The 113,956-nt window shown below is 62.1% G+C and carries 110 protein-coding genes, 1 tRNA gene and 2 pseudogenes (1 of these 113 running past the window's edge); 49 read left to right on the top strand and 64 right to left on the bottom strand.

The features are described 5' to 3' along the window. Positions 1-110: the 5' end (the start) of an MFS transporter gene (locus P3T25_RS13965; RefSeq protein ID WP_429358240.1), read on the bottom strand. It extends 1,219 nt beyond the left edge of the window; 110 of the gene's 1,329 nt are visible here — the first part of the coding sequence; it begins with the start codon at positions 108-110; the stop codon falls past the left edge of the window. Positions 111-208: 98 nt separating this feature from the next. Here P3T25_RS13965 and P3T25_RS13960 point away from each other — a divergent pair, with 98 nt between their 5' ends. The 7 genes from P3T25_RS13960 to P3T25_RS13930 all read left to right on the top strand — a co-directional run bounded on the left by P3T25_RS13960 (position 209) and on the right by P3T25_RS13930 (position 6,872). Next, positions 209-1,096 carry a LysR family transcriptional regulator gene (locus P3T25_RS13960; RefSeq protein WP_429358239.1) on the top strand — a complete coding sequence of 296 codons (888 nt, stop codon included), beginning with the start codon at positions 209-211 and terminating at the stop codon, positions 1,094-1,096. A 489-nt stretch (positions 1,097-1,585) separates the two neighbouring features. Beyond that, complete coding sequence (locus P3T25_RS13955) at positions 1,586-2,302, top strand: c-type cytochrome (RefSeq protein WP_171926254.1); 717 nt, start codon at positions 1,586-1,588, stop codon at positions 2,300-2,302. Then, positions 2,299-3,672: a c-type cytochrome gene (locus P3T25_RS13950; protein ID WP_429358238.1), complete on the top strand. Its 1,374-nt coding sequence runs from the start codon at positions 2,299-2,301 to the stop codon at positions 3,670-3,672. Before P3T25_RS13955 ends, P3T25_RS13950 begins: the two co-directional genes overlap by 4 nt. A 30-nt stretch (positions 3,673-3,702) precedes the next feature. Continuing rightward, a complete protein-coding gene (locus P3T25_RS13945; RefSeq protein WP_167378501.1) occupies positions 3,703-3,879 on the top strand; it encodes a hypothetical protein in 177 nt (58 codons plus the stop codon). 2 nt (positions 3,880-3,881) lie between these two features. Further along, positions 3,882-4,454 carry a cytochrome C oxidase subunit II gene (locus P3T25_RS13940; protein WP_429358237.1) on the top strand — a complete coding sequence of 191 codons (573 nt, stop codon included), beginning with the start codon at positions 3,882-3,884 and terminating at the stop codon, positions 4,452-4,454. Further along, a complete protein-coding gene (locus P3T25_RS13935; RefSeq protein ID WP_429358236.1) occupies positions 4,441-6,066 on the top strand; it encodes a b(o/a)3-type cytochrome-c oxidase subunit 1 in 1,626 nt (541 codons plus the stop codon). Before P3T25_RS13940 ends, P3T25_RS13935 begins: the two co-directional genes overlap by 14 nt. Then, a complete protein-coding gene (locus P3T25_RS13930) occupies positions 6,063-6,872 on the top strand; it encodes a c-type cytochrome (protein ID WP_429358235.1) in 810 nt (269 codons plus the stop codon). Before P3T25_RS13935 ends, P3T25_RS13930 begins: the two co-directional genes overlap by 4 nt. Positions 6,873-7,018: 146 nt before the next feature. On the opposite strand, the pseudogene P3T25_RS13925 reads toward P3T25_RS13930, so the two are convergent. Both P3T25_RS13925 and P3T25_RS13920 read right to left on the bottom strand, forming a co-directional pair. Beyond that, positions 7,019-7,486, bottom strand: a pseudogene (locus tag P3T25_RS13925) (hypothetical protein); the annotation flags it as partial. A gap of 396 nt (positions 7,487-7,882) precedes the next feature. Then, positions 7,883-9,523: a methyl-accepting chemotaxis protein gene (locus P3T25_RS13920; RefSeq protein WP_429358234.1), complete on the bottom strand. Its 1,641-nt coding sequence runs from the start codon at positions 9,521-9,523 to the stop codon at positions 7,883-7,885. 305 nt (positions 9,524-9,828) lie between these two features. On the opposite strand from P3T25_RS13920, the gene P3T25_RS13915 reads away from it, so the two are divergent. Next, the gene (locus P3T25_RS13915; RefSeq protein WP_429358233.1) at positions 9,829-10,629 is read left to right on the top strand and encodes a hypothetical protein; all 801 of its coding nucleotides are present in this window, start codon (positions 9,829-9,831) and stop codon (positions 10,627-10,629) included. Here the strand turns inward: P3T25_RS13915 and P3T25_RS13910 are convergent. The 9 genes from P3T25_RS13910 to P3T25_RS13870 all read right to left on the bottom strand — a co-directional run bounded on the left by P3T25_RS13910 (position 10,619) and on the right by P3T25_RS13870 (position 20,409). Continuing rightward, a complete protein-coding gene (locus tag P3T25_RS13910; RefSeq protein WP_429358232.1) occupies positions 10,619-11,446 on the bottom strand; it encodes an HpcH/HpaI aldolase/citrate lyase family protein in 828 nt (275 codons plus the stop codon). The two genes, P3T25_RS13915 and P3T25_RS13910, sit on opposite strands and share 11 nt — an antisense overlap. 36 nt (positions 11,447-11,482) lie before the next feature. Further along, on the bottom strand, positions 11,483-12,238 hold the full coding sequence (locus P3T25_RS13905) for a GntR family transcriptional regulator (RefSeq protein WP_429358231.1): 756 nt from the start codon (positions 12,236-12,238) through the stop codon (positions 11,483-11,485). A gap of 48 nt (positions 12,239-12,286) precedes the next feature. Then, entirely contained in the window at positions 12,287-13,477 is a 1,191-nt protein-coding gene (locus P3T25_RS13900) for a CaiB/BaiF CoA transferase family protein (protein WP_429358230.1), read from the bottom strand. Continuing rightward, positions 13,474-14,637 (bottom strand): acyl-CoA dehydrogenase family protein, encoded by a 1,164-nt coding sequence (locus P3T25_RS13895; protein ID WP_408321664.1) that lies wholly within the window; start codon positions 14,635-14,637, stop codon positions 13,474-13,476. The genes P3T25_RS13900 and P3T25_RS13895 overlap by 4 nt, the downstream gene beginning before the upstream one ends. After that, positions 14,634-16,061: an MmgE/PrpD family protein gene (locus P3T25_RS13890; protein ID WP_429358229.1), complete on the bottom strand. Its 1,428-nt coding sequence runs from the start codon at positions 16,059-16,061 to the stop codon at positions 14,634-14,636. Before P3T25_RS13890 ends, P3T25_RS13895 begins: the two co-directional genes overlap by 4 nt. Before the next feature lie 6 nt (positions 16,062-16,067). Further along, a complete protein-coding gene (locus tag P3T25_RS13885) occupies positions 16,068-17,474 on the bottom strand; it encodes an MFS transporter (RefSeq protein ID WP_429358228.1) in 1,407 nt (468 codons plus the stop codon). Between the two features lie 167 nt (positions 17,475-17,641). Then, complete coding sequence (locus P3T25_RS13880; protein ID WP_408268798.1) at positions 17,642-18,142, bottom strand: MaoC family dehydratase; 501 nt, start codon at positions 18,140-18,142, stop codon at positions 17,642-17,644. Positions 18,143-18,487: 345 nt separating this feature from the next. Then, on the bottom strand, positions 18,488-19,030 hold the full coding sequence (locus tag P3T25_RS13875; RefSeq protein WP_429358227.1) for a single-stranded DNA-binding protein: 543 nt from the start codon (positions 19,028-19,030) through the stop codon (positions 18,488-18,490). A gap of 191 nt (positions 19,031-19,221) precedes the next feature. Beyond that, positions 19,222-20,409 (bottom strand): MFS transporter, encoded by a 1,188-nt coding sequence (locus P3T25_RS13870; RefSeq protein ID WP_429358226.1) that lies wholly within the window; start codon positions 20,407-20,409, stop codon positions 19,222-19,224. Positions 20,410-20,692: 283 nt separating this feature from the next. On the opposite strand from P3T25_RS13870, the gene uvrA reads away from it, so the two are divergent. From uvrA to P3T25_RS13855, 3 genes are all read left to right on the top strand, one after another. Continuing rightward, positions 20,693-23,566 carry an excinuclease ABC subunit UvrA gene (uvrA, locus tag P3T25_RS13865; protein ID WP_429358225.1) on the top strand — a complete coding sequence of 958 codons (2,874 nt, stop codon included), beginning with the start codon at positions 20,693-20,695 and terminating at the stop codon, positions 23,564-23,566. Positions 23,567-23,600: 34 nt separating this feature from the next. Continuing rightward, positions 23,601-24,686, top strand: a complete 1,086-nt coding sequence (locus P3T25_RS13860; RefSeq protein ID WP_154565569.1) for an AI-2E family transporter — start codon at positions 23,601-23,603, stop codon at positions 24,684-24,686. A gap of 228 nt (positions 24,687-24,914) precedes the next feature. After that, entirely contained in the window at positions 24,915-26,150 is a 1,236-nt protein-coding gene (locus P3T25_RS13855; protein WP_429358224.1) for a PepSY-associated TM helix domain-containing protein, read from the top strand. 95 nt (positions 26,151-26,245) lie between these two features. Here the strand turns inward: P3T25_RS13855 and purU are convergent, their stop codons facing one another. The 5 genes from purU to P3T25_RS13830 form a co-directional block, all read right to left on the bottom strand. Next, a complete protein-coding gene (purU, locus tag P3T25_RS13850) occupies positions 26,246-27,115 on the bottom strand; it encodes a formyltetrahydrofolate deformylase (RefSeq protein ID WP_154565567.1) in 870 nt (289 codons plus the stop codon). Positions 27,116-27,225: 110 nt separating this feature from the next. Beyond that, positions 27,226-28,074 (bottom strand): NUDIX hydrolase, encoded by an 849-nt coding sequence (locus P3T25_RS13845; RefSeq protein ID WP_429358223.1) that lies wholly within the window; start codon positions 28,072-28,074, stop codon positions 27,226-27,228. A gap of 67 nt (positions 28,075-28,141) precedes the next feature. Next, positions 28,142-28,756 carry a LysE family translocator gene (locus P3T25_RS13840; RefSeq protein ID WP_429358222.1) on the bottom strand — a complete coding sequence of 205 codons (615 nt, stop codon included), beginning with the start codon at positions 28,754-28,756 and terminating at the stop codon, positions 28,142-28,144. A 46-nt stretch (positions 28,757-28,802) separates the two neighbouring features. Next, entirely contained in the window at positions 28,803-29,369 is a 567-nt protein-coding gene (locus tag P3T25_RS13835) for an adenine phosphoribosyltransferase (protein WP_429358221.1), read from the bottom strand. A gap of 129 nt (positions 29,370-29,498) precedes the next feature. Continuing rightward, positions 29,499-31,502, bottom strand: coding sequence for a monovalent cation:proton antiporter family protein (locus P3T25_RS13830; RefSeq protein ID WP_154565563.1), 2,004 nt, complete (start codon positions 31,500-31,502; stop codon positions 29,499-29,501). Between the two features lie 161 nt (positions 31,503-31,663). Here P3T25_RS13830 and kdsD point away from each other — a divergent pair, with 161 nt between their 5' ends. The 11 genes from kdsD to P3T25_RS13775 all read left to right on the top strand — a co-directional run bounded on the left by kdsD (position 31,664) and on the right by P3T25_RS13775 (position 41,133). After that, positions 31,664-32,647 (top strand): arabinose 5-phosphate isomerase KdsD, encoded by a 984-nt coding sequence (kdsD, locus tag P3T25_RS13825; protein WP_154565562.1) that lies wholly within the window; start codon positions 31,664-31,666, stop codon positions 32,645-32,647. Beyond that, a complete protein-coding gene (locus P3T25_RS13820; RefSeq protein ID WP_154565561.1) occupies positions 32,647-33,207 on the top strand; it encodes a KdsC family phosphatase in 561 nt (186 codons plus the stop codon). Before kdsD ends, P3T25_RS13820 begins: the two co-directional genes overlap by 1 nt. Then, the gene (gene lptC / locus P3T25_RS13815; protein ID WP_154565560.1) at positions 33,204-33,812 is read left to right on the top strand and encodes an LPS export ABC transporter periplasmic protein LptC; all 609 of its coding nucleotides are present in this window, start codon (positions 33,204-33,206) and stop codon (positions 33,810-33,812) included. The genes P3T25_RS13820 and lptC overlap by 4 nt, the downstream gene beginning before the upstream one ends. A 20-nt stretch (positions 33,813-33,832) precedes the next feature. Further along, positions 33,833-34,504, top strand: a complete 672-nt coding sequence (gene lptA / locus P3T25_RS13810; protein ID WP_154565559.1) for a lipopolysaccharide transport periplasmic protein LptA — start codon at positions 33,833-33,835, stop codon at positions 34,502-34,504. Next, positions 34,501-35,286, top strand: coding sequence for an LPS export ABC transporter ATP-binding protein (gene lptB / locus P3T25_RS13805; RefSeq protein WP_168435917.1), 786 nt, complete (start codon positions 34,501-34,503; stop codon positions 35,284-35,286). Before lptA ends, lptB begins: the two co-directional genes overlap by 4 nt. A gap of 184 nt (positions 35,287-35,470) precedes the next feature. Further along, positions 35,471-36,988 carry an RNA polymerase factor sigma-54 gene (locus P3T25_RS13800; RefSeq protein WP_171925177.1) on the top strand — a complete coding sequence of 506 codons (1,518 nt, stop codon included), beginning with the start codon at positions 35,471-35,473 and terminating at the stop codon, positions 36,986-36,988. Between the two features lie 170 nt (positions 36,989-37,158). Further along, positions 37,159-37,515 carry a ribosome hibernation-promoting factor, HPF/YfiA family gene (gene hpf / locus P3T25_RS13795; RefSeq protein WP_028199089.1) on the top strand — a complete coding sequence of 119 codons (357 nt, stop codon included), beginning with the start codon at positions 37,159-37,161 and terminating at the stop codon, positions 37,513-37,515. A gap of 316 nt (positions 37,516-37,831) precedes the next feature. Continuing rightward, positions 37,832-38,347 (top strand): PTS sugar transporter subunit IIA, encoded by a 516-nt coding sequence (locus tag P3T25_RS13790; RefSeq protein WP_074285509.1) that lies wholly within the window; start codon positions 37,832-37,834, stop codon positions 38,345-38,347. Positions 38,348-38,487: 140 nt separating this feature from the next. Beyond that, positions 38,488-39,456 carry an HPr(Ser) kinase/phosphatase gene (gene hprK, locus P3T25_RS13785; protein WP_012431656.1) on the top strand — a complete coding sequence of 323 codons (969 nt, stop codon included), beginning with the start codon at positions 38,488-38,490 and terminating at the stop codon, positions 39,454-39,456. A 108-nt stretch (positions 39,457-39,564) separates the two neighbouring features. Beyond that, the gene (gene rapZ / locus P3T25_RS13780; protein ID WP_171925176.1) at positions 39,565-40,458 is read left to right on the top strand and encodes an RNase adapter RapZ; all 894 of its coding nucleotides are present in this window, start codon (positions 39,565-39,567) and stop codon (positions 40,456-40,458) included. A gap of 39 nt (positions 40,459-40,497) precedes the next feature. After that, positions 40,498-41,133, top strand: coding sequence for an LON peptidase substrate-binding domain-containing protein (locus P3T25_RS13775; RefSeq protein ID WP_154564532.1), 636 nt, complete (start codon positions 40,498-40,500; stop codon positions 41,131-41,133). Between the two features lie 27 nt (positions 41,134-41,160). Here P3T25_RS13775 and mutY read toward each other — a convergent pair whose 3' ends face one another. Next, positions 41,161-42,276 carry an A/G-specific adenine glycosylase gene (gene mutY, locus P3T25_RS13770; RefSeq protein ID WP_171925175.1) on the bottom strand — a complete coding sequence of 372 codons (1,116 nt, stop codon included), beginning with the start codon at positions 42,274-42,276 and terminating at the stop codon, positions 41,161-41,163. Between the two features lie 7 nt (positions 42,277-42,283). Then, the gene (gene mutM, locus P3T25_RS13765; RefSeq protein ID WP_097391234.1) at positions 42,284-43,114 is read right to left on the bottom strand and encodes a bifunctional DNA-formamidopyrimidine glycosylase/DNA-(apurinic or apyrimidinic site) lyase; all 831 of its coding nucleotides are present in this window, start codon (positions 43,112-43,114) and stop codon (positions 42,284-42,286) included. A gap of 87 nt (positions 43,115-43,201) precedes the next feature. Between mutM and P3T25_RS13760 the strand changes: the two genes are divergently transcribed. The 8 genes from P3T25_RS13760 to hisC all read left to right on the top strand — a co-directional run bounded on the left by P3T25_RS13760 (position 43,202) and on the right by hisC (position 50,443). Beyond that, the gene (locus P3T25_RS13760; protein ID WP_429358220.1) at positions 43,202-45,043 is read left to right on the top strand and encodes a tetratricopeptide repeat protein; all 1,842 of its coding nucleotides are present in this window, start codon (positions 43,202-43,204) and stop codon (positions 45,041-45,043) included. Further along, complete coding sequence (lolB, locus tag P3T25_RS13755; protein ID WP_171925173.1) at positions 45,043-45,675, top strand: lipoprotein insertase outer membrane protein LolB; 633 nt, start codon at positions 45,043-45,045, stop codon at positions 45,673-45,675. The genes P3T25_RS13760 and lolB overlap by 1 nt, the downstream gene beginning before the upstream one ends. 73 nt (positions 45,676-45,748) lie before the next feature. Continuing rightward, positions 45,749-46,630, top strand: a complete 882-nt coding sequence (gene ispE, locus P3T25_RS13750) for a 4-(cytidine 5'-diphospho)-2-C-methyl-D-erythritol kinase (RefSeq protein WP_429358219.1) — start codon at positions 45,749-45,751, stop codon at positions 46,628-46,630. Positions 46,631-46,680: 50 nt separating this feature from the next. Then, a tRNA-Gln gene (locus P3T25_RS13745) sits at positions 46,681-46,757 on the top strand. A gap of 45 nt (positions 46,758-46,802) precedes the next feature. Next, on the top strand, positions 46,803-47,759 hold the full coding sequence (locus P3T25_RS13740) for a ribose-phosphate pyrophosphokinase (protein WP_006048037.1): 957 nt from the start codon (positions 46,803-46,805) through the stop codon (positions 47,757-47,759). A 164-nt stretch (positions 47,760-47,923) separates the two neighbouring features. Then, complete coding sequence (locus tag P3T25_RS13735) at positions 47,924-48,547, top strand: 50S ribosomal protein L25/general stress protein Ctc (RefSeq protein ID WP_054035805.1); 624 nt, start codon at positions 47,924-47,926, stop codon at positions 48,545-48,547. A gap of 150 nt (positions 48,548-48,697) precedes the next feature. Next, positions 48,698-49,300: an aminoacyl-tRNA hydrolase gene (gene pth / locus P3T25_RS13730; RefSeq protein ID WP_054035803.1), complete on the top strand. Its 603-nt coding sequence runs from the start codon at positions 48,698-48,700 to the stop codon at positions 49,298-49,300. A gap of 63 nt (positions 49,301-49,363) precedes the next feature. Continuing rightward, on the top strand, positions 49,364-50,443 hold the full coding sequence (hisC, locus tag P3T25_RS13725; RefSeq protein WP_429358218.1) for a histidinol-phosphate transaminase: 1,080 nt from the start codon (positions 49,364-49,366) through the stop codon (positions 50,441-50,443). A gap of 111 nt (positions 50,444-50,554) precedes the next feature. Here the strand turns inward: hisC and P3T25_RS13720 are convergent, their stop codons facing one another. The 3 genes from P3T25_RS13720 to rsmD form a co-directional block, all read right to left on the bottom strand. Then, positions 50,555-50,812, bottom strand: a complete 258-nt coding sequence (locus P3T25_RS13720; protein ID WP_054035799.1) for a YfhL family 4Fe-4S dicluster ferredoxin — start codon at positions 50,810-50,812, stop codon at positions 50,555-50,557. 63 nt (positions 50,813-50,875) lie between these two features. Beyond that, entirely contained in the window at positions 50,876-51,391 is a 516-nt protein-coding gene (gene coaD / locus P3T25_RS13715; protein WP_154564548.1) for a pantetheine-phosphate adenylyltransferase, read from the bottom strand. 111 nt (positions 51,392-51,502) lie between these two features. After that, the gene (gene rsmD, locus P3T25_RS13710; protein ID WP_171925170.1) at positions 51,503-52,117 is read right to left on the bottom strand and encodes a 16S rRNA (guanine(966)-N(2))-methyltransferase RsmD; all 615 of its coding nucleotides are present in this window, start codon (positions 52,115-52,117) and stop codon (positions 51,503-51,505) included. Between the two features lie 240 nt (positions 52,118-52,357). Here rsmD and ftsY point away from each other — a divergent pair, with 240 nt between their 5' ends. Next, entirely contained in the window at positions 52,358-53,524 is a 1,167-nt protein-coding gene (gene ftsY / locus P3T25_RS13705) for a signal recognition particle-docking protein FtsY (protein WP_154564552.1), read from the top strand. Positions 53,525-53,601: 77 nt separating this feature from the next. Here ftsY and maiA read toward each other — a convergent pair whose 3' ends face one another. Both maiA and P3T25_RS13695 read right to left on the bottom strand, forming a co-directional pair. Beyond that, positions 53,602-54,246, bottom strand: coding sequence for a maleylacetoacetate isomerase (gene maiA, locus P3T25_RS13700; RefSeq protein ID WP_171925169.1), 645 nt, complete (start codon positions 54,244-54,246; stop codon positions 53,602-53,604). A 25-nt stretch (positions 54,247-54,271) separates the two neighbouring features. Continuing rightward, positions 54,272-54,970, bottom strand: a complete 699-nt coding sequence (locus P3T25_RS13695; protein WP_429358217.1) for a fumarylacetoacetate hydrolase family protein — start codon at positions 54,968-54,970, stop codon at positions 54,272-54,274. A gap of 250 nt (positions 54,971-55,220) precedes the next feature. Here P3T25_RS13695 and ybiB point away from each other — a divergent pair, with 250 nt between their 5' ends. After that, on the top strand, positions 55,221-56,192 hold the full coding sequence (ybiB, locus tag P3T25_RS13690; RefSeq protein ID WP_154564556.1) for a DNA-binding protein YbiB: 972 nt from the start codon (positions 55,221-55,223) through the stop codon (positions 56,190-56,192). A gap of 362 nt (positions 56,193-56,554) precedes the next feature. Continuing rightward, positions 56,555-57,538: pseudogene (locus P3T25_RS13685) on the top strand (2-isopropylmalate synthase); the annotation flags it as partial. 252 nt (positions 57,539-57,790) lie between these two features. On the opposite strand, the gene P3T25_RS13680 reads toward P3T25_RS13685, so the two are convergent. Together P3T25_RS13680 and P3T25_RS13675 are read right to left on the bottom strand one after the other, a co-directional pair. Continuing rightward, entirely contained in the window at positions 57,791-58,174 is a 384-nt protein-coding gene (locus tag P3T25_RS13680) for a nuclear transport factor 2 family protein (RefSeq protein WP_097391220.1), read from the bottom strand. 43 nt (positions 58,175-58,217) lie between these two features. After that, positions 58,218-58,781, bottom strand: coding sequence for an acyloxyacyl hydrolase (locus P3T25_RS13675; RefSeq protein ID WP_171925165.1), 564 nt, complete (start codon positions 58,779-58,781; stop codon positions 58,218-58,220). Positions 58,782-59,144: 363 nt separating this feature from the next. Here P3T25_RS13675 and rpoH point away from each other — a divergent pair, with 363 nt between their 5' ends. The 5 genes from rpoH (at position 59,145) to cydX (ending at position 63,590) form a co-directional block, all read left to right on the top strand. Next, the gene (gene rpoH / locus P3T25_RS13670; protein WP_168435870.1) at positions 59,145-60,080 is read left to right on the top strand and encodes an RNA polymerase sigma factor RpoH; all 936 of its coding nucleotides are present in this window, start codon (positions 59,145-59,147) and stop codon (positions 60,078-60,080) included. A gap of 348 nt (positions 60,081-60,428) precedes the next feature. Continuing rightward, positions 60,429-60,689 (top strand): cytochrome oxidase putative small subunit CydP, encoded by a 261-nt coding sequence (cydP, locus tag P3T25_RS13665; RefSeq protein WP_154564561.1) that lies wholly within the window; start codon positions 60,429-60,431, stop codon positions 60,687-60,689. Next, complete coding sequence (locus P3T25_RS13660; RefSeq protein ID WP_154564563.1) at positions 60,679-62,274, top strand: cytochrome ubiquinol oxidase subunit I; 1,596 nt, start codon at positions 60,679-60,681, stop codon at positions 62,272-62,274. Before cydP ends, P3T25_RS13660 begins: the two co-directional genes overlap by 11 nt. A 34-nt stretch (positions 62,275-62,308) precedes the next feature. Next, positions 62,309-63,445, top strand: a complete 1,137-nt coding sequence (cydB, locus tag P3T25_RS13655; RefSeq protein WP_429358216.1) for a cytochrome d ubiquinol oxidase subunit II — start codon at positions 62,309-62,311, stop codon at positions 63,443-63,445. Positions 63,446-63,473: 28 nt separating this feature from the next. Beyond that, positions 63,474-63,590 carry a cytochrome bd-I oxidase subunit CydX gene (gene cydX, locus P3T25_RS13650; protein WP_154564567.1) on the top strand — a complete coding sequence of 39 codons (117 nt, stop codon included), beginning with the start codon at positions 63,474-63,476 and terminating at the stop codon, positions 63,588-63,590. Between the two features lie 145 nt (positions 63,591-63,735). Here cydX and nagE read toward each other — a convergent pair whose 3' ends face one another. The 5 genes from nagE to P3T25_RS13625 form a co-directional block, all read right to left on the bottom strand. Next, a complete protein-coding gene (gene nagE, locus P3T25_RS13645) occupies positions 63,736-65,514 on the bottom strand; it encodes an N-acetylglucosamine-specific PTS transporter subunit IIBC (protein ID WP_429358215.1) in 1,779 nt (592 codons plus the stop codon). 97 nt (positions 65,515-65,611) lie between these two features. Further along, positions 65,612-68,176, bottom strand: a complete 2,565-nt coding sequence (ptsP, locus tag P3T25_RS13640) for a phosphoenolpyruvate--protein phosphotransferase (protein ID WP_171925163.1) — start codon at positions 68,174-68,176, stop codon at positions 65,612-65,614. Between the two features lie 38 nt (positions 68,177-68,214). After that, complete coding sequence (locus P3T25_RS13635) at positions 68,215-69,222, bottom strand: SIS domain-containing protein (protein WP_154564628.1); 1,008 nt, start codon at positions 69,220-69,222, stop codon at positions 68,215-68,217. Then, positions 69,215-70,318 (bottom strand): N-acetylglucosamine-6-phosphate deacetylase, encoded by a 1,104-nt coding sequence (gene nagA, locus P3T25_RS13630; protein WP_154564573.1) that lies wholly within the window; start codon positions 70,316-70,318, stop codon positions 69,215-69,217. Before nagA ends, P3T25_RS13635 begins: the two co-directional genes overlap by 8 nt. A gap of 88 nt (positions 70,319-70,406) precedes the next feature. Beyond that, positions 70,407-71,141, bottom strand: coding sequence for a GntR family transcriptional regulator (locus tag P3T25_RS13625; protein ID WP_054035773.1), 735 nt, complete (start codon positions 71,139-71,141; stop codon positions 70,407-70,409). 374 nt (positions 71,142-71,515) lie between these two features. On the opposite strand from P3T25_RS13625, the gene P3T25_RS13620 reads away from it, so the two are divergent. Further along, positions 71,516-72,442 (top strand): bifunctional helix-turn-helix transcriptional regulator/GNAT family N-acetyltransferase, encoded by a 927-nt coding sequence (locus tag P3T25_RS13620; protein ID WP_154564575.1) that lies wholly within the window; start codon positions 71,516-71,518, stop codon positions 72,440-72,442. An 88-nt stretch (positions 72,443-72,530) separates the two neighbouring features. Here P3T25_RS13620 and P3T25_RS13615 read toward each other — a convergent pair whose 3' ends face one another. Then, positions 72,531-73,343 (bottom strand): MetQ/NlpA family ABC transporter substrate-binding protein, encoded by an 813-nt coding sequence (locus P3T25_RS13615; protein ID WP_154564577.1) that lies wholly within the window; start codon positions 73,341-73,343, stop codon positions 72,531-72,533. A 301-nt stretch (positions 73,344-73,644) separates the two neighbouring features. On the opposite strand from P3T25_RS13615, the gene P3T25_RS13610 reads away from it, so the two are divergent. Next, positions 73,645-73,935, top strand: a complete 291-nt coding sequence (locus P3T25_RS13610) for a YciI family protein (RefSeq protein WP_154564579.1) — start codon at positions 73,645-73,647, stop codon at positions 73,933-73,935. A 66-nt stretch (positions 73,936-74,001) separates the two neighbouring features. Here P3T25_RS13610 and P3T25_RS13605 read toward each other — a convergent pair whose 3' ends face one another. From P3T25_RS13605 to P3T25_RS13585, 5 genes are all read right to left on the bottom strand, one after another. Continuing rightward, complete coding sequence (locus P3T25_RS13605) at positions 74,002-74,631, bottom strand: SCO family protein (RefSeq protein ID WP_154564581.1); 630 nt, start codon at positions 74,629-74,631, stop codon at positions 74,002-74,004. Between the two features lie 5 nt (positions 74,632-74,636). Continuing rightward, complete coding sequence (gene cyoE / locus P3T25_RS13600; protein WP_054035767.1) at positions 74,637-75,542, bottom strand: heme o synthase; 906 nt, start codon at positions 75,540-75,542, stop codon at positions 74,637-74,639. Positions 75,543-75,548: 6 nt separating this feature from the next. Then, positions 75,549-76,658: a COX15/CtaA family protein gene (locus P3T25_RS13595; protein ID WP_429358266.1), complete on the bottom strand. Its 1,110-nt coding sequence runs from the start codon at positions 76,656-76,658 to the stop codon at positions 75,549-75,551. A gap of 31 nt (positions 76,659-76,689) precedes the next feature. After that, a complete protein-coding gene (locus tag P3T25_RS13590; RefSeq protein WP_429358214.1) occupies positions 76,690-77,352 on the bottom strand; it encodes an SCO family protein in 663 nt (220 codons plus the stop codon). A 69-nt stretch (positions 77,353-77,421) separates the two neighbouring features. Further along, positions 77,422-78,138 (bottom strand): SURF1 family protein, encoded by a 717-nt coding sequence (locus P3T25_RS13585; protein WP_429358213.1) that lies wholly within the window; start codon positions 78,136-78,138, stop codon positions 77,422-77,424. Between the two features lie 114 nt (positions 78,139-78,252). Here P3T25_RS13585 and P3T25_RS13580 point away from each other — a divergent pair, with 114 nt between their 5' ends. Further along, positions 78,253-78,462 (top strand): twin transmembrane helix small protein, encoded by a 210-nt coding sequence (locus tag P3T25_RS13580; protein WP_007179452.1) that lies wholly within the window; start codon positions 78,253-78,255, stop codon positions 78,460-78,462. A gap of 185 nt (positions 78,463-78,647) precedes the next feature. Here P3T25_RS13580 and P3T25_RS13575 read toward each other — a convergent pair whose 3' ends face one another. From P3T25_RS13575 to P3T25_RS13540, 8 genes are all read right to left on the bottom strand, one after another. After that, on the bottom strand, positions 78,648-79,505 hold the full coding sequence (locus P3T25_RS13575; protein WP_154564585.1) for a cytochrome c oxidase subunit 3: 858 nt from the start codon (positions 79,503-79,505) through the stop codon (positions 78,648-78,650). Positions 79,506-79,636: 131 nt separating this feature from the next. Continuing rightward, entirely contained in the window at positions 79,637-79,846 is a 210-nt protein-coding gene (locus P3T25_RS13570; protein WP_054035759.1) for a DUF2970 domain-containing protein, read from the bottom strand. 34 nt (positions 79,847-79,880) lie between these two features. Beyond that, positions 79,881-80,495: a cytochrome c oxidase assembly protein gene (locus tag P3T25_RS13565; protein WP_154564587.1), complete on the bottom strand. Its 615-nt coding sequence runs from the start codon at positions 80,493-80,495 to the stop codon at positions 79,881-79,883. A 49-nt stretch (positions 80,496-80,544) separates the two neighbouring features. Further along, a complete protein-coding gene (locus P3T25_RS13560) occupies positions 80,545-80,679 on the bottom strand; it encodes a cytochrome oxidase small assembly protein (RefSeq protein ID WP_429358212.1) in 135 nt (44 codons plus the stop codon). Positions 80,680-80,796: 117 nt separating this feature from the next. Next, entirely contained in the window at positions 80,797-82,410 is a 1,614-nt protein-coding gene (ctaD, locus tag P3T25_RS13555) for a cytochrome c oxidase subunit I (RefSeq protein ID WP_154564591.1), read from the bottom strand. A gap of 44 nt (positions 82,411-82,454) precedes the next feature. After that, a complete protein-coding gene (coxB, locus tag P3T25_RS13550; RefSeq protein WP_429358211.1) occupies positions 82,455-84,065 on the bottom strand; it encodes a cytochrome c oxidase subunit II in 1,611 nt (536 codons plus the stop codon). A 66-nt stretch (positions 84,066-84,131) separates the two neighbouring features. Next, positions 84,132-84,605: a DUF2244 domain-containing protein gene (locus tag P3T25_RS13545; RefSeq protein ID WP_154564595.1), complete on the bottom strand. Its 474-nt coding sequence runs from the start codon at positions 84,603-84,605 to the stop codon at positions 84,132-84,134. Positions 84,606-84,919: 314 nt separating this feature from the next. After that, the gene (locus P3T25_RS13540) at positions 84,920-85,885 is read right to left on the bottom strand and encodes a methyltransferase domain-containing protein (RefSeq protein ID WP_154564597.1); all 966 of its coding nucleotides are present in this window, start codon (positions 85,883-85,885) and stop codon (positions 84,920-84,922) included. A gap of 84 nt (positions 85,886-85,969) precedes the next feature. Here P3T25_RS13540 and P3T25_RS13535 point away from each other — a divergent pair, with 84 nt between their 5' ends. Together P3T25_RS13535 and trmL are read left to right on the top strand one after the other, a co-directional pair. Then, positions 85,970-86,764: a ComF family protein gene (locus P3T25_RS13535; protein ID WP_154564599.1), complete on the top strand. Its 795-nt coding sequence runs from the start codon at positions 85,970-85,972 to the stop codon at positions 86,762-86,764. A gap of 18 nt (positions 86,765-86,782) precedes the next feature. Then, entirely contained in the window at positions 86,783-87,253 is a 471-nt protein-coding gene (gene trmL / locus P3T25_RS13530; RefSeq protein ID WP_154564601.1) for a tRNA (uridine(34)/cytosine(34)/5-carboxymethylaminomethyluridine(34)-2'-O)-methyltransferase TrmL, read from the top strand. On the opposite strand, the gene P3T25_RS13525 is transcribed toward trmL, so the two are convergent. The 5 genes from P3T25_RS13525 to P3T25_RS13505 all read right to left on the bottom strand — a co-directional run bounded on the left by P3T25_RS13525 (position 87,226) and on the right by P3T25_RS13505 (position 90,219). Further along, a complete protein-coding gene (locus tag P3T25_RS13525) occupies positions 87,226-87,774 on the bottom strand; it encodes an O-acetyl-ADP-ribose deacetylase (RefSeq protein ID WP_429358210.1) in 549 nt (182 codons plus the stop codon). The two genes, trmL and P3T25_RS13525, sit on opposite strands and share 28 nt — an antisense overlap. Before the next feature lie 95 nt (positions 87,775-87,869). Continuing rightward, complete coding sequence (locus P3T25_RS13520; protein WP_175051990.1) at positions 87,870-88,868, bottom strand: NAD(P)H-dependent glycerol-3-phosphate dehydrogenase; 999 nt, start codon at positions 88,866-88,868, stop codon at positions 87,870-87,872. Between the two features lie 21 nt (positions 88,869-88,889). Beyond that, a complete protein-coding gene (gene secB / locus P3T25_RS13515; protein WP_054035743.1) occupies positions 88,890-89,360 on the bottom strand; it encodes a protein-export chaperone SecB in 471 nt (156 codons plus the stop codon). 176 nt (positions 89,361-89,536) lie between these two features. Then, positions 89,537-89,797: a glutaredoxin 3 gene (gene grxC, locus P3T25_RS13510; RefSeq protein WP_054035740.1), complete on the bottom strand. Its 261-nt coding sequence runs from the start codon at positions 89,795-89,797 to the stop codon at positions 89,537-89,539. Continuing rightward, positions 89,794-90,219, bottom strand: coding sequence for a rhodanese-like domain-containing protein (locus P3T25_RS13505; RefSeq protein ID WP_429358209.1), 426 nt, complete (start codon positions 90,217-90,219; stop codon positions 89,794-89,796). The genes grxC and P3T25_RS13505 overlap by 4 nt, the downstream gene beginning before the upstream one ends. Positions 90,220-90,356: 137 nt before the next feature. Between P3T25_RS13505 and gpmA the strand changes: the two genes are divergently transcribed. From gpmA to P3T25_RS13490, 3 genes are all read left to right on the top strand, one after another. Next, positions 90,357-91,103, top strand: coding sequence for a 2,3-diphosphoglycerate-dependent phosphoglycerate mutase (gpmA, locus tag P3T25_RS13500; RefSeq protein WP_266238566.1), 747 nt, complete (start codon positions 90,357-90,359; stop codon positions 91,101-91,103). A gap of 312 nt (positions 91,104-91,415) precedes the next feature. Further along, on the top strand, positions 91,416-92,996 hold the full coding sequence (locus tag P3T25_RS13495; RefSeq protein WP_171925157.1) for a S41 family peptidase: 1,581 nt from the start codon (positions 91,416-91,418) through the stop codon (positions 92,994-92,996). A gap of 176 nt (positions 92,997-93,172) precedes the next feature. Beyond that, positions 93,173-93,931 (top strand): HesA/MoeB/ThiF family protein, encoded by a 759-nt coding sequence (locus P3T25_RS13490; protein ID WP_154564614.1) that lies wholly within the window; start codon positions 93,173-93,175, stop codon positions 93,929-93,931. An 86-nt stretch (positions 93,932-94,017) separates the two neighbouring features. On the opposite strand, the gene ptsP (P3T25_RS13485) is transcribed toward P3T25_RS13490, so the two are convergent. The 7 genes from ptsP (P3T25_RS13485) to P3T25_RS13455 all read right to left on the bottom strand — a co-directional run bounded on the left by ptsP (P3T25_RS13485) (position 94,018) and on the right by P3T25_RS13455 (position 101,771). Beyond that, positions 94,018-95,769 (bottom strand): phosphoenolpyruvate--protein phosphotransferase, encoded by a 1,752-nt coding sequence (gene ptsP, locus P3T25_RS13485; RefSeq protein ID WP_168435872.1) that lies wholly within the window; start codon positions 95,767-95,769, stop codon positions 94,018-94,020. Between the two features lie 288 nt (positions 95,770-96,057). Continuing rightward, a complete protein-coding gene (locus P3T25_RS13480) occupies positions 96,058-96,327 on the bottom strand; it encodes an HPr family phosphocarrier protein (RefSeq protein WP_054035732.1) in 270 nt (89 codons plus the stop codon). 105 nt (positions 96,328-96,432) lie between these two features. Next, positions 96,433-96,960, bottom strand: coding sequence for a PTS sugar transporter subunit IIA (locus P3T25_RS13475; protein ID WP_154564616.1), 528 nt, complete (start codon positions 96,958-96,960; stop codon positions 96,433-96,435). Positions 96,961-97,290: 330 nt separating this feature from the next. Continuing rightward, positions 97,291-98,247, bottom strand: a complete 957-nt coding sequence (gene gshB / locus P3T25_RS13470) for a glutathione synthase (protein ID WP_171925154.1) — start codon at positions 98,245-98,247, stop codon at positions 97,291-97,293. Positions 98,248-98,348: 101 nt separating this feature from the next. Beyond that, entirely contained in the window at positions 98,349-99,638 is a 1,290-nt protein-coding gene (gene gshA, locus P3T25_RS13465; protein WP_154564620.1) for a glutamate--cysteine ligase, read from the bottom strand. 242 nt (positions 99,639-99,880) lie between these two features. Then, a complete protein-coding gene (locus P3T25_RS13460) occupies positions 99,881-101,389 on the bottom strand; it encodes an ammonium transporter (protein WP_154564622.1) in 1,509 nt (502 codons plus the stop codon). 43 nt (positions 101,390-101,432) lie between these two features. Beyond that, complete coding sequence (locus P3T25_RS13455; protein WP_006048089.1) at positions 101,433-101,771, bottom strand: P-II family nitrogen regulator; 339 nt, start codon at positions 101,769-101,771, stop codon at positions 101,433-101,435. Positions 101,772-102,170: 399 nt separating this feature from the next. Between P3T25_RS13455 and P3T25_RS13450 the strand changes: the two genes are divergently transcribed. Next, complete coding sequence (locus P3T25_RS13450; RefSeq protein ID WP_154564624.1) at positions 102,171-102,428, top strand: accessory factor UbiK family protein; 258 nt, start codon at positions 102,171-102,173, stop codon at positions 102,426-102,428. 121 nt (positions 102,429-102,549) lie between these two features. Then, positions 102,550-104,163: a YifB family Mg chelatase-like AAA ATPase gene (locus P3T25_RS13445; protein ID WP_429358208.1), complete on the top strand. Its 1,614-nt coding sequence runs from the start codon at positions 102,550-102,552 to the stop codon at positions 104,161-104,163. A 341-nt stretch (positions 104,164-104,504) separates the two neighbouring features. Here the strand turns inward: P3T25_RS13445 and P3T25_RS13440 are convergent, their stop codons facing one another. Then, complete coding sequence (locus P3T25_RS13440; RefSeq protein WP_266258955.1) at positions 104,505-105,173, bottom strand: hypothetical protein; 669 nt, start codon at positions 105,171-105,173, stop codon at positions 104,505-104,507. Between the two features lie 173 nt (positions 105,174-105,346). Here P3T25_RS13440 and P3T25_RS13435 point away from each other — a divergent pair, with 173 nt between their 5' ends. Continuing rightward, the gene (locus P3T25_RS13435) at positions 105,347-105,877 is read left to right on the top strand and encodes a TlpA disulfide reductase family protein (RefSeq protein WP_154564188.1); all 531 of its coding nucleotides are present in this window, start codon (positions 105,347-105,349) and stop codon (positions 105,875-105,877) included. A gap of 87 nt (positions 105,878-105,964) precedes the next feature. Here the strand turns inward: P3T25_RS13435 and P3T25_RS13430 are convergent, their stop codons facing one another. The 6 genes from P3T25_RS13430 to P3T25_RS13405 form a co-directional block, all read right to left on the bottom strand. Further along, positions 105,965-107,317, bottom strand: coding sequence for a sigma-54-dependent transcriptional regulator (locus tag P3T25_RS13430; RefSeq protein WP_171925151.1), 1,353 nt, complete (start codon positions 107,315-107,317; stop codon positions 105,965-105,967). A 16-nt stretch (positions 107,318-107,333) separates the two neighbouring features. Then, a complete protein-coding gene (locus P3T25_RS13425; protein ID WP_154564186.1) occupies positions 107,334-109,334 on the bottom strand; it encodes a sensor histidine kinase in 2,001 nt (666 codons plus the stop codon). Between the two features lie 46 nt (positions 109,335-109,380). Then, on the bottom strand, positions 109,381-110,661 hold the full coding sequence (locus tag P3T25_RS13420) for a dicarboxylate/amino acid:cation symporter (RefSeq protein WP_168435856.1): 1,281 nt from the start codon (positions 110,659-110,661) through the stop codon (positions 109,381-109,383). 441 nt (positions 110,662-111,102) lie between these two features. Continuing rightward, entirely contained in the window at positions 111,103-112,173 is a 1,071-nt protein-coding gene (locus tag P3T25_RS13415) for an ABC transporter ATP-binding protein (protein ID WP_171925149.1), read from the bottom strand. A 32-nt stretch (positions 112,174-112,205) separates the two neighbouring features. Beyond that, positions 112,206-112,997 carry an ABC transporter permease gene (locus tag P3T25_RS13410; protein WP_093645611.1) on the bottom strand — a complete coding sequence of 264 codons (792 nt, stop codon included), beginning with the start codon at positions 112,995-112,997 and terminating at the stop codon, positions 112,206-112,208. Continuing rightward, a complete protein-coding gene (locus P3T25_RS13405) occupies positions 112,994-113,932 on the bottom strand; it encodes an ABC transporter permease (protein ID WP_093645614.1) in 939 nt (312 codons plus the stop codon). The genes P3T25_RS13410 and P3T25_RS13405 overlap by 4 nt, the downstream gene beginning before the upstream one ends. Positions 113,933-113,956: the final 24 nt, after the last annotated feature.

Below are 113,956 nucleotides of genomic sequence, written 5' to 3'. Positions count from 1 at the left end.
GCGGCCGAAAAACTCGCGTTCGCCGCAAAGCCGACTCCCAGCACCTTCCACCGATGGCTCGCCGTACGCTCACCCGGCACCCGCACGGCGGCAATCGAATCGTTTCCCATGACAGCCTCTGCAATGAATGAATTGGAGGTATCCTACGGCTGGGCAACCCATCGGAAAAGCCGGAAAATTAGATGGCTTCCATCGGATATACCGAATCATGAGTCAACGCGGATTTGACCTGACACAGTTGCGCACCTTCGTCGCCGTCGCCGAATCAGGCAGCGTCTCGGCGGGCGCGGAGCGCGTGTTCCTGTCGCAGTCGTCGGTGAGCGAGCAGCTGAAGAAACTCGAGGAACGCGCCGGCCAGCCACTCTTCGTGCGCAGCAAGCAGGGTGTGACCGCCACGCCGGCCGGCAGCCGCCTGCTCGATCACGCGCGCCGCATCATCGCCATGAGCGAGGCGGCGTTCGAGGACCTGCAAGGCCGCTCGCTCGACGGCGAACTGCGCATCGCCATCACGGACTACTACCGTCCGCTCGACATCGCGCGCATTCTCAAGACATTCTCGGAACAGCATCCGCGCCTGAAACTGCACGTCACCGTGCAGCCGAGCGCCGTGATCGATAGCAGCGCCGGCGACGATGCGTCGTACGACATCGGCCTCTCGTTGCGGCTGGTCGCCGGAAGCACACGCTCCACCAACCGGCCCGGCAGCGCGCAAAGCACCGTGGTGCGGCGCGAGAAACTGCTATGGGTCTGCGCGGCCGATGCCAGTCCGCGGCCGGCCACGCCTTATTCATTGGTATTGCTACCGTCGAGTTGTCAGTTGCAGCGCTTCGTCGTGAAACTCCTCGATGAGCACAAGGTGCCGTATCTGGTGTCGCATTCGGCCTCGGGAGTGGCTGGCTTGCAACTAGCGCTGAAGGCCGGGCTGGGCATTTCCTGCCTGAACGAATCATCGATCGGCGGGGGCCTGGTAGCCTGTCCGCAGAGCGTCGGGTTGCCCGCACTGCCCGCTGTCGAGTTTCATCTGTTGCCGGGGCGAATCGGCGAAAGCGAACGCGTCAGTAATGCACGCACGGCGTTGATGCATCTCTTCAGTTGACGCGCTCCGCGTCGATGCGCGCGCTGCGACTCAAGGAACACGACAGAAACGCAGCGCATCAATCGCATTCGGCGATGCAGTCCGCACTCGAACCAGACACAGAACAAATATCGATGGCGCTCTAATCGACGCCTGTGCTGATAAAATACGCCACCAATTGACCTATCAAATTTTATTGACGCATCGGATAAATTCCTGCAACCTGCTACACGTCTGCCGCACGCATCAAGCGTTATTACCGCAGCCCGAAAGCCGCCACCCATTGGCGCACTTAGGCAGATCATTGCTTTATATAGAAGTTGCATTGCCGCATCGCTTCAATACTGTGCCTCCTTAATAAGTCCGTTTCGATTTGCTGTTCATGCAGTCGTTATGAAAAAGAATTGGCAGGCTTGTCATGCATCGTTCATCGAATCCGATGAGCGAATTCACGAGCGAATGCATGAGAAATAAATAGCGAAAATAACCGTTCCCCCGGCGAGGCATGGCGTGCATCGTAGATCTATCGGATTTTCGATTCTGGTGGTGCTTTACGTCATGTGGCGTGGCGCGGCGTTTGCAGCCACCGACGCGCCAACCGCGATGCCCTCGGCCATGGACGAGCGCGTGCGTGCCTGCACCTCGTGTCATGGCGTGCAAGGGCAAGGCCTGAACAACGATTACTTCCCGCGCATCGCCGGCAAACCGGCCGACTATCTGTTCAATCAGTTGAGTGCGTTTCGTGACGGCGGCCGTACTTATCCGCCAATGGGCTATCTGCTCGCCTTCCTGCCCGACGACTATCTGCGCAAGCTCAGCCAGTACTTCGCGGACCTGCAACCGCCCTACCCCAATTCCGATCACACCGATGTCGCACCGGCAGTGCTCGCGGCGGGACAACGGCTCGTCACGCAGGGCGACCCGGCGCGCAAAATCCCGGCGTGCATCGCGTGTCATGGAGCGCGCATGACGGGTACGCAGCCTGGCATTCCGGGGCTGCTGGGTCTGCATGCGAGCTACATCGCCGGGCAGATGGGTACGTGGCGCTCGGGCACACGTCACGCGCTCGCGCCGGACTGTATGCATTCGATCGCAGTCAAGCTGACCGACAAGGACATCACCGCGGTATCGAGCTGGCTCGCGCGCCAGCCGCGCCCTGCCGATCCACGGCCCGCGCCGGCGTCCGCTGAGCGGCTGCCTCTCGCATGCGGGAGCCAACCGCAATGAAGACGACCTTCCGCTCGATCCGCCCTGTTGCGCATGCCATGACGAGGCGCCGTCGCACCGCTGTATTCAGCTTGCTTGTTGCCGGCTTGATCGTCACCGGCGGCGCCGCGCTTTTCAGCGCACCGCGTGCGTTGTTGATCGCTGACGCGAGCGCGGCTGAAGCCGTGCCTGCTGCCACGACTGCAACAGCCGCTGCCGACAAAGCCGACACCCGTCCCGACATCGTCAAACGCGGCGAGTATCTGGCGCGCGCCGGCGACTGCGTTGCTTGCCATACCGCGCCGCGCGGCAAGCTGTTCGCCGGCGGCCTCGCCATGGATACGCCCTTCGGCACGCTGTATTCGCCGAACATCACACCGGACGCGCAGTACGGCATTGGCACATGGAGCGAGGACGCGTTCTTCAAGATGATGCGCACCGGCCGCACGCCGGACGGCACCCTGCTCTACCCTGCGATGCCGATCGCTCAGTACACCAAGGTCACACGTGAAGACTCGAACGCGATCTTCGCGTACCTGAAATCTGTGGCACCGGTACGCGAGCCGAACCACAAACACACGCTGCGCTTCCCGTTCAATCAGCGCAAGCTGCTATACGGCTGGCGCACGTTGTATTTCCGTGAAGGCGAGTTCCAGCCGGACCCGACCAAATCGGTCGAATGGAATCGCGGCGCGTATCTCGTCGACGGGCTCGGACACTGCACGATGTGCCACACCAAGATCAATATGCTCGGCGGCTCGTCGCAAAGCGAGCAGTTTGCAGGCGGTCTGATTCCGGTGCAGAACTGGTACGCGCCCTCGCTCACATCCGACAAAGACGGCGGTCTCGGCGATTGGAGCATCAAGGACATCGTCGACCTGCTGCAAGCGGGCATTTCCGATCGCGGCGCCGTGTACGGGCCGATGGCCGAAGTCACCTATCACAGCCTTCAGTACATGACGGAAGATGACATCAAGGCGATGGCGGTCTATCTCAAGACGTTACCGGACAACCGCGGCCGCAAATCGGGCCCGTCCGCACCGACCAATACCAACGTGTTCGCGCTCGGCGAAAAGATCTACGCCGACAAATGCGCCCTGTGCCACGGCGCGAACGGCGAGGGCCAGTTGCAGCACTACCCGCCGCTCGCACGCAACCAGTCGATCGAAATGGACTCCTCGGTGAACCCGATCCGCATCGTGCTCAACGGCGGTTTCCCGCCCGGCACGACGCGCAATCCCGAGCCGTACGGCATGCCGCCGTTCGGTCAGGAGTTGAACGACACCGATGCCGCCGCCGTCGTCACGTATGTCCGCACTGCGTGGGGCAACCACGGCCAGCCGGTGACGTCCCGCGAGGTCAACGAATTGCGCAAAGCGCCGCTGCACTGAACCTGAACCGCTGCACCGGAGAATCTCCAGATGGAAGCCAACGATACCCGCAGCGCGGCCCCACCTACTGATGAAGAAGTGGAACGCGTCGTCGCGGCCGGCCCGCACGGCGCCATCGCCGTGGCCGGCGTCGCCACGCTGATCGTCATGGCGATCTGGTTCGGCTTCTACTTTCTTGTCTTTCTGCCGCGCGGCGTCATCCACTGACCATGTCGACTGATTCCAATCACCAATCGGGCAGCGGCCACGAAGTCGCCTTACGCGCCGAGCGCCGCTGGGCGATTTTCGCCACGGCACTGATCGTTCTGATGCTCGTCGTCATCGTGTTCTCGGGGCTGCATTGGGCGATGATGCCGCCGTCGCGGGTTGAGACGATCGATCCGTCGCGCTTGCAACTGTCGGGCGAATTCGTCGAAGACAACCTCGGCAGCGCTGTCGAGCCGGATGGTTCGGTGGTCGTGCGTTTTGTCGCGCAGCAGTATTCGTTCACGCCGCAATGTCTGCTGGTGCCCGCCGACACGCCGATCACGATCCGCACCACCAGCGCCGATGTCGTGCACGGCCTGCTCGTGACCGACACCAACATCAACACGATGGTCGTGCCCGGCTATGTCGCCACGCTGAACACGCGCTTCGACAAACCCGCCGATCACACCATGCCGTGTCACGAGTTCTGCGGCTTCGGCCACCAGACCATGTGGGCGCACGTCAAGGTCATCGACAAAGCCACGTTCTTCGAGCAAGCCCGACAATCACGGAGGCTCAGCTGTGTTTCACGCTAAGCGACTCGTTCTCGCGCATTTCTGGCTGGCCTTCATCGCGTTTCTGATCGCGCTGCTGCTCGGCGCGTGGCAGATGCTGGTACGCAGCCCGCTGGTGCCGTGGGTCGGCGACCCCGAGCTCTACTATCGATCGGTGACCGCGCATGGCTCGGTGATGGCTTACGTGCTGCCTACCCTCGTGTCGATGGGCTTCGGCTACGCGATCGTCGAACTCGCGCTGGCACAACGCCTCGTCGGTCTGAAATGGGCGTGGGCCGCGTTCATCATGCTGGCAGTTGGCGCGGTGATGGCGATGGTGCCGGTCGCGCTCGGCAAAGCTTCGGTGCTCTACACCTTCTATCCGCCGATGATCGGCAGTCCGTTCTATTACCTTGGCGTGGTGCTGGTGGTGATCGGTTCGTGGATCTGGGTCGCGCTAATGCACGTGAATCTGCGCGTCTGGAAGCGCGCGAATCCCGGCAAGCCGATACCGCTCGCGATGTTCGCCAACGTGGCGGGCGCGTATCTGTGGGCGTGGACCGCAATCGGCGCGGCGCTCGAAATCCTGTTCCAGATCTTGCCGGTCGCATTCGGTCTCACCAACACGATCGATGCGGGTCTTTCACGCATCCTGTTCTCGTGGACGCTGCATGCGATCGTCTACTTCTGGCTGATTCCGGCTTACATCGCGTACTACACGCTGGTGCCGCGTGCGATCGGCGGACGGCTCTATAGCGATTCGATGGCGCGCGTGTCGTTCATTCTGTTCCTCGTGTTCGCGATGCCGATCGGCATTCACCACCTGTTCGCCGATCCGCAGGTCGGCTCGGGCTTCAAGTTCCTGCATGCGGTGTTCACCGGCATGGTGTCGGTGCCGACGTTGCTGACGGTGTTCACCATCTGTGCATCGGTGGAAATCGCCGGGAGGCTGCGCGGTGGCAAGGGCGCGTTCGGCTGGTTGACCGCGTTGCCGTGGCAGAACCCGATGATGCTGGTGATCGCGTTTTCGTTCGTGATGCTGGGGCTCGGCGGCGCGGGTGGTTTGATCAACATGAGCTACCAGTTGAACTCGTCGGTGCACAACACGCAGTGGGTGACCGGGCACTTTCATCTGATTTTCGGCGGGGCGATCGTCATCATGTACTTTGCGATCGCGTACGAACTGTGGCCGCAACTGACCGGCCGCGCGATTGCACCGGTAAAGCTGGTGCGTACGCAACTGTGGCTGTGGTTCATCGGCATGATGGTGGTGACGCTGCCGTGGCATTACGTCGGCTTGCTCGGTGCGCCGCGCCGCATGGCCTACTACGACTACAACATGCCGGGGATGGAATCGCAGGCGTTCTGGGTGGGAATGTCGGCGGTGGGCGGACTGATCCTGGTGGTGTCCGGCGTGCTGTTCATCTACGTCCTCGCGAAGTCGCAATTCGGGCCGCAGGTACAGCAGCAGAGTTTCCGCTTCGCGAGCGCGGTGCAGCCGGTGGAGCATGTGCCTGCCGCGCTCAATAGTTTCGGCCTGTGGGTGGCGTTGATGATCGGGCTGACGATCGTCAACTACAGTGTGCCGATCGTTCAGTTGCTCAGATTGCCGCAGACGTCGGTGCCGGCAGTTGTTGTTGGAGCGCAGCGATGAGTCAGGAACGCGTCTTCAGCTTGCGCAACCCATGGTTCACGGTGAGCCTGGGCGGCACGATTGCGATTGCCGCAGTGGCGATACTGATCGGCTTCATCTGGTTGCCTTCAGCCAATAGCGGTTTCAGCGAGCGTGGCTTATGGGCGACGATTTGCAGCGCCGCGGGTGCGCCGTCGAGTTGGTATGGCGGCGCCAATATTGCCGGCCCGGCGCCGAGCGAGGTGGTGGTCTTGCCGCCTTTGCGGCGGGTGCGTGCCGACGCGAATTCGATTGGTCGCGGCGCGACGATCGCCACGCAGAATTGCTCGATGTGCCATGGCGTGCTGGGCACGGTGCAGGTGACGGCACCCGCGTTGGCCGGGCAGTATGCCGACGTGGTCTATAAAGAGTTGCGCGACTATCAGAACGGTGTGCGGCAGAACGCGGTGATGCAGCCGATTATTGCGGCTCGCAGCGATCAGGATCTGCATGATCTGGCGGCTTATTACGCTTCGCTGTCTCGCGCGCCGGCGGCCGAGGTTTTGCCTGCAGGCGTTGGACCGGATGCGAATGCTGTGAAGCTTGCGATGCAGGGTGATCCGCAGCGGAATATTGCACCTTGTGCGGCCTGTCATGGACAGTTGGATCGTAAGGGAGCGGCGCCCTGGCTTGGGGGGCAGTCGTCCATTTATCTCTCTGCGCAGATGCGGGCGTTTACTTCCGGTGCCCGGCATAACGATATTAATGAGCAGATGCGGAATGTGGCCCGGCAGATGACCTCGGCGGAAATCGATAGCGTGGCTAAGTATTACGCGGCGCAGCAGTGACCGTTTGAGTCTGGTTTAGCCTTCGCGGCGCTTAACCGCGAATAGCATGTCAGAAGGCCCGCACTCAGCGGGCCATTTTTTGCTCAATGTCTTACGCGCGGCTCGCGCCTTTTTCATTGCTTCTGCGTGGTGGCCTCTAGTGCCGGTTAATGTGCAACGGCGGCGGCCTGTGCACCCGCTTCTGTTCGCGACGCGACCTTTGTGCGCACCGGTTTGGGTCGCGAGGTATCTGCGGGTTTCGCGTTCAGCTTGTCATCTGATTTCTTCCGCACGGCCTCAGACAAAAGACTCGCGGCACGTTTGGCGGTGATGCGGCTATGAGGCACGTCCTTCGCATCAAGCGCGATCACCTGGTACAGTTCGCGGTCGCATTCAATCTCGCGCTCGTATCCTTCGCCAGTTTCGACAAGCAGTTCCAGCTACGCCTGTTGGCTTTGCCGTTCTTCCCTTGTCATGCAGGGAGTCCTACGTATTGAGGCCGCAAGCGTAACCAGTCTCTTCAGTTGATCCAACTGCCGGTTGCATAAATCGAAAGCCGAAAGCGCGAGTTTCTCGTACTGGAGGGCATCAACGGGCGCGCGTGAGGTTGCTTGAGGGTTCTTGGTAGATTTTGCTCATGGTGCGATTTCCGGTTCGTTCCTGAATCGCCCGACACTCGCTGAAAGGTGAGCGGGCACGAAGGCGGATTAGCAGACCGGGTAGAGAATCAGAACCGGCGAGCCTTGCGGCTCTTCCCCAACGGCCCGCCCATAGAAAAGGCGTGCATGACTGGGCACTACCCGCTTTCGCAGGTAGTGCGATTCTCTACTGCAGGCGGCTAAACCCGCGCCGTTTTGTCTAACGACAGGAACAATCTAATGCACCTATTTTTTAAGACGATCAACCAAACAGGCTAAACGCGCGAATTATAACTAATCTTTACATTTGACCCGGCGGGCCCCCTGTGCTGATTTTCATGCAGCGCACGCAAGCGCTCAATCACCCTTCAGCACATTACGCGGTCTGCCGCATCAAGCCGCTACAAACTCACCCGCATTAACCTTCCGCTGCGCAGCCGCAGCCCCACCTCGCCGACCTGCAAAAGAAGAATCCCCACTCCCCGTCTGAAACACAGCCACCGCCGAAGTCAACCGCCGAGCCTGCTCCTCGAGCGAACTAGCCGCCGCAGCAGCCTGCTCAACCAGCGCGGCATTCTGCTGCGTCACCTCATCCATCTGGGCAACAGCCAGGTTCACCTGATCGATCCCGGTACTCTGCTCAAGCGCAGCAGCCGCGATCTCACCCATGATCGAACTCACGCGCGAAATCGAATTGACGATCTCGGTCATCGTCGACCCCGAGCGCTCAACCAGCTGCGACCCTGCCTGCACTCGCGCCGTCGAAGCATCGATCAACCCCTTGATCTCCTTGGCCGCCGCGGCGCTTCGCTGTGCCAACGACCGCACTTCGCTCGCCACCACCGCAAACCCACGCCCTTGCTCGCCCGCACGCGCCGCCTCGACCGCTGCGTTCAGCGCCAGAATATTGGTCTGGAAAGCAATACCTTCGATCACACCGACAATGTCGGCAATCCGCCGCGAGTCGTCGACGATGCCATGCATCGTGCCCACCACCTGCTCCGTCAGATCACCACCCTGCGCAGCCAGGCTCGATGCACCCTGCGCCAGCGAGCTCGCCTGCTTCGCGTTGTCCGCGGTCTGCTTGACCGTCGAGGTCAGCTCCTCGATGCTGGCCGCCGTTTCTTCGAGCGATGCGGCCTGCTCCTCGGTCCGCTGCGACAGATCGGTATTACCGGCCGCAATCTCGCTCACGCCCGTATCGATCGATTCCGTGCCGTGACGCACAGCGTTCACCGTCTCGATCAGCGAGTCCTGCATCTTGCGCAACGCCGCTGCGAGACGGCCCATTTCGTTATTGCTCGTCACGTCGATCTGGCCGGTCAGATCGCCATTGGCAATCCGCTGAAACTGCGCAATGGTCGCGTCGACCGGGTTGACAATGGCCCGCACCATGACCGCCCGTCCGATCAAGGCGCCCAGCAGCGACAGCCCCATACCGATCGCCACCGTAATGCAGATTGCGTAGAACAGATCCTGTGCATCCTGATAGCGCTGTGCGCCGTGATCGATTTGCAATTGCTCGAGCGTGAGCATGGCCTTCTCGTACGCGCTGTAGAGCGACGACAGCTTGTGCGCCTGCAACTGCTCAAATGCGGTCTTGTCGCCGGACTTGAGCGCGGCCAGCGCCGGATCGACGCCCTCGTGCAGGAAGGTGTCGCGCTTGTCCTGCATGTCCTTGATCAGGCGCTGTTCGTCGGCATCCGTGCTCGCGCGGCTCACATAGTGGGCAAGGCGATCGTTCGATGCTTTCTGGTACTGATCAAAGCGATTGAGCACCGCGTTCGCACCGTCCTGATCGTTCAGGTCGACCAACGATGCGTAGGTCGCCAGCGCCAGACGCAGGCGCAGCAGCTGTCCGGCGCTACCTTCTAGGTCCGCGACTGCGGGCGTGTCCACGGTGTACATCTGTTGCAGCGACGCGTTGCTCGAACGCAACGACAACAGTCCGGCTGCGGCGCCGAACAGCAACACCACGCCGAAGAACACGATCATCAGGGTAAGGCAGGTTCGAATCGACAGATTTTTCAGCATCGGGCTGGTCTCCATTGGGCTGCCTGACCGAATGTTCAGAAAACTACCCTCGGCCAAGCGTGCTGCGCCCAAGCCCATACGGCCAGGTCCGCAACCTTTGTTCAAAATTTAAGCGAACGCCACATAGAAGGTCTACGGCGGGGTTACAGAAAACTTTATGGTCGATGGCGCATACGTTTGCGATACATCAAGATACGAGAGGAAGTCGGGCGCTGTTTGAGCAGGGGCATTTGCGGGACTACCCGGGTGGTCGGCAGGCGGCGGTTGGTAGAAAGTGACGAGGCGCGCGTCTCCGGAGCATTTCTATGTCAGAAATAGGCTCGGCTCTGCTGGTTTTCGCTTTATTGCTTGTCGGAACCGGCTTTGGCGTGTGGGTGCGACCGTTGCTGCCCGAGGAGCACAAGGCACACGAAACCGTGCAACTCATCCAGTTGGTTATCGGCATGCTGGTGACGTTTGCCGCTTTGGTGCTCGGGTTGATGACGGCGTCCGCGAAATCCAGTTTCGATACCGAGTCGAATGATTTGCGTACCTTTGCGGCGGACCTGATCGAATTCGACACGACCTTGCGGGAATACGGCAGCGATACCGATGAGGCCCGCAACCTGCTGCGCGTGTACACCGCAGCGGCGATTGCATCGACATGGCCCGGCGAACCGGCGCCAGCCGGTGATTATCCGAGGGACATTGGAACGCAGGACAACTCGCAGAAGCTGGAGAACGTGCGACTCGGCGACATGCTGACTGCGGTAGGCAGGCAGTTGCGGCAACTGCGAGCGCATGATCCATTACACCAACGCGCGCTCGATGATGCGTTGACGCAATATCGGCGCGCTGTGGATGCGCGATGGAAGATCATCGAGGAAGCGCACAGCTCAATTTCTCTGCCTTTCTTGATGACGCTCACGTTCTGGTTGTGCGTGATTTTTCTCAGCTTCGGATTGATCGCCCCGCGCAATGCGTTGGCGCTGGTCACGATCTCGCTTGGGGCAGTTTCAATTGCTTCCGCTATCTATGTGATCGTCGATCTGGATACGCCGTTTTCCGGGCCGATTGTCGTTTCCAGTTCGCCGATGAGAGATGCGCTAGAGCATCTCAGGCGGTGAAGCCTATGCTCTGACTGGCCTCAAACCCGGAAATCCTCTTGGCGCGATCGACGATCGGCTTATCAACCAGTTTGCCGTCCACTGCAAACGCCCCTTCGGGATGCTCGCTGCAAGCGGCCAACACCCGTGCGGCCCACCGCCGCTCCGCTTCGCTCGGCGCGAACCCGCGATTTACCGGTTCCACCTGCCTGGGATGAATGCAAAGCTTTCCGGTGAACCCAAACCGCCGCGCAGTAGCAACCTCCTCAGTCAACCGCTCAAGGTTATCGAGCTCCAACGTCACACCGTCGATTGGCGCAGTGAGGCCGGCATACCGCGATTCGATCACCATTTGCGAGCGCACGTAATCCAGCTCGACGCCCAGTCCCTCGATCCCGGCATCGGCGCAAAAATCAACCGTACCGAATGCAAGCCGCGCGACTGACTGCACGGCGGCAATTTCGCGCATCGCCACCACGCCCGCGACAGTCTCGATCAGCGCCACGAGCCTTACCTGCGACGGCAACCGCGCAGCCACATAGGTAAGTTGCTGTGCACTGTCTGACTTTGGCACCATCACGACCGAAGCGCCGGAGCGGCCAACCATCTCCACGTCTTCGGCATGCCACGGCGTGCCCACCGCATTCACGCGAACAATCAGCCGCGAACGATCCGCGGTCATCAGCCAGCGCTGCAAGCCCTCGCGTGCGTGCTCCTTGGCGGCCGGCGCGACCGCGTCTTCCAGATCGATCACCACCGCGTCGGCGCCCGCGTCGAGCGCCTTCATAAAGCGCTCGGGCCGGTCGCCTGGAACGAACAGATAACTGCGTGCGTCCATGTTGCTCTCCTTCAGAAGCACGCGGCCAGGTGCTGCCTAGTTCGTGTGCCAGTCGAGTTGAAACGTTTCGGAATAACTGTAGCGATCGGCCGGATGAACACTGATCGTCAGTTCCACCAGTTGCCCACGACGGTTCAGATAACGGCGGCACAACCACAGTGCCGGCGAACGCGCCTTCGCGTTCAAACGTTGCGCGAGTTTCGCCGGCATCGCGATCGCGCGGATTTCCTGCTGCACTTTGGTGATCTGCTCGCCGAACTGTTTTTCGATCAGCGTGTAGATCGGCACGTGAGACCGGCCGCTCAGCCCCGTCAGCGATCGGAACGCCGGGTGGATGTACACCTCGGTGTGGCAGATCGGCTCGACGCTGCCTGGCGTTCGGCGAATGCCTTCGGCCAGCAGCCACGTTTCGCCCGGCTTCGCATTGAGCCGTTCGAGCAGTTCCGCATCGTCGATCTCGATGGTTTGCGTCGAGGCAATCTCCAGCTCGGTGTCGGCCGTATAACGGTGCAGATCGCTCAGCCGCTCCATCACCTGACGGTATGCGGTCTCGCTCTGCGTCGCCTTCACGCGGGTGCCGATGCCGGGCCGCCGATCCACGAGGCCGCGTTGCTCCAGTTGCTTGATCGCCTGCCGCACCGTGAAGCGGCTCGCGCCGAACTGCTCGCATAACTCGAACTCGGTGGGCAGCAAGGCGCCGATGGGAAACCGCCCGCCCTGAATCTCGTTGAGGAGCGTCTGTGCCAGCTGCATATAGCGCGGCTGTTGCCCAAGGACTGTCGTGGTGGCCATCTCGGTGTGCAATGAAGTGAAGGAGCGGGCAGTAGTACCCGCCCGGCCTTATTGCACCACACCCGCCTCCCTCAGCAAAGCAATCGTTTCAGCGCCATAGCCCAACTCGTCGAGGAGGCGCTGGGTATCCTGGCCGATGTCCGGTGCGGCGCGCATCGGCAGTGCTTCGTCGACCCGTACCGGCGCCGCGACACCACGAATCTTGCCGAAACGCGGATGCTCGGCATCCACCACGCATTCGCGCTCCGCGACGAACGGATTCTCCAGCGCCTCCTTAACGTCGAACACCGGCGCGGCCGGGACGCGGCCACCGAACCGTTCGAGCCACTGCGCGGTGGTCGCGGTCGAGAGCACCGCGTCGAGTTCGGTCTGTACCAGCTCACGATTCGCGAGACGCGCCTGAAAGTTGGAGAAACGCGGATCGGTGACCCACGACGGTTTGTCGACCACTTCGGCAAGCACGCCCCAGAACTTCTCCTTATTGCACATCAGGAAGATCCAGCCGTCCTGCGTCTTGTACAACTGGCTCGGTGTGAGCGAAGGGTGCGAAGAGCGGTTCTCGCGCCCGGTCACCACCCCGCCGTTCAGATACCAGGTCGCGACATAGGCAAGGTTATGCAGCGCGACATCGAAGAGGCTCACGTCGATATCGCGCCCCTTACCCGAAGTCTTCGCATCGACGAGGCCGGCGAGCAGCGCCATCGCCGCGGTCGTGCCGGTCATCAGATCGATGATCGACAAACCGAACCGTGCCGGCGGACTATCGGGCTCACCGGTCACCGACAAGTAACCCGCCTCGGCCTGCATCAGATAGTCATAGCCCGGCCACGCCGCGCGGCTGCCGGTACGGCCATACGCGGACAGATGCGCGCAGACGATCTTCGGGTTCGCCTCGCACAACTGGTCGTACGTGAGCCCGAGTTTCACCGGCAGATCGCCGCGCAGATTGTTGAACACGGCGTCGCTCTTCTTGACGAGGTCCAGCAGGACAGCACGCGCTTCGGGCTTCTTCAGATCGAGCGTCAAGCTGCACTTGTTGCGATTGAACGCTTCGAAGAAGTGGCTATCGCCTTCGCCGAAGAAATACGGGCCGACCGCGCGACCCACATCGCCGCCATTGCTCGGATGCTCGATCTTGATGATCTCCGCGCCGAGGTCCGCGAGATGCTGGGTCGCGAACGGACCGGCGCCATACTGTTCGATGGCGAGCACACGCACGCCGGAAAGGGGCAGACTCATACCGGACTCCGTTCGATCAACTGCTTGGCGATGATGATGCGCTGCATCTCGTTGGTGCCTTCACCGATCACCAGCAGCGGTGCATCGCGATACAGCCGCTCGACGTTGTATTCCTTCGAATAACCGTACGCGCCGTGAATGCGCATCGCCTCGATGCTGTTTTCCAGTGCGGCTTCGGTGGCGAAGTATTTCGCCATACCGGCTTCCATATCGCAGCGCTCGCCACGGTCGTACTTCTGCGCGGCGGCGTCCACCAGCAGGCGGCCGGCTTCGGCGCGCGTTGCCATTTCGCCGAGCTTCAACTGAATCGCCTGGTGCTCGCAGATCGGCTTACCGAAAGTCTTGCGTTGCTGCGAATAGCTAACCGATTCTTCGAGCGCCGCCAGCGCAATGCCGACTCCGCGCGCAGCCACATTGATGCGTCCAAGTTCGAGGCCGCCGAGTATCTGCTGCAGGCCCTTGCCTTCCACACCACCGATCAATGCATCGGCAGGGGCGTGAAAATCGTTGAACGACAACTCGCAGGTATCGATGCCTTTGTAGCCGAGTTTTTCGAGCTGACGGCTGACTTCGAAACCCGGACCCTTCTGCACCAGCAGCAGACTCATTCCCTTATGACGCGGTTGCGCGGTTGGGTCCGTCTTCACCAGTAGCGCAAGCGTGTTGCCGTACTTGCTATTGGTGATCCAGGTCTTGTTGCCGTTCACGATGTACTCGTCGCCGACACGTTTTGCGGTGGTGCGGATCGCCTGCAGATCGGTGCCGCAGTCGGGCTCCGTCAGGCCGATACCGCCCCGCCATTCGCCGGTAGCGAACTTCGGCAAATATTTGCGCTTCTGTTCGGGCGTACCGTTTCGTTGCACCAGCATCGCGAGAATCAGATGAGAATTGATAATGCCGCTCACCGACATCCACACGCGCGCGATCCGCGTGATGATCTGCGCGTAAGTGCGGGTCGATAGGCCCAAGCCGCCGTACTCGGGATCGATGATGCAACCGAACAGGCCCATCTCCTTCATCTTCTCCACGATCTCTTCCGGGTAGATGTCGTCGTGATCGAACTTGTGAACGTAGGGCCGCACTTCGGTTTCAAGGAAGCGGTCCAGCGAGTCGAGAATCAGCTGATCGTTGTCCAGTGTGTCGAGTTCGGTAGCGGTCATGATGACGTCCTTGAAGATTCGGTGGATCCGGCGAGCGTGTCGGCAAGCTCGCGCGCCGGGCGTTCGTCGAGTTGCAATACGGCTTGAGCGATCTGTTCAGCGGCGCCGCGGGATACGGTGCGCTGAGCGTTCGCGTAGAACTTGGTGACGATGTCGTCGTTGCTCACGGGGCGGTCGGCGCAACCACGATTGATCGCCTCGCGATGCGCGACGCGTGTGCGGTCGCTGCGCTCCACCACAACCTCGCCGGTGTAGTGACGTGGGAAGGTGGTATCCGGATCGATCTCGTAGTCGACACGTGCGGCCAGCGCCAGCACGGCAGGATCGGCAAGCGCTGCCGGTTCGAGTTCGTCGAGCGTGAAGCGGCCTTTGAGCAATGCGGTGGCGACGATGTAGGGCACGCTGAATTGCGCGTCGTAGCTGCTCACCGGCTTGCGCTTCGGCCCGAGCGGCTCGCAGACGACCTCGACCGTTTCGCGCGGCACCCTGGCTACCACGCGTGCGATCGAGTCGAGGTTTTGCGCCGAGAAGCGATGTTCCTGATGCAACGCGATCGCCGCATCGGCCACCGCATGCGTGAAGTGGCAAGCGGGCAGCGGTTTGATCGCGACTTCATCGATTTGCCACGAACTGCCGAGTCCTTCGGTTGCAAGCTGTTGATCGGCGTCGTCGAGGCGCTTGCCGAGGTGACTCGCGTACAGGCCGAAGCGTCCTTCGTAGGCCGAACGTGGACCGGTGAAACCGTGCTTTGCGAGCGTCGCGGCGGTGATGCCGGATGCAGCGGCGAAACCCGGATGAACGCGCTTGGTCCACGCGCCGTCTTCAAGAAACTCGAGGCTGCCCGCGGCCATCGATAGAACGATGCCTTGTGCGTGAGCGGCCTGAGGCTCATCCAGATGCAGCAAACGCGCCGCCGCGACCGCGCAACCGAAAGCCCCGACCAGGCCCGTGGGATGAAAGCCGGCCTGATGGAAACCGCCCTTCGCGGCGGATGCAACGCGAGTCGATACATCCATCGCGACGATATATGCGCTGAGCAGATCCGCGCCGCTCATTTCGTCGCGGTCGGCGAGCGCCAGGACACAAGGCAATGCGCTGGTCGTCGAATGGATGACGCCGCGAGAATGCGTGTCGTCGAAATCAAGACCGTGAATCAGCACGCCGTTCATCATCGCGGCATCGCGCAGGGCGAGACGCCTGCCAAAACCGATCACCGGCGAGGCGCCGCTGCCGAGTTCGGAGAATGCCGCGAACGATACATCGGCGTAGGTGTAGCCGCGCGATGCCAGCGCGATGCCGACCGCGTCGAGAATCAGGTGCTTGGCGCGCGTCTGCACGGCACGCGGAACATCGCGCAATTGCAGACTCAAACCGAAACGCGCGTACTGATCGGAGAGCGTGACGGATGGATTGTGTGAAGTCATGTCGATTTATCCTTGCTGCGTAGCGGGCATCGGATCGGACTGGGTGTCGAGGCTCGGCGAGATCTGCTCGAGCGCATGTTGATTGGTCTCAACCCGCAGCAGCAGAATGCCGACCACCAGCAGCGCCAGCACGCCGCTCACCATCGCCAGCACACCGGACACGCCAAACGAGTTGTAGAGCAGCACCGCAAAATACGGCGTCGTCATTGAGGCAGCGCGTCCGCATACGCCCGCCGTGCCGGTACCGCGCAAACGCAGCTCGGTCGGAAAGAGTTCGGGAATGTAGGCAAAGAGGCCGAGCGTCGCGACTGTGTAGATGCAGGTGATCAGGACAAAGCCCACCAGGCTGATCGCCCACCCTGCGTGCATGTTCGGATAGACGAAACCGACCGCGATGGTCGCGATCGCGAAGACCACCAGACCACGCGCACGGCCAAGGCGGTCCGCACACAGAAAACCGATCACCGCGCCGCCGGGCGCGCCGAATGCCATCAGCGTCGTGAAGCCGAGCGACTGCACGATGGTCAGCCCTTCCTTCACGAAGAAGGTCGGCAGCCACGCGACAAAGCCGTACACCGAAATGTTCACCGCGACCGCCGTCAATGCGGCGACCAGCGTGCGGCCGAGCATTGCATGCGAGAACAGGGCGGAGAACGGCGCTTTCGGTACTTCAAGACTTTCAGTGCGAGCGACCGGTGGCAACGGCCCCTTTTGACGCTGCACCTGCTGTTCGATCGCCGAGACCGTCGCCTCTGCTTCTTCGGCGCGGCCCACTGATTCGAGCCAGCGCGGCGATTCAGGCATGCGATGCCGCAGCACCCACACGATGATCGCGCCGACGCCCGCGATCGCGAACATATAGCGCCAGCCGAGATGCGGGATCACGACGTAGCCGACTGCGGTTGATACAAGCAAGCCGGAGTTGATGATGAACGCGAGCAACGCGGTCCACCGTCCGCGTGAAGCAGGCGGAATGAATTCGCACAAGGTGCCGGCCGCGACCACCAGTTCGGCGCCGAGGCCGATGCCCATGATCAACCGCAAGGCGATCAGCCAGGTCATGTTCGGGACGAAGCACGCGGCAATCGACGCGATGCCGAAAATCAGCAGGTTGGTCTGATACGACGAGCGGCGCCCGAAGCGGTCACCCAGATAGCCGGCGAAACCGGCGCCGATCAGCATGCCGAGAAAGGTCACCGAGATGAACAGCGCGTTCAGCCGCAGATCGGAGAAGCCCGACTTCACCATTGCGCCGAGCGCACCGGCGGCGAGATAGATGTCGAACGCGTCGAGAAATGCCCCGGCGCTGATGAGGCCTAGAACCTTCCAGTGGAAGGACGCGATAGGCAGGCGATCGAGTCGCGCGCCCGAGTTGACGATACCGATAGCCACCTTTGTCTCCTTGGTGTGCATGCCGCTCTGCTTACGCTTGCCGCATTGCGGCGCGTTGTTCTGGCGCCGCCGGGATTCACGCGCCGCCTGCTCTTGCTGGCAGGTTGGCGCTGCGTTCTGCTGTTTGTCTTGCCTGGCTGCGCGAGTCGTGGGCTCGATGTCGCAGCGATTCGACCCGTGCAGCCGTGTCAGTCGCCTACGCCGTTGCCACGCGTCGGCACTAGTGCGCTGCGCACGAAGTCCATGATCGGCGTGCCGTCCTGCTTGAACGCGCGAGTCTGCACGGTGACGATGCCCTGCCCCGGACGGGATTTCGATTCGCGCTTTTCGAGTACCTCGGATTCCGCGTAGATCGTGTCGCCGCAAAACACGGGAGCGGTGAGTCGGATCTCTTTCCAGCCGAGGTTGGCGATCGCCTTGCCGCTGACGTCGTTCACCGATAGCCCAAGCACCACGGCAACGGTGAGGCCGCTATTGACGAGCAACTGACCGAACTCACTTTTGGCCGCGTAGGCGGCGTCACAATGCATCGGATGGAAATTCATCGTCAGCAGCGAAAAGTGGATGTTGTCGGCTTCGGTGATGGTGCGCCCCGGCCGGTGTTCATAGATATCGCCTACGTGGAAATCTTCGAGGTAGCGGCCATAGCTGGCGCGGATACGGGTTGTTACTGCAACGTCGGACTCCATGCTCGTCTCCTGTTTTCGGGTTACTTGTACGCATTTGTTACTTTGTCCGTACAAAGTATGAATTCAGTATTGTCGGCAGGAGGGCGAAAGTCAAGGCGGGTTTGTGGACGCTGAGCCGCAATCCGTCGCAAACATGCCGCTGAGGCACGCCGGACCATGCTGGAAGGTTTACCCTCGGGGGCAGCAAAACGCTGTCCGGCAGCGCACCGATCAGCTAAATATCGAAGGAAGCGCTGCGTGAACGGCGCCCCCTCGCGCCGTCAATCAGGCGTGCGATTCGCCCGTGGCCCCAATAAAAAACCCCGCTTGGAAGCGGGGTTTTTGCATTCACGTATTCGACGCCTATTAGAACGGAATATCGTCATCCATCTCATCGAACCCACCGCCGGCCGGCGCGCTCGGACGGCTCGAACCACCACCGCCACCACCGCTACCGCCACGCGAAGCGCCACCGCCCGAAACCGCGCGACCGCCGCCACCACCACCGCTACGCTCCGACGGCTCACCGCGGCTGTAACCACCTTCGTCGCCACCGCCGCCGCCCGTCGAACCGCCACGGCCGCCCAGCATTTGCATCTGCTCGGCAACGATTTCGGTCGAGTAACGGTCGGTGCCGTCCTGAGCCTGCCACTTGCGGGTGCGGATGCGCCCTTCCAGGTACACCGACGAACCCTTCTTCAGATATTCGTTCACGATTTCAGCAAGCCGGCCAAAGAACACGACACGGTGCCATTCGGTTGCTTCCTTCATTTCGCCGGACGTCTTGTCCTTGTACCGATCCGTTGTCGCAAGGCGGATGTTCGCCAGTGCGTCGCCGCTCGGAAGATAACGGACTTCCGGATCGGCTCCGAGATTGCCGACGAGAATGACCTTGTTCACGGATGCCATGAGTTTCTCCTGTTGATTCTGTTACGGGCGGCGCGGCAACGCGCGGTTCGCGTCTCATGGCCGGCAGGCCGGAGACCAGAACTGCGCCTCTGCCCGCCACCGGGTGAGTTCTGTCAAGAAACGCCGGGCCGTCCCAAGTTTCCTTGCCCCCTCGGGGGGCCCGGCGCGGAGCGCCAGGGGTGGGGGCGCTCTTACGCCTTGCGCGGCGGCTGTTTCATATTTGCCGCGATTATAAGCCAGCCAAAGACGAGGCCAGAGCAAGTGAAAAAGACCGCGCTCTGACCGTCCACTTTAAGCAGCCAGCCGCCGACCACCCCACCCAGCGCAAGGCCGATCGACTGCGTGGTGTTGTACACGCCGGCCGCCGCGCCCTTGCGGGTTCCCGGCGCCAGTTTCGACACCAGCGAAGGCTGCGAGGCTTCAAGAATATTGAAGCCCAAAAAGTAGACAAAGAGGATCGCCGCCACAGTCAGAATCGTATGCGGTGCGACGCCCAACAACAACTGTCCGATCAGGATAAGACCGATCGCGGAAAGCAGCACGATTTTCATTTTTCCGCGCTTTTCCGCGGCAATGATCGCCGGGACCATCATCACGAACGAGAGGCCCATCACCGGCAAATACACTTTCCAGTGCGACGCGACCGGCAGGCCGCCGGCTTCGAGAATACGCGGCACGACGAGGAACAACGCGGTTTGCGTGGCGTGCAGCACGAGCACGCCAAAATTCAGGCGCAGCAGCTCAACGTTATGCAGCACCTCGGCGAACGGCGCGCGCACGTGAACGGGTTTGGGCGCATCCGGCACGACCCACAGCACGAGACCAATCGCCAGAATCGAGAAAATGCCGACCAGCGTGAACAGGCCGCTCATGCCGACCCACTGGAACACGATCGGCGCACCGACGATCGCCACCGCGAACGAAACGCCAATACTGCCGCCGACCATCGCCATTGCCTTGGTGCGATGCTCTTCGGAGGTCAGGTCGGCGATAAACGCGATCACCGCGGACGACACCGCGCCCATGCCCTGAATCACCCGCCCGACGATGATCCACGTCATGTCGTGCGCACCCGCCGCGACGAAGCTGCCAAGCGCGAAAATCAGGAGACCGGTCGCAATGACCGGTTTGCGGCCGACCTTGTCGGAGATCCAGCCATAGAAGATGTACAGCATCGACTGCGTCACGCCGTACGCACCCAGCGCGATCCCCACCAGCAGCACGTTGTCGCCGCCGGGGATGGTCTTCGCGTAGATCGAGAACACCGGCATGATCATGAAGAGACCGAGCATGCGCAGCGCGAAGATGGCGGCGAGCGACACGGTCGCGCGCATTTCAGGCGCGCTCATGCGTGAGGATGTAGCGGACGGATTGGACATCGGGAACGTTCTTTGAATGAGCGGGGCGGCAAACATACGGCGCGGCATTCGGGCCGGCGGCCTTGCCAGACGCTCGTCCGGCGCCTCGCGGCGCCTTGTACTCGCGAAAAAGGGCCCCAGTTAGACCTCTTTCCCGCGGCGCTGGACCGCAGCCTTACAGCTTGCCTTGCACCTTCTTCAGGCTGTCAGGAAGCCGTAACGGCGGTCTTGAAAAGTCGTTATAGTAGCAGGTTTAGCCTCCTCCTCTTTCCGCCAGGTCACGGGCCAAGTCTTGGAATAACGCGTGGAACAAATCCGTATCCGTGGGGCTCGCACCCACAACCTGAAGAACGTCAATCTCGACCTCCCACGTCACAAGCTCGTCGTGATTACGGGCCTATCCGGCTCGGGTAAATCGTCGCTGGCGTTCGACACGCTTTACGCGGAAGGACAGCGGCGCTACGTCGAAAGTCTCTCCGCTTACGCCCGCCAGTTCCTGCAATTGATGGAAAAGCCGGACGTCGATCTGATCGAAGGCCTGTCGCCGGCGATCTCGATCGAACAGAAAGCGACCTCGCACAATCCGCGTTCCACGGTTGGCACCGTCACCGAAATTCACGATTATCTGCGGCTATTGTTCGCCCGGGTCGGCACGCCGTACTGTCCGGACCACGAAATTCCGCTGGAAGCGCAAAGCGTCTCGCAGATGGTCGACGCGGCGCTCGCCCTGCCGGAAGAGACCAAGCTGATGATCCTCGCGCCGGTGGTGGCGAACCGCAAAGGCGAGCACGTCGAGCTTTTCGAAGAGATGCAGGCGCAGGGCTTCATCCGTTTTCGCGTCCGCTCGGGCGGCGGCACGGCCAACGAAGGCGTCGCGAAGATCTATGAAGTCGACTCGCTGCCGAAGCTCAAGAAAAACGACAAGCACACGATCGACGTGGTCGTCGACCGGTTGAAAGTGCGCGGCGATATGAAGCAGCGCCTCGCCGAATCGTTCGAAACAGCACTGCGTCTCGCCGACGGCCGCGCGATCGCGCTGGAAATGGATACCGAGAAGGAGCATCTGTTCAGCTCGAAGTTCGCCTGCCCGATCTGCTCGTATTCGCTGCAGGAACTGGAGCCGCGCCTTTTCTCGTTCAACAACCCGATGGGCGCGTGCCCGGAATGCGACGGCCTCGGCCAGATCACCTTCTTCGATCCGAAGCGGGTTGTTGCGCATCCGTCGCTGTCGCTGGCGGCGGGCGCGGTGAAGGGCTGGGACCGGCGCAATCAGTTTTACTTCCAGATGCTGCAAAGTCTCGCAGCGTTCTACGAGTTCGACATCGACACGGCTGTTGAAGATCTGCCGGAGAAAGTCCGCAAGATTCTGCTGTTCGGTTCGGGCAAGCAGGAGATTCCGTTTTCCTACATCAACGAACGCGGCCGCACTTCCGTGCGTGAGCATGTGTTCGAAGGGATCATCCCGAACCTGGAGCGGCGTTATCGCGAGACCGATTCGGTCGCTGTGCGCGAAGAGCTCGCCAAGTATCAGAACAACCAGCCCTGCCCCGCTTGCGCCGGCACGCGGCTGCGTCGGGAAGCCCGTTTCGTGCGGATCGGCTCGAACAGCGACGCACGTGGCATCTTCGAAATCAGCGGCTGGCCGTTGCGCGACGCGCTCGGCTATTTCCAGACGCTGCGGCTCGAAGGTTCAAAGCGCGAGATCGCCGACAAGGTCGTCAAGGAAATCGTCGCGCGCCTGATGTTCCTGAATAACGTCGGGCTCGACTACCTGTCGCTGGAGCGCAGCGCGGAAACGCTGTCGGGCGGTGAAGCGCAGCGGATTCGCCTCGCCTCGCAGATCGGTTCGGGTTTGACCGGCGTGATGTACGTGCTGGACGAGCCGTCGATCGGTCTGCATCAGCGCGACAACGATCGGCTGATCGCCACGCTCAAGCATTTGCGCGACCTGGGCAACTCGGTGATCGTCGTCGAGCACGACGAAGACATGATCCGCATGGCCGACTACGTGGTCGACATGGGGCCTGGCGCGGGCGAGCACGGCGGCATGGTGATCGCCGAAGGCACGCCCAAGCAGGTCGAGGCGAACGCGGCTTCGATGACCGGGCAGTACATGTCCGGTGCCCGCAACATCGAATTCCCGGACGAGCGCAAGGAACCGGACGAACGCCGTCTGCGCATCGTCGAGGCGTACGGCAATAATCTGCAGCACGTCTCGCTCGATCTGCCGGTCGGCCTGCTGACCTGTGTGACCGGCGTGTCGGGTTCGGGCAAGTCCACGCTGATCAACGACACGCTGTATCACGCGGTCGCGCATCACCTGTATGGCTCGTCCACCGAGCCGGCGCCGTACGAGTCGATCGAAGGTCTGGAGCATTTCGACAAGGTCATCAACGTCGACCAGTCGCCGATCGGCCGCACGCCGCGCTCGAATCCGGCCACTTACACGGGGCTGTTCACGCCGATCCGCGAGCTGTTCTCGGGCGTGCCTGCGGCGAAAGAACGCGGCTACGAAGCGGGCCGCTTCTCGTTCAACGTGAAGGGCGGCCGCTGCGAATCCTGCCAGGGCGACGGCGTGCTGAAGGTGGAGATGCACTTTCTGCCGGACGTCTACGTTCCCTGCGACGTCTGTCACGGCAAGCGCTACAACCGCGAAACACTGGACGTCCAATACAAAGGCAAGAACATCAGCGAAGTCCTCGACATGACGGTGGAGAACGCCTACGAGTTCTTCAAGCCGGTGCCGGTCGTGGCACGCAAGCTGAAAACCTTGCTGGACGTGGGTCTCGGCTATATCCGGCTAGGCCAGTCGGCCACCACCCTGTCGGGCGGCGAGGCACAGCGCGTCAAACTTTCGTTGGAACTGAGCAAGCGCGACACGGGTCGCACGCTATACATCCTGGACGAGCCGACCACCGGTCTGCACTTTCACGACATCGCATTGCTGCTGGAAGTCATTCATCGTTTGCGAGACCAGGGTAATACTGTCGTGATCATCGAGCATAATCTCGATGTAATAAAAACTGCCGACTGGGTCATCGATCTCGGCCCCGAAGGCGGAGCCGGCGGCGGTCAGATCATTGCGCAAGGCACGCCGGAGCAGGTTGCCAAGTCGAAGGCAAGTTTTACCGGTAAGTATCTGGCGCCTCTGCTGAAACGCATTGCCAGTAGAAAGTAACGCTGCACAACACGGGTTGGAGACGGAATAAGCCATGGCCAAGCGGAATCAGGCGAGCGACGACGGGCAAGTGCAGGACCTCCGCCCACGCCCGGTCAGGCTGACTAGCGACATGAGCCTGCCGAAGCTGTCGGCGGTCGAAATCGGCAGTTATGTGCTGATGCTGATCGGAATGTGGGCGATCATCGAACTGAAGCTGCTCGGCGCCTTGCTGGCCGGGCTGCTCGTGTTTCAACTCGTGCACACCATCGCGCCGCGCATCGAACGGCATATGTCGAGTCAGCGCGCGCGCTGGCTCGCGGTGGTGATCCTCTCGACAGTGATAGTCGGTGCACTGACGGGGTTGACGCTCGGCATCATCGAACATTTCGAGAGCGACGTGCCGAGCGTGCAGAAACTGCTCGACCAGGCGATGCAGTTGATCGACCAGGCGCGCGGCCGGATTCCGCAATTCGTCGCCAACTATCTGCCGGTCGATACAGACCAGATGAAGACCAAGGCTGCCGAGCTGATGCAGACGCATGCGAACATGCTGCAGCAAAGCGGCAAGACTGCGGCGCGCGGCTTCACGCACATTCTGATCGGCATGATCATCGGCGCGATCATCGCGGTCGGGGCGCAGAAGCATATGCAACGGCTGCCGCTGTCCACAGCGTTCGTCACGCGCGTGACACGTTTCGCCGACGCCTTCCGCCGCATCGTATTTGCTCAGGTGAAGATTTCCGCGATCAATGCGGTCTTCACCGGCATCTTTCTGCTGGTGGTCCTGCCGATCTTTCACGACACGCTGCCGCTTTCCAAAACGCTGGTGCTGGTGACGTTTATTGTCGGCTTGCTGCCGGTGATCGGCAATCTGATTTCGAACACGATCATCGTCGCGGTGGCGCTCTCGGTGAGCTTTCCGGCGGCGATCATGTCGTTGGTATTCCTGATCCTGATCCACAAGCTGGAGTACTTCCTGAATGCGCGCATCGTCGGTGGTCAGATCGAGGCGCGCGCCTGGGAACTGCTGATCGCGATGCTCGTGATGGAAGCTGCGTTCGGCATCCCCGGCGTGGTTGCGGCGCCGATCTTCTATGCGTATATCAAGCGGGAATTGATTTATCTCCGGCTGGTGTGAGCGTCAACCAGACTGCGATGCGGGCTTGGCGGACGAGCGAAAAGCGGCACTTCGGTGCCGCTTTTTTTGCGTCGACGGTCTTCAGGAGGCCAGATCCACGCGGCGCCAATCGCTTACTAAAAACTTGCGGCAGGCCACTCGCTTCGCATAAGATGCGAACAATTCCCATTTACATTGCAACACCGTGATTCGCCGTTTCCCCTCATTTTCCATTCCGCCGGCTCGCCCATGAGGCGGCAACTCGTCCGCCTGCACCGCTGGTTCGGTGTCGCCATTGCGCTGTTTCTGTTCGTCGCCGGCCTGACCGGCGCGATCATCGCGTGGGATCACGAACTCGATGCGGCGCTGAACCCGTCGTTCTTCAAAGCGCGCACCGCCGGCCCGGCGCTACCGGGACTCGAGTTGGCCCGCCGCGTCGAAGCGGCCGATCCGCGCCTGCAGGTGACGTATCTGCCGCTCGACGCTGAACCCGGCCACACGCTGCAGATGATGGTGCTGCCGCGCACCGACCCCGCGACGAAGCAGCCCTACCCGCTCGACTTCAACCAGATTGCCGTCGACCCCGCCACCGGCGACATCCAGGGGCGGCGCGAGTGGGGCGCCGTTTCACTCGCGCGGCGCAATCTGATTCCGTTCATCTACAAGCTGCACTACACGCTGCAATTGCCGTTCACCGGCGGCGTCGATATCGGCACGTGGCTAATGGGCATCGTTGGGATCGTGTGGCTGTTCGACAGCGTGGTCGCCCTTTGGCTATCGTTTCCGAGCCTCAAGGCATGGCGCAAGTCGTTCGCATTTCGTCTCGGGCGCGGCGGCTATGCGCTCACCTTCGATCTGCATCGCTCGGGCGGCGTGTGGATCTGGGGCTTGCTGGTGATCGTCGCGCTAACGTCTGTATCGATGAATCTCGCCGGGCCCGTGGTTCGGCCAGTCGTGTCGCTAGTCTCAAAGCTCACGCCGGATCCGATCAACAACCCGGAAATTCTGCGTGCGCCGCAGCCAGGCGACCAGGTACTGAGCCGCGAGCGCATCGTGCAACTAGCCGAGCAAGCCGGTAAGGCGCAGAACCTGAAGGTGCCACCTGGCGGCGTCTACTACGCGGAATTCCTGCACGCCTACGGCGTCGGCTTCTACGCAAGCGGCAACGATCACGGCGACATCGGCCTCGGCAATCCGTGGATGTATTGGGACGCGGCCACCGGCAAACTGCTCGGCGCGCAGATCCCCGGCAAGGGCACGGCGGGCGACATCTTCATGCAGGTGCAATTCCCGCTGCACTCGGGACGCATTCTCGGTCTCGGCGGGCGGATTCTGATTAGCGCGGTGGGGATTGCGGTCGCGGTGCTGAGCGCAACGGGACTGCTGATCTGGCTAAAGAAACTGAATGCGCGCCGCCGTTCGGCACAAAACGCTCGGCTCGCGCTGGACGCGCGGGATGCGGGTGGCACCGCAATGCAGCCCTGATCTGAAGAGGGCGCGCCCGACTCATTCGGCGCAAGCTTGCAGCGGGGTGATGCGGCCACGGTTTGGCCGCCCCACTGCAAGCGCATTAACTACGCTTAACGAAACACCACCGTCTTGCTGCCGTTCAACACGACGCGATGCTCGACGTGCCACTTCACCGCGCGCGCAAGCGTCACGCATTCGACGTCGCGACCGATCGCCGTCAGTTGCTCCGGCGTCATGCTGTGGTCGACACGCTCCACGCCCTGCTCGATGATCGGACCTTCGTCGAGATCCGTCGTCACGTAGTGAGCCGTTGCACCGATCAGCTTCACACCGCGGTCAAACGCCTGGTAATACGGCTTCGCACCCTTGAAGCTCGGCAGGAACGAATGGTGAATATTGATCGCGCGGCCGGCGAGCGATTCGCACAGTTGCGGCGACAGAATCTGCATGTAGCGCGCGAGCACCACCAGATCGGCTTGATGCTCGTCGATCACTTCGAGGACGCGCGCTTCCTGCGCGGCCTTCGCGTCGGGTGTGCCGCCCATCAGCGGGAAGTGATGGAACGGGATGTCGTAGCTGGCCGCAAGTTGATAGAACTCCTTGTGGTTCGAGATGATCGCCGGAATCTCGATACCCAATTGACCGGTGCGATAGCGGAACAGCAGGTCGTTCAGGCAATGGCCGATCTTCGACACCATGATGATGACGCGCGGCTTCACCGACGCATCGTGCAATTCCCAGCGCATACCGAACTGCTCAGCGAGCGTGGCGAACGACGTACGCAACACGTCCTGGCCCGGATCGCCACCGACCTGCTGGAAATGCACACGCATGAAGAACTCGCCGGTGCGGCTGTCGCCGAACTGTGCGGAGTCGAGAATATTGCTGCCACGTTCGAACAGAAAGCCCGAAACCGCGTGGACGATGCCGGGCCGGTCGGCGCACGACAGTTTGAGGATAAAGCTGTGATCGGTCGACATGACCTGGGTGACTCCCTTCTTCAGTGCGTGGTTTGTTCGGTGTGTCTTATTCGATGCAGCGTGCTACAGCGTGACCTGGCTTGTCCGCCGTACCCGCGCCCAACTAGCGCTTACGCAAGCACCGGTGGCGCGAACAGCGTCTCGATGCCCGGACACGCGTCTTCATCGATCCAGCGGCGGCGCAGCAGGCAATCCAGCGTGGCGAGACTCGCATCCACGGTCATCGCGCCTTCTTCGATCCAGCGCGCCACTTCGTCGATGCGCGCGAGCCGGTGTTCGCCCACTTCGCCGTCCTGATTGCGCGGCGCGAAATCGGCGGGCAGCGCGAGATCGTAGATAAAAATCTGTTCGGCCTGCGTGCCTTCCGGCAACGATTGCAGCACATGCGCGGTGCGCCCGGCCGTGGCGCGCGCGGCGATCTCCTCGGGAATGCCGGCTTCTTCCCAGCACTCCTTGATGATCGTCGCCTCGATGCCGAAGCCCCAGCCGATCCCGCCAGCGACGACATTGTCGAGCATGCCTGGGTCGGTGGCCTTGGTGTCGCTGCGGCGCGCGATCCACAATTGCGGGGCGCCATCCGCGTATTCTACGACGCCGTTCAGATGCACCGCGTAGGTCATCGTGCCGAAGAAGCGCGACGCCGCGCGTTCGATGTAGGCGAGCGGCGGCGCATCGAACGCATTGCGAATCGCGTAAGTCTCGTTGCGCCAGCCGGGAATGCGGCCATCGGCGGCAAGTGCACCGATCACGGAACCGAGCGCTGCGCTGCGCAGATCGACGGTATTGAACACAGGTGCGAGCGTGACGCGCGTACTGTCGATTTCAAACACATCGGGCCAGCGCGCGAGCAGCGGCACATCGGCCGAGCGAATCCAGCCGACCTGCTCGGCGTCGATCCAGAACGGCAGATGCGCGCCTATGTCGAAGCGACGCGCGGCGGTGATGCAAGGCAAAGTCATTCAAAGCTCCAAACTGGTCTTCTGCCGCGTTCGGTTGGTGTCAGCCGGGGCAGCAACTTCAATCGCGTCAATCACGCAAGGCGACGCGAATCCCGATTGCGATGAAGGTCGCACCAGCGAGCCGATCGAGCCACACACCCACACGCGGCCGGCGCTTCAGCCAGCCGCCGATCATCCCCGCGCACACGCCGAACAGCGAAAACACCACCACGGTCTGCAACATGAACAGCACGCCGAGTTCGAGCATCTGCACCGTGACGCTTTGCGTGCCGTGCGGCTGCACGAATTGCGGCAGGAACACGACGAAGAACAGCGTTACCTTCGGGTTCAGCAGATTGCCGAGCACGCTCTGGCGAAACACCGCCTTCAACGGTTGCGGCGCGCGCTCGTGCGCGGTGGCGAGGCCCTGGCTGCGCAGCGCCTTGATGCCGATCCAGATCAGATAGGCGGCGCCGGCCAGCTTGACCACTTCAAAGGCAACCGGCGACGAACGGAGCAACGCGGCCACGCCAAGCGCGGCCAACGTGGTGTGAAACGTGATGCCGGCGGCAAAGCCGAGCGCGGCGACGAGTCCCGCCGCGCGGCCTTGTGAGATGCCACGCGCGAGCACTTGCAGATTGTCGGGGCCGGGCGCCATCGTGATAGCGATCGAGGTTGCGAGGAACAACAGGAAGTTGGGCATCTTTTCTTACCTTCGTTGTGTGCAGGAAGAAGTTGGCTTCCGGCGCTCAATGGCCGCCGAATTCAGTCACCGTATAGAGCGGCAGGCCCGCTTTACGCAGCAAGGCCGAGCCGCCGAGGTCAGGCAGATCGATAATCGCCGCCCCTTCGATCACCACCGCGCCGAGCCGCTCGAGCAGAATCTTGCCGGCCATCATCGTGCCGCCGGTGGCGATCAGATCGTCGATGATCACGACGCGGTCGCCCGGCTTGCAGGCGTCCTCGTGAATCTCGACGGTCGCGGTGCCGTATTCGAGTTCATAGGATTGCGCGACCCGCTTGTACGGCAGCTTGCCCTGCTTGCGGATCGGAATGAAGCCGAGGTTCAGCTCGTAAGCCAGAATCGGCCCGATGATGAAGCCGCGCGCGTCCAGCCCTGCGACGTAGTCGAGCTTCGCATCGATATAGCGTTGGACGAACAGATCGATCAGCACGCGCAGCGACTTCGGCTCCCGCAGGAGCGGCGTGATGTCGCGAAACTGCACGCCCGGCTGTGGCCAGTCAGGCACCGTGCGGATGTGGCTTTTGATGTAGTCGGCCGCATCGAGCGGCGCGCTCGCGAGCGCGTTGGACATGATGTCTCCGGATGGACCTCGGTGGGTCCGATGAAAGGCTAAATCAGCTGCGGTCGGCTTAGGCGTGGCCCGCAACACCGGCCTGGCGAAACCACACCAGGCAACGCCACGCCGGTCGCACCGTTATTGCTAAGCCGCAGCGGCACCTGCGCGGCGGTGCTTCGAGAGCAGCTCTTCGGCTTCGGCCAACTGTTCGGGCAGACCGCGCAACACCACGATGTCGCTCGCGCGCAGCTTGGTGGACGGGTCCGGCTCGACGCCACGAATGCCGTGCCTGCGAATCGCCGTCACCTCGACGCCCAGATCGAACAGGCCCAATTCCGCCAGCGTTCGGCCCACCGCGTCCGAGTTTTCGTCGACCGGGACCGATTGTAGCCGCACCTGTTCGTGGCCGTCGTCGTCTTCCATGTCGTCCGCGCCGTGGAAATAGCCGCGCAGCAGCGCGTAGCGCTCGTCGCGCATTTCCTCGACCCGCCGCACCACGCGCCGCATCGGCACGCCCATCAGCACCAGCGTGTGCGAGGCCAGCATCAGACTGCCCTCGACGATTTCCGGAATCACCTCGGTCGCGCCGGCGGCCAGCAGCTTTTCCAGATCGGCATCGTCGACGGTACGAACGATCACCGGCAGCGTGGGCTCCAGCTCGTGAATATTGTGTAACACGCGCAATGCCGACGGCGTGTTCGCGTAGGTAATCGCGATCGCCGCGGCGCGATGGATACCGGCGGCAAGCAGCGATTCGCGCCGCCCCGCATCGCCGAACACGACCGACTCACCCGCCGCCGCCGCGGCCTGCACGCGATCGGGGTCCAGGTCCAACGCGACATACGACAGACCTTCATGCTCCAGCATGCGCGCCAGATTCTGCCCAGCCCGGCCGTAGCCGCAAATGATCACGTGACCGCTTTGCTTCAGACTCTGCGTTGCAATACGCGTCATCTGCAAGGACTGCATCATCCATTCAGTCGACGACAACCGCAGCACGATTCGGTCCGCGTTCTGGATCATGAAGGGCGCGGCCAGCATCGACAGCAGCATCGCCGCGAGAATCGCCTGCAACAGGGTGGCGTCGACAAGATGTTTGTCGAGAATCAGGTTCAGCAGCACGAAACCGAACTCGCCGGCTTGCGCGAGGCCGATACCGGTGCGCATGGCGACACCCGGCGACGCACCGAAGAGGCGCGAGAGCCCCGTCACCATCACCGCCTTCAACAGGATCGGGCCGACCAGGAAGCCGAGCACGATGAACGGATGCTCCCAGATCACGCGCGGATTCAGCAACATGCCGGTCGTGACGAAGAAAAGGCCCAGCAGTACGTCGCGAAACGGCTTGATGTCCTCTTCCACCTGATGCCGGTAAGGCGTTTCGGCGATCAACATGCCGGCGATGAACGCGCCGAGCGCGAGCGACAGGCCGAACTTGTCCGTGATGAACGCCGCGCCGAGCGTCACCAGCAGCAGGTTGAGAATGAACAGTTCCTGCGAACGGCGCCGCGCGACCACGTTGAACCAGCGCGTCATGAAGCGCTGACCCACTATTAACAATAGCGCCAACGCCACAACGATCTTGATGGCGGCCACCCCGAGCGCGCTGACGAGATCTTTCGAATCGCCGCCCAGCGCCGCGATCACGATCAACAGCGGCACCACCGCCAGATCCTGGAACAGCAGCACACCGAAGATGTTGCGGCCGTGCTCGGTTTCGATCTCGAGCCGCTCGGCCAGCATCTTGCTGACGATCGCCGTCGACGACATTGCCAGCGCGCCGCCCAGCGCCACGCTCGCCTGCCACGTGATATGCACCCAGCGCTCCAGCACGAAGCCGAGCGTGACCGCCACGGCAATCGTGCCGATCACCTGCAACAGGCCTAAGCCGAACACGAGTCGGCGCATCGAGCGCAGTTTGGAAAGCGAAAACTCCAGCCCGATCGAAAACATCAGGAACACGACGCCGAACTCGGCGAGATTCTGCGCGCCCGCCGAATCCGGAATCAAACCGAACGCGTGCGGCCCAACGACGATGCCGACCGTCAGATAGCCGAGCATCGGCGGAAGATTCAGAAAGCGAAAAGTCACCACTCCGGCCACTGATGCCAGCAGCAGGAACAGCGTCATTTCGAGGGGGGAAATCATCGGCTAAAACGCATCGGTAAAGCGTCCTCGTTCGTCAGCGGAACCGCGCACGAGAAACGCCGTGCGACAAGGTTGAGGGGCCGGTAAAGGCAGCAATAAAGACAGCGGCTTGGCACAGCAGGCCCGGCGCGGCGAACAAGCGCCTTTGCTATACTCCGCGAATGATAGCGAAAATCAATGGCGACCGGGCACTCGCGCTCGCTCGCGACGTGCTCGACATCGAAGCGGACGCCGTGCGCGCGCTTCGCGATCAACTCGACGATGGTTTCGTCGGGGCGGTCGACTTCATCCTGGGTTGCCGTGGACGCGTTGTCGTTTCCGGCATCGGCAAATCCGGCCACGTGGCCCGCAAGCTCGCGGCCACGCTCGCCAGCACCGGCACACCGGCGTTCTTCGTTCACCCGGCGGAAGCGAGTCATGGCGACCTCGGCATGGTGACGGCAGACGACGTGTTCCTCGCGCTGTCCAATTCCGGCGAAACTGAAGAACTCGTGGCGATCCTGCCGCTCATCAAGCGGCTCGGTGCGAAGCTGATTGCGATGACGGGCCGTCCGTCGTCGAGTCTCGCACAACTGGCCGACGTGCATCTGAATTCTGGCGTGTCAAAAGAAGCCTGTCCGATGAATCTTGCGCCCACCGCCAGCACCACCGCCGCGCTCGCGCTCGGCGATGCGCTCGCGGTCGCGGTGCTGGACGCGCGCGGCTTTGGCGCGGACGACTTCGCCCGCTCGCATCCGGGCGGCGCGCTCGGCCGGCGCCTGCTGACTTATGTGCGCGACGTGATGCGCACCGACGACCAGGTGCCGAAGGTGACGCCTGACGCGACCGTGCGCGATGCATTGTTCCAGTTGACCGCCAAACGCATGGGCATGACGGCGATCGTCGATCACAACGATCACGTAACCGGCATCTTCACCGACGGCGACCTGCGCCGCGTGCTCGAACGCGACGGCGATTTCCGCGAACTGTCGATTGCCTCGGTCATGACCGCCGGCCCGCGCACCATTGGTCCGGATCACCTTGCTGTCGAAGCCGTGGAACTGATGGAGCGCCACCGCATCAATCAGATGCTGGTCGTCGACGAAGCAGGCAAGCTGATCGGCGCACTCAACATGCACGACCTGTTCTCGAAGAAGGTGATCTGATGCCCGTCGCCCCCCTTACCGCCACTGAACGCGCAAGCCGCGTCAAGCTGATGATTTTCGACGTCGACGGCGTGCTGACCGACGGCGGCCTGTTGTTTACGGCGGAAGGCGACACGATGAAGGGCTTCAACTCGATGGACGGCCACGGCATGAAGCTGCTGCGCCAGGCCGGCATCGAAACGGCGATCATCACCGGGCGCAAGTCGGGCATCGTCGCGGTGCGGGCGAAGGAAATGAACATCGCCCACGTCTATCAGGGCGTGCAAGACAAACCCCAGGCGTTCGCCGACCTGCTCAAGCAAACCGGCATGACGGCGGAAGAATGCGGCTATATGGGCGACGACTGGGTCGATCTCGGCGTGATGCTGAAGGTCGGCTTCGCGGCGGCGCCGGCCAATTCGCATCCTGAAGTGATTGCGCGTGCCCATTGGGTCAGCGAGGCGCGTGGCGGCCACGGCGCGGCGCGCGAAGTCTGCGACACCCTGCTGCGCGCGCAGCACAAATATGAGGCGCTGCTCGCGGCAGCCTGTAGCGGCGAACAGCGAGGCCTCGTCGGATGAATCGGTTTCGCTGGACCTCACTGATTCCGCTCGTCGCGATGGCCGCCCTCGCCGGCATTACATGGTGGCTGCTGCAAGCCACGCTGCCGCGGCAGAACGAAGGCGTGGCGCGCCCCAAGGAGCACACGCCCGACTACTTCGCGGACAAATTCTCGGTTTCCGAACTTGATCAATCGGGCTCGACGCAATACCGCCTGACCGCCCAGTCCCTGATTCATTACGAGGATGACGAGCTGAGCGACCTGGTCAAGCCGGCCATGCGCGCCTTCCAGCCCGGCAAGCCGATCGTCACCGCGACCGGCGACACTGGCAAGGTGAACGGTGACGCCTCGATCGTCGATCTGTACGACAACGCGCGCATCGTGCGGGCCGCCGGCAACGGCGATCCGCAGATGCAGGCAGATTCGCAGCATTTTAGGGTGCTGGTCAACGACGATGTGATCGAGACCGAAAAGCCGGTTAAACTTCAGCGCGGCATGTCTGTGATGACTGCCAGCGGCATGAACTACAACAACGTCACCCGGGTGATGCAGCTGTTCGGCAATGTGAAGGGCGCGATTGCCGCGTCCGAAGGCTCCGTCAGCTCGCCCAAGCAACCCGGGTAATCCATTCCAGGCGTGACTGCATGAACGAATCGTTCCCCCGTTTTGATACCGGCCGCTCGCGCACCCTGTCCGCGTGCCGCGCCGGACTCGCTGCGCTGATTGTCGCGCTGCCGCTTGCCGGCTTCGCGCCGCTTGCGCACGCCGACCGCGCCGACAAGGACAAGCCGCTGAACGTCGAAGCGGACAATATGACTTACGACGACCTCAAACAGGTCAATATCTTCACCGGCCACGTGGTCGCCACCAAAGGCACGATCGTGATCAGGGCCGATCGGGTCGAAGTGACGCAAGATCCGCAGGGCTACCAGTACGCCACCGGCACGTCGAGCGGCGGCAATCTGTCGTATTTCCGCCAGAAGCGCGAAGGCCTCGATGAATACATCGAAGGCACGGCCATCCGGATCGACTACGACGGCAAGCAGGATCTGACCACGCTCACCACCAACGCCACCGTCAAGCGCCTGCAAGGCCTCTCGACGGTGATGGACCAGGTGCACGGCAGCGTCATTACCTATGACGGCCAGAGCGACTTCTACACCGCGAAGGCGGGTAAGGACGTCGCCGGCCCGGGCAACCCGACCGGCCGCGTGCGCGCCATGCTGGCGCCACGCAATGGCGGCGCAGCGCCCTTGAACGGCGCGTCGGCCACGCTCGCGCCGTCCACCACGATCCAGGGAGCACCGAACCAGTGAGTTCCTCCGCGTCCCTCCCGAATCGCAAACCGGCCGGCACCAGCAGTTCGCTGGCGGTCCGCAACCTGAAGAAGCGCTACGGCTCACGCACGGTCGTCAAAGACGTCTCGCTCGACGTGAAAAGCGGCGAAGTGGTCGGCCTGCTCGGCCCCAACGGCGCCGGCAAGACCACCTCGTTCTATATGATCGTCGGCCTCGTGCCGCTCGATGCGGGTGAAATCGACCTGGACGGCAAGTCGATCAGCTTGCTGCCGATTCACAAGCGTGCGTCATTGGGCTTGTCGTATCTGCCGCAGGAAGCGTCGGTGTTCCGCAAGCTCAGCGTCGAGGAAAACATTCGCGCGGTGCTGGAATTGCAGGTCGAAGACAACGGCAAGCGGCTCAGCAAGGACACGATCACGAACCGCACTGAAGCCTTGCTCGACGAACTGCAGATCGCTCACCTGCGTGAAAATCCGGCGCTGTCGCTGTCGGGTGGCGAGCGCCGGCGGGTTGAAATTGCCCGTGCGCTGGCCACCAATCCGAGCTTTATTCTGCTCGACGAACCGTTCGCGGGCGTCGATCCGATCGCGGTGCTGGAAATCCAGAAGATCGTCAAGTTTCTGAAGCAGCGCAATATCGGCGTGCTGATCACCGACCACAACGTGCGCGAAACCCTCGGCATCTGTGATCACGCCTACATCATCAGCGACGGCAGCGTGCTGGCCGCCGGTGCGCCGAGCGACATCATCGAAAACGAAAGCGTGCGGCGCGTCTATCTGGGCGAGCACTTCCGCATGTAAGTGCACAAAGGATTGCCGGCGGTGCGAGCATGCATCCGCCGGACCCTTTGCGGCATCCGCACATCAGCATTTTTGACCTGGGCTGTCCCGCGCCCAGCGCCGCCGAAACGGGCGCACGCGTAATTGCGAGTGTCGCAATGTATCGCGGTCGTGGCAAACTCTCTACAATGAATCTCAACTTGCCATGAAAGCCAGCCTCCAACTCCGCCTATCGCAGCATCTTGCGCTGACCCCGCAACTGCAGCAGTCCATCCGGCTGCTTCAGCTGTCCACGCTCGAACTGCAGCAGGAAGTCGCAATGGCGATCTCGCAGAATCCGCTCCTCGAGAATGAGGACGACTGGATCGCGAGTCCCCTGCGCGTGGCGGCCGACGGCTCGCTGATCACCCAGGCGCCCAATTCCTCCCCACCGCCCGACCAGATGGGCGGCAATACGTCGTCTTCGTCCACCAGCAGCAGCGAGCGCGCCGAGAACGGCGAGCCGCAGGGTGTCGACGAATACAACGGCCTCGCGAGCGACAACAACGGCGACGCGTCGCAATGGGATCTTGGCGACTACGGCCGCTCCGGCAACGCCTCAGACGACGACGATCTGCCGCCGCTGCAAATCCACGAATCGAGCACCTCGCTGCGCGATCACCTGATGGCGCAACTTCGCGTCACCCAGGCGAGCCAGCGCGACCGCGCGCTGATCACCTTCCTGATCGAATCGCTCGACGACGACGGCTATCTTGCCGCCACGCTCGAGGAAGTGCTGACCGACCTGCCCGAAGAGCTCGAGGTCGATCTCGACGAAATGAATGCCGCGCTTGCGCTGCTGCATAGCTTCGACCCGGCAGGGGTCGGCGCGCGCTCCGCATCCGAGTGCCTCAAGCTGCAATTGCTGCGGCTCGAACAGTCGTCTACGCGCACGCTTGCGCTCGACATCGTCGCCCATCATCTGGAACTGCTCGCGGCGCGCGATTTCACGCGCCTGCGCAAACACCTGAAGGCGAACGACGACGATCTACGCGATGCGCATGTGTTGATCCGCTCGCTCGAGCCGTTTCCCGGCGCCGCTTACGGCAAGGCGGAAGCGGACTATGTCGTGCCGGACATCATGGTGCGCAAAACGGCACAGGGCTGGCAGGCAGAGCTGAATCCGGAGGTGGTGCCCAAGCTGCGCATCAACCATCTGTACGCGAATATTCTGCGCAATAACCGGGGCGATCCGGGCAGCGGATCGTTGCGCCAGCAACTGCAGGAAGCACGCTGGCTGATCAAAAATATCCAGCAGCGTTTCGAAACGATCCTCAGGGTCGCGCAAGCCATTGTCGAGCGTCAAAAGAGCTTTTTTGTCCATGGCGAAATTGCCATGCGCCCCTTGGTTTTGCGAGAAATTGCTGATACGCTGGGCCTACACGAGTCAACTGTCTCCCGTGTGACAACCGGTAAATACATGCTGACCCCATTCGGGACGCTTGAATTTAAGTACTTCTTCGGATCACACGTTTCGACTGACACGGGCGGCGCGGCGTCTTCCACAGCGATTCGCGCGCTCATCAAGCAACTGATAGGAGCGGAAAACCCGAAATCTCCTCTTTCAGACAGCCGCATAGCCGAACTGCTGGCGGAACAGGGCTTCGTGGTCGCACGGCGTACCGTTGCGAAGTATCGCGAGGCCCTCAAGATTCCGGCAGTCAACCTGCGCAAGTCTCTGTAGCCCGCCGCCTCCCGCGACGGGCATTTACCGGCCGCTCCGCAGTTGGCGGACAGGCCGGCCGATGCGACCTGCCAGAAGTCAGTCACCGGGGGGCGACTCAGGCAAGCCGACAGATCGACCGGACCTTCGTCATCGTGCGGAACAAGCGGCCTCTAGCTTGGAGAAGCACTATGAATCTGCAGATCAGTGGACACCACCTCGAAGTAACGCCTGCGTTGCGCGAATACGTGATCACCAAACTGGATAGGGTGCTAAGACATTTTGATCAGGTCATCGACGGCAGTGTGGTCCTCTCGGTCGACAACCACAAGGAAAAGGAAAAGCGTCAAAAGGTTGAAATCAACCTGCATCTGAAGGGCAAAGATATCTTCGTCGAGAGCTGTGACAGCGATCTCTACGCTGCGATCGATCTGATGATCGACAAGCTCGACCGGCAAGTGATACGCCATAAGGATCGCCTGCAAGGCCATCAGCACGATGCAATCAAGTACCAGCCGGCGCCGCTACTGGACGTGCCGCCGCAATAAGGAAGATTAGAAGGTCTGTTTACTTTCCTTCGTTTTCCTCATTCGCCCGCATTTGCCCGCATTTGCGTATCCCCAGCCAAACCGCCCGAGACCGGGCGGTTTTTCGTTTCAGGGCGCCTTTTTCAGGCAGCCGCGCAAACCGGATCAATCCTGCGAAGAAACCCATGATGCATGGATGGCGCGCCGCACCATCCGTGGCTACCCTGTTCTATAATGTTCCGGTTACCATCGGGGTCAAGTTAGCTCAAACGGAAATCGGTCGGCCGGAGTCCTGCGCTTTCGGACTCCAACGCACGTCGCCGTGAGCCTCAAACGAATGGAACATCACTCAAACGCCCCAGCGAGGAGAACCCAGGCCACGTTTTCGCCTGTCAACATGAATCGTTTAGCCAAATTTCTTCCCCTCGAGAACGTCGTCGTCGGACTATCGGTCACCAGCAAGAAGCGCGTGTTCGAGCAAGCGGGCCTGATCTTCGAGAACCAGAACGGCATCGCCCGTAGCACGGTCACTGACAATCTGTTTGCGCGCGAGCGCCTCGGATCGACGGGGCTTGGTGAAGGCGTCGCGATTCCGCATGGCCGGATCAAAGGCTTGAAGCAGCCGCTCGCCGCATTCGTCCGCCTTGCCGAACCCATCCCCTTCGAATCGCCCGACGGTCAGCCGGTCTCGCTGCTGATCTTCCTGCTCGTGCCCGAGCAGGCCACCCAGCAGCACCTCGAAATTCTCTCGGAAATCGCCCAGTTGCTGTCCGATCGCGAAGCCCGCGAGCGCCTGCACACGGAAGAAGACCGCGAATCGTTGCATCGCCTGCTCACTCAGTGGCAACCTTGATGCATCGGCGGTTATCCGCACGTCGCCTATTCACCCGGCTTCCCGCCTGCAGGCGGGTACAGCCAGGCGAGGTGCGCGGTCCGCGTTAACGAGGCCGCATCCTTTCCCAAGCAAGCGGTCCACACGGGAGTCACCGACTCATGGATACGTCCAGCATCAACGCCCAGAGCATTTTCGACGACAACGCCGCCATGCTGAAGTTGAGCTGGCTGACGGGGCATGAAGGCTGGGAGCGCGGCTTTTCTTCGGAATCGGTGGCCAATGCCACGTCGAGCGCCGACCTCGTCGGCCACTTGAACCTGATCCACCCGAACCGGATTCAGGTGCTCGGCGACGCCGAAATCGACTACTACAAGCGCCAAACCGACGAAGACCGCTCGCGCCACATGGCCGAGCTGATCGCGTTGGAACCGCCGTTTCTGGTGGTGGCGGGCGGCGTCGCCGCGCCGCCGGAACTGGTGCTGCGCTGCACGCGCTCGTCCACGCCGCTTTTCACCACGCCGATGTCCGCCGCTGCGGTGATCGACAGCCTGCGCCTCTACATGTCGCGCATTCTGGCGCCGCGCGCCACGCTGCATGGCGTGTTTCTCGACATTCTCGGTATGGGCGTGCTGCTCACCGGCGATTCCGGCCTCGGCAAGAGCGAACTCGGGCTGGAACTGATCAGCCGCGGCCACGGCCTTGTCGCCGACGACGCCGTGGATTTCGTGCGCCTTGGGCCGGATTTTGTCGAAGGGCGCTGCCCGCCGCTGCTGCAAAACCTGCTTGAAGTGCGCGGTCTGGGCCTGCTCGACATCAAGACGATCTTCGGTGAAACCGCGGTGCGCCGCAAAATGAAACTGAAACTGATCGTGCAACTGGTGCGCCGTCCGGATGGCGAATTCCAGCGGCTGCCGCTGGAAAGTCAAACCGTCGACGTGCTCGGCTTGCCGATCAGCAAAGTCACGATTCAGGTTGCGGCCGGCCGCAACCTCGCGGTTCTGGTCGAAGCGGCCGTGCGCAACACGATCCTGCAACTGCGCGGCATCGATACGCTGCGCGACTTCATGGATCGCCAGCGTCTGGCCATGCAGGACCCGGACAGCCAGTTTCCCGGCAAATTGATCTGAATCCGCGCGCCCCCGCGCACCGTGTGACGTCCGCAGCCAACGGCAGGCTGCGACGGCGCGCACACGGGGACCAGATGCTATGATGAACTGTACGGATTTCACGACTCCATGCGCATAATCCTGATCACCGGTATTTCCGGCTCCGGCAAATCAGTTGCCCTGAACGCGCTTGAAGACGCAGGCTATTACTGCGTCGACAATCTGCCGCCGCGTTTTTTGCCGCAACTGGCCAACTATCTCGCCGACGACGGCCAGGAACGCCTCGCGGTCGCCATCGACGCGCGCTCGAGCGCTTCGCTCGACGAAATGCCCGCGATGATCCGCGACGTGTCGCGCGCCCACGACGTGCGCGTGCTCTTCCTGAACGCAAGCACGCAGTCACTGATTCAACGCTTTTCCGAAACACGCCGCCGCCATCCGCTGTCCGGCTCCACGGCGCATGATGCAGACGTCGGCCTGTTGACGTCGCTCGCCGAAGCGATCGAACGCGAACGCGAACTCGTGGCGGGCCTCGCCGAATTCGGCCATCAGATCGACACCAGCAATCTGCGCGCGAACGTGCTGCGTGCGTGGGTCAAACGCTTCATCGAGCAGGAAGACGCGGGGCTCGTGCTGATGTTCGAGTCCTTCGGCTTTAAACGCGGCGTGCCGCTCGACGCCGATTATGTTTTCGACGTACGCACGCTGCCGAACCCATACTACGATCACGAATTGCGGCCGCTCACAGGCCTCGACCAACCGGTGCGGGATTTTCTCGACGCGCTGCCGGTCGTGCATGAAATGATCGACGACATCGAAAAATTTCTCGCCAAATGGTTGCCGCATTTCCGTGACGACAACCGCAGTTATCTGACGGTCGCGATCGGTTGTACGGGCGGCCAGCACCGCTCGGTATTCATTGCTGAGACGCTCGCCGCGCGTCTCGCAACGTCGGCGAATGTCATTGTGCGGCACCGCGATGCGCCGGTGGACATCGGCGAATCATCGAAGTTAGTGGCTTAACCGGCCGCATCGCGCGGCCTCAACTCGAAGCGTTGCGCCATGTCTTCTACGCCTACTGTGCTTGCCGATGTGCCGCTATTTCCGCTGCATACGGTGCTGTTCCCTGACGGGCTGCTGCCCCTGAAAATCTTCGAGGCGCGCTACCTCGATATGGCGCGCGATTGTCTGCGTGAAAAAACGCCGTTCGGTGTGTGTCTGCTGAAAAGCGGTGCCGAAGTGGCGCGCGAAGAAGAGCCTTCGGTACCCGAAGCAATTGGCTGTCTCGCCGAAATCGAAGAGTGCGATGTCGAAGCCTTCGGCATGCTGCTGATTCGGGCACGTGGCACGCGGCGGTTTCGCCTGCTGTCGCATCGCGTGGAGAGCAGCGGCTTGCTGGTCGGCATGGCTGAGCCGCTCGGAGAAGACATCCCGCTCGAGGGCAATGAACAACTGGCCAAATTCGGTGCGTGCGCGGAAGTGCTCGAACGGATCATCGCCACGATCCGCGAACGCGACCCGGACAGCTTGCCGTTCGCGGAACCGTTCAGGCTTGAAGATCCGTCATGGGTGTCGAACCGGCTCGCGGAAGTGTTGCCGATCGCCCTTCGTGCAAGGCAAAAGTTGATGGAGTTGCAGGACGCCGGCGCGCGAATCGACGTGGTTCATCACTATATGCAGCAGCATCAGTTGCTTTGATTTAACGTGCTTTCGGCTCGGGGCTGGCTAGATCAGCGAGCCGTGCAGACTATCCAGTAGTTTGCGCACCGGCGCGGGCACACCGAACGAATCGAGATCGCTTAACGCGACCCATGCAGTGTCCGCGTCGTTAAGCGCAGCCAATGCGCCCACGCCGCGATCCAACTCAGCGAGCCGCGGCTCGATATCCAGCTTGAAATGCGTGAAGACGTGCGTGAGCGGCGCGAGCGGCGAGACCGCTCCGTCGCCACCGAAGGCACGCGCACGCTCGGCGAGCGCGGCTTCGTCAGCAGCTTCGGGCAGGCTCCACAAGCCACCCCAGATGCCCGAGGGCGGGCGCTTTTCCAGCATCACGGCGTTACCGTCGCGCAGCACCAGCATCCATGTGCGGCGCGTCGGCACGGCTTTTTTCGGTCGTGCCGTGGGCAGTTCACGCTGACGTCCGCTCACGTTGGCCACGCAGTCGGCGGCGAACGGGCAGCGCAGGCAATCCGGCTTGCCGCGCACGCACAGCGTTGCGCCGAGGTCCATCAGGCCTTGCGTATATGCACTGACATCGTCGTCCGATGCGTTGGACGGGAGCAGCGATTCCGCCAGCGTCCACATCGCATTCTCGACTTTCTTTTCGCCCGGAAAACCTTCAACGCCGAATACGCGTGCCAACACGCGCTTCACGTTACCGTCGAGAATCGTGGCGCGCGCGCCAAACGCGAAAGAGGCGATCGCCGCTGCCGTCGAGCGACCGATGCCCGGCAATTCAGCAAGCTCGTCCGCCGACGCGGGAAACGCACCGCCATGCTGCTCGACGACCACCTGCGCGCAGCGATGCAGATTGCGTGCGCGCGAGTAATAGCCGAGGCCGGCCCACAACGCCATCACGTCGTCTGCCGGCGCCGCGGCGAGCGAGGCAACATCCGGACAACGCGCAAGAAACTTGGCGTAGTACGGAATCACCGTCGATACCTGGGTCTGCTGCAGCATGATTTCCGACAGCCAGATGCGATACGGATCGCGCGTGTTCTGCCAGGGCAGGTCATGACGGCCATGCTGGCGCTGCCATGCAATCAGCCGCGTGGAAAAATCAGACATGACGGGAAAAGCGGGCGTAACGGACGAGGCGGACGGGCTTATACGAGAAGGCATCGAAAATTTAGCGCTGGCAGGTGGGACAGAAATACGTAGAACGCTGCCCCTGCACGATCTGTTTGATCGGCGTTCCACACACGCGGCATGGCAGCCCCGCGCGATCATAGACGAAATAGTCGAGCTGGAAGTAACCGCTTTCGCCATCGCTGCCGACGAAATCGCGCAGCGTGCTGCCGCCCTTCTCGATCGCTGCGGCGAGCGTGACGCGCACCGCGTCGGCCAGCAGATCGTAGCGCACGAGCGAGACGCGGCCCGCTGCGGTGGTGGGCCGGATACCGGCGCGAAAGAGACTTTCGGATGCGTAGATATTACCCACGCCGACCACGATTTCCCCTGCCAGCAGCGCCTGCTTCACCGACACCTTGCGCCCACGCGTGAGCCGGTGCATCAACGCGCCGGAAAACGCAGGCGAAAATGGCTCGACGCCGAGGCCCGCGAGCAGCGGATGTTCGAGCACGTCGCCGGCTTCGCGCGGGTGCCACAGCACCGCGCCGAAGCGCCGCGGATCGCGATAGCGCAAAATGAACTCGTCGAAAATCCAGTCGATGTGATCGTGCTTCGCCGCAGCGGGTGGACGCGGCACATGGCGCAGCACACGCAGCGTGCCGGTCATGCCCAGATGCACAATGAACCAGCCGGCGTCGATTTCGAACAGCAGATACTTGCCCCGCCGTTCGACCTTGCGCACCACGCTGCCACGCAAGGTTTTCGCAAGGTCCGCCGGAATCGGCCAACGCAGCGCGGGCGTACGTACATCGACGCGTTCAACCTTGCGCCCGGACACATACGGTTCGATTCCCCTTCGGGTAACCTCAACTTCTGGCAACTCTGGCATGTCTAACTGGTCTGCAACTTGCGTGAGTGGTTGTGCGCTTATTGTAGCGAGCGCGTTACAATCGTCCGAAACATTGAACGGATTTCCATGAACTTGTCCTTCGTGAAGCTGTTTTCGAAGCGCCCGGCTAGCGCATCCCGCGTGCCGCACGCCGTGTCCGCTCGTCGCATGCTCGGTGCCGCCGTGCTCGCCGTCTGGGCGCTGGCAGCCGTGCCCGCGCACGCGCAGAACCCGTCGCCCGACTCGGATGACACGTCCGTCACCCTGCCGGACCCGCTCGGCCCGGCAACGGCAGAAGACCAGAAGTCTCTGCCGGGCGTGCCGCTGTCCAGCCAGATCGTATTCCAGGTGCTCGCCGCTGAAGTCGCCTTGCAACGCGACCAGCCGGCGCCCGCCTACCAGACCTACCTCGCGCTCGCACGCGACACGCATGATCCGCGCATGGCGCAACGCGCCACGGAAATCGCGCTGGCCGCGCAAAGCCCGTCGGACGCGTTGGCCGCCGCGCAATTGTGGCAGCAGTATGCGCCGGATTCGGAACGCGCCGCACAACTCGACGCATCGCTGCTCGTGCTGTCCGGCAAGCCTGACGACGCCGCGCCGATCCTCGCCCGTGAACTCGCGAGAGTGCCGGCCGACAATCGCGGCAGCGCGATTCTGGCGCTGCAGTTGCTGCTCTCGCGCGGTCCGAACCGGATCGGTGGCTTGCATGTGCTGCAAGATCTGCTGAAGAACGACCTGAACCGGCCCGAGGCGCAGATGGCCATCGCGCGCCAGCAGCTCGTTTCGGACGACGCACCGGGCGCGCGCAAGTCGCTCGAGCAGGCGCTCACGCTCAAGCCGGACTATTTGCCGGCCGCGCTGATGCTGTCGCAGATGGGCCCGGAGGAGCGCAAGGAAGGCATCGCGTCGCTCGAAAAGTACGTGCAGCAGAATCCGAAATCGCATGACGCGCGTCTCGCGCTCGCGCAGATGTATCTCGCGAGCGACCGTCTGGACGACGCGCAGAAGCAGTTCGAGATCATGCACAAGAACAACGCGACCGACCTCACGCCGCTGATGGCGCTCGCGCTGATCAAGATCCAGCAGAAGAATTTCACCGAGGCGCAGACCTATCTGACCCAGTACGCGCAGCAAGCCGAAAAGACGCCAGGCGCCGATCCGGGCCAGGCGTATATCTATCTTGCGCAACTGTCGCTCGAACAGAAGAACGAAGCGGCGGCGAGCGACTGGCTGAACAAGGTTTCACCAGCCAGCCAGCAATTCGTGCCGGCGCAGATCACGCGGGCACAATTGCTCGCCAAGCAGGGCAAGACTGAAGACGCGCGCAAGCTGCTGGCCAACCTGCAGGCGCCCGATCCGCGCGACCAGGCGTTGATTGCACGCACCGACGCAGCCATTCTGTTCGACGCGAAGCGCTATCCGGAAGCGGAAACACGCCTGCAACAAGCCACCGCGAATTTCCCGGACGATCCCGATCTGACCTACGACTACGCCATGGCCGCCGAAAAAACCGGCCACTACGATGTCATGGAAGCGCAACTGCGCAAGCTGATCCAGACGCAGCCGGACAATCCGCAGGCTTATAACGCGCTCGGCTATTCGCTGGCCGATCGCAATCAGCGCCTCTCGGAAGCGGACAAACTGGTCGAGAAGGCCTCGGCGCTGGCGCCGAACGACGCGTTCATCATGGACAGCGTCGGCTGGGTCAAGTACCGGATGGGCGATACGTCGGATGCCATCAAGCTGCTGCGCAAAGCGTACGACCTCCAGCCGAACGCCGAAATCGGTGCGCATCTCGGCGAAGTGCTGTGGAAAACCGGCGCGCAGGATCAGGCTCGCGCCGCTTTCCGCGACGCGCGCAAGCTCGAACCGGACAACGACACCCTGGTTAAAACGCTGCAACGTCTTCAGGTAAACGATCTTTGATGCGTCTTTCCCGCTTGATCTCCTATACCCGGGCGCCGCGTGGCGCGGCGCTCGGATTCGTAGCGGCAGCGGTTGTCGCGTTGGCTGGTTGTGCATCGGTTAAGCCGCAAGGGCCGTCCACGTCGAATGCGGCAACGTCCGTCACCGCACAGACCTCGCGTGCTTATCAAGGCCGTTTCGCGGTCCAGTACAACGATCAGAACGGCCAGCAGCGCAATGCCTATGGCAACTTCTCCTGGCAGGAAACGGGTGACACGGTCACTCTGCAATTGCGCAATCCGCTCGGCCAGACACTGGCGATCGTGACCTCGTCGCCGGCTTCGGCTACGCTCGAACTGCCGAACCGCCAACCGCTCACCGCCGACAACGTCTCCACGCTGATGCAGAACGCGCTCGGCTTCACGTTGCCGGTCGAAGGGCTGCGCTACTGGCTGCAGCCTTCGCCGGCGCCGACTTCGCGCGCGAAGACCGAGCAGGATCCGCAACAGCCTTCGCGTCTAAAGCAGATCACGCAGGACGGCTGGACGATCGACTACCTCGCGTATGCCGACGCGCCGGCCACTGGTGTGAAGCGCTTGAACCTGAGCCGCGCGGAACCGCCGCTCGACATCAAGCTCGTGCTGGATCAGTAGTTCAGTAGCCGCGCCTGTTCGCGCAACCCTTGCCGCTTCTTCGGCGCCGCTATGGCGCATGTAGCCCTGACCCATGATTGAAACGACCGATTCGCTGCGCGATTGCCTCGCGCCAGCGAAACTGAACCTCTTCCTGCACATCACCGGCCGCCGGCCGGACGGCTATCACACGCTGCAAACCGTCTTCCAGTTGCTCGACTGGGGCGACATCCTGCACTTCAAGCGGCGCGACGACGGCCTCATCACACGCAGCACCGAAATCGCCGACGTGCCGCCGGAACACGATCTCACCGTGCGCGCAGCAACGCTCCTGAAAGCGCATACCGGCTCGCCCGCGGGTGTCGATATCGAAATCGACAAGCGCCTGCCGATGGGCGCTGGCCTGGGCGGCGGCAGCTCCGATGCGGCCACCACGCTGCTCGCGCTGAACCGTCTCTGGAAGCTCGATTTGCCACGACTGGAGTTGCAGGCGCTGGCGTTGAAACTCGGTGCGGACGTGCCATTTTTTGTTTTTGGGAAAAATGCGTTCGCACAGGGTGTCGGAGAGGCTTTAGACGTTGTACAATTGCCGCCGCGCCATTTCCTGGTGGTGACACCGAGGGTTCACGTTCCAACTGCAGCGATTTTTTCCGAAAAAGCGTTGACAAGAGATTCGAAACCCCTCATAATTACGGACTTTCCTGCAGAACTTAGCTGCAACACTGAATGGCCAGAAAGTTTCGGCCGCAATGACATGCAGCAGGTTGTCGTGGGAAAATACGCGGAAGTAGCGCAAGTGCTGCGATGGTTTGAAGACATCGCACCCGCGCGGATGTCTGGATCAGGTGCAAGTGTATTTGCAGCGTTCCGTAGCAAAGCTGAAGCAGAAGCGGCGCAAGCCAAACTGCCTAGCGAATGGAACAGCGCAGTAACTGCAAGTCTCGATCAGCATCCACTCTTTACTTTCGCGTCATAAGTTTTGCCTCGTCGAACGTTCCCTCGTTCGGTGAAGCTCAAAGTTAGTGTAGGGGAGTCGCCAAGTTGGTTAAGGCACCGGATTTTGATTCCGGCATTCGAAGGTTCGACTCCTTCCTCCCCTGCCAAAAATTCTCGCATTTCCCTCGCCCCCAGCCTGAAGTAGGTGCACGATGAGCAGCCATGACGGCCTGATGGTTTTTACTGGCAACGCAAATCCCGCGCTTGCACAGGAAGTCGTCAAAATCCTCGGTATTCCCCTCGGCAAAGCAATGGTTAGCCGTTTCTCGGACGGTGAAATCCAGGTCGAGATTCAGGAAAACGTGCGTGGCAAGGATGTCTTCGTCCTGCAATCCACGTGCGCGCCGGCGAATGACAATCTGATGGAACTGATGATCATGGTCGATGCGCTCAAGCGCGCATCCGCCGGCCGGATCACCGCAGCCATCCCCTACTTCGGTTATGCCCGTCAAGATCGACGCCCGCGTTCGGCGCGCGTCGCCATCTCGGCGAAGATCGTGGCGAATATGCTGGAAATCGCCGGCGTCGAGCGGATCATTACGATGGATCTGCACGCCGACCAGATTCAAGGCTTCTTCGACATCCCGGTCGACAATATCTACGCTACGCCCGTGCTGCTCGGCGATCTGCGCAAGCAGAACTACGAGAACCTGCTGGTCGTTTCGCCGGACGTCGGCGGCGTGGTGCGCGCCCGTGCATTGGCCAAGCAACTGAATTGCGATCTCGCGATCATCGACAAACGCCGCCCGAAGGCGAACGTTGCCGAAGTGATGAACATCATCGGTGAAGTCGAAGGCCGCACCTGCGTCATCATGGATGACATGGTCGACACGGCAGGCACGCTTTGCAAGGCAGCTCAGGTTTTGAAGGAACGCGGTGCGAAGCAGGTATTCGCTTACGCCACCCACCCGGTTCTGTCGGGCGGTGCAGGCGAGCGCATTGCAGCTTCGGCACTCGATGAACTCGTTGTTACCGATACGATCCCGCTCGGCGAAGAAGCCCGCTCGTGCGCCAAGATCCGTTCGCTGACCAGCGCCGGCCTGCTCGCCGAAACGTTCTCGCGGATTCGCCGCGGCGATTCGGTGATGTCGCTGTTCGCTGAAAGTTAAGTATTTGCGAAGGCGCAGCGCGCATAGCAGTACCGCACGCTGCACTTTTGCACAATTGGCATGAACGAACGAAGGTTCGTGCCATCGCTCTGGGGCCTCAGCCGTAATGGCTTGGAGGCCCCGTTTTTACTGCCTGGTCGCGGGCAGTGCATTGGAGATTCAATATGAAAGTAGTCGCTTTCGAGCGTTCCTTGCAAGGTACGGGTGCGAGCCGCCGCCTGCGTATCTCGGGTAAGACCCCGGGCATCGTATATGGCGCTGGTGCTGAAACGCAATTGGTCGAACTGGACCACAACGCACTCTGGCACGCGCTGAAGAAAGAAGTTTTCCACTCGTCGATCCTCGAACTGGAAGTGGCAGGCAAGTCGCAACAGGTTCTGCTGCGCGACGTGCAATACCACCCGTTCCGTCAGCTCGTGCTGCACGTGGACTTCCAACGTGTCGACGCGAAGAAGAAGCTGCACACCAAGGTGCCGCTGCACTTCATGAACCAGGAAACCAACCCGGCAGTGAAGCTGTCGAGCGCGGTGATCTCGCACGTCCTCAACGAAATCGAAATCGAGTGCCTGCCGTCGGCACTGCCGGAATTCCTCGAAGTTGACCTGGCGACGATCGAAGCTGGTCACTCGCTGCACGCCAAGGACATCGTCCTGCCGGCAGGCGTGGCACTGGTTGCTCACGTTGACGCAGAAAACCCGGTCGTCGCATCGGCAACGATCCCGGCTGGCGCAATCGCTGAAGGCGACGCCGCTGCTGCTGCAGGCGAAGGCGAAACGCCGGCTGCCTAAGGGCCTTCTTGGCACTGAGCAAGCAATCCTCTCGATCCGTTTCAATGAAACGGTCGATGTGACCCGCCGAGGTTCGCCCCGGCGGGTTTTTTTTCGGTTTTTTTCGGCTCGGCCGCGTTCGGCGCCGAGGCCAGATGGACCTATGCAATCATGATCAAGCTGATCGTCGGGCTCGGCAATCCGGGCGCTGAATACACCGCGACGCGCCACAATGCCGGCTTCTGGCTGGTCGATCAACTAGCGCGCGAAGCAGGCACAACACTGCGCGACGAGCGGCGCTTTCACGGTTTCTACGCGAAGGCCCGACTTCATGGCGAAGAAGTGCATCTGCTGCAACCGCAGACTTATATGAACCGCTCGGGGCAGTCGGTTGTCGCGCTCGCGCAGTTCTTCAAGATTCTTCCGGACGAAATTCTGGTCGCGCACGACGAGCTCGATATGCCGCCCGGCAGCGTCAAGCTGAAGCTCGGTGGCGGCAGCGGCGGCCATAACGGGCTAAAGGACATCACCGCGCATCTGTCATCGCAACAGTATTGGCGGCTGCGGATCGGCATCGGCCATCCGCGCGACCTGATTCCCGAAAGTGCGCGCGCCGGCGCCAAGCCGGACGTCGCCAATTACGTGCTAAAACCGCCGCGGCGGGAAGAGCAGGACGTGATCGATGCGTCGATCGAACGCGCGTTGGCAGTCATGCCGCAGATCATCAAGGGCGAACTCGAGCGGGCGATGATGCAACTGCACCGCAATCCCTGAGCGGGCCCTGCCCGCATCCGCTTCGCCCGTATCGCCCGTATCGCCATCGACAGGAGAAATCGCTTGAGCCGCTACTGGAGTGACATCGTTCACCGTCTGACGCCGTATGTGCCGGGCGAGCAGCCCGTGGTTGCGCATCCTGTCAAGCTGAACACCAACGAGAATCCCTATCCGCCGTCGCCGCGCGTGCTTGACGCGATCCGGCAGGAACTGGGCGGCGCGGGCGAGTCGCTGCGGCGTTATCCCGATCCGACAGCGCGCAAGTTACGCGAAACGGTAGCCGCATACCACGGCATCCGCCCGGAACAGGTGTTCGCGGGCAACGGCTCGGACGAAGTGCTCGCGCTCACCTTTCAGGCCTTGCTGAAGCACGACAAACCGTTGCTGTTTCCGGATATCACATACAGCTTCTACCCGACCTACGCGCGGCTCTTTGAAGTCGACTATCGGACCATCGCACTCGACGACAGCTTCGCCATCCATGTCGACGACTACATGGCGCCAAACGGCGGCGTCCTGTTCCCGAACCCGAACGCGCCGACCGGACGACCGCTGCCGCTCGCCGATATCGAGCGTCTGGTAGCGAGAAACACCGAATCGGTCGTGGTGATCGACGAGGCCTATGTCGATTTCGGCGCTGAATCGGCCGTCACGCTGATCGACCGTTATCCCAACCTGCTGGTGATTCAAACGGTATCGAAGTCGCGTTCGCTGGCCGGCATGCGCGTAGGCTTCGCGTTCGGCAATCCGGAACTGATCGACGCACTGAACCGCGTGAAGGACAGCTTCAACTCGTATCCGCTCGACCGTCTGGCGCAAGTCGCGGCCGTCGCTGCATATGAGGACGATGCATGGTTCCGTGACACCTGCGCCAAAGTGATTGCAAGCCGTGAGCGGTTGGCAGCCGGTTTGACGGCACTGGGCTTCGAGGTGGTGCCGTCGGCGGCGAATCTGCTGTTCGCGCGCCACGAAGGCTACGACGCAGCGACGCTCGTGGCACGGCTATGGGAAAAGGATATTTTCGTGCGCCACTTCAAGGCGGCGCGAATCGACCAGCATCTGCGAATCTCGGTTGGCACCGGCGCCGAATGCGACATTCTGCTGGACGCGTTGCGCGACATTTTCAGCGCTTACGTCGGATGACGGTCGAATAGCGGTCGGACAACGCGCGGGACAACCTCGCGCGCGACACAAAGCGTTGCCGCTAAAGAAAACGGCGAGGCAGACGCCTCGCCGCTCACCATCATTCAACTCTCACGCGCCCTTCGCAGCCTGCAGCGCGTGGTACTTCGCCATCAGACCTTCCGCCGTCTCCAGATGCTCGGGGTCGCGCGGAATACACTCGACCGGGCACACCTGAATACACTGGGGCTCGTCGAAATGGCCGACGCACTCGGTGCATTTCTTCGGGTCGATCACGTAGATTTCCGGGCCCATCGAGATCGCGTCGTTCGGGCACTCGGGCTCGCACACGTCGCAATTGATGCACTCGTCGGTAATCATCAAGGCCATACTTCTCTCACTTCGCGCCGGCCGAAGCCAGCTTTGATCCGTCAATCCGACAGTTTACGCCGGTTACGGTTGCCCCGCCGAAACACCTTCGTTCGGATCCAGCGCGGCAACCTTCTCCTTCAGCCATTTTTCGACCGACGGGAACACAAACTTGCTGACGTCGCCGCCCAGTTGCGCGATTTCACGCACGATGGTGCCGGAGATGAACTGGTATTGATCGGACGGCGTCATGAACATGGTTTCGACGTCAGGCAGCAGATAGCGGTTCATGCCGGCCATCTGGAACTCATATTCGAAGTCCGAGACGGCACGCAGGCCACGCACGATCACCCGAGCGTTATTGCTGCGGACAAAGTCTTTCAATAGCCCTTTGAAGCTCATCACCTGAACGTTCGGGTAATGCCCGAGCACTTCATGAGCGATGTCGAGTCGCTCTGTCAGCGTAAAGAACGGCTTCTTGTTGCGGCTGTCGGCAACGCCCACCACCAGCGTGTCGAAAATGCTCGACGCGCGCCGAACGAGGTCTTCGTGACCGCGCGTCAGCGGGTCGAACGTGCCCGGGTACACGGCGACTACCATGAGACTTCTCCTCTCTTCAGACAAATGGGCACGTCAAAGCGTCCACGCGACGCATTTGGCACCGACCGCACGCGTGACGGTACCCGTCCGCTGCTTGTTTTGGAACGCGCATTATTCCTTATTTTCGCGCTGCAGCAAATGAAAGTGGACAGCGCCAGCTTTGCCTTGCCGCACGACTTCCCAACCGGCGAGCGTCTCATTCCCATCCAGTTCGAGCGCATCGCCTGCCTCCACGTACAGAAAACCTTCCGGGCTCAGCAGCGGCACGGCCAGAGCGAGCGCCTTGTCGAGCAGATCGCCGTCGAACGGCGGATCGAGAAACACCACGTCGAACGATCCGGGGGCGAGGCTCGCCGCGAGGCGCAAGCCGTCGGCTTCCGCGATTTCGATCGTACGCGCCGCCAGGCGTTCCTGGTTCGCGCGCAACTGGCTGGCGGCCCGCGCATTGCGCTCGACCATCAACACCCGCGCCGCGCCGCGCGAGGCAGCTTCGAAGCCGAGTGCGCCGCTACCGGCGAACAGATCGAGGCAGCGCTGGCCGTCCAGCCGTTGGCCGAGCCAGTTGAACAGCGTTTCGCGCACGCGGTCGGGCGTGGGGCGCAGGCCGTCGAGGTCGAGCACGGGCAGCGGTGTGCGCTTCCAGTCGCCGCCGATGATACGGATGGCGTGCGGCTTGCCGCCTTTGGACGAAGCGCCGTGGGCGCGTGAAGGAGCAGAACGGGGCATGCAGTTTCGATTACGTTATAAGGGCACCCGCGACGCCGATGCGTGCGGACTGGAGCGCCAACGTTACCACAGGGGCGCCGGGCGTCCAGCCTGGCCGTTCGGCCAATACGACGGGCGGCGGCGCGCCTGATAAAATGTGCGGCTTCCAGCGCCTTGCATCCCGCATCGCAACGCTGCCTGCCGCTCCCACGGGCCCGTCCCGGCTGCGCGCATCGGCGCGCGCTCTCACCACGCCAGATCATGTTCAGCTTTTTCAAACGATTCAAGGGTTCGAAAGAGTCCGATAACGCGCCAGAAGAATCGCAGACGGCGCCGGAAGCCCTCGCGCCCGAACCCGCCGTAGAGGCGCCGCAAGCGCCCGTCGCGCCGTCGGCGCCGCGGCCGGTTGCTCCGGTTAGCGCCGATACGCAACCGGCTGCTGCCGCGTCCATCAATGAGCCCGAACCCGAAGCACCCGCGCTCGAAACCGTCGAAATCGTCCCGCCACCTATGCAGGACGCGAGCGCAAAGCGCTCGTGGCTCACGCGCCTGAAGACCGGTCTGTCGAAAACGAGTTCGAGCCTGACCGGCATTTTCGTCGGCGCGAAGATCGACGAAGACTTGTACGAAGAACTCGAGACGGCGCTGCTGATGTCGGATGCGGGCGTCGAAGCCACCGAATTCCTGCTCGAATCGTTGCGCGAAAAAGTGCGCACCGAACGCCTCACCGATCCTCAGCAGGTGAAAGCAGCGCTGCGCACGCTGCTGATCGACCTTCTCAAGCCGCTGGAAAAATCGCTGATGCTCGGCCGCGCGCAACCGCTGGTCGTAATGATCGCGGGCGTCAACGGTGCAGGCAAAACCACCAGCATCGGCAAGCTCGCCAAGCATCTGCAGAGCTTCGATCAGTCGGTGCTGCTGGCTGCGGGCGACACCTTCCGCGCAGCCGCGCGCGAGCAACTTGCAATCTGGGGCCAGCGCAACAACGTGACGGTGGTGTCGCAGGAAAGCGGCGACCCGGCAGCGGTGATTTACGATGCGGTCGGCGCCGCGCGTGCGCGCAAGATCGACGTCATGATGGCGGACACGGCCGGCCGTCTGCCGACCCAGTTGCATCTGATGGAAGAACTGCGCAAGGTAAAGCGCGTGATCGGCAAGGCGCAAGACGGCGCGCCGCATGAAGTGCTGCTGGTGATCGATGCGAACACCGGCCAGAATGGTCTCGCGCAAGTGAAGGCCTTCGACGACGCGCTCGGCCTCACCGGCCTGATCGTCACCAAACTCGACGGCACGGCGAAGGGTGGCATTCTCGCGGCGATCGCGCGGCAGCGTCCGATTCCGGTGTACTTCATCGGCGTCGGCGAAAAGGTGGAGGACTTGCAGCCGTTCAGCGCGGAAGAGTTTTCGGACGCGTTGCTGGGCGGTTGAACGCAGCAACGTTCGTCGCAGAACAAGCAGAAAGGGCGCCCTTCACCGAGCGCCCTTTTTTCATTCAAATCACCGCATCATTCCGCGTCGGGCTGAACACCGGGCGCTGCACGAGCGAACGCGTCGATCTGCATTGCGTGCTCGTAGATGCGCTGAATCGTCGGAAACTTCGCCGTATCCACCTTGAAGCGCTGGGCGTTGAATACCTGGGGAATCAGACAGGCGTCAGCCAGTGTCGGCGTGTCGCCGAAGCACAGCTTGCCGGTGCGCGAATCGCCCGCCAGATGTGCATCGAGCGTCGCAAAACCCGCTTCGACCCAATGCTTGTACCACGCGTCTTTTGCGTCGTCGTCGAGACACAGCGTGTGTTTCAGGTATTTCAGCACGCGCAGATTGTTCAGCGGATGAATCTCGCACGCCACCTGCAACGCTACCGAGCGCACATACGCGCGCTCGGCCGGCGTGCCGGGCAAGAGCGGCGGTTCGGGATGCGTTTCTTCCAGATACTCGATGATCGCGAGCGACTGCGGCATCACTTCGTTGCCGTCGACGAATGTGGGCACGATGCCGTCCGCATTCACCTTGCGATACTCGGGCTTCAACTGCTCGCCGCCGTCGCGCACGAGGTGCACCGGCACATAGTCGTACGGCAGGCCCTTCAGGTTCAGCGCGATGCGCACGCGATAGGACGCCGAACTCCGGAAATAGCTGTAAAGCTTCATGTTATGTGTCTCCTCCCACCGCGCTTCAGACGACGCGTACGTTGAGCTCGCCGAGCCCGTCCACGCCGCCCTTCATGAGGTCGCCCTGCACCACCGCGCCGACACCTTCCGGCGTGCCGGTGAAAATCAGATCGCCAGGTTGCAGTTCGAACAGTGTCGACAGATAGGCAATCGTCTCGGCCACCGACCAGATCAGTTGCGACACGTCCGAATTCTGTTTTTCCTCGCCGTTCACCGATAACCAGATCGCGCCCTTGCCGACATGGCCGACTGTCGTGACCGGATGGATCGGACCAAGGGGCGCCGAGTGATCGAAGCCCTTTGCGGTATCCCACGGACGGCCCAGCTTTTTCGCTTCGGCCTGCAGATCGCGGCGTGTCATGTCGAGACCGAGCGCATAACCGTACACGTGGTCGAGTGCGCTTTCGGCCGGAATGTTCTTGCCGCCTTTGCCGATCGCCGCCACCAGTTCCATCTCGAAGTGGACGTTCTTCGATTGCGAGGGATAGGGGAATTCGCCGGTCGCACCGGGCGCGACATACAGCACGGCATCGGACGGCTTGGCGAAGAAGAACGGTGGTTCGCGGTCAGGATCGTGCCCCATCTCACGCGCGTGCGCCTCGTAGTTGCGGCCCACGCAGTAGATGCGACGCACCGCGAACTGCTCGCTGGACCCCACGACCGGCACCGCAACGACCGGTGCGGGTGCAAATACGTAACTCATCCCGTTCTCCGTTTCTGGATTGTGCCGCGCCCGCGCGGCGATAAAACATCGAGTGTAACGCGCGGCAAAGCGCCGCGCAGCGGATCGGCACCGGCACGCGCGGACCGGCGATTCCGCCGCATCGTCTCACGGGATCGCCGGCCCGCCGGACCGCCTCGCCGCTATAGATGCGATACTCACACTGGATAGCGTCCTTTGAATTCCCCGGCCGACCGCCCCAAGGCGGCACGCCCCCGTCCCACTGCGCCCGATGACCGACACCGCCGACACCGCCAATCTTTTCCCCTGCGCCCGCTATATCAAGGAAATCGGCCGCGGCCCGAACGGCGCCCGCGCGCTGACTGCTGAAGATACGCGCACGCTTTACACCGCGATGCTCGACGGCCGCGTGGCCGATCTCGAACTCGGCGCCGTGCTGCTCGCGTATCGCGTGAAAGGCGAAACCGCAGACGAACTCGCCGCCATGCTGGCCGGCGCGCAGGCGTCGTTCGAACCGCTTCATCTGCCGCACGCGGCATTCCGGCCCGTGTCGATACCCACCTACAACGGCGCGCGCAAACAGCCCAACCTGGTGCCGCTGCTCGCGCTGCTGCTGGCACGCGAAGGTGTGCCGGTGCTGGTGCATGGTGTCACGGAAGATCCGGGCCGCGTGACCAGCGCTGAAATCTTCACACATCTGCAGATCCCGCATGCGCGATCGCACGCCGACATCGAAGACGGTCTCGCCGAGCGCCGTCTCGCGTTCGCACCGATCGAGGTACTCGCGCCGAAGCTCGCGCATCTTCTCTCCCTGCGCCGGAGGATGGGCGTACGCAATTCGACGCACACGCTCGTGAAAATTCTGCAGCCGTTCGCGCCCGCCGGGCTGCGGCTCGTGAACTACACGCATCCGCCGTATCGCGACAGTCTCACGCAGTTGTTCAACACGCACCCGGCCGCCGCGGAGGGCGGCGCCCTGCTCGCGCGCGGCACCGAAGGCGAAGCGGTGGCCGACACGCGCCGCCAGGTGCAAGTGGATTGGCTGCACGACGGCATCTGCGAAACGCGCGTGCCGCATGAGCGCTCGTCGCCCGACGCGCCTGAAGTCGACTTGCCCGAAGCTCGCGACGCAGCGACCACGGCCGCGTGGATCGACGCCGTGTTGCGCGGCGAAGCGCCTGTCCCGAGCGCGATCGAACGGCAAGTGGAGCTGATCGTCGACGTCGCGAAAATACCCGTGTGATGCGCGCGGCGTGAGTGCAACGCAGCGCTTGCGGCATTGCATTCACGCGCCAGGACGGCGGCCCCGGGTTGACATGCCGCTGCGAGCCGTCATACATTAGACCTATGCGTTCCCTTCCGAACACCCTCCGAATTACCTCCGGCCGCCTAGCGCGGCCCCTATCGCTACGTCTAGCGTAAGTCAGACGTAGCGCCGCGCGTTGGCAGCCTGAATCACCCAGATTAGTTGCCCAAAGCGCGGTCCTCAAAGCCGTTCCGCAGTTCCCCGCAGTTACTGTCTCACCCCCGACCGTAGTTCTTCACAACCTGTAGTCGTTTGCGTTCGTCCGTTTACCCTTCGGACGAAGCGCGAGGGTCAATTTCATGTTGCGCAATCCCGCTGAAAAATACCGTCCCTTTCCCGCAGTGCGCCTCACCGGGCGCAAATGGCCGAGCCGCACGATCAACCACGCGCCGATCTGGATGAGCACCGATCTGCGTGACGGCAATCAGGCACTAATCGAGCCGATGAATGCCGTACAAAAACTCGAATTCTTCGAGATGCTGGTAGCGATCGGCTTCAAGGAAATCGAAGTCGGTTTCCCGTCGGCCTCGCGAACCGACTTCGATTTCGTGCGCAAACTGATCGAAGAAAACCGCATTCCCGACGACGTGACGATCGAAGTGTTCGTGCCCTCACGCGCCGAACTGATTGCGCGCACGTTCGAATCGCTGGAGGGCGCGCCGCGCGCCATCGTGCACCTGTACAACGCAATCTGCCCGTCGTTTCGCAAGATCGTCTTCAACCAGTCGAAGGAGCAGATCAAGGCACTGGCTGTGGAAGGCACGTGCCTCATCAAGAAACATGCGCACGCGCGGCCCGATACGCACTGGACGTTCCAGTATTCGCCCGAAACCTTCAACACGACCGAACTCCCGTACGCGCGTGAAGTATGCGACGCAGTTGCGCAGACGTGGCGGCCCACGCGCGACGACAAGATGATCGTCAATTTGCCCGCTAGCGTCGAGGCCGCGACACCCAACGTGTTCGCCGACCAGATCGAATGGATGGACCGCAATCTCAGTTATCGCGACAGCATCGTGCTGTCGGTGCATCCGCATAACGATCGCGGCACCGCCGTGGCTGCTACGGAACTGGCGCTGCTGGCGGGCGCGGATCGCGTCGAAGGATGTCTGTTCGGCAACGGCGAGCGCACGGGCAACGTGGACCTCGTTACGCTCGCGATGAACCTTGACGCGCAGGGCGTCGACCCAGGCCTCGACTTTTCGGATATTGGTGCGGTGCGGCGCGTGGTCGAGCGCTGCAATCAGATTCCGGTGCATCCGCGGCATCCGTATGCGGGCGATGCTGCAGAGCGGCCGGTGTGGAGCGACGAGGATCTGCAGCGCGTCGCTGCCTGAGTGGCTTGAGGCGGGGCGGAGCCGACCGTCGCGGTTCAGACCGCGTTCGCGGCGGCGCAACTGCATCAAAACCCGCCCGGCCGAACCCACCAGGCGGCGAATTCAGCATGGGCGGTGCGACCCGCCTGCTCGTGCCGTTCGAGTGCTCACAAGGCGCTCACCAACTGCGACCAGCGAAACGAAGTGGGCTCACAAGGCTCACTCGATCGCGCAACGCGTCGCCTGCCAGGCGATCAGGCGCCATTGCCCATCTTCCTGTGTGTGAATCGCCGTGTACGCGATCGGAAACAGCAGCGCTCCGTTGTTCGCTTCCATTTCGATCAGCGCGCGCCCGGTGACGACGCAGGTCTCGCGCCCCACCGGCAGCACTTCTTGCGACTGCACCTCGATCTGCCGATAGCGGCGGCGCCCGGCGGTAATACCGTCGATGAACTGTCGCTTCGTTTCACGCTTGCCGTTCGTATGGACATAGCTCACGTTGTCCGCGAGCAGCGCATCGAGCGACTGCCCGTCGCCGTCGACCATCGCACGGAAGCGTTCTCGCTCGAGCCCGCGAATCGCTTCGATTATCTTTGCCGCCATTGCTCAGCCCCTTGCACCGGTGAGCCGAACGTGGCCACGGTCGTCAGAAGTTATATTGCAAATATAGCTGGTGGAAATTTATACCAGGATTCGGCTCTTTGATACCGCCATTGGAAATATGCTGGAAGCGATAGCCCGCCTCGTACTGCTGACGACTGCCGAATTGCAGGCCGACACCCGCCATGGGGGCGAACTGGAACGCGGTCGAGAGCGTGAGGTCAGTGGCGATTCTCGGACTCGTCAGAAGGCGGATACCGGCGCCCGCTTCGACGTAAGGGCGAATCGCGCCCGCTCCGTCGATGAAGCGAATGATCGGCGTCACACCGATCTCGCCGATGTTCTCGTGCACATTCCCTTCGTCGGTATGCCACCAGGCCACGTGCGCTTCGCCGATCAGCGAAAAGTGCCAATCGCCGATCTGCCACCACGTCAGATTCGGATCCCAGACCAGGCCGAGATCGAGCTTTTTAATGTGGTTATCTCCCAGGCCGCCGGCGATCTGCACGCCGAACTGGTCGGCTGCCGCCAGTCCCGAAGCGCCAAACAGGATGGCCGCCGAAGCGCCTTTTAGAACCACACCACGCAACGCATTTTTTTTGTTCTTCATCGCACACCCGAGCTAGTCGAACGTTGGTCAGTAGATCACTGTCCCGTTTATTCTAAAGACAATGTACATCCGGCGGATCGTATGAAGAAAGCAAAATTTCCGCAATTAGTCACTTCTATTTTTGAAAATATCGGTCATTTATAAGAATGAAGGCGTTTTGTCAGGTAAATCCTGCGACTCACACACACCTGGCCATAAAGGTATACCATTACTATCAAAATCTAAATTTCAATAGGAATTTGCGGAACTTGGATGTCCCTACAGCCTCTAAGTATTAGCACTCGGCAAATCAGAGTGCTAACATCCAACGCTGGAGTCGTTTACCTGAATACGCTTTTGTCTGATTCCAAAGGAGTTTCCTACGTGAGCCATGCAATGACCCTTCCGAGTACTTTGAGCCCGTCATCGGCTAAGGCCGCTTCGGCAGGTGCACTGGCGCTCTCGCATTCCTCGCTGCTGCCCGGTCAACTGGGCAATATCGACGCCTACATCCAGGCCGTAAATCGGATTCCGATGCTGACGCCGGCGGAAGAACGCCAGTTCGCCACCGAATTTCGCGAGCAGGACAACCTCGGGTCCGCGCGCCGTCTCGTCCTGTCGCACCTGCGGCTGGTCGTATCGATCGCGCGCAATTACCTTGGTTATGGACTGCCGCATGCCGACCTGATCCAGGAAGGCAATATCGGCCTGATGAAGGCCGTGAAGCGCTTTGACCCCGAGCAGAACGTACGCCTCGTGTCGTACGCCATGCACTGGATCAAGGCTGAGATCCACGAATACATTCTGCGCAATTGGCGGATGGTGAAGGTCGCCACCACCAAAGCGCAGCGCAAGCTGTTCTTCAACCTGCGCAGCCACAAGCAGGGCCTGGGCGCATTCACGCCGGACGAGATCGAAGGTCTTGCCAAAGAGCTGAACGTGAAGCGCGAAGAAGTGGCCGAGATGGAAACGCGCTTGTCCGGCGGCGATATCGCGCTGGAAGGCCAGGTCGAAGACGGCGAAGAGTCGTACGCGCCGATCGCCTACCTCGCCGACTCGCATAGCGAGCCGACTGCGGTGCTGGCTTCGCGTCAGCGCGACAAGCTGCATAGCGACGGTATCGCGAGCGCGCTGGACGCGCTGGACGCCCGCAGCCGCCGCATCATCGAGGCACGTTGGCTGAAGGTGGAAGACGATGGTTCGGGCGGCTCGACGCTGCACGAACTGGCCGACGAATTCGGCGTGTCGGCCGAACGTATTCGCCAGATCGAGGCGAGCGCAATGAAGAAAATGCGCGGCGCGTTGAGTGAATATGCGTAACACTTAAAGCTTGAGTCGTGCCGGCTCGTCTGGCGCGCGCTGTTTAGCTGCAGAGCCCTGCCCTCGCAAGAAGGCAGGGCTTTTTTGTGCCCGCTCGACAATGCCTGCGCTCAATCGAAGACGCACGCGCACTCACTCAAGGACATGCCCACCAAACACGTGTTTCTTGACGTATCACAAACCCCATAGCAATACTGTTCAGACGGCGTGACGTTCGCGACCCAATGCCGCAGTGCCGAACTTACGCGCACTAGGTCATTGCTCCTAGAATCGGGATGAACTTGCCAGGCCCCTGAAACGGCCTGGATCCAGCCGGTTAAACCGGTGTGAAGTTGCCTTCTACCGATCATGACCATAGCCCTGAATCGCAATAACAACCCTCGCTCGAGCCTGCGCAAACGGCTCGCCGCCTGGGTACGCGGTCCGACGCTGGCGCGGGATATCGCCATCGTCCTCGCCATCAAATTCGTACTGCTGATGGCGCTCAAGTACGCTTTTTTCAATCATCCGCAGGCGGAGCATATGTCGCTGCCGCCTGAACAAGTCGCGCAGGCGCTGCTGTCCGTGCCTGCCTCGCATCCGTCCCAAGGTGGTCAACATGCCCGTTAGCGAAGTCGTAGAACTGTCGCGCCTCCAGTTCGCCATCACGGCGCTTTATCACTTTCTGTTCGTGCCGCTCACGCTCGGTCTGTCCTGGCTGCTCGTCATCATGGAATCCGTCTATGTAATGACCGGCAAGCAGATCTACAAGGACATGACCCAGTTCTGGGGCAAGCTGTTCGGCATCAACTTTGCGATGGGCGTCACCACCGGTCTCACGCTGGAATTCCAGTTCGGCACCAACTGGTCGTACTACTCGCACTATGTCGGCGACATTTTCGGCGTGCCGCTGGCCGTTGAAGGGTTGATGGCGTTCTTCCTCGAGTCGACCTTCGTCGGCCTGTTCTTCTTCGGATGGAAGCGGCTCTCGAAAGTGCAGCACGTGGGCGTCACGTTCCTCGTCGCGCTAGGCTCGAACCTGTCGGCGCTGTGGATTCTGGTGGCCAACGGCTGGATGAACAATCCGGTCGGCGCCACCTTCAACTACCAGACCATGCGCATGGAACTCGACAGCATCTTCTCGGTGCTGTTCAATCCGGTCGCGCAGGTGAAGTTCGTGCACACCGTATCGGCCGGTTACGTGACCGCTTCGATGTTCGTGCTCGGTGTGTCGTCGTGGTATCTGCTGAAGCGCCGCGACACCGAGTTCGCCTTGCGCTCGTTCGCTATTGCCGCCGGCTTCGGTCTGGCCTCGACACTGTGCGTGATCGTGCTCGGCGACGAATCCGGCTACCGCACCGGCGAAGTTCAGCAGGTCAAGCTGGCCGCCATCGAATCCGAATGGGAAACGGCGCCCGCACCCGCGCCCTTCACGATCATCGGCATTCCGAATCAGAAGGAAGAACGCACCGACTATGCGATCCGCATTCCGTATGCGCTCGGCCTCATCGCCACGCGCTCGATCGACGAACCGGTGGTCGGCCTAAAGGAATTGATGGCCCAGAACGAAGTGCGCATCAAGAACGGGATGCTCGCCTATGCCGCGCTGCAAAGGCTCAAACAGGGCGACGCCACGGACGAAGTCAAAGCCGCCTTCGACGCGCACAAGGAGGACCTCGGCTACGGCCTGATGCTCAAGCAGTTCACCCCGAACGTCACCGACGCCACGCCGGATCAGATCGTGCAGGCCGCCAAGAAGACGATTCCGCCGGTGGCGCCCGTGTTCTTCTCGTTCCGCCTGATGGTCGGCCTCGGCATCCTGTTCCTTGCGACCTTCGTACTGGCGTTCTGGTTTTGCGCGCAGCGCTCCCTGCTGCTGGAGAAACGCCGCTGGTTCCTGCGCTGGGCAGTATGGGCAATTCCGTTGCCGTGGCTCGCTGCTGAATTCGGTTGGATCGTTGCTGAAGTGGGCCGTCAACCGTGGACCATCGCCGGCATTCTGCCGACCGCGTTGTCCGCATCGAGCCTAACGCCGGGCGATCTGTACCTGAGCATTGCCGGCTTCGTCGTGTTCTACACGGTGCTGTTCATCATCGAAATCATGCTGATGTTCAAGTACGCGCGACTCGGGCCTTCGTCGCTGCACACGGGGCGCTATCACCACGAACAACAACAGCCGCTGAATCAGTCGCTGCCGACCAACACGGCCGCATGATTCGCCGCCACTCTGTTCCAAGGGAAAGATCATCATGGATTACGCAACCCTCAAACTGATCTGGTGGGTGTTGATCGGCGTGCTGCTGATCGGCTTCGCGCTCACCGACGGCTTCGACATGGGCGCGGCGATTCTGCTGCCGTTCATCGCGAAGACCGACGCCGAGCGACGCATTGTCGTCAACACGGTCGGCGCGACGTGGGAAGGCAATCAGGTGTGGCTCATCACAGCGGGCGGCGCGATGTTCGCCGCGTGGCCGCTGGTTTACGCCGCGTCGTTCTCCGGCTTCTACTTCGCGATGCTGCTGGTGCTGTTCTCGCTGTTTTTCCGGCCGGTCGGCTTCGACTACCGCAGCAAACGTGAAGACCCGCGCTGGCGCAGCGCATGGGATTGGGCGTTGTTTGTCGGCGGCTTCGTCCCGGCGCTGGTGTTCGGCGTGGCGTTCGGCAACCTGCTGCAAGGCGTGCCGTTCTCGTTCGACACCGATCTGCGCGTCACGTATCACGGCAGTTTCTTCGCCCTGCTCAACCCGTTTGCTGTGCTGTGCGGGCTCGTTAGCGTGTCGATGCTGGCCGCTCACGGCGCAGCCTTCGTGAAGATGAAGGCAGACGACGTCGTCGCCGAGCGTGCGTCGCTGGCGCTGCGGATCGCTTCGCTCGCCGCCGTGGTGCTGTTCCTGCTTGCCGGCGCGCTGATCGCCACGATGATCGGCGGTTATCAGATCGTCGATGCCGCGCCGCTCGATACGGTGGCCAACCCGCTGCTGAAGAACGTGATCGGCGCACCCGGCCTGTGGCTCACCAACTACGCAAACTATCCGTGGATGGTGATCGCGCCGGTGGCCGGCCTCGTCGGTGGCGTGCTTGCCTTGTTGCTGGCGCGCTCGCGTTTTGAAAAGAGCGCCTTCCTGGCGACCACGCTGATGATCATCGGCGTGATCCTGACGGCGGGCTTCTCGATGTTCCCATTCATCATGCCCTCCTCGCTCGATGGCCGCAGCAGCCTGACCGTGTGGGATTCGACCTCGAGCCGCATGACGCTGCAGATCATGCTGATCGCCGTGATCATTTTCCTGCCGATCGTCCTGATCTACACGAGCTGGGTGTATCGCGTGATGCGAGGCAAGGTGACCGCCGCGGCGCTCGAAGAAAATCACCATTCAATGTATTGATCAGGAATACAGATAACAGGAGTTTGTGATGTGGTATTTCAGTTGGCTTCTCGGCATTGGCGTGGCGTTGGCGTTCGGCATTATCAACGTGATGTGGCTGGAAACGCGCCGGCCTTTGGAAACGAGTAAGCAGAAAGCACGTTGATGGAACCGCTGCCGGTCGCGCGCCGTTAGGCTCAAGCCGGTAAACGCAAAGCGGCACCTTGATTCAAGGTGCCGCTTTTTTATTGCTGCGTCATCGGAACAGAAGCGCAGTAATGGAGCGGCGCAGGCCGCTCCTCAACGTTGCATTACGCAGGCTGCGGCGCCGTACCGGCACCCGTATCGGGCGACAGGCGTGTCGCCAGTTGTGCGGCATAGCGCTGGGCTGCGTCGCCGACTACGATATGGAACGTGTCGGCCGAAACCCACGCCGTATCGAGCGTAGCAAGACGCTGACGATCAACCGCAGACGGATCGCGAACCACGATCCGCAGACGCGTTGCCGCCACGGCATCCAGCGACACGACGTTGCCCGCGCCGCCGAACACGGCGAGCCAACGCAACGGATCCGGGTCGAGCGGACCGCCCTGAGCACCGCTTGCAGTCGCCACAGGAGCCGCAGCGACAGCAGGCGCAACGGCAGCCACCGGCTTCACCGCATCGCCACCACCTTGTGCGATCACCGTGCGAATTTCATCAGCGATGATGTCCGCTTCCGGTCCAATAATCACCTGCACATTGGTCGAGCCGCGCTTGAGCACACCACGCGCACCAATCGTCTTCAGTTCGCTTTCCGAGACCTTGCTGGCATCGACCACCGACAGACGCAGACGCGTCGTGCAGGCATCCACCACCGACAGGTTCGACGCGCCACCCAGCGCGGCGATATAACGCTGTGCGCGCGGCACGGCGGCACCCGCCACCGGCGACACAAAACCGCCAGCCGCAAACGACTCGATCTGTTCTTCTTCTGCAGCAGGTTCACGACCCGGCGTTGCCATGTTGAACTTGCGGATGAAGAAGCGGAACAGGCCGTAGTACACGACCATGTACACGAGGCCGATCGGAATCGCCCACCAGCCCTTGGTCGACAGGCCGTAGTTCAGCACGTAGTCGATAAAGCCAGCCGAGAAGGTGAAACCGAGATGAATCCCAAGCGCCGAGCAGATCGCCAGCGACAAGCCCGTCAGCACCGCGTGGATCGCATACAGCACCGGCGCGAGGAACATGAAGCTGAATTCGATCGGCTCGGTCACACCCGTCAGGAACGAGGTGAGCGCCATCGACGCCAGCAGGCCGAACACCATTGCGCGGCGCTCTTTCGGTGCCTCGTGATACATCGCGAGACAGGCAGCCGGCAAGCCGAACATCATGACCGGGAAGAAGCCCGTCATGAACGTGCCTGCAGTCGGGTCGCCCGCGAAGAAGCGATGCAGGTCGCCCGTCACCGCCGCGCCACCCGGCGGCGTGAAATTGCCGAACACGAACCACGTCAGCGAATTGAGGATGTGATGCAGCCCCGTGACGAGCAACAAACGGTTCAGCACGCCGAACACGAACGCGCCGAGCGCACCCGCAGTGGTCAGCCAATGGCCGGCCGTATCGATGACGCCTTGCACCGGCTGCCATACGTAACCGAACACAATGCCTATCGCCAGACAGACCACACCGGTGACAATCGGCACGAAGCGTTTCCCTCCGAAGAATGCGAGGTAGTCGGGCAGCTTGATGTCTTTGTACCTGTTGTACAGCAAGCCCGCGACGATACCCGCCACGATCCCGGACAACACGCCCATATTGAGCTTGTCGTTGATGTCCTTCATCACCGCGATTTCGATCAGATAACCGATCGCGCCCGCGAGACCTGCCACGCCGTTGTTGTCTTTCGCGAAGCCGACCGCCACGCCGATTGCGAACAGCAACGGCAGGTTGTCGAAGATCGCGCCACCGGCGTCGGCGATCATCTTGATGTTGAACACATCGGGTTGGCCCAATCGCAGCAGCAAGCCGGCAACCGGCAGCACTGCAATCGGCAGCATCAGCGCGCGTCCCAGGCGCTGAATCTTCAGAAACGGATTCCCATCCATTGACACCTCCAATCCTTGTCTCGTTGTCGACAGTCGTCGTTGAGTTTTGTAGCGATACGTCCTGACTATGCGAAGCTGGTTGCGGACTGTGTGGGGTTCAGTCCAAAGGCCAGGTTTCGCGGCTTACTGCTCTTACCGCCTGCGCCGATTCGAGCGCCAGTGCATCCTGGGCGCGTTGACGGCACAACTGATAATCGAGGTTGCGCACACGCGCCTTGATGCCCGGCACCGACACCGGATCCACCGAAAGCTCGGTCACGCCGAGGCCGACGAGCAGCGGCATGGCCAGCGGATCGCCCGCCAGTGCGCCGCATACGCCGACCCATTTGCCATGTTTGTTCGCGCCTTGCACGGTCGCCGCGATCAGGCGCAGCACCGCCGGATGCAAGCCGTCCGCTTGCGCCGCGAGATCGGCCTGGCAACGGTCCATGGCAAGCGTGTATTGCGTCAGATCGTTGGTGCCGATCGACAGGAAATCCGCGTGTTGCGACAGTTGATCGGCGAGCAAGGCAGCCGATGGCACTTCGATCATCACGCCGACTTCGATCGGTTCGGTACGGCCCGATTCGCGGGCGAATTCGTCGATGCGTTTGCGGATGCGGATCAATTCACCCACGTCGGTCACCATCGGCAGCAGGATGCGTACGGCGCCGAGCGGTTGCACCGCGAGCAGGCCGCGCAACTGATCGTCGAGCAGATCCGGGCGCACTTGTGCGAGGCGGATGCCGCGCAGGCCGAGTGCCGGATTCGGTTCGGGCGGCAGCGTCAGGTAATCGACTTCCTTGTCCGCGCCGACGTCCAGCGTGCGGATGATCGCGGTGCGGCCGCTCAACGCTTCGACGATGGCCTGATAGCTCTGGCGGTGTTCGTCGATGGTCGGTGCCGAGGCGCGGTGAATGAACAGCAGTTCGGTGCGCAGCAGGCCGACGGAATCGGCGCCGTTGTCGACGGCGGTTTTCGCGTCGTCGAGCGTGGCGATGTTCGCGGCGACTTCGATCGCGCGGCCATCGGAAGTCACGGCCGCCTGTTGCGACGTACGGCGGTTCGCTTCGCGCACGCCGGCGAGGCGGCTGCGCTCAAGACGTGCACGTTCGACGTCAAGCTCGGTCGGCGCGAATTCGAGACGGCCGGTTGTGGCGTTCACCACCACTTGCGTGCCTTCGGGGATCGCGTGCAATGCATCGCCGACTGCCACCAGCGCCGGAATGCCGGCCTGGCGCGCAAGAATCGCCGCATGCGAAGTGGCACCGCCACGCGACATCACCAGCGCGGTGACGCGCGTACGATCCAGCGACGACAGATCCGACGGCGTGAACTCTTCAGCCGCCAGCACAGCTTCTTCCGGCAGCGTGCGCGCCGCCGCATTCGTATAACCGAGCGCGCGCAACACGCGCTTTTCGATGTCACGCAGATCGGCGGCACGTTCCGCGAGCAATGCGTCTTCGATATTCGTCAGGATGGCGATCTGTGCGCGGATCGCTTCGCGCCACGCAAAGCCCGCACTCTTGCCGAGGCTGATCAGATCGCGTGCGGCGTCGACCAGCGTGGGATCTTCGAGCAATACGCGATGCACCGCGAAAATGCCCGCCTCGCCCACCGCACCGCGTTGCGACGCATCGCGCACTGTCGTACCGAGGTCGGCGTCGACGGTGGCAATCGCCTTGTCGAGCAACCGGCTTTCAGCCGCCGACGTGCCGTTCGCCTTTTCCGGCGGATCGATGTCCGCATCGTCCCAGCGCACCAGCTTGCCGACCGCGACGCCCGGCGACGCGCACACACCCGCGAGCGTATTCGGCTCGAGCGTTTCGCCCGCGGCGTGGGCAACTGCTTGCGGCGCCGGCGAACTTTGTCGCGCCGGCTTCTCTTCGACTTCGCCGTGCGCTTCACGCGTCAACTCGTGGGCGATTGCTTCGATCGCGGCTTGGGCTTGTGGCCCAACGCCGAGCAACTCAACAGTCGCACCTTCGCCCGCGCCGAGACCGAGCAAACCGACCACGCTCTCGATCGCCGCCTTGCGCCCTTCATAACGCACTTCGACACGCGCATCGAAACCGCGCGCCGCTTCGCGAGCGCGCGCTGCCGGACGTGCATGCAGACCGCCCGCGTGGACTAGCGTGACTTGCTGACGGGCTTCTTCGGTCACGTTGGTGGCGCTCGCCTGGCGCGATGCGTCCGCCGCTTCGCCGCTGCGAGCACGCAGCACCAGCAACGGCGTTTCGCCTGCCTTCAGCATGCCGTCCTGCGCACGCTCGACAATCTCGAACGCATCCGAATTGGCAATCGCGATCACCGAGACGAGACTCGGCGCATTCAGCGCGACCTGGTCCTGGTCGAACTCGATCAGGATGTCGCCGGTACGCACATGTGCGCCTTGCGCGACCATCGGCGCAAAGCCCTTGCCATTCAGTTCGACCGTATCGATGCCGATGTGCAACAGAATCTCCACGCCATCGGCCGTCGCGAGCGTGACCGCGTGACCAGTGCGTGCGAGATGGGTAATGGTGCCGTCGCACGGCGCGACGAGTCGCCCCTCGAGCGGATCGATGCCGATGCCATCGCCGAACATGCCGCCCGAAAACACAGGGTCGGGCACGTTCGCCAGCGGCACGACCGGACCGGTCATCGGCGCGAGCAAAACAATATGGCCTTCAGAATGGCTCATCAAGCGGGACTCCTCGACACGTCGCATCTGATTTCTCGTCAGTGAGTTTCGGTGACTTTGTTGAGATGGCGTGGCGCGTCAGGATTGCGCCCGCGAGCGGCGGCAAGGCCGGCAGCCATCACGTAAAAGGACAGGATTGCGGCGATCGGATCGAGCGCCGCATGAGCGGTGGTGGCGAGCGGCAGGGTCGCTTCCGGCACGTCGGCCGGCGCGGCGAGCAACACGCGGGCGCCGCGCGCCTGCATGTCGCGCGCGAGTTGCAGCAAGCCAGCCTGTTCGGGACCGCGCGGTGCGAAGACCAGCAGCGGATAGTCGCGGTCGATCAGTTCCATCGGACCATGCCGCACTTCCGCGCTCGAAAATGCTTCGGCCTGAATGCCGGAGGTTTCCTTCAATTTCAGCGCGGCTTCCTGCGCGATCGCGAGGCCCAGACCACGGCCGATCACGATCATGCGTTCGACGCCACGCAGTTCGTCCACTGCCTTCGACCAGTCGAGCTTGCCCGCGGCTTGCAGTGCGTCGGGCAGCGTCTTCAACGCGCCGAGCAGTGCTTCGTCTTTCTGCCAATGCGCGACCAGTTGCGCGGAAATCGACAGCATGGCGATGTAGCTCTTGGTCGCCGCGACGCTCAGTTCCGGACCGGCCACGAGCGGCAGGTGAAATTCGCAAGCGTCAGCCAGCGGCGAGCTTGGCGCATTCACAGCGGCCACCGTCAACGCGCCGGCCTTGCGCAACGCTTCCATCGTGCCGACCAGATCCGGGCTCTTGCCCGATTGCGAGAACGCCAGCGCGAGCTGATTGCGCACTTGCAGCGGCGCTTGCTGGAGCGTCGCGACCGACATCGGCAGCGAGGCGACCGGCACACCGAGGCGGCTCATCGTCAGGCTTGCGAAGTAACTTGCTGCGTGGTCCGAGCTGCCGCGCGCGACCGTCAGCGCAACATGGCGCGGTTGCTGGGCGAGCTTCGCCGCCAATGCTTCCACGCGCGAGGTATCCCTGAGCTGCGCGGCAACCGTTTCAGCGGACGCCAGCGCCTCTTTAAGCATATTCGACAATTGATTCTCCTTCGACGTAAGTCGCGGTCAACGCCAGTTCACGATCGAACACGACCACATCGGCCCACGCACCGCGCGCGATGCGGCCGCGGTCTTCGATGCCGAGGTAGTCGGCGGCGTAGCGCGACAAACGGTTTGAAACATCGGCGATCGGCAAGCCGATCGATACGAGATTGCGCAGCGCCTGATCCATCGTCAGCGTGCTGCCGGCGAGCGTGCCGTCGGCGAGACGCACGCCGCCGAGGCACTTCGTCACATGCTGGCTGCCGAGGCGGTATTCGCCATCGGGCATGCCGGTCGCCGAGGTGCTGTCCGTCACCACATAGAGACGCGGGATCGCGCGCAACGCGGCGCGGATCGCGCCCGGATGGACGTGCAGCAAGTCGGGAATGATTTCGGCGAATTCAGCGTGCGCGAGCGCGGCGCCGACGAGACCGGGATTGCGGTGATGCATCGGCGACATCGCGTTGAACAGATGCGTGAAGCCACACGCGCCGTGCTTGAGTGCGGCGACAGCGTCGTCGTAGGTGCCGAGTGAATGGCCAAGCTGCACGCGCACGCCGCGCGCCGCCATCTCGGAGATGATCTCCATGTGGCCGGCGATTTCCGGCGCCAGCGTGACCACGCGAATCGGCGCGATCGACAGATACTTCAGCACTTCATCCATCACCGCGGACACAGCGGCGTCTGGTTGCGCGCCGAGCTTACCGGGGTTGATGTACGGACCCTCCAGATGGACGCCGAGCACGCGCGCACCGCCTGGCGTGCGAATGCGCGCGTTATTGCCAAGCTCCGCGACGACACTCATCAGCTCGTCGCGCGGCGCGGTCATCGTGGTGGCGAGCAGGCTGGTCGTACCGTAACGCGCATGCGTGCGGGTGATGGTTTCGATCGCGTCGCCGCCTTCCATCACGTCGGAGCCGCCACCGCCGTGCACGTGAAGATCGATGAAGCCGGGCAGGATGTACGGCGCGTCGTTCTTCGACGGATCGGCGCGTTCGCCTGTCAGCGTCGTGATGCGGCCGTTTTCGTATTCGAGCGTGCCGTGAATCCACCCATCGGTGGTGAGTATGTTTCCGGTCAGCATGAGTCTCTCTGGTGAGGCGTAATGCGGGGTGTGACTGAATTGCGTTCGGCTGTGCCGCACGTGACGGCGGCCCACTCGGGTGCGCCAATCAGGTGCGCAATTCAGCGACAAAGTCGTAGTAATCGTCGCGGCAATAGGTGTCGGTCAGTTCGATCGCACGCTGGTCCGCGCTATACCCGATACGGGTAATGACCAGCAGCGCCGAGCGCGGTTCGATATCCATCAACGAGGCGATTTCGCTCGAAGCATTGACCGCGCGAAAGTGCTGCAAGGCGCGCACGACGGCAGCGCCACGTTGTTCGAGATAGCTGTAAAGCGACACACCGATAGCCAGCGGATCGGGCACGATCGCCGCGGGCAGCGCCGAATGTTCGACCGCCATCACGATGCCGTCCGCGCGCCGCAGGCGCCGCAGGCTCGTCACCGCCGCACCGGGCGACAGGCCGAGGTGCACCAGCTCATCACGGTTGGCGGCGCGGATATCGCGCTCGAGCCACACCGAATCCGGCCGGAAACCACGTTGCTGCATCTTCTTCGTGAAGCCGGTAAGCCGCGACAGCGGATCTTCGACGCGTGGCGTGATGAAGCTGCCCGCGCCTCGCGCCCGGCGGATCAAGCCTTGCTCGACCAGCAGCTCGATCGCCTTGCGCGCGGTGATGCGCGACACGCCGATCGCATCCGAGAGCGTGCGTTCCGAAGGCAGCGCCTCACCCGCCGACCACACGCCGCAGTGGATCGCCGTCGCCAGATTGCGCGCGAGCTGGAGATAGAGCGGCGTGACGTTGCGAGCGTCAGGCATCAGTGCGGACCAGCGAGTTTCCATGGGGCTCCGGCGGTCGTCTTGAAGAGTGCGGCCTACGAAAATGAGAGCCCATTATATAACCAACATAATACCAGTCAATCAACTGGTTCCATTCTGGTATAGGTTGACGGAAAGCCTTGCTGGATAGGCGTCAGAGGGTGATTTGAGGGCTTCGGAGAGCGGTTTACAGGGATCGGGATTTACCCGTATTCGAGATGCCGGACGGCATCCGGGTGGTCCATATTGGTTCTCCTCCTGCCCAGAGAGACGCCCCAAAATCCATACCTTTCTGATACCACTTTGGTACGCCCCTTGGCCGCGCGGCTTTTTTAATGGGTTCCGTTCCAATATAGTGGCGTGTAGCAAGCCATAAAAATTCCCCCGGGGAGCAGCATTTGACAGATTCCGAGGCGCTGCGGCGTGCTCAGGCCGTCCGCCATTTCAACCGCTTCTATACCCAGCTCATCGGCGCTCTGCATGAGCATCTGGCAAAGAGCGCCTTCTCGCTGACGGAAGTGCGCGTTCTGCACGAACTGTCCCGCGGACGCGCGCAGACAGCCTCGGTGCTCGGGCGCAACCTCGGCCTCGACAGCGGCTACCTCAGCCGCCTTCTGACGAGTTTTGAACGACGCAACCTGATTACGCGGCGCCCGTCCGACTCGGACGCGCGCCAATCGCTGATCGCCCTCACCGACAACGGCTACGCGGCCTACGCACCGCTCGATACGGCGGCGATCGAAGAAGTATCGGCGTTGCTGAACGGCCTCACCGCGCTTTCCCAGGAACACCTGATCGCCGCGATGAAAGTGATCGAGCGCTTGCTCGACAGCAAGCCGCAGCCCGAACTCGTGATCCTTCGGCAGCCACGCGCCGGCGAGTGCGGCTGGCTCGTGCATCGGCAGGCGCAGTGGTTCGCCGCGCAGTACGGCTGGGATCAATCGTTCGAAGGCTTGCTCGCGCGCGTCGTCGCCGATTATTCGCAGCGCAACGATCCGGTGCGCGAGATGTGCTGGGTCGCCGATCAGGAAGGCATCGTAGTCGGCTCGGTGTGCATCGTCGGGATCTCGACGACCGTGGCAGGCGTGCGGCTCTTATGGGTCGAGCCGGATGTGCAGCGCCTTGGCATCGGCACACAATTGATGAGCGAATGCGTGCGATTCGCGCGGCGCGCGGGGTACACCAAACTCACGCTGACCACAGCCAGCACGCTCAAGGAGCCGCGCCGGCTATGCGAGCGCGCCGGCTTCCAGCTCGTCTGTACGACGGCGGAACGGCGCTTCGGCAAGGATCTGATGATCGAGCGGTGGGAGTTGGAGTTGTAGGGTCGCCAAAGAATGCGCGACGCAAAAAAAACGCCACGGTTTGTCACTGTGGCGTTTTCGTTTTGCGAAGCAGGTTAAAGGGTGCCGCTTAGAACGACGGCACCACCGCCCCCTTGAACTGCGTCTTGATGAACTGGCGCACGTCTTCCGACTGGTAGGCCGCGACCAGCTTCTTGACCCACGGCTTGTCCTTGTCCTGCGTGCGCACGGCGATCAGGTTCGCGTACGGGCTGTGGATATCTTCGAGCGCGATCGCGTCTTTGGTCGGCTGCAGACCGGCGGCCAGCGCGAAGTTCGTGTTGATCGCGGCAGCGTCGACGTCCGACAGCGAGCGCGGCAGTTGTGCTGCGTCGAGTTCGAGCAGCTTGATCTTCTTCGGATTCTCGGCGACGTCAAGCGCCGTGGCGTTATTGCCGTTCGTGCCCGCGCCGGCCTTCAGCTTGATCACGCCTTGCGCCTGCAACAGCAGCAGCGCGCGGTTTTCGTTCGACGGATCATTCGGCACCGCGATCTTCGCGCCTTGCGCCAGATCCTTCAGCGACTTCAGCTTCTTCGAATAGATGCCGAGCGGCGAAATGTACGTCAGGCCCGCATTGACGATCTTGTAGCCACGCTGCTTGACCTGGCTGTCGAGGTACGGCTGGTGCTGGAAACTGTTGGCATCCAGATCGCCGGCGTCGAGCGCGGCGTTCGGCTGCACGTAGTCGTTGAATTCGACGACCTTCACATTCAGGCCTTCGCGCTTCGCCACTTTCGTGACGACTTCCCAAATTTGCGCATCCGGGCCGCCGATGGTGCCGACCTTGATGACCTTGTCGTCGGCGTGTGCGCCGAAACTGGTGACGATCGCCGCGCTGGCGATTACTGTCGAGAGGGCTTTGAGGATGTTTCTGCGCTGCATGTAATTCTCGCTTGTTCTGATCGATGTCAGATTCGGGTGGAAGCCGGCGGCAGGCATCTTGTGGACGCGCCGCCAACTGGACCGCAAATGGTCTCATACGCCCGGCGAGATGGGAAATATCACGATCGCATATGGTTATGCCCCTGCAACGGCGCGGTTGATGCGCGACACACTCGCCGTATCTTGTAGACGTCCCGTCTGATCTTGCAACGAAGCCGCCAGCGGGTCGGCTGCTGACAGATAATCGAAGGTCGTTGCCCGCAAATCCGTGCGGCCCATTCAATCGCTTACGAGAACGCTCATGTACGTCATCAACCTCATCTACACCGCATCGCTTGACCGCGTCGACGACGCGCTCGAAGCACATCGCGCGTTTCTGACACAACAGTTCGAAGCAGGAGTATTCGTCGCCGCCGGACCGAAGGTGCCGCGCGACGGCGGCATCATTCTGGCGGTACGCATCGAGCGCGATAAGCTGGATGAGATTCTTGCCAGCGACCCGTTCGCCGAGCAGAAGCTCGCACGTTACGAGGTGACGGAGTTCAAGGCGACGCGCCTCGCGCCGGGAATGAATTTGCCGATGCCGGCTTGAGGACAACTGCGAAGGAAATTGAATACGGGCGCGCGGCAGACGCGCGCGCCCATCTGCATCAATGCATCAATCGAGCAGCAGCTTGATATCGTGCACCCACGGCGTAGCGCCCTGGCCGTCACGCGCGAATAGACGCAGCTTGCCGTCCGGGTCGAACACATAGCTCGCCGCGGTGTGGTCCATCGTGTAGCTATCGGCTGTCTTGCCCGGCACTTTCGCGTAGTACACGCGAAAGTCTTTCGTGATCTTGGTGAGCTGCGCCTGGTCAGCCGGACGCAAGCCGACGAACGTCGGATTAAACGCGGGCACGTATTGCGCGAGCAGGGCCGGCGTGTCGCGGTCGGGATCGACGGTGACGAACAGCACCTGCACGCGCTTCGCGCCTTCCGGGCCGAGTTGCTGCAGCGCTTGCGAAAGCTCGGCCATCGTGGTCGGGCAGACGTCCGGGCAATGCGTATAGCCGAAGAACAGCACCACCACCTTGCCCTTGTAATCCGCCATTGTGCGGACCTGGCCGGTCGTGTCGGGCAGCGAGAAATCGCTTCCGAATTGCGTGTTGCCGGTGATGTCGAGGTTCTGGAACGCCGGCGGCTGCTTACCGCAGCCGGCCACCAGCAACGCACCACCAAGTGCGCAAGCCATCACAGTGACACGCGCGGCGGCACGCGCCGTGCGCACAAAGCGTTGTGTAAGCATGGGTGTTACGCGCCGATCACGACGCGCGCATAGTGGTCGATCAACAGCGCGGCGAAGAGCAGCGACAGATAAACGATCGAGTAACGGAAGGTTTTGCGCGCCAGATCGTCGGAATAGTCCCGATAGATCTTCCACGCATACGCGAGGAACACGGCGCCGAGCAACACAGCCGCCGCGAGGTACACAACGCCGCTCATGCCGGAGATGAACGGCATCATCGTGACCGCGAACAGGATCACCGTGTACAGCAGAATATGCAGGCGTGTGTACTTTTCGCCGTGCGTGTTCGGCAGCATCGGCAGACCGGCGTTTTCGTAGTCTTTGCGGCGATACAGTGCGAGCGCCCAGAAATGCGGCGGCGTCCACACGAAAATGATCAGCACGAGAATCCATGCGTCGCCCGGCACGTGACCGGTGACGGCGGCCCAACCGAGCGCCGGCGGCATCGCGCCCGACGCGCCGCCGATCACGATGTTCTGCGGCGTGGCCGGTTTGAGCAGCAGCGTATAGATCACCGCATAGCCGACGAAGGTGGCGAGCGTGAGCCACATGGTCAGCGGATTGGCGAACGTGTAAAGCGTCCACATGCCGAGTCCGCCGAGCACGGCCGAAAACAACAGGATCTGCGGGGTCGTGATTTCGCCACGCGCGGACGGCCGCCACGACGTGCGACGCATCTTCGCGTCGATCTTCTGTTCCATCAGGCAATTGATGGCGAACGCCGCACCGGCCAGCAGCCAGATGCCGACCGTGCCGCCGATCAGGACGGTCCACGGCACCATGCCGGGCGTCGACAGAAACATGCCGATGACTGCGCAGAACACAGCGAGCTGCGTGACACGCGGCTTCGTCAGGGCGATGTACTGGGAGACCCGGCTACCGGGCGTTTGGGAGAGAGTTGTGCTGTCCATGTGGGGTCACGCTGGCGCGGCATCGCGCGCAGGCAACACGGCGCGGCCGGGACGGCTATAAGCGATCCGAAAGTTTAACATAACGAGCAGAAGCAGCAGGATCGCGGCCCCCCCGTTATGCGCGACCGCAATGGGCAACGGCCATTGCAGGACGATGTTCGACAGGCCGCTGATGAACTGGATCAGCACCACCAGCAACACGCCGTTTGCCGGCCGCCGCAGCGACTCGAAACGGCGCAGTTTCAGCGCAAACCACACCAGATAGGCGACCACGACGATCGCGAACGTGCGGTGAGTCCAGTGAATCGCGACCAGCGCATCTTGCGTAATCATGTCGCCGTCACCGGTCATGCCGAGCGCGCGCCACAAGTGAAAACCGTGCGCGAAGTCCATCGGCGGGACCCATTGACCGTTGCAGGTCGGGAAGTCCGTGCAGGCGAGCACCGCGTAGTTCGTGCTGACCCAGCCGCCCAACGCGATCTGCACCACCAGCAGCACGAGACCAGCGATCGCAGCCGTCCGCCAGCGCGCGGCTTCGGGCTCATAGGCCGGCAGCGGCGTTTGGCGTGCGGCCAGCCAGCCGAGCGTGCCGAGCAACGCGAGGCCAAGCAGCAAATGGGTCGTCACGATGATCGGCTGCAACTTCATGGTCACGGTCCACGCGCCGAATGCGCCCTGCACAAGAATCAGCAGCAGCAGCGAAGTCGGCCACCACGGCGACACATGCAGTGGACGGCGCTTGATACGAGCCGTCCACGCAATCAACGTCTGCGCGATGATTAGCACGCCGATCGCCATCGCGAAGTAACGGTGAATCATCTCGATCCAGGCCTTCGTCATACTGACCGGTCCGGTCGGCATCAATTGATGCGCGGCGGCAATCGCGGCGTGCGCGATGAACGGCGACGACGTGCCATAGCAACCTGGCCAGTCCGGGCAGCCGAGACCAGAATCGGTGAGACGCGTAAAGCCGCCGAACATCACCAGGTCCAGCGTCAGGAAAGTGGTGAGCCACACCAGCTTGCGGAATTTGTTGTCGTCGGCCTTGACCCATACATAGGACAGCGGCAACAACGCGATACACAAGCCGATCAGGGCCAGTTGCAGAAGTTGCAATGCAGACATCTTTCTTACCCTTGTTGCGGCGTCAGCCGATGCTCGACCACTTGAGCAGCTTGGTCACGTCGCCCTTGATCTTGCTGGGGTTCGGATCTTTCGGGAAACGCATCATCAGATTGCCGTTCGGATCGACCATGTAGATGTGGTCGGTGAGTTGGGTGCCGGTGTCGGTCGGCAGCCATGCGGACACCTGCGCCGGATTGGCGATCAGCATGTGGGTGTCGGGGTAGGCCTTTTGTATCACGTCGGACACGTTGCCTGCATCGGTGCGCAGCCACACTTCGACGACGCGCTCGCGTTCCGGGCCCTGAGCTGCGCGGATTTGTCGCATGAAGTACAGCTTGGTGACGCAGGCTTTGTCGCATGCGCTGGTGTCGACGGAGATCAGCAGCCAGCGGCCGCGCAGCGTCGCGAGCTTGAGCGGCTTGCCGTCTTCACCCGTGACGACGAGCGAATCGGGAATCGGTCGCTGCGGTTCGACCAGCGTGCCGTAGCTCGTGCTGCCGCCGGCCGGCTTGACCACGTAGTAAACAAAATACGATACGACGATCGGCGCGGCGCAGATGACCGCCAGCAACAGCAGCATCCAGCGGCCACGCTTCCACGATCCCTCGCCATTGGGTTGACCAGGCATCACTTTCGGAGCTGCGGGTTTGCCGGCTTGCGGCGAACGGGGAGATTGCGTCGACACTACAGGACCTCTTTCAATGATTGCGCGGCTTCGAGCCCGTGCTCAGGGCACGAAACCGCAGGCGATGCGTTACACGCTCGGGGCGTGCTCTTTCTTCGCGGCGCGGCGCGCGGCGTACAAGCCGAAGATCAGCGCCGCGGCCGCCATGCCCCACCACTGGAACATGTAGCCGTAGTTGGTTTCGACGCCGGTTGTTGGCGCCGGCCAGTCGCGCACCAGTTTGTCGCCGTCGTCGCTCAATTGCTGGATTACGAACGATTGCAACGGCAACCCGGTTTCCTCAGCGTAGGCCGCCGTATCCAGATTCTGGCGAATCTTCTGATGCGCAGCCGATCCGCCCTGCCCTAACTCGAATGCACGCGAGGCATCGGCACGCGCAATGCCTTCGATTTCGATCTCGCTTTGCGGCGTGCTGTACGGCGCGATGGTCTCGCGATTGTTCATGTTGCGCGGCAGCCAACCGCGATTGACCAGCACGTAACCGCCGTCGGCCAGTTTAAAAGGCATCACGACGTAAAAGCCCGGCTGATCGTTATACGGGCGATTATCCAGATAGACGACTTTGTCCGCGACGAAACTGCCGCGCGCCTTCACGCGATGGAATTCGATGTCTTTGAGTGCAACCGGCGTAGCGCTCACAGGCTGCGCGGGCGCGTCTTCGAACTGCGTGATGTGTGCTGCGAGTGCTTCCTTCTGATGCGCGCGGTCGCGCTGCCAGAAGCCGAGCCGCACCGTCACTGCAATCACTAGCAGAATCAGCAGCGCGGGAATGAGGCGGAACTTCATCGAACACACTCCGGCACCACAGCCCGCGACGGCGTCTGGAACGTACGGCAGACGCTGGCGCGCGGTGCGATAATAAACGTCTTGCCTCTGCGCTTCCCGGTTTCAGTTGGTTCCATGCACATTCTCGTTCCCATCGCCTTCGTCCTGATCATCGCCAGCATGGTGTCCGCGCTTTACTTCATGATGCATGACAAGGGCAAAACCAAGCGGATGGTCTGGTCGCTCGCCACGCGGGTGGGTCTGTCGATCTCGCTGTTCCTGTTCATCCTGTTCGCTCACTGGATGGGCTGGATTCAGTCGACCGGTATTCCTTACGGGCGTTGAGCTCGGCGGAAAAAGCTTCAAGTCACCCAACCCACCAAACAAAACGCCGCCCTGACAGGGTCGAGGGCGGCGCTCTATGACTTGCGTACTGCTCGTGCGCCGCGCCCGTGAAAGGCGATGCGCAAACGGCCTGCACACGCTCCGGAAACCGGCCGGTTTTCAGTACGTATGCAGGCCAGACTGCGTTACAGCCAGTACACGACGACGTACAGCCCAAGCCACACGACGTCCACAAAGTGCCAGTACCAGGCGGCGCCTTCGAATGCGAAGTGATGCTCCGCGGTGAAGTGGCCGCGAATCATCCGCACCAGCACCACGGCCAGCATCGTACCGCCGAGGAACACGTGGAAACCGTGGAAGCCCGTCAGCAGGAAGAACGTCGAGCCATACACACCCGAGGACAGCGTCAGGTTCAGTTCGTTGTACGCGTGGAAATACTCGAAGCCTTGCAGGAACAGGAAGCAGACGCCGAGCACCAGCGTAGCCGCCAGCCAGATGATCGCCTTCTTTCGATGATCTTCACGCAGTGCGTGGTGCGAGACCGTCAACGTAGCGCCGGACGACAGCAGCAGCGCCGTGTTGATGGTCGGCACCGGCCACGGCTGCATCGACTTGAAGGTCGAGACCAGCGCTGCCGGACCGTTGTTCGGCCACACCGCCGAGAAATCCGGCCAGATCAGCTTGTAGTCGAGGCTGCCGAGCTGATGCAGCGCGATTTCACGTGCATAGAACAGCGCGCCGAAGAAAGCGCCGAAGAACATCACTTCGGAGAAGATGAACCAGCTCATGCTCCAGCGGTACGACTTGTCGACATTCTTGCCGTACATGCCGCCTTCCGACTCGGCGATCGCGTCGCCGAACCAGTGCCACAAGGTATAGAGCAGCCACAGCAACCCGACGACGACGCCGATCGGCGCCAGTTCATGGTCGTTGATCCAGGCCGCAAGCGATCCGAGCATGACCAGCAACCCAGCGGCGGCGCTGATCGGATGCCGCGACGGATGCGGTACGAAATAGTACGGGCTCTCGTTTTGACCGCTCATTCTTGATTCTCCACTTCAGTCCAGTTGTTCCGGAATCTCCGGCTGTATCTTCGGCGGCGCGTCGATACCGCACCGCTTCTCTCTAATTCGTGGGCTCTGCTTCGCCCGGTACGACTTGTGTGCCTGCCGGCTCAACCCACTACGGCGTGCACGATCAGGATCAGCACCCCGATCAGGATGGCTACGCTGATCAGCGCTGCTGCAAGCACATGCAGCGGGTTCAACTGCGTTGCGTCCGCTTCCAGATCACGACGCTTGCGCACCCCGAAAAACGACCAGAACACGGCTTTCATCGACTGGCCGAAACTGCTCTTGCGTGGGCTGCCGCGGTTATCGCTCATTTACGTCTTCTTCCTTCGCCTGCGGCCAGTGCCGTCAGGTGGGATTGGCGGTGGTTGCCGCCGTGTTGGCCGTGGGTGCTACGCTCCCGGCCGTCGCCGCTGCCGGCGTATTCAACTCAAAGAACGTGTACGACAACGTGATCGTTTTCACATCCTTCGGCAACTTCGGGTCGACGACGAACACCACCGGCAACCGCTTGGTCTGGTTCGCAGTCAGAGTCTGCTGCGTAAAGCAAAAACACTCGATCTTCTTGAAGTACTCGGTTGCCTGCTTCGGCGCGTAGCTCGGAATGGCTTGCGCCTGAATCGTGCGCGCCTGTTCGTTGCTGACCTCGTACATCACTGTCGTCACTTCGCCCGGATGCACGTCGAGACTACGTTGCTCCGGCTTGAAACCCAGCGGGCCGCGCGCGTTCGCATCGAATTCGATCGAAATCGTGCGACTCATGTCGACTTGCGTATTCTTCGCCTCACGCACCGTGGCATCACGCTGCACGAGGTTGTTGATGCCGGTGATCTGGCAGATCGCGCGGTACATCGGCACCAGCGCAAAACCAAAACCGAACATCATCAACGCGACGACGAACAGCTTGATCAGCATCGAACGGTTAAAAGAGCGATCGGCCTGGGCCGGCGGTTGCGTCGACATCTCAATCCTCAACAATCCTGCACACAGACTCTAACTACCGCGTACCGCGTCAGGTGAACCACTTCTGATGAATGATGACGCTCGCAAAAAAAGCCGCGGCGATGACAAACATCACGATACCGATCCGCCGGTTACCCGCGCGAACCTGCTCGGGCGTACGTCTTTCTTGAGGATTGCGCGCCATGCTCGACTTTCTGAATACTTTCGTGACTACAGGGTGCCACCACTGCTCGCGTGGCTGCCCGGTCCCGGCGGCGACTAACACCGCGCCGACGAAACCGGCAACCTCGCTGAACGCCGATTACTCGACGGTCGGCGGATTTTCGAACGTGTGGAACGGAGCCGGGCTCGGCACGGTCCATTCGAGGCCCGTTGCGCCGTCCCACGGCTTGTCGCCGGCCTTTTCGAGTTCACCGCCGCCACGATAGGCCGGCAGCGCAACCGCGAACAGGAAGTAGACCTGTGCCAGACCGAAGCCGAAGGCACCGATCGAGATGACCTGGTTCCAGTCCGTGAACTGTGCCGGGTAGTCAGCGTAACGACGCGGCATACCTGCGAGACCGACGAAGTGCATCGGCAGGAACGCGAGGTTAAAGAAGAACATCGACGCCCAGAAGTGGATCTTGCCGCGCGTTTCGTTGTACATCCAGCCGGTCCACTTCGGCGCCCAGTAGTACCACCCGGAGAACAACGCGAAGAGCGAACCCGCAACCAGCACGTAGTGGAAGTGGGCCACCACGAAATAGGTACCGTGATACTGGATGTCGAGCGGCGCCATGGCGAGCATCAGGCCCGACAGACCGCCGAACGTGAACACCAGCAGGAAGCCGACAGCGAACAACATAGGCGTTTCGAAGGACAGCGAACCGCGCCACATCGTCGCGACCCAGTTGAACACCTTCACACCCGTCGGCACGGCGATCAGCATCGTCGCGTACATGAAGAACAGTTGGCCCGTCACCGGCATACCGGTTGCGAACATGTGGTGCGCCCAGACCATGAACGACAGAATCGCGATCGACGAGGTTGCGTACACCATCGAGCTATAGCCGAACAGCGGCTTGCGCGAGAACGCCGGGATCACCTGCGACACGATCCCGAACGCCGGCAAGATCATGATGTACACCTCGGGGTGCCCGAAGAACCAGAAGATGTGCTGGTACATCACCGGGTCGCCGCCGCCTGCCGCGTTGAAGAACGACGTGCCGAAGTGGCGGTCGAACAGCACCATGGTGATCGCGCCTGCCAGAACCGGCATCACGGCGATCAGCAGGTATGCGGTGATCAGCCACGTCCAGACGAACATCGGCATCTTCATCAGCGTGAGGCCAGGTGCGCGCATGTTCAGGATCGTCACGACGATGTTGATCCCGCCCATGATCGACGAAGCACCCATCAAGTGGACCGCGAAAATCGCGAAGTCCATGCCCGGGCCCATCTGCGTCGACAACGGTGCGTACAGCGTCCAGCCCGCGGCGGTCGCGCCGCCCGGTGCGAAGAACGAACCGACCAGCAACACCGCAGCCACCGGCAGCAGCCAGAAGCTGAAGTTGTTCATCCGCGCGAAAGCCATGTCCGATGCGCCGATCTGCAGCGGCACCATCCAGTTCGCGAAGCCGACGAAGGCCGGCATGATCGCGCCGAACACCATGATCAGGCCGTGCATGGTGGTCAACTGGTTGAAGAACTCGGGGCGCATGATCTGCAGGCCCGGCTCGAACAGTTCGGCACGGATCATCAGCGCCATCACGCCCCCGGAGAGGAACATGGTGAACGAGAAGATCAGGTACAACGTACCGATGTCCTTGTGATTGGTTGCGAACAGCCAACGACGCCAGCCATGCGGCGTTTCGTGGGCGTGGTCGCCGTGTACGTGCTCGTGGCCCGCGACTACATCGTGTCCGATGCTAGACATGACAATCTCCTAATGCGAATACTGCGGTGCTGACCATGAACACGTCAGGCAGCCGGGCTGATCTGGACACGCCGGGCTTCTTTCGCGTCGCCGCCGCCCGTGATCGTTTCCGGCTTCTTCAAAATGATGTGGTCTTCGGCAATGCCGGCTGCTTTCAGTGCGTCGCGCACGGCTTCGGCACGGGTCTTCGCGAGCTTCGCGTTGACTTCGGCAGAGCCGGTGGCGTCGGTGAAGCCCGACAGTGTGAACTTGGCGTCCGGGTGTGCTTTCGCGTAGGCCGCGGCCGCGTCGACCGCCGCTTTCGCGTCGGTCGGCAGCGTGCTCTTGCCGGTGTCGAAGTAGACGTTTGCCGGGAGAGCTGCTTGCGATGCTGCCGCGCTGTCCGAACCGGCCGCAGCCGCGTCAGCACCCGAGGCAGCCGCTGCGCCGCTAGCAGCCGCGCCTGCGTCGGCCAGATGATTGCCACCTTCCGGCAGCTTGCCGTTACGGGCCTCCAGAATCTGCTTCGGCTGGAGAATGTCGCCGGTGTGGTTGCCCCACGAATTACGTTCGTACGTGATGACCGAAGCGATTTCGACGTCGTTCAGCGTCGGCGCCCACGAAGGCATCGCGTTCTTGCCCTTCAGCACCAAGCTCACGTGCTCGGCGATCGGGCCGTTGGCGATCTTGCTGCCGTCCAGCGCCGGGAATGCGCCAACGCCCTTGCCGGTCGGCTGGTGGCAGACCGCGCAATTCGCTGCGTACACCTTGCCGCCGCGCTCCATCAGCTCAGCCATGGTGTAGGTCTTGTTCGGATCGTCCTGGCCGGCGGCCATTTTCTGCTTCTGCGTATCGACCCACTTCGCGTAGTCGTCTGCCGACAGCACTTCGACCACCACCGGCATGAATGCGTGCTCCTTCCCGCACAGTTCGGTACAGAAGCCGCGGAAGGTGCCGGTCTTGTCAGCCTTGAACCACGTGTCGCGCACAAAGCCTGGAATCGCATCCTGCTTCACGCCGAAAGCCGGCACGTACCAGGAGTGGACCACGTCGTTCGCGGTGGTGATGATGCGGATTTTCTTGTCGACCGGGACGACGAGCGGATTGTCGACTTCCTGCAGGTACGTGGTGGAAATCGGCTCGCGGCCATCGGTTTGCGCACGCGGCGTGGCCAGCGTGGACAGGAAGCTGATGCCCTCACCCGGACCCTTCACGTAGTCGTAGCCCCACTTCCACTGGTAGCCCGTGACCTTGATGGTGACGTCGGCGTTCGTGGTGTCCTTCATCGCGACGACGGTCTTGGTGGCGGGGAGCGCCATCAGCACGACGATGACGAACGGCACGATCGTCCAGATGATTTCGACGGTCGTGCTTTCGTGGAAATGGGAAGCTTTATGGCCTTTCGATTTGCGGTGCGCAAACATCGAATAGAACATCACTGCGAACACGCCGACGAAGATCACCGTGCACAGGATCAGCATGAACGTGTGGAGGCTGTAGAGCTCCTCAGCGATTTTCGTCGCCGGCGGCTGGAGATTGATCTCGTTGACGGCAGGGCCGCCCGGAACATCGCCCACTGCCAGGGCCGCACCGGCGAAAAGCAGTCCGCTCATCGCCAGCACGCCCATGAGGGCTCGCTTGATTGTTTTCATAGCTTCCTTACCCAAAATTTCCATTCAAACCCTCGACCCCGCTGGCAGGCTGTCTCGCGCTCCCCGTGAACGCCGCGCGTCTCAACACGTCTAACAACGCGTGAGCCACATGCGCAATTCGCCTGCGAACTGCGCGCGCCGATACTGCGCGAGATGTTGCCCGATCATGATCGTCTGTCCGCGCGAGACCAGTTTGATCTGGTCTCGCGGCGTTGCGCCCGGTTCGATCCGCACCCAGCGCGGATTGAATTCGAACTGCGTGAGCCGCTCGGCGCTGACCTGCTCGATCACGAGCCGGTTCGGAAACAGCCGCACGCACTCGTAATCGACAGCATGACGCGCATATATGGCAAACGCGATGCCCACCGCCAGCAATTCAATACCGGTGAACGGCAACACCAGCCAGGCGCCGACCAGAACCAGCATGAAAGCAATTGCCAACGAGAACAACGCAAGCGACACGTAGAAACATACGAACTGCCGCGGCGATATCGAACAGTTGCGCTTCATCGTCCAGTCTTTGAGAACCGGTTCTGAATCCGCCAGCAGATCTGATGCTTCCATCGCTGCCTCCCGCCGACCGTCACCCATCACCGCCTGCGGCCACTGCTCGCGACCGCAGAATCCAGCCACTTGATTACCGCCGCGTCACTTCATGTTGCAGCCCTATGCCTCGGGCCTGCCGCCCCAAATGTGGGAACTCCGGGCGACAAACTGACGCATTATAGGCGCGATCCATGGCATCCACAAGCAAGCCTCAATCGGCCCACAAGCCCGGTGCGACAAGCCTCCGCGCCGTTTTGACGCAGCTTTCACGCGTCTTTTGAAGCGGTAATTTCAGACATAACAGATGTCCTCTTTACCGCTTCGTTGATTCCTCACCGATTCCTCGACGAGCCTCGTCCGATATCCTCGAGCCGCACGATCCCATGCCCTTCGGCCGTGGTGCGCGGCACGGCTTTCCAGGCGTGGCCGTAGATCACTTCGAAGGTCAGCGCGATCGTGCCGTCGGCGCGCCGGCGGGCCTCGAGCGCTGCCAGCAAAGCCTTGTGCAGCCTACGCGCGACGGCGTTCGCGGTAGCCTCGCGCTCGAACGGATAGGCGCCCCAGCGACGCACATCCGCGAGCAGCGACTCGGGCGACTTATATGTAATGGTGAGTGTTTCCTGGTCCATCACCGGAATCTCGAAGCCGCTTTCGACCAGCATGTCCCCGAGGTCATGCATGTCGACAAAGTCGATCACATGCTTGCGCGAAGCAACGCCATGCGCGGCCTCGACCTCGGCGTAGGCGCCGCGTAATTCCTTCAGCGAATCGGGGCCGAGCGTGCTGAACATCAGCAGGCCGTTCACTTTCAGCACGCGTTGCCACTCGGGAAACACGAGATCGGGCCGCGAGTGCCAGTGGAGAGCGAGATTGGACCAGATGAATTCGAAGGCGCCGGCCGCGAACGGCAGCGCCGAGAAGTCGGCCTGCGCAAAACGCGGACCGCGGGCGCCGAGCGCCTTGCCGAGCGTGGCCGGCAGAAAGCGCCGCCAGCTTGTGTCGCCGGAATCGTGACGCAGCGCGCGACTGAGCATTCCGTGCGACATGTCGGTGCCGAACACCGGCGCCTCGGGGAAGCGTTCGCGCAATGCGGGGATGTCTTCGCCCGCACCGCAACCGGCGTCGAGCACGCTCGACGGCGTAACCTTGATGTAGTCGAGGCGTTCGCGCATGCGCTGCGCGATTTCGCGCGGCAGGAACGCGACCTGGTCGAAGGTCGCCGCACGGCGGTCGAAAATCTGCCGGAGGCGCCGGGAATCATAGGCCGGACGGCCAGATTGAGACGTAGTTGGGGGCATGGGTGTCGTACTGGCGTAGAGCACGAAGTATACTCGTTCGCTTCCGTCCATTCAGCGTGAAAGGCCTTTGCGGGCGGTCCAATCATGCCACTCCGAAAAAATTCCTCGTCTCCCGGCGGCTCGAACGCACTTTTTGCACGCTTCACGCGCGGCTTATATTCGGCGTGGCCGCATGTGATGCACGCTGCGTTGCCGAACCTGTGCGCACTATGCGGCAATTTGTCGCATAAGACGCTGTGTGCCGGTTGTGACGAGGCGTATTGGAACGAAGCCAGGTTGCGCTGCACGGTGTGCGCGGTCCCTTTGTCCGGAGCGCGCTGGGCGAGCCACGCGCGATATCGCTGTGCGGATTGCATCGGCGAGCCGCCGCCGTTCGAGGCAACCTTCGCTCTTGCCGATTACCGCCAGCCGCTCGACGCCTTGGCGCTCGGGCTGAAATTCCGCGCCCGGCTGATGCTGGCGCGCGAGTTTGCGCAACGCCTTGCGCGCCTCGCGGGGGACTCATGGGTGGACGCGGCTGAAAAACCCGATGTGCTCGCGCCCGTGCCGCTGGCCAACAAACGTCTTACTGAGCGCGGCTACAACCAGGCCTGGCAGATTGCGAGGCCCTTGGCCCGCGCGCTGAATGTGCGCAGCGACGCCACCTTGCTGCATCGTGTGATCCACACCGCACCACAATCGCGGCTCGACCTGGACGCGCGCCGGTTGAACGTGGGCCGAGCATTCAAAGTCGTCAAACCGGTGCAAGGTCTGCATGTCGGCATCGTCGACGATGTGATGACGACCGGCGCGACACTCGAAGCGCTGGCGCGTACGCTCAAAGCGGCCGGTGCGCGGCGCGTCACCAACTTCGTCGCACTGCGTACACCAAAAAACTAGTCTCTACCTGAAGCCATCATGTTCAATGTCGTTCTCGTCGAACCCGAAATCCCGCCGAACACCGGCAACGTTATCCGCCTGTGCGCCAACACCGGCGCGCGGCTGCATCTGATCGAGCCGCTCGGCTTTCCGCTCGACGACGCCAAATTGCGCCGCGCCGGTCTCGACTACCACGAGTATGCGCAGATGAACGTACATGCCGATTGGGCAGCGTTCGTCGCCAAGGAAGCGCCCGATCCGGCGCGGATGTTCGCCTTCACCACCCGTGGCTCGGGCCGGTTTCACGAGCATGCGTTTCAATCCGGCGACTGGTTCGTGTTCGGCGCCGAAACGCGCGGCCTGCCTGACACCGTGCTCGATCAATTCGCCAATGAACAACGCGTGCGTCTGCCGATGCGACCAGGCAACCGCAGCCTGAATCTGTCGAATACGGTCGCCGTGGTCGTGTTCGAAGCGTGGCGTCAGACCGGCTTCGACGGCGGCGCCTGACGCCGTTCCAATTCGGCTTCGTAGCGCGCAAGCATCGCGCCGTCGAAGCAGGCGAACACCACGTGTTCTATGCCCGGCTTGCGCGACAAGCTTTCGAGCACGGTGCCGACAGCAATTTGCACGGCTTCGTTGGCGGGAAAATGGTAGATACCGCAACTAATCGCGGGGAACGCAATACTCCTGCAATGCGCCTGATGCGCCACTTCGAGCGAGCGCCGATAGCACGAGGCAAGCAGGTCCGCCTCGCCGCGCGCACCGCCCTGCCAGACCGGGCCGACCGCATGGATCACATGTTTGGCCGGTAACTGGTAACCACGGGTGATTTTCGCATCGCCGGTTGCGCAGCCGCCGAGCGTTTCGCACTCACGCAGCAATTCCTTGCCGGCCGCGCGGTGAATCGCGCCGTCCACGCCGCCCCCGCCTAGCAACGAAGTATTCGCGGCATTGACGATCGCATCCACGGCGAGTGTCGCGATATCGACCACGCGCGCTTCTAGCGTGCAATTGTTAAAACTGAGCATGAGAACCTCGCTGATCCGAAGCGTCGATAAAACGTGGACAGCGATAGTGGGCAGCCGTTCAGCGCTTTTCGCGCTAAACGGCTGAAAGACAAGACTTATTCTGCTTTCGAATCGCGCCGCAGCAAGGCGCTGACGGCGTCGCGGGGCGCTACGCCGTCGAACAGCACGGCACAGACCGCCTGCGTGATCGGCATCTCGATCGCATGAGCGCGAGCGATTGCCAACACAGCTTGCGCACAACGCACGCCTTCGGCCACATGGCCGAGGCCGCCGAGGATATCGTCGAGCGTACGGCCCGCGGCGAGTTGCACGCCGACCGTGCGATTGCGCGAAAGATCGCCCGTGGCGGTCAGGATCAGATCGCCCAGCCCTGTCAAACCGGTGAACGTCTCCGCCCGCCCGCCGAGCGTCACGCCGAGGCGCGACATTTCAGCGAGACCACGCGTAATCAACGCCGCGCGTGCATTGAGACCGAGGCCGAGGCCATCGGCAATACCCGTGGCAATCGCCAGCACGTTCTTCACCGCGCCACCCACTTCCACACCAACGATGTCATCGCCGGTATAGATGCGCATGGCGCCATGATGGAACGCGGCAACCGTGCGCTCCCGGCATGTCGCCGACGTACTCGCGATCGTCAACGCGACCGGCAAGCCCTGCCCGACTTCGCGAGCGAAACTCGGACCCGACAGCACACCGTTACTGCCATGCCCCGGCAATTCAGCCGCGACCACCTGATGCGGCAACAACTGCGAGTCGGCTTCGAAACCTTTGCACAGCCACACCACATGTGCCGGCACTTTGCCCGCGTCGTGCATCGCCCGGAACAGACCCCGCAGACCGGCGACGGGCGTCGCCACGACGCATAACGCGTCGTCGGCGAGCGCGTGGTCGAGCGCTGCGTTCAGATCGGCTTCATAGCGAAGGGACGGTGGCAACGCAACGCCCGCCAGATAGCGGGCGTTTTCGTGCGAAGCGGAGAGATCGGCGATGAGCGCGGGTTCACGCGCCCACAGCACCGTGTCGTGCCGTGCGGCCAGATGGCCGGCGAGGGCTGTGCCCCATGCACCGGCGCCGAGGACAGCAACCTTCATAGCCGGCACCGAACGGACGCGTTAATGCGTGACGCCGTTTTGCGCCGCGCCTTCCTGGCCGCCCATTTGCGCGAGACGTTGCTCGTACAGCGCCTGGAAGTTGATCTCGGCGAGGTGGATCGGCGGGAAGCCTGCGCGGGTGATCGCGTCGGCAATGTTCGAGCGCAGGTACGGGAACAGGATCGTCGGGCAGGCAATGCCGACCAGCGGATCAATCTGCTCAGCCGGAATGTTGCGGATGTCGAAAATGCCGGCTTGCTTGGCTTCGATCAGGAACGCAACCTTGTCCGACACCTTGGCCGTGACGGTGCCCGTCACGAGGATTTCGAACACGGTGTCGGCGAGGCGCTCGGCCTTCACGTCGACTTCGACTTCGACCGACGGCATTTCCTGCTCGAGGAAGATGCCTGGCGAATTCGGCTGCTCGAGCGACATGTCCTTCAGGTAGATGCGCTGGATGTTGAAGAACGGCTGGTTATTCTCGTCGGACATGATTGAGTGATTCCCTGATAGGTATGCGTGGCGGCGGCCCATGACTCCACGGGCCGCCAGATCGTTGCGGCGCATCGCCGGCCCTCGAAGTTGTCCTTGAAGGGCCAGCATGCACCGACTTGTGTTTCACCTGCCCCACTCACGCGCCGGCCGGCGCATGAGTGGGGCAACTTCGTTCAGGCAGGTTCGAGCAGAGGCATCAAACCGCCCGCGCGATCGAGCGCGGACAGGTCATCGTACCCGCCGACATGCGTCTCGCCGATGAACACCTGCGGCACAGTGCGGCGACCGGTCCGGGTCATCATTTCTTCACGACGGGCCGGGTCCTTGTCGATCAGTACCTTTTCAACGTGCTCGACGCCGCGCGACTTTAAAAGACGTTCGGCCATCTGGCAATACGGGCACACCTGGGTGCTGTACATGATGACTTTGTTCACTTGACTGCTCCTTGTTTCACAACCGGCATACCGGCTTTCTGCCAGGCGTCGACACCGCCTTCGAGAACATGGACTTCGGCGTATCCCGCATCCTGCACGATACGCGCTGCCTTGTTCGACTGCTGGCCGGTCTGGCACACCAGCAGCACCGGGTTGCTCTTGTTCTTCACGAGTTGCGCGACTTTCGCCTGCAACTCTGCAAATTCAAGGTGCCGTGCCGCGGGCAGATGGCCCTTGGCAAAGTCGGCGGACGGACGCAGATCGATGACCGCCGCATTGCGCCGGTTGATCAGTTGGGTGGCTTCAGCGGCCGACAGGCCACCGCGGCCACGCCGGCTGATCGTCGGCCACAGCAGCAACCCACCGGAGATGAGGACGATTGCGATCAGTACAAGGTTTGTGTAATCAGTGAAAAACTTCACGGAAAATCCGCCGAAAAAGAGAGAAATCGAAAAGGGCAATCGAGCCATTATAAAATAACCGTCTGACGCGATGGCGGCGCTCCTCCAGAGGACCCTCGCAACGCTTTACCGCTTCCTTACTACCGACCGGCAATCTCATGTACAAATTCGTTCTCATCCGCCACGGCGAATCGACGTGGAACAAGGAAAACCGCTTCACGGGCTGGGTCGACGTCGACCTCACCGAACAGGGCAATCGTGAAGCGCAGCAAGCGGGCGTGCTGCTGAAGGAATCGGGCTATTCGTTCGATATCGCCTACACGTCGGTGCTCAAGCGCGCGATCCGCACCCTGTGGCACGTACAGGACCAGATGGACCTGATGTATCTGCCGGTCGTGCATTCGTGGCGCCTGAACGAGCGCCACTACGGCGCGCTGTCGGGCCTGAACAAGGCGGAAACCGCCGCCAAATTCGGCGACGAACAGGTGCTGGTCTGGCGCCGCAGCTACGACACGCCGCCGCCGGCGCTCGATCCGTCGGACGAACGCGCACCCTACAACGATCCGCGCTACGCCAAGGTGCCGCGCGAGCAATTGCCGCTCACGGAGTGCCTGAAAGACACCGTCGCACGCGTTTTGCCGTTGTGGAACGAGTCGATTGCGCCGGCCATCAAGTCAGGCCGCAAGATTGTGATCGCCGCGCACGGCAACTCGATCCGCGCCATGGTGAAGTACCTGGACAACATTTCGGACGACGACATCGTCGGCCTGAATATCCCGAATGGCGTGCCGCTCGTCTATGAACTCGACGAAAACCTGAAACCGATCAAGCACTACTATCTGGGCGACCAGGACGCGATTGCGAAGGCGCAGGCCGCTGTGGCCAAGCAAGGCAAGGCGGGCTAAACCGGGGCCGCCGGCCGCCGCCCCCCGCCTGTAGTGGAAATCTGCAGCGGGGGCCCGGCAAACGGGCCACCCCACCGGCAAGACCTGCCGGCGTACGCGTCCCGCCGGCTGTCAATTGCGCCATCCCACTGCCATCTTGCCGTTACCGCACATTACTTCGGCTTCGCGACCTCCGACTCACGAACCAGGGCCCGCCCGCGCTGTCGAATCACGATTGCCTGCGCTGCGCCCTGACCGGGCGGGTGTGCAGTTATACTTGTCCGTCCCCATCTCTATCGACGCTGCCACGCGCTCCCGACCGCAACAGACTCTATGCGAAAGAACCTGAAAAATATCGGCCTGATTGCCGCGGGCCTTGCTACCGGCGCATTTGCCACCCTGCAACTCTCCGCCTCGGCCCAGCAACCCGCCGGCGCCGCCTCGAGCGCCGTTGCACCGTTGCCGCTGGACCAACTCCGGCTCTTTGCCGAAGTGTTCGGGCAAATCAAGCATGAGTACGTCGAACCGGTGGACGATAAAAAGCTCCTCACCGCCGCGATCAAGGGCATGGTGTCGAGCCTCGACCCGCACTCGTCGTATCTCGACAAGACCGATTACGAGGAACTGCAGGAGCAGACCAAGGGTCGCTTCGCGGGTCTCGGCATCGAAATTTCGTCGGAAGACGGCCTGATCAAGGTGATCTCGCCGATTGAAGACACGCCCGCGTTCCGCGCCGGCATCCGTCCGGGCGACCTGATCACCCGCATCAATGACAAGCCGGTGCGCGGCATGACGCTCGACCAGGCGGTCAAGCAGATGCGCGGCGATCCGGGCACCAAGGTCACGCTGACCATCTTCCGCAAGACCGACGACCGGACGTTCCCGCTCACGGTCACGCGCGCGATCATCAAGGTCCAGTCGGTCAAGATGAAGATTCTGGCGCCGGGCTACGCGTATGTCCGCATCACCAGCTTCCAGGAACGCACCACGCCTGATCTGGCTGCGAAACTGCAAGACATCGCCCGTCAACAGCCGAACCTGAAGGGTCTCGTGCTCGACCTGCGCAATAACGGCGGCGGTCTGCTGCAAAGCGCGGTCGGTGTTGCCGGCGCGTTCCTGCCGTCGAATTCGGTGGTGGTGTCCACCAACGGCCAGATTCCGGATTCGAAGCAGGTCTATCGCGACACGTACGATAACTACCGCCTGCAATCGTTCGACAGCGATCCGCTGAAAGACGAAGCGCCGATCTTCAAGACTGTGCCGATGATCGTGCTGACCAACGCCTATTCGGCGTCGGCTTCGGAGATCGTCGCGGGCGCGCTGCAGGATCAGCATCGTGCGCTGATCGTCGGCAAGACCACCTTCGGCAAGGGTTCGGTGCAAACCGTCCGTCCGATGACAGCTGAAACGGCACTGCGTCTGACCACGGCGTACTACTACACGCCGAGCGGCCGTTCGATCCAGAATAAGGGCATCCGTCCTGACATCGCGGTCGATCAATACTCAGAAGGCGATCCGGACGACGCACTGGTTACTCGCGAAGTCGACTACTCGAACCACCTTGCGAACACGCAGGATCCGAACGAGAAGAAGGAAGCGGATCAGCGCGAACAGGAACGCATGGACCAGTTGCGCCAGCTTGAAGAGCAGAACGACAAGAAGACGCCGGAACAGCGTCAGAAGGATCGTGAGCGCAAGCCGGTCGAGTTCGGTTCGACCGACGACTTCATGCTGACGCAGGCGTTAAACAAGCTGGAAGGCAAGCCGGTGCAGGAATCGAAGTCGCTGACCGAGCGGCGTCTGGCGCAGAACAAGCCGGCAGCATCGGCCTCCGCGCCGGTCGCGGTGAAGCCGACGCAACCGGTACCGGGCGCATCGGTCCCGGCCTCGGCGCCTGCTACACAAAGCAACTAAGCAGCAAATCCAACGTGTCTTCGCAGCCGGACGTGCTGCGAAGACACGGAGCAGTACAGTTGTAATACCCGGCACCAGCAAGAACACCCGCTCCCCCGCGCGATTAAAATAACGAAACCGCGCATGGCAGGCCACCGGTCCTGCATCTCATTGCGCGACACTCCACGCGCCCCGCCATGAATGACGATCAACTCCTCCGCTATTCCCGCCACATCCTCGTCGACGAAATCGGCATCGAGGCGCAGCAGCGCTTTATCGACGCGCACGCGATCATCGTCGGCGCGGGCGGCCTGGGTTCGCCGGCAGCGATGTATCTGGCGGCGGCAGGCGTCGGCCGTCTGACGCTGGTCGATGCGGATACGGTCGACCTGACCAATCTGCAGCGGCAGATTTTGCATGTGACGGCGTCGGTCGGGCGCAAAAAGGTGGAGTCCGGGCGCGACGCGATCGCCCAGATCAATCCTGAGGTGGTGGTGAACGCGGTGGCCGAACGGGTCGACGATGCATGGCTCGATCGCGAGGTGCCGCACGCCGCTGTCGTGCTCGATTGCACGGATAACTTCGCGACGCGCCACGCGATCAACCGCGCCTGCGTGAAGCATGGTGTGCCGCTGGTCTCAGGCGCGGCCTTGCGTTTCGACGGCCAGATCAGCACCTTCGATTTCCGGGACGCAGCGTCGCCCTGCTATGCGTGCGTGTTCCCGGAGGACCAACCGTTCGAGGAAGTCGCGTGCTCGACCATGGGCGTATTCGCGCCCACGGTCGGCATCATCGGTTCGATGCAAGCGGCTGAAGCACTGAAAGTGATCGGCGAGATCGGCACGCCGCTGGTGGGCCGTCTCACGATGCTCGATTCGCTGCGTATGGAATGGAACACGATGCGCATTGCGCGTCAGCCGGATTGCCCGGTATGTGGGCAACAGCATCAGCCGTGAGCCCACGCAAGCAAGACGCCAAATGAAAAACGCCGCACACATGTGCGGCGTTTTTCATTTGAACCCACCAATCCGGGTTGTCAGTTTCAAGCCAACACCACGCGCTTCAGCGCCGCCTGCACCTCTTCCGGTTCGAACGAAGCCAGCACGTCGGCCACCGGCTTCTCGAGCGTCTTCAGATGCGAGCGCAGGACTTCCTGCTTGACCACCAGCAACTGGCTCGGGTGCATCGAGAACTCGGTGAGGCCCATACCGAGCAACAGACGCGTCAACGCCGGGTCGCCCGCCATCTCGCCGCACACCGACACCGGCACCCCCGCCCGCTTCGCCTCGCGCAGCGTGAAGGCGATCAGATGCAGCACCGCCGGATGCAGAGGATCGTACAGATGCGCGACCGAGTTATCCGCGCGATCGATCGCCAGCGTGTACTGGATCAGATCGTTCGTGCCGATCGACAGGAAATCCAGCCGCTTGAGAAACAGCGGCAACGCAATCGCGGCGGCCGGAATCTCGATCATCGCGCCGACCTGCACGTTCGGATCGTAGGCGATACCGGCATCGTCCAGTTGCCGCTTGGCCTCGCGAATCAGATCGAGCGTCTGATCGATCTCCTGCGCGTGCGCCAGCATCGGAATCAGAATCTTCACCTTGCCGAACGCCGATGCACGGAGAATCGCGCGCAGTTGCGTCAGGAACATCTGCGGTTCCGAGAGGCTCCAGCGAATCGCTCTGAGCCCCAAGGCGGGGTTCGGTGCGGTTTCGTAGCCGTCGCCGCCACCACTCATCGAATCGAGCGGCTTATCGGCGCCGACGTCGATCGTACGGATCGTCACCGGCAAGCCGTTCATCAACTCGACGGCGCGACGGTAGGCAGCAAACTGCTCTTCCTCTTCCGGCAAGTGGTGCTTGTGATTCATGAACAGGAACTCGGTGCGGAACAGGCCCACCCCGGTTGCCCCCGAATCGACCGCGGCGCGCGCGTCCTCCGGCAACTCAATGTTCGCGCACAGTTCGATGCGTGTGCCGCAGAGCGTTTGCGTGGGCGAAAACTTCAGCCGTTGCAGCTTGCGCTGCTCCAACGCTTTTTCGCTCTGACGGTACGAGTATTCTTCCAGCACGATCGGTGCGGGATCGACGATCACGATGCCGTGATCACCGTCGACAATGATCAGGTCGTCTTGCCGGATCAACTGGCTCGCATGCTGCACGCCGACCGCGGCCGGAATGCCGAGGCTGCGCGCGACAATCGCCGTATGTGAAGTCCGTCCGCCGAGATCGGTGACGAAACCCTGAAACGTTTGCGTTTTGAACTGCATCATGTCGGCCGGCGCGATGTCGTGCGCGACCACAATCATCTCGTCGCACGTACCGTGCACGCTGTCTAGCAGCGCCACCGAAGCGCCGGCGAGCGCCTTCAGCACGCGCTCCACCACCTGTTCGATGTCGGCTTTGCGCTCGCGCAGGTACTCGTCTTCGATATCGTCGAAATGGCGCGACAGGCGCTCGAGCTGTTCGGTCAGCGCCCACTCCACGTTGTAACGGCGCGTACGGATCAGGTCGATGGTTTCCTGCACGAGCATTGCATCGTTCAGGATCATTGAATGAACGTTGATGAACGCACCCATTTCGCTCGGCGCGTCTGCCGCGAGATCGGCGCGCAACGTGTCGAGTTCGTAATGCACATGTTGCTGGGCCACGCGAAAGCGCTCGATCTCGCCCTCGATCTGGGCGGGTTCGATCAAATAGTGGTCTACGTCAAGTGCAGCCGGGGCGATCAGATAGGCCCGCCCGATGGCGATACCGCGTGACACGGGAATTCCATGCAGCGTGAAGGACACGCGCACCTCCTCTAGTTGTGTGATGCCGCGGCAAACCGCTGCAATGCTCTCAGACTCTGTTGGCCATTATAAATTCCGCGCCCGTTGTCGATACGTTAGGTCTGTGTGCAGCGCAGCACGAAATACCGTAACCGACCACAACACTGCGCCTTCGACGAGCTTGCGCTCCGGCAACGCGAACCCCTGCGCGCCGCGGGCAGGCGCCTCTCAAGCTGCGATTGTCTCGCGCTAAAAAAAATGCCGCGGACAGTCGCGGCATTTTGCTTCAGGCAACGATAACGCGCGAATTCACTGACCTTCGCCGAATTTATCAGCAATCAGTTTCAACAATGCGTCCATGGCTTCTTTTTCGTCGGTGCCTTCCGTTTCGATCAGCACCGTGCTGCCTATACCCGCGGCCAGCATCATCACACCCATGATGCTCTTGGCATTAATACGGCGGCCATTGCGGCTCATCCAGATTTCCGCCTGGTAGTTGCCCGCGAGTTGCGTCAACTTGGCCGACGCGCGCGCGTGCAGCCCCAGCTTGTTCACAATAGTCGTTTCCTGTTGCAGCATGTGATGGTCCGAAGCGCGGGTAAGTGTTGTAGTGAAAGGTGAAACTGCAAACCGGCTGCGATTGGGTGCGACCCAATCGCAATCGTTTAAAGCCGTGAGATCCGCTTACAACCCGGTCGAGCCGGCTTTCTGCGTCAGGTCGGCCTCAGCCGGCAACGCGGGCAAACAGTCAGCGGCAGCGGCCTCTGGCGGCAAAGCGGGCAAACAGTCACTGGACCCCGCAGGCGGCGCAACCGGCGCCGGCGTGGCCGGTCCGATTGCGTGCACGCCCTTGGTGGCCCCAGCGAGCGCTTTGTCGACCAGCGTGTCGAGCGGCGTCGCGCGATAACAGACCGCGCGCACCAGCATCGGCAAATTGACGCCACACAGCACACGGACGTTCGGCACCGAAGCGAGCCGCCCGGCGATATTCGCCGGCGTGGCGCCGAACATGTCGGTGAGCACGAGTGCGCCGTTTTCTTCCTTGAGCCGCTCGATTTCCGAATGCGCGAACGCGACCTGCTGTGCGGGATCGCAATCCGGCGATACATCGATCACGCCGATGCGAGCCGGCAAGCCACCGTAGATGTGCGAAATACAATCGCGCAACGCGGTGGCGAACGGAGCGTGCGCAATGATCAGAATGCCTGCCATGTCAGCCTTGCTGCAAAAGAACGGCCCCGAACCGTGGACCGGGACGAAGCCCGGTTCGTAAGCGCCCTCGACTGGCCGTGGGTCGTGAGGGCCGGAACGCATCACCTGACGAGCGGCCCGCCGTGCCTGATATCGCTACGGCGCCGGCGGGAAACAGCTCGTTCACAGTCCGCAGTCCATGCCAGTGGCGCCTGACAGGCGCCTTCCACTCGCTTGGCGCGGAAGAGCGGGCATTGTATCAGGCTCATTTTCACGCCAAAGCCGGTGTTTCGCTTGATGCGGATTTACTACACAGTTTGGGGGCCTTGGCGGCCATTCAAGGGCTGCGCCTCAAGCGGCCGCGCGCTCCAATGCGTCGATGAACATCGCGGCGACGTCGAAGCCGGTCTGATCCATGATCTCGCGGAAACACGTTGGGCTCGTCACATTCACCTCGGTGAGCCAGTCGCCGATCGCATCCAACCCGACCAGCAGCAGACCACGCGCGGCGAGCACCGGCGCGAGCGTGTCGGCGATCTTGCGGTCGTGATCGGTAAGCGGACGCGCCACGCCCAGTCCACCCGCGGCGAGGTTGCCGCGCACTTCATTACCCTGAGGAATCCGCGCGAGCGAAAACGGCACCGCTTCGCCGCCGATCAGGAGAATGCGCTTGTCGCCCTCCTTGATCTCGGGGATGAACTTTTGCGCCATCACCGAGCGCGCGCCGTCGTGGCTCAGCATCTCGATGATCGAGCCGAGATTCATGCCATCGGCCTTCACGCGGAACACACCCATGCCGCCCATGCCGTCGAGCGGCTTGAGGATCACGTCACCGTGTTCTTCATGGAAGGCGCGCAAACGGGCTGCGTCGCGCGTCACCAAAGTCGGCGCCACGAACTGCGCGAACTCGCCGATCGCCAGCTTTTCCGAATGATCGCGAATCGCCTGCGGCTTGTTGAAAATGCGCGCGCCGCCGCGTTCGGCCATTTCCAGCAGCCACGTCGACGTCACGTATTCCATGTCGAACGGCGGGTCTTTGCGCATCACGACCGCGCTGAAACTCTTCAGCGATTTTGGCGTGGCCGCTTCAGCGGCGTACCACGTGTCGCGATGCAGGTCGGTCACGTCGCCGGTAATCGCAAAGCGCTGCACGTTCGCCTCGACGTCGCCGCCGGTCCACGCCAGATGCTTCGGCTCGCACGTGTAGAGCGTGTGACCGCGGCGCGCGGCTTCTGCCATCATCGCGTAGGTGGAATCTTTGTAGATCTTGAACTGCGTGAGCGGATCGGCAATGAAAAGAATGTCCATGAGGATTCCGGTGCGCCCTTAGGGCTTGGCATTGATCGTCAATATAGTCGCTGAAAATGACGATGGCGGCACGCATGCCGCCATCGACCACCTCGCGAGGCTTAAACCTGAATCGCTTCCGGATCGGTCTTTTCCAGTTCGACCGATGCGGCCAGCAACCCGAGCCGCGCCACCACGCCGTACATATAGAAGCGGTTCGGCACCGCCGCGCCGGGCTTGGCGTGGGCATCCGGCAGGGCCGTATGCTCGAAGCCAAGCGGCACGAAGTGCATGCCGGGCGCGTTCAGATTCTGATCGCGCTCGCGGCTGCCGTGCACGCGGTAGAAGCCGCCCACCACGTAACGGTCGATCATGTACACGACCGGCTCGGCGACTTCTTCGCCGATCCGCTCGAAGGTGTACACCCCTTCCTGCACGATCACGTCATGCACTTCGAGGCCGTCTTTGGTGGCAGCCATCCTGGCGCGTTCGCGCTTGGTGAGCGCGGCCACTTCCGAGGCGTCGTGCACGGTCATCACGCCCATGCCATACGTGCCCGCATCCGACTTGATGACGACATACGGTTTCTCGGAAATGCCGTACTCGCGATACTTCCTGGCGATCTTCTTGAGCACGCCGTCGATCGCATCCGTCAGCGCTTCTTCACCGGTGCGTTCCTGGAAATCGACCCCTTCGACATGCGCGAAGTACGGATTGATCATCCACGGATCGATCTCGACCATCTTCGCGAACTTCTTCGCGACGTCGTCATAACAGGAGAAGTGCGTCGATTTACGGCGAACCGCCCAGCCGGCATGCAGCGGCGGCAGCAGGTACTGCTCGTGCAGATTTTCCAGCACGGGCGGAATGCCGCCCGACAGGTCATTGTTCAGCAGAATCGAGCACGGGTCGAAGTTCTTCAAGCCGAGGCGCCGCGGCGTGCGCTCGAGCGGTTCGAGCACGAGCTTCTGGCCGTCGGACAGCGCGATCGTGACCGGCCCGACGATGCTTTCGTCGAGCGTGCCGAAACGCACGTTCAAGCCGGCCTGGCGCATGATCGCGGCCAGACGGGCGACATTCTCCAGATAAAACGCGTTGCGCGTATGGCGCTCGGGGATCACCAGCAGGTTCTTCGCGTCCGGGCAGATCTTTTCGATCGACGCCATCGCGGCCTGCACGGCGAGCGGCAACACTTCCTGCGGCAGATTGTTGAATGCGCCGGGAAACAGATTGGTGTCGACCGGCGCGAGCTTGAAGCCCGCGTTACGCAGGTCGACTGAACAGTAGAACGGCGGCGTGTGCTCCTGCCATTCGAGCCGGAACCAGCGTTCGATGGCGGGGGTAGCGTCGAGGATCTTCCGCTCGAGGTCGAGCAGCGGGCCGTTTAACGCCGTAACTAGGTGCGGAACCATTGATCACTCGCAGACTGGAGAAAAAAGATTGTAGAGCAAATGCTTTGTCCATTTGGGGACGCTTTCTCCATTCGCAAGCCGATGCGGATGCATTCTCGCTATCGCCATGATAGGCGCGGAAAACTACTGCTCACAAGATGCGCGGCCAGAAAAAAGCCCGCCATAAAGGCGGGCCAAAGTCGCTGCGCTTGATTCTGCTCCGTCGAGCCCTGGAGAGAGCTCGACCTTCCTTGGAGAAGTCCTTATTCGACGTGTTCGCCGTGCAGGCTCACGTCCAGACCTTCGCGTTCCTCTTCTTCCGTCACGCGCAGGCCCATCACCATGTCGATCACCTTCAGCAGGATGTAGCTCACCACGCCGCTGTAGATCAGCGTCGTCAGCACGCCCTTGGCTTGCAGGATGACGCTGCCGTCCGCGCCGCCGATGTCCTTGACCGCGAACACACCGGTCAGCAGCGCACCCACGATACCGCCGATGCAGTGCACGCCGAACGCGTCGAGCGAGTCGTCGTAACCGAGCTTGTGCTTGAGCCACGTTGCCGACCAGAAGCAGATCACGCCTGCCGCGATGCCGATCACCAGCGAACCCGCCATACCGACGAAGCCCGAAGCCGGCGTAATCGCCACCAGACCTGCCACGGCACCCGACACGATACCGAGTACCGACGGCTTACCCTTGGTTGCCCATTCGGCGAACATCCATGCGAGTGCTGCTGCTGCGGTTGCCACTTGCGTTGCGAACATCGCGAAACCGGCACGGCCGTCTGCCGCCACTGCCGAACCCGCGTTGAAGCCGAACCAGCCTACCCACAGCATGGCGCCACCGATCAGCGTGAGCGTCAGGTTGTGCGGCGCCATCGCTTCCTTGCCGTAGCCAACACGCTTGCCGAGCACCAGCGCGCAGACCAGCGCCGCGATACCGGCGTTGATGTGCACCACCGTGCCGCCCGCGAAGTCGAGGATGCCCGCGGCAGCCAGCCAGCCGCTCGGTTCCCAGACCATGTGCGCGATCGGCGAGTAGACGATGATCGACCACAGCGTCATGAACACCAGCATTGCCGAGAACTTCATACGGTCAGCAAACGCGCCCGTGATCAGTGCCGGCGTAATGATCGCGAACGTCATCTGATAGACGACGTAGACCGTTTCCGGGATCGTCGGCGCGAGGTGGCTGACGGTCAGCGTCGTGGCCTTGTCGCCCTTGATGTAGTTCATACCCGCCATGAAGAAGCGCGAGAAGCCGCCGATGAACGAACCACCCGGCGTGAAGGCAAGGCTATAGCCCACCACGACCCAGATGATCGACACGAGGCAGGTGATCGCGAAGCTTTGCATCAGGATCGCGAGCACGCTCTTCTTGCGGACCATACCGCCGTAGAACAGCGCCAGACCCGGGATCGTCATGAACAGCACGAGCGCGGTGGAGGTCAGCATCCAGGCGGTGTCGCCCGAATTGATCTTCGACGAATCGACCGAGAACGGCGCGGTCGGGGCGGCAGGCGCGGCGTCCGATGCTGCCGGCGCGGCTGCGGCGGCGCTGGCAGCCGGTGCGGCGGACGCATCAGCGGCCGGTGCCGAAGCCGCGGCGGCAGCAGGCGCTGCCGAAGCGTCAGGCGCCGGCGCGCTCGCCGTCGTATCGGAAGCAGGCGCCGAGGCGGCTGCGGGGGCGGAAGCGTCGTCCGCGAGGGCGGCGCCGATACCGCCCGCGAGCAGCGAACCGGCCATCAGCATGGACATCAATAATTTGCGCATCTTCGTTTCCTCTTGTCGCTATCTGTGTCGCTATCTTTTGGTGTTACAGAGCGTCCGCGCCGGTCTCCCCGGTGCGAATCCGAATCACTTGCTCGATCGGCGTGACAAAAATCTTGCCGTCGCCGATCTTGCCGGTGCGTGCCGCGCGTTCGAGCGCCTCGATCGCCTGGTCGACGATGTCGTCCGAGACAGCGGCCTCGATCTTCACCTTCGGCAGGAAATCGACGACGTATTCAGCGCCCCGATACAGTTCCGTATGGCCCTTCTGACGACCGAAGCCTTTGACTTCCGTCACCGTGATGCCTGAGACGCCGATGGCCGACAAGGCTTCGCGCGCCTCATCGAGCTTGAACGGCTTGATGATTGCGGTAATGAGTTTCATGAAATCCCTCGCTAAGTTGCGTAACCCGTTGCGTAACCCTGTTTGCGTACCCTGTAACCCGTTCGCGTGGTCTCGTTCCGCTGCCGGTAAAAAGCACCCGGCAGTGCGCGCGGGGCAGTAACAGCAACTCGCATGCCATGTTGTGTCAGACTTCGTCCGGGGCATGCTGCAGAAGGGGCGCAAGCCGCCCTGGCCGGATGGCCAACGTTGGCGGGGCACGGTGGCGCGGCGTATGGATCGTTGCTAGAGTGTTCGAAGGCATTTAACGTTTGAGCGCGCACCAAACGGGCTCATGCGGCAGCGGCAGGCAACAAGCCATGCACCAAGACGGACCATTCGACGCGACAAAGCACAGGCGCAATGAAACATGCACATTTTTTGTGCATTAAGGGGAACACCATGAAACAACCGAACGATGTCTTTAACGATTTTCAGGCCCGCATGAGCGAGCTGTTCAAGAACTCGCCGGCCAAAGATGTCGAACGCAACGTGAAAGCCATGCTGTCGCAGGGCTTTTCCAAGCTCGACCTGGTCACGCGTGAGGAATTCGATACGCAGACCCAGGTGCTGGTGCGCACCCGCGCGCGCCTCGAGGAGCTGGAGCGCCGCGTCGCCGAGCTCGAACAGAAGCTGCCGGTCACAACGCAAACGCCCTGAAGCTTTGCTCGCAGCGCTTTAGCTGCGTAGTGCTGCACATCACTGGCAAGCGAGCCGTGACGTCATCAGCGTTTTAGGGGACTCGCGCGCGCCATCTGCGCGCGGTCCGACGGGAGAAAACATGTCGCTTGCCGTGGTGCGCAGTCGCGCGCCGGCCTCTGGCCGCGCGCCCGAAGTAACCGTCGAGGTCCACCTCGCCAACGGATTACCCTCTTTTTCGATCGTCGGCCTTCCGGATCTGGAAGTGCGCGAAAGCCGCGAGCGCGTGCGCGCGGCGCTACAGAACTGCAGCTTCGATTTCCCCGTGCGGCGCATCACCGTCAATCTCGCGCCTGCCGATTTGCCGAAGGAGTCCGGCCGCTTCGATCTGCCGATCGCTTTAGGCATCCTGGCGGCGAGCGGGCAAATTCCTGCCGAGTCCCTCCTGCATCGTGAATTCGCCGGCGAACTGTCACTGACCGGCGCGCGGCGGCCGATGCGCGGGGCTTTCGCGATGGCCTGCGGAACGGCCCGCAGCGGTGCTTCTCACGGCGGCTCGGGCGGCATGTCTGATTCTGCGTCTACTCGTATTACTTCAGCCGAACCGGCGACGTCCGAGACGTCCGCTCAATCTACCCCGCAGCTCTATCTGCCCGCGGCAAGCGCGGCCGAGGCAGCGCTCGTGCCGGGTGTCGATGTCTATGGCGCCACCGATCTGCCGTCGCTGTGCGCACATCTGGCCGGCGCGCCCGACGCCAGGCTTTACCCTGTCGCGGCGCCCGACCTCAGCGAGACCGCGCCCGCCGCCGTTCCTGACATGGCCGACGTGATCGGCCAGCGCGGCGCGCGCCGCGCACTTGAAGTCGCCGCGGCCGGCGGACACCACGTCTTGCTGGTCGGGCCGCCCGGCGCGGGCAAATCGATGCTCGCCGCCCGCCTGCCAGGCCTGCTCCCACCCATGACCGACGACGAGGCGCTCAGCTCGGCGGCGTTGCTGTCCGCCAGCCGGGCCGGCTTTACGCCCTCGCAATGGCGGCAGCGGCCGTTTCGCGCGCCGCATCATTCGTCGAGTGGGCCGGCGCTGGTCGGCGGGCGCAATCCGCCGCAACCCGGCGAAATCACCCTGGCGCATCTGGGCGTGCTGTTTCTCGACGAATTGCCGGAATTCGACCGCCATGTGCTGGAGACCCTGCGCGAGCCCCTCGAGGCCGGGCGCATCACGATCTCGCGCGCCGCCTTGCAAGCGGAATTTCCAGCCGCCTGCCAGTTGATCGCCGCGATGAACCCCTGCCCCTGCGGATGGCGCGGCGACCCCAACGGTCGCTGCCGATGCACGCCGGAAATCGCGGCGCGTTATCTGCGCAAGCTGTCCGGGCCGCTGCTCGACCGGATCGACATCCAGCTCGAGATTCCTGCGCTCACGCCGGCGGAGTTGTCGGCGCGTTCCACCACCGCCGGTGAATCGAGTGCAGCGATCGCCCTACGGGTGAATGCCGCTCGCGAGCGGCAACTAGCCCGGCAAGGCAAAACCAATCGGGAACTGGGCGGACGGGAAGTGGACGAGGTCTGCCGCCCCGACGCAGACGGTGAAGCTTTGCTGCGCCAGGCCGGCGAGCGCTTCGGCTGGTCGGCGCGTGCTTACTACAGAGTCCTGAAGGTGGCGCGGACCATCGCCGACCTGGCCGGCGCGGCTATGCCGAGCGCGGCGCAAGTCGGTGAAGCCATCCAATATCGCCGGGCGTTTGGGTCTGTATAAGGCGAAAAATCGCCTGTCAAGACTTGACTTATGCACAAGTGCGCGTTCCAGATAAATCTGGAAACAACTGAAAGGCATACAGAGACACGCATCCCAAAAGCATTGATTTAATTGACTTATTTCGACCGCCCGGAGCTGACTCAGTCTGACAGAATGCCCACGGGATGGGCATCTGCGGCAAAAAACGCGAAGTTCTCAACAGAGTTATCCACAGCCTCCGTGCGCAACCGGAAAACTTCAACGTAAACCGGGAATTAGCGCGCGATGCTACGAAGGAACTTTCACTGTGCACTACGATCTTGTCGCGCACCGAGTTGACCAAAAAACGCCGCTTTCAACTTTCAATAGAGCTGGAACGACGAAAAAAACTGGTCGACCTGCTCCTGCTGCACCGGCTTGGACGCAATGATCGCGGCCTGATACACATGCCGGCCACGCGCGACCAGCCGCGCATAGACTGTGCGCGTCTCGTGTTGCGAGCCAGCCTCACCGGTCAGCTTCATTTCCAGACCCAGCACCTGACCGCCTGCGGCCAGCGGAATTTGCACCGCGTGCGCGTCCGGCGCGGCGCCGACGTTACGGGCGAGCCCCGTGCGCAGGAATTCGAGGGCGGCACGCTGCGTCGCTTCGTCATCGCTCGGCAGCATCACGGTGCCGACCGCGAACACGGCGTCGCCGGCTTCGGCTGTCTGCATCGCCATCTGCATCGGCTTGCCGTCGATCTGGACCGCGCGCTGATCGTTGTCCGGCTTGGCCGGCAGGTCGACCGTGTAGCCGTTGTCGTTATTCATGACGGTGCGCCAGTCGAAGGTCGGCGAACACGCTGTCAACGCGCCGCCCAACGCCAGCGCGCAGGCCACCGTTCGGAGAACTGCTCGTGCTCGCCGCAAGCGGAAAGCGGCACCGGCCGGGCGACCGTTTGCCAGGGCGAAACGTGAGGAACGGCTAACGGGGCGGCCAAACGGGATGATGGAGATTCGGGCAAGCAAGCGAAAAGCAGTTCGGAGCATGGGGACAGAAGATCGGACTGACAGGAACGTAAAGTCCTATTATCGCCTCCCGGGCCGCCCGCTGCCGCGTTGCCGGAATGGGGCTACAATAGCGGAGCCAAGCAATACCGGATTTAACAGTCCAAATCCACGTACTGTTCCGCGCGTTCTGCGCGACTCTCGAGGTTCCGTTCATGAGTTCCACCCCGTCCACCGCCGCACGGCGCGCGAATCCGCTTCGCATCATCATCATTGCCGTCGTGGCCGTAGCGATCGCGATTGCCGGCTATTTCGCGTTCGCCGGCCAGCAGCGCGTGCCGGATGCGACCTTCACGTTGCTGTCGGGCCAGAAAGTCTCGACCGCCGATCTGAAAGGCAAGGTCTACCTGGTCAACTTCTGGGCGACCAGTTGCGACACCTGCATGAAGGAAATGCCGCAGATGGTCCAGACCTATAACCGCTTCAAAGGCAAAGGGCTCGAATTCGTCGCCGTCGCAATGAACTACGACGCACCGATGTACGTGGCCAACTACACGCAAACCCGCCAGTTGCCGTTCAAGGTTGCAATGGACGACGGCTCTGCCGCCAAGCAGTTCGGCAATGTGCAGCTCACGCCGACCACCTTCCTGATCGATAAGGACGGCAAGATTCTGAAGCGCTATGTCGGCGAACCGCAATTCGCGGAACTCGACCAGTTGCTGGAAAAAGCGCTCAACGCGGCCTGATTGCCCCACGAACAGCCTGAAGTAAAACACCCAGACAAACACGCCGGCGCCGAGGTCATACCGCCTCGCCGCCGGCGCTTCAAATCCTCACCGCTCCCCTTCCCCTTTGGCCGCGAGGCCATATCGCTTGATCTTCTCGTAGAGCGTCGCCTTTCCAAGCTGCAACTTGTCTGCTGCGACCGCGACTACCCCAGCGGCCTGCTCCAACGCCTCCGCGATCACCGCCCGCTCGAATTGCTCGACACGCTCCTTCAACGGTTGTGGCGCTACGCCGTCGTCGGCGAAAGACATGACCGGATCGTCGGCGACGCCGAGCACGAAACGGTCGGCGGCATTGCGCAGCTCGCGCACATTCCCCGGCCATTCGCGCTGCATCAGGCTCGCACGCTGCCGGTCCGTGAGAATCGGCGCAGGGCGTTGATAACGCACCGCCGCATCCAGCAGGAAGTGCTCGAACAACGGCACGATGTCTTCGCGACGCTCGCCCAAGGGCGGCAGCGCGATCGTCACCACGTTCAGCCGGTATAGCAAATCGCGCCGGAACGAGCCGTCCGCGACATGCTCGGCCATGTCGCCCTTCGCGGCGGCCACCACGCGACAATTCACGCGAATCGGCTGATTCGAGCCGAGCCGTTCCAGCACCCCGTCCTGCAACACGCGCAGCAGCTTGACCTGCAACGCGAGCGGCATGCTCTCGATCTCATCGAGGAACAGCGTGCCGCCCGAAGCATGTTCAAGCTTACCGATGCGGCGTTTTGCCGCGCCGGTGAAGGCACCGGGTTCGTAGCCGAACATTTCCGACTCGAACATCGGCTCCGGCAGCGCGCCGCAGTTCACCGCGATAAACGGTTTGTCACGCCGCGGCGACAGTTCATGCAGACTACGCGCGATCAACTCCTTGCCCGCGCCCGTGTCGCCGTTGATCAGCACCGACGCGTCGGTCGGCGCGATATTCGCGATCAGCCGCCGCACCTGCTCGATTGCTGGACTACGACCGATGATGCGCGGCGCGACCGTGTTCTGCCCGGCCAGCTCACGACGCAGCGCGAGGTTCTCCAGCACCAGCTTGCGGCGCTCCAGCGCACGTCGCACGGTTTCGATCAGACGCTCGGATGCGAACGGCTTTTCGATGAAGTCATACGCGCCGTCACGCATCGCCTGCACGGCCATCGAAATATCGCCATGACCGGTGACCAGAATCACCGGCACGTCTGGCGCGCGCTCGTGGCACTGCGCAAGCAGTTCGAGTCCGCTCGCGCCAGGCAAGCGAATATCGCTGACGATCACCCCGGAGAAATCCGCGCTAATCATCTTCGCTGCGGATTCCGCCGACGCATGGCCGATCACCTCGAAGCCCGCCAGTTGCAAACTCTGCACGCTGGCACGCCGCACCAGCTCGTCGTCTTCGATATACAGTACCTGCAAGCCGTCGTTCAGCATGTTGTTCTCGTCTGATTCAGGAACCCGTGGTGAGCGGGTCCGATGTATGGCTCGTCTGCACGCGCGCGCGGCGCAGCGTCAATACGAATAATGCACCGCCGTCCGGCGCGTTGCGCGCCACCAGTGTGCCGCCGCAGTCGCGCGCAATCGACGATGAAATCGCGAGGCCGAGCCCCAGGCCCTGGCCCATTTCTTTCGTAGTGAAGAACGGTTCGAACAGACGCGGCAGCACGTCGTCGGGAATGCCTGGGCCGTTGTCGTGCACAGCGAACGACACACTCGACTCAGCGGTTTCGATCTCGATCGAAATGCGTGGCGGCGTCATCCCCGCCGTTGCGTCTAGCGCGTTGCCGAGCAGATTGATCAACACCTGTTCGAGCCGCAGATCGTCGCAATTGGCAACCAGATCGGAGGGATCGTCGGCGAGATTCAGCGGCATGCGCGCGCCGGTGCCGGCATCGAGCAAAGCGAACTCGACTTCGACGCCTTGCAGGCGCTTTTGCAGCAGCGCGATGACGTTGCGCAACGCTCGCATGACCGGCGCACGCGCACTGCGCGGCCGGGCGCGGCCGACAAACAACTTCAACTGATTGGTGATCTTGCCCATGCGCTCGGTGAGCGCAGCGATCGCTTCGAGATTTTCGAACGCCGACGCCTGGTCGCCGCGTTCGAGCAGCACGCGCGTGTTGTCCGAGAAACCACGCAGTGCCGCGAGCGGCTGATTCAATTCATGCGTGATGCCGGCCGCCATCTGACCCAGCGCGGCTAGCTTGCTGGCCTGGATCAGCTCATCGTGCGCCGCGCGCAGTTCCTGTTCGGCGCGCGTTCGCTCGGCGACTTCCTTCTGCAACTGCTCGTTCGCCTGCGAGAGATCCGCAGTGCGCGCGGCCACGCGCTGGTTCAATTCAGCGTAGGCCTTTTGCAGCAGCGAACGGCTGCGCATCATTTCTCGCACCCGGGCACGGCGCATTCTCCAGTAGAACGCGAACAGCACCAGCGACACGTAGCCGAAGCCGGTCACGATAGTCGCATTGCGCGCGTCAGCGTTGACAGGACCGACCGGCGACATCGTGATCAGATGCCAGTCCGGCTCGCCCATGCCGCGCCGCGACGCCAGATAGCGCGGCGCATAGCGGCCGCCGCCGATACGCACGATCTGCGCATTGCCTTCGAGCGTGCGCTCGATCGTCACCGGCAGCGGCGGGATCGGTTGCTGCGCATACTGGCGCGCCTGGTAGATCGAGTCCGCGACTTGCCCCGACAACGGCCGGATCGTGTGATATTTCCACGCTGGCACCGACGACAGAAAGATCACGCCGTGATCGTCGGTGACAACTAAAGGTTCGGACGCATCCGCGCCCTGAAACCATTCGAGATCGAGTTTGACGACTGCCACGCCGACGATCTTGCCGTCACGCCGCACCGGCTGCGAGATGTAGTAACCGGGCGCCTGGGAAATCGTGCCGATACCGAAGAAGCGGCCCACGCCACCCTTCACCGCATCGAGAAAATACGGCCGGAATTGATAGCCCGCGCCGATGAAGCTGCCCGGCCCATGCCAGTTGCTCGCGGCGACGCAATAGCCGTCGAGCGGAATGATGTAGGTGACCGTTGCCCGCGCGTGGCGGTTGAGGTCCTCGAGATAGAGATTGGCGCGTTCGACGTTGGCAGGGCTGGGATTGACCAGCACGTCTTGCACAATGGGATGTTCGGCCAGCAGATAAGGCAGCGATTCGTAGCGCTCGAGCGTGCTTTTCAGCGCGCTGGTCGTGCGATCGACCCGCACCGCGGCGTTGCGCCGCAAATTATCGATCCCGCTCTGCCACGCGATGGTGTACGTAAGCCCGCACGCCACCACGAGCCCGGCGACGAGCGCGAAGAGGATCAGCAGGCGGCGCGTCACGTTGGCAATATCCGATCGGTGAGGATCGGATATTGTGGCATAAGGCGCCGCGTCGTCGGCGTAAGCTTCGTCGGCCGACGGCGCTGGGTCCCGGCTCGCGGTCGCCGCTTTCATAGGTGGGCGTCCGCGGCCGAAGTCGTGCTCGTGACGGTTGCCTGGCTTAAGCCTCGGCCGGCTCTTTGACCGCCACTTCACCCCGCAATGCGGCGTTCAGCTTGTTGCGGTCCAGTTCCTTTTCCCATGCCGACACCACCACCGTCGCCACTCCGTTACCGACGATGTTCGTCAGCGCGCGGCATTCGCTCATGAAACGGTCGATACCGAGAATCAGCACCATGCCCGACAGCGGAATGGTCGGCACCACAGCGAGCGTGGCGGCCAGCGTGATGAAGCCCGCGCCCGTCACACCGCTCGCGCCCTTCGACGTCAGCATCGTCACCGCCAGCAGCGTGAGCTGCTGCGTCCACGTGAGGTCGGTGTTGGTCGCCTGAGCGATGAACAGCACGGCCATCGTCATGTAGATGTTGGTGCCGTCGAGGTTGAACGAGTAACCGGTCGGCACCACGAGGCCCACAACCGAACGCGAGCAGCCGAGCTTTTCGAGCTTCAGCATCAGTTGCGGCAGCGCGGCTTCCGACGAGCTCGTGCCGAGCACGATCAGCATCTCTTCCTTGATGTAGCCGACAAAGCGCAGGATGTTGAAGCCCACCGCACGCGCGATGATGCCGAGCACGACCACCACGAACACGATCGAAGTCAGATAGAACGTGCCGATCAGCTTGAGCATCGGCAGCAGCGAGCCGATGCCGTACTTGCCGATGGTGAACGCCATCGCGCCGAACGCGCCGATCGGCGCCAGCTTCGTGATGATGCGCACAATGCCGAACAGCACATGCGAAAGCCCGTCGATGAAGTTGGTGACGACCTTGCCCTTCTCACCGGCCGTGGCCAGCACCGCGCCGAACAACAGTGCGATCAGCAGGATCTGCAGGATTTCGCCCTGTGCGAACGCCGACACGAGCGTGTCCGGGATGATGTGCATCAGGAAGTCGACCGTGGTCTGGCCGTGTGCCTTCGCGGCATACGAAGCGACAGCCTTGCCGTCGAGCGTAGCCGGATCGATGTTGAAGCCGACGCCCGGTTTCAGCACGTGCGTGGCAATCAGGCCGAGCACCAGCGCGAACGTCGAGACGATTTCGAAGTACAGCAGCGCCTTGCCGCCGACGCGCCCGACCTTCTTCATGTCTTCCATACCGGCGATACCCGTCACCACCGTACAGAAGATGATCGGCCCGATCACCATCTTGATCAGCTTGATGAAGCCATCGCCGAGCGGCTTCATGTCGACGGCGAAGTCCGGCGAATAATGGCCAAGCGCAATGCCGATGATGATCGCCACGATCACCTGGACGTACAGCACTTTGTGGATAGGTTTCTTCACGATGTTTCCTGCGATATGGGTGAGCTCAAGGCCTGCCACGCTGCGCATCATGCGAACGAATAGTCGTCACGCCTGTGCACGGCATTAGGCCGCGACAAGACGACGAATTCAGATATACCGGGAAGGGAAATCAGACATCGTTGTCTCCTTGCTTTAGTTGTCGGACCGTTGCGGCCGCGTGATCTAAAATGCAAGGTCGATGCCAGCTTGACGAACAGCGAACCGCTTTGATTTTTATAGGTTTTTTGGCGTGTTACAGCACGCGCAGTCCGGGATTCCGGAAATCCGGACGAGGGGCGTCGGGGAATCCGGAATCCGTCCACGCCACAAATCCGGGAAAACCCGGAGAGCCTTTGGGGCTGGGGCTTTCGCCCACTTCATCCGAAACCGCCTGGTCTGTACGCGGGGCTTTCGCCAACGTCAGATACTGCTGTTCGCCTTCTATGCACCACCCTCTTCCAGCACCAGCAAGTTCTCGTGCGAGAAACCCAGCGATACCGGTTGACCCCGTTCGGGCAAGCCGCGATTCGGGTCGTTGAACACATCGAGTGAAATCACCGCGTCTTTCACGCGCGCTCTGATACGCACCACCGCGCCGAGGAAATTTACTTCTTCGACGGTCGCGTTCAGCGTATTGCGGCCCGGCGCGGCCGGTTCCAGCACAATGGCTTCGGGCCGCAGCGCGAGCATGCGCTTCTTGCCCGCGTCGTCTGCCGGCAGTTCTTGCGTGGTAGTCAACTCCTGACCGTCGACGGCCATCTTGCCGGTCTTCGGGTCGATCACATGCCCAGCCAGAATGTTCAGCGTGCCGACGAACGACGCGACAAAGCGCGTACGCGGATAGTTGTAGATTTCCGAAGGCGTGCCGATCTGTTCGACGCGCCCCTCGTTCATCACCACGATGCGGTCGGAAATGGACAGCGCCTCTTCCTGATCGTGCGTGACGAAAATCGACGTGATACCTAACTCGCGCTGCAACGCGCGGATGTCTTGCCGCAACGAAATGCGGATCTTCGCGTCGAGCGCCGACAGCGGTTCATCGAGCAACAGCACCTGTGGCTTGCCGGCGAGCGCGCGCGCCAGCGCCACGCGCTGCTGCTGGCCACCCGACAACTGCCACGGATAGCGCTCACCGAGATGCGGCAGCTTGATCAGTTGCAACATCTCCTCGACGCGCTTGTTGATCTCCGCCTGCGGACGGTGCGTGATCTTCAGTCCGAAGCCGATGTTGTCGGCCACCGTCATGTTCGGAAACAGCGCATACGACTGGAACACCATGCCGACCTTGCGCTGCCGCGTGCGCAGGTACGTCACGTCCTTGTTATCCAACCGGATGATGCCGCGCGTCGGCGTTTCGAAGCCGGCGATCATCCGCAGCACCGTGGTCTTGCCACAGCCGGACGGCCCAAGGAACGTGATGAATTCGCCGCGCTCGATCTTCATGTCGAAGTGATGCAGCGCCGTGTTCGCCCCGAAGGATTTATGCAGATTTTCGATCTCAAGGAATGCCATGATTCGCTGCCTTAGTCGGTCAAATTAGTCCGTCAAATTTTCTGGCCGCTAAGCGCGCGTGCCGAGCCGAATACCTGAATCAAACCCATCGACGCCCATGTGATCACGAACGCGATGATCGCAAGCGCCGACGGTTCATACGCGCGGTTCGCGCCGATCAATTGCAGATACGGGCCGAACGCGGGGCGGTCGAGCAGACTCGCCAGCGTGAACTCGCCGATCACGACAGCAAAGGTGAGAAACGCGCCGGACAGAATGCCCGAGCGGATATTCGGGAAGATCACTTTGAACAGAATCGTCGGCCAGTTCGCCCCGAGACATTCGGCGGCCTCGGTCAGCGAGCGCACGTCGACCGCGCGCAAACCGGCGTCGACTGCGCGATACATGTACGGCAGCGAGAGCGTGACGTAACCGAACACCAGTAACAGGTCGGTCGCGCGTTCGTTGGCCGTGAGCGGCAGAATCGAACTACTGTTGTATATGCGCAGATAACCGAACACGATCACGATCGCCGGGACCACCAGCGGCAACAGCGTGATGAATTCGACGACCGGCCGCAGCTTCGGCAGGCGCAACTGCACGTAGTACGCGGTCGGCACCACCAGCAATACGCCAACAATGATCGTCAGCACCGCCATCAGGATCGAATAGCCGAACGAGGCCTGGAAGCGTGGATCGCTCAGCACGACGCTATACGCCTCGAAGCTGTAAACGCCGCGTTTCATACGCAGGCTGAATTCGAATGTGGCGAGCAACGGAATCAGAAAGTACAGCGAACCGACGATCATCGCGGTCCACGCACCCACACGCGACTGGCTTTTCATCGACGGCCCCTTTCAGCGCGTGAACGCAGCCAGATGTAACCACCATTCGACAAGCCCGTCACGAGCACCATGCCGAGTGCGAGCGCGTAGCCGAGGTTCTGGTTGTGCATGACGTCGCCGCGAATCTGCGCGTACAGCAGGATCGTGACGATGTTCAACGAACTGCCGGTCAGTGCGTAAGCCGTGGCGACTGCGCCAAACGAATTGGCGAACAGCAGCAGCGTGGCGCCGAGCACGCTCGGCCACAACACCGGCAACGCTACGTGGCGCCAATATTGGAAGGCCGTGCCGCCGAGGCAGTCGCAGGCTTCGCGCCACTCGCGCTTCAGGCCGTCGAGCGCGGGCGTGACGATCAGCACCATCAAAGGAATCTGGAAGTACAGGTAAGTCAGCGTCAACCCGGAAAAACTCAGAACGCTGAAGCCCGTCGAGTACAGGTTGAAGCCGAGGTACTTCTTCAGCAATACGGTCACGAGACCGACGCGCCCCAGCGTGCAGATGAAGGCAAATGCGAGCGGCACGCCGGCAAAATTCGAGGCGACGCCGGAGAACGTCATCAACGTAGGACGAATCCAACCCGGCAATTTGCCTTGCACCGCCGCCCACGCGAGCAGCGAGCCGATCAACGCGCCGCCGAGCGCTGAAGCGGCGCTTACCTTGAAGCTGATCCAGTAGGCGTCCAGCACCGTGGGCTGGAGCAAGTCGCGAAAATTGCCGAGCGTGAAGTGGCCTTGCGGATCCTGAAACGCGCCGACCATCAGAAAGCCGGTCGGCAGAATCAGGAACAGCAGTGCGAAGGTGAAAAACGGCACCACGCCGATCCAGGCGAGGAACTGCGACGCGCGGCCCGGACCGTTGACGCGAGGCGTTGGCGTGGGTACAGGCGGAACCAGCAATTCCGGCTGCACCGATCCAGCATCCGATGAAGCGCTCATAGCTCACCCTTAGGCAATCTGGCT

Source organism: Paraburkholderia sp. GAS32 (assembly GCF_050434225.1).
GTDB lineage: Bacteria > Pseudomonadota > Gammaproteobacteria > Burkholderiales > Burkholderiaceae > Paraburkholderia > Paraburkholderia madseniana.
This window is presented reverse-complemented; position numbering and strand designations above follow the sequence as displayed.

Bases quoted from the DNA above. Each gene is read 5' to 3' on its own strand.
- P3T25_RS13435 (WP_154564188.1), top strand. From the start codon at position 105,347: ATGAGTTCCACCCCGTCCACCGCCGCACGGCGCGCGAATCCGCTTCGC.
- ispE (WP_429358219.1), top strand. From the start codon at position 45,749: ATGATTGAAACGACCGATTCGCTGCGCGATTGCCTCGCGCCAGCGAAA.
- P3T25_RS13880 (WP_408268798.1), bottom strand. From the start codon at position 18,142: ATGGAGTCCGACGTTGCAGTAACAACCCGTATCCGCGCCAGCTATGGC.
- P3T25_RS13695 (WP_429358217.1), bottom strand. From the start codon at position 54,970: ATGAGTTACGTATTTGCACCCGCACCGGTCGTTGCGGTGCCGGTCGTG.
- purU (WP_154565567.1), bottom strand. From the start codon at position 27,115: ATGTCGACCGATCACAGCTTTATCCTCAAACTGTCGTGCGCCGACCGG.
- mutM (WP_097391234.1), bottom strand. From the start codon at position 43,114: ATGCCAGAGTTGCCAGAAGTTGAGGTTACCCGAAGGGGAATCGAACCG.
- P3T25_RS13450 (WP_154564624.1), top strand. From the start codon at position 102,171: ATGAAACAACCGAACGATGTCTTTAACGATTTTCAGGCCCGCATGAGC.
- P3T25_RS13890 (WP_429358229.1), bottom strand. From the start codon at position 16,061: ATGACTTCACACAATCCATCCGTCACGCTCTCCGATCAGTACGCGCGT.
- secB (WP_054035743.1), bottom strand. From the start codon at position 89,360: ATGTCCGACGAGAATAACCAGCCGTTCTTCAACATCCAGCGCATCTAC.
- P3T25_RS13455 (WP_006048089.1), bottom strand. From the start codon at position 101,771: ATGAAACTCATTACCGCAATCATCAAGCCGTTCAAGCTCGATGAGGCG.
- cydP (WP_154564561.1), top strand. From the start codon at position 60,429: ATGACCATAGCCCTGAATCGCAATAACAACCCTCGCTCGAGCCTGCGC.
- cydB (WP_429358216.1), top strand. From the start codon at position 62,309: ATGGATTACGCAACCCTCAAACTGATCTGGTGGGTGTTGATCGGCGTG.
- P3T25_RS13840 (WP_429358222.1), bottom strand. From the start codon at position 28,756: ATGCCCAACTTCCTGTTGTTCCTCGCAACCTCGATCGCTATCACGATG.
- P3T25_RS13735 (WP_054035805.1), top strand. From the start codon at position 47,924: ATGAAAGTAGTCGCTTTCGAGCGTTCCTTGCAAGGTACGGGTGCGAGC.
- P3T25_RS13490 (WP_154564614.1), top strand. From the start codon at position 93,173: ATGAATGACGATCAACTCCTCCGCTATTCCCGCCACATCCTCGTCGAC.
- P3T25_RS13920 (WP_429358234.1), bottom strand. From the start codon at position 9,523: ATGCTGAAAAATCTGTCGATTCGAACCTGCCTTACCCTGATGATCGTG.
- P3T25_RS13915 (WP_429358233.1), top strand. From the start codon at position 9,829: ATGTCAGAAATAGGCTCGGCTCTGCTGGTTTTCGCTTTATTGCTTGTC.
- nagA (WP_154564573.1), bottom strand. From the start codon at position 70,318: ATGCTGACCGGAAACATACTCACCACCGATGGGTGGATTCACGGCACG.
- mutY (WP_171925175.1), bottom strand. From the start codon at position 42,276: ATGCCTTCTCGTATAAGCCCGTCCGCCTCGTCCGTTACGCCCGCTTTT.
- P3T25_RS13525 (WP_429358210.1), bottom strand. From the start codon at position 87,774: ATGCTCAGTTTTAACAATTGCACGCTAGAAGCGCGCGTGGTCGATATC.
- P3T25_RS13445 (WP_429358208.1), top strand. From the start codon at position 102,550: ATGTCGCTTGCCGTGGTGCGCAGTCGCGCGCCGGCCTCTGGCCGCGCG.
- rapZ (WP_171925176.1), top strand. From the start codon at position 39,565: ATGCGCATAATCCTGATCACCGGTATTTCCGGCTCCGGCAAATCAGTT.
- P3T25_RS13845 (WP_429358223.1), bottom strand. From the start codon at position 28,074: ATGACTTTGCCTTGCATCACCGCCGCGCGTCGCTTCGACATAGGCGCG.
- P3T25_RS13675 (WP_171925165.1), bottom strand. From the start codon at position 58,781: ATGAAGAACAAAAAAAATGCGTTGCGTGGTGTGGTTCTAAAAGGCGCT.
- P3T25_RS13860 (WP_154565569.1), top strand. From the start codon at position 23,601: ATGGCCAAGCGGAATCAGGCGAGCGACGACGGGCAAGTGCAGGACCTC.
- P3T25_RS13900 (WP_429358230.1), bottom strand. From the start codon at position 13,477: ATGAGTCTGCCCCTTTCCGGCGTGCGTGTGCTCGCCATCGAACAGTAT.
- P3T25_RS13475 (WP_154564616.1), bottom strand. From the start codon at position 96,960: ATGGCAGGCATTCTGATCATTGCGCACGCTCCGTTCGCCACCGCGTTG.
- ftsY (WP_154564552.1), top strand. From the start codon at position 52,358: ATGTTCAGCTTTTTCAAACGATTCAAGGGTTCGAAAGAGTCCGATAAC.
- P3T25_RS13635 (WP_154564628.1), bottom strand. From the start codon at position 69,222: ATGCTTAAAGAGGCGCTGGCGTCCGCTGAAACGGTTGCCGCGCAGCTC.
- hpf (WP_028199089.1), top strand. From the start codon at position 37,159: ATGAATCTGCAGATCAGTGGACACCACCTCGAAGTAACGCCTGCGTTG.
- cydX (WP_154564567.1), top strand. From the start codon at position 63,474: ATGTGGTATTTCAGTTGGCTTCTCGGCATTGGCGTGGCGTTGGCGTTC.
- P3T25_RS13940 (WP_429358237.1), top strand. From the start codon at position 3,882: ATGTCGACTGATTCCAATCACCAATCGGGCAGCGGCCACGAAGTCGCC.
- P3T25_RS13870 (WP_429358226.1), bottom strand. From the start codon at position 20,409: ATGTCCAATCCGTCCGCTACATCCTCACGCATGAGCGCGCCTGAAATG.
- P3T25_RS13830 (WP_154565563.1), bottom strand. From the start codon at position 31,502: ATGATTTCCCCCCTCGAAATGACGCTGTTCCTGCTGCTGGCATCAGTG.
- P3T25_RS13855 (WP_429358224.1), top strand. From the start codon at position 24,915: ATGAGGCGGCAACTCGTCCGCCTGCACCGCTGGTTCGGTGTCGCCATT.
- P3T25_RS13430 (WP_171925151.1), bottom strand. From the start codon at position 107,317: ATGCTGAACGACGGCTTGCAGGTACTGTATATCGAAGACGACGAGCTG.
- P3T25_RS13820 (WP_154565561.1), top strand. From the start codon at position 32,647: ATGCCCGTCGCCCCCCTTACCGCCACTGAACGCGCAAGCCGCGTCAAG.
- P3T25_RS13540 (WP_154564597.1), bottom strand. From the start codon at position 85,885: ATGCCCCCAACTACGTCTCAATCTGGCCGTCCGGCCTATGATTCCCGG.
- trmL (WP_154564601.1), top strand. From the start codon at position 86,783: ATGTTCAATGTCGTTCTCGTCGAACCCGAAATCCCGCCGAACACCGGC.
- P3T25_RS13625 (WP_054035773.1), bottom strand. From the start codon at position 71,141: ATGGAAACTCGCTGGTCCGCACTGATGCCTGACGCTCGCAACGTCACG.
- P3T25_RS13875 (WP_429358227.1), bottom strand. From the start codon at position 19,030: ATGGCATCCGTGAACAAGGTCATTCTCGTCGGCAATCTCGGAGCCGAT.
- lptC (WP_154565560.1), top strand. From the start codon at position 33,204: ATGAATCGGTTTCGCTGGACCTCACTGATTCCGCTCGTCGCGATGGCC.
- P3T25_RS13410 (WP_093645611.1), bottom strand. From the start codon at position 112,997: ATGAAAAGCCAGTCGCGTGTGGGTGCGTGGACCGCGATGATCGTCGGT.
- P3T25_RS13570 (WP_054035759.1), bottom strand. From the start codon at position 79,846: ATGAGCGATAACCGCGGCAGCCCACGCAAGAGCAGTTTCGGCCAGTCG.
- P3T25_RS13520 (WP_175051990.1), bottom strand. From the start codon at position 88,868: ATGAAGGTTGCTGTCCTCGGCGCCGGTGCATGGGGCACAGCCCTCGCC.
- coxB (WP_429358211.1), bottom strand. From the start codon at position 84,065: ATGGAAATTTTGGGTAAGGAAGCTATGAAAACAATCAAGCGAGCCCTC.
- gshA (WP_154564620.1), bottom strand. From the start codon at position 99,638: ATGGTTCCGCACCTAGTTACGGCGTTAAACGGCCCGCTGCTCGACCTC.
- P3T25_RS13680 (WP_097391220.1), bottom strand. From the start codon at position 58,174: ATGGCGGCAAAGATAATCGAAGCGATTCGCGGGCTCGAGCGAGAACGC.
- P3T25_RS13950 (WP_429358238.1), top strand. From the start codon at position 2,299: ATGAAGACGACCTTCCGCTCGATCCGCCCTGTTGCGCATGCCATGACG.
- P3T25_RS13885 (WP_429358228.1), bottom strand. From the start codon at position 17,474: ATGCACACCAAGGAGACAAAGGTGGCTATCGGTATCGTCAACTCGGGC.
- P3T25_RS13495 (WP_171925157.1), top strand. From the start codon at position 91,416: ATGCGAAAGAACCTGAAAAATATCGGCCTGATTGCCGCGGGCCTTGCT.
- P3T25_RS13610 (WP_154564579.1), top strand. From the start codon at position 73,645: ATGTACGTCATCAACCTCATCTACACCGCATCGCTTGACCGCGTCGAC.
- P3T25_RS13565 (WP_154564587.1), bottom strand. From the start codon at position 80,495: ATGTCGACGCAACCGCCGGCCCAGGCCGATCGCTCTTTTAACCGTTCG.
- P3T25_RS13775 (WP_154564532.1), top strand. From the start codon at position 40,498: ATGTCTTCTACGCCTACTGTGCTTGCCGATGTGCCGCTATTTCCGCTG.
- lolB (WP_171925173.1), top strand. From the start codon at position 45,043: ATGCGTCTTTCCCGCTTGATCTCCTATACCCGGGCGCCGCGTGGCGCG.
- P3T25_RS13480 (WP_054035732.1), bottom strand. From the start codon at position 96,327: ATGCTGCAACAGGAAACGACTATTGTGAACAAGCTGGGGCTGCACGCG.
- P3T25_RS13425 (WP_154564186.1), bottom strand. From the start codon at position 109,334: ATGAAAGCGGCGACCGCGAGCCGGGACCCAGCGCCGTCGGCCGACGAA.
- hprK (WP_012431656.1), top strand. From the start codon at position 38,488: ATGGATACGTCCAGCATCAACGCCCAGAGCATTTTCGACGACAACGCC.
- pth (WP_054035803.1), top strand. From the start codon at position 48,698: ATGATCAAGCTGATCGTCGGGCTCGGCAATCCGGGCGCTGAATACACC.
- P3T25_RS13945 (WP_167378501.1), top strand. From the start codon at position 3,703: ATGGAAGCCAACGATACCCGCAGCGCGGCCCCACCTACTGATGAAGAA.
- maiA (WP_171925169.1), bottom strand. From the start codon at position 54,246: ATGAAGCTTTACAGCTATTTCCGGAGTTCGGCGTCCTATCGCGTGCGC.
- lptA (WP_154565559.1), top strand. From the start codon at position 33,833: ATGAACGAATCGTTCCCCCGTTTTGATACCGGCCGCTCGCGCACCCTG.
- gshB (WP_171925154.1), bottom strand. From the start codon at position 98,247: ATGGACATTCTTTTCATTGCCGATCCGCTCACGCAGTTCAAGATCTAC.
- P3T25_RS13960 (WP_429358239.1), top strand. From the start codon at position 209: ATGAGTCAACGCGGATTTGACCTGACACAGTTGCGCACCTTCGTCGCC.
- P3T25_RS13720 (WP_054035799.1), bottom strand. From the start codon at position 50,812: ATGGCCTTGATGATTACCGACGAGTGCATCAATTGCGACGTGTGCGAG.
- P3T25_RS13835 (WP_429358221.1), bottom strand. From the start codon at position 29,369: ATGTCCAACGCGCTCGCGAGCGCGCCGCTCGATGCGGCCGACTACATC.
- gpmA (WP_266238566.1), top strand. From the start codon at position 90,357: ATGTACAAATTCGTTCTCATCCGCCACGGCGAATCGACGTGGAACAAG.
- P3T25_RS13905 (WP_429358231.1), bottom strand. From the start codon at position 12,238: ATGGCCACCACGACAGTCCTTGGGCAACAGCCGCGCTATATGCAGCTG.
- P3T25_RS13575 (WP_154564585.1), bottom strand. From the start codon at position 79,505: ATGAGCGGTCAAAACGAGAGCCCGTACTATTTCGTACCGCATCCGTCG.
- ybiB (WP_154564556.1), top strand. From the start codon at position 55,221: ATGACCGACACCGCCGACACCGCCAATCTTTTCCCCTGCGCCCGCTAT.
- nagE (WP_429358215.1), bottom strand. From the start codon at position 65,514: ATGGATGGGAATCCGTTTCTGAAGATTCAGCGCCTGGGACGCGCGCTG.
- P3T25_RS13440 (WP_266258955.1), bottom strand. From the start codon at position 105,173: ATGCTCCGAACTGCTTTTCGCTTGCTTGCCCGAATCTCCATCATCCCG.
- P3T25_RS13790 (WP_074285509.1), top strand. From the start codon at position 37,832: ATGGAACATCACTCAAACGCCCCAGCGAGGAGAACCCAGGCCACGTTT.
- P3T25_RS13605 (WP_154564581.1), bottom strand. From the start codon at position 74,631: ATGCTTACACAACGCTTTGTGCGCACGGCGCGTGCCGCCGCGCGTGTC.
- P3T25_RS13535 (WP_154564599.1), top strand. From the start codon at position 85,970: ATGCCACTCCGAAAAAATTCCTCGTCTCCCGGCGGCTCGAACGCACTT.
- cyoE (WP_054035767.1), bottom strand. From the start codon at position 75,542: ATGGACAGCACAACTCTCTCCCAAACGCCCGGTAGCCGGGTCTCCCAG.
- ptsP (WP_171925163.1), bottom strand. From the start codon at position 68,176: ATGAGCCATTCTGAAGGCCATATTGTTTTGCTCGCGCCGATGACCGGT.
- P3T25_RS13585 (WP_429358213.1), bottom strand. From the start codon at position 78,138: ATGAAGTTCCGCCTCATTCCCGCGCTGCTGATTCTGCTAGTGATTGCA.
- P3T25_RS13930 (WP_429358235.1), top strand. From the start codon at position 6,063: ATGAGTCAGGAACGCGTCTTCAGCTTGCGCAACCCATGGTTCACGGTG.
- rsmD (WP_171925170.1), bottom strand. From the start codon at position 52,117: ATGCCCCGTTCTGCTCCTTCACGCGCCCACGGCGCTTCGTCCAAAGGC.
- ctaD (WP_154564591.1), bottom strand. From the start codon at position 82,410: ATGTCTAGCATCGGACACGATGTAGTCGCGGGCCACGAGCACGTACAC.
- P3T25_RS13615 (WP_154564577.1), bottom strand. From the start codon at position 73,343: ATGCAGCGCAGAAACATCCTCAAAGCCCTCTCGACAGTAATCGCCAGC.
- P3T25_RS13895 (WP_408321664.1), bottom strand. From the start codon at position 14,637: ATGACCGCTACCGAACTCGACACACTGGACAACGATCAGCTGATTCTC.
- P3T25_RS13560 (WP_429358212.1), bottom strand. From the start codon at position 80,679: ATGGCGCGCAATCCTCAAGAAAGACGTACGCCCGAGCAGGTTCGCGCG.
- P3T25_RS13545 (WP_154564595.1), bottom strand. From the start codon at position 84,605: ATGGAAGCATCAGATCTGCTGGCGGATTCAGAACCGGTTCTCAAAGAC.
- coaD (WP_154564548.1), bottom strand. From the start codon at position 51,391: ATGGTAGTCGCCGTGTACCCGGGCACGTTCGACCCGCTGACGCGCGGT.
- P3T25_RS13910 (WP_429358232.1), bottom strand. From the start codon at position 11,446: ATGGACGCACGCAGTTATCTGTTCGTTCCAGGCGACCGGCCCGAGCGC.
- P3T25_RS13415 (WP_171925149.1), bottom strand. From the start codon at position 112,173: ATGGCATTCCTTGAGATCGAAAATCTGCATAAATCCTTCGGGGCGAAC.
- P3T25_RS13660 (WP_154564563.1), top strand. From the start codon at position 60,679: ATGCCCGTTAGCGAAGTCGTAGAACTGTCGCGCCTCCAGTTCGCCATC.
- P3T25_RS13580 (WP_007179452.1), top strand. From the start codon at position 78,253: ATGCACATTCTCGTTCCCATCGCCTTCGTCCTGATCATCGCCAGCATG.
- P3T25_RS13800 (WP_171925177.1), top strand. From the start codon at position 35,471: ATGAAAGCCAGCCTCCAACTCCGCCTATCGCAGCATCTTGCGCTGACC.
- P3T25_RS13405 (WP_093645614.1), bottom strand. From the start codon at position 113,932: ATGAGCGCTTCATCGGATGCTGGATCGGTGCAGCCGGAATTGCTGGTT.
- kdsD (WP_154565562.1), top strand. From the start codon at position 31,664: ATGATAGCGAAAATCAATGGCGACCGGGCACTCGCGCTCGCTCGCGAC.
- P3T25_RS13760 (WP_429358220.1), top strand. From the start codon at position 43,202: ATGAACTTGTCCTTCGTGAAGCTGTTTTCGAAGCGCCCGGCTAGCGCA.
- P3T25_RS13740 (WP_006048037.1), top strand. From the start codon at position 46,803: ATGAGCAGCCATGACGGCCTGATGGTTTTTACTGGCAACGCAAATCCC.
- P3T25_RS13460 (WP_154564622.1), bottom strand. From the start codon at position 101,389: ATGCGCAAATTATTGATGTCCATGCTGATGGCCGGTTCGCTGCTCGCG.